Raw genomic sequence first — 115,343 nt, 5'->3', positions numbered from 1 at the left:
GGGCGTAGTTGTGATAGGCGAGGGCGCGTTGCTGGCGCTTGAGTTCGTTCGGCAGATAACCGTCGGCATCGATCTGATTGACCCCGACCTTGTATTCCTTGACCGCCCAATCGAACAGGTCGCGGCGGTTGGTCGCGACCGATGTCGCCATCACCGACCACGCGGCCCAGTACGAGTGGTTGTTGGTTTTTTCCAGCGGCAGGTTGTCCCAGTCGCTGACCACCTGATCGGCCATCTTGCTGAACCAGGCCTCGATCAACTGCGCTTCCTGCTGATGCTGGGCCAGCGGATGGGAGTCGGAGAACTTCAGGCGAATGTACGAAGAGGCCATGCTGCCCAGCGCCCATTTGCGCATCGACTTGCCGGTGTGGTTGAAGTCTTTCGACATCAACGCGTCGGCCTTGGCCCAGGCGGTCAACCAATTGAGCGTGCAATCGAGCTGTTCCGGACGACCGTCGCGCATGAACTGCATCACCCGTTTGGCGGTGCCGCGCTCCAGGGTGGTGATGTCTTTGGTGGTGTCGCGAAAGGCTTTTTCCGACTGCACGTTCAGCGTTGCGCGGGCCTTGTCCGAGCCTTCGTACTTGCTGCGAAATTGCAGCGGGCCGGTGTAGGGCGCCGGCATCGCGTCGCAGCCTTCGCTTTTGTCACCGGTCTTGAATTTATCCACAGGCGCAAAGTAGCCCTGAGGAGGACGCAGTGGCGCGGCGGCCTGCGCGGTGCCGGCGAAGATCGCCAGCCCGAGCAGCGTCGGCGCCAAAAGAGTTTTCAGTTTCGGATTTCGCATAGCAGACCTCATTGCCCGAGCTGAGCGGTTTGTTGCCCAGCGCCCGGGAATACGTTGCGTTTGCAGATTTTCGCTTCGACTTTCTGTGGCGCGGTGCCCGCTTCCGGGCCCTGGACTTCGACTGCCAGCAGGTTTTGCGAGGCCCAGTCTTCGTCCGTGCGCAGCTCAAAGGCGAAACGACCGTCGGTGTCGGAGGTTTCCGGTTTCTCGATCTTGATGTCCTCGTGGCGACCGTTCATGTACCAGAGGGTGGCTTGCAGGGTTTTCACCGAGGTATCGGCGAAGCGGATGTCGACCTGATGGCTGCTGTTCTGCAGGTTCAGGTTCTTGCTGTTGACCAGCAGTTCTTGTTTGCTGCCCGGCTTGAGCGTGGTGCTCGCGGACATCTGCGCGTCTTTGCCTTCGCAGCCGTTGTCGAGCAGGGACATCATCTGGCGATAGATGGTTTCCTGGTCGAGGCGGTACAGCGGCGAGAATTCCCAGATGAGGATTTTCGGCGGAGTCTTCTGGAATTCGTCGCTGCCCAGGTATTGCAGCATCGAACCTTCCAGACCGCCGCCGGGGAACGCGACGTTGAGAATGTCGGCGCCGATGGCTTCTTCGAGGAAGCCGGCGAAGTTGTAGTTCTTGCCGCTGTGCGACGTACCCACGAGGGTGATCTGCGGATTACCGGAATCACCGAACAGGTCGCCATCACCTGCCTCGCCCTTCGGCTCGGTGGTGAACTGGTCCATGTACTGGATCGCGTAACTGGTGCCGCACAGTTGCCCGGCCATGTTGTGCAGGGTGCCGGTCTTGCCCATGCGTCCAGAGCGTTTGGTTTCGAACTCACGCTTGGGAATATCGGCGAAGGCCGGGATCTGCTTGACCTGCTCGGCGACGATTTTCGCCGTGCGCTGCGCACCGTAAGGCGTCCAGTGCTGGTCGCCACGGAAGTAGAAATCGTGGGCGGGCAGGGTGTCCGGCAGCGATTCGTTGGTCAGCGGCGACAGGTCCGGCACCACGTAACCCATCTTCGCGAAACGGCCGAGCATGGTCTTGTAGTTGCCCAGCGCTTTCTCGTAATCGAACGCGGCTTTTTCTGCCGGGTTGAGCTTGTTGCGGTTCACCAGGCCTCGGGTCGGCTGGTAGACGATCACCAGTTCAACGCCTTTGGCCTTGAACGCGTCGTGCAACTGTTGCAGGCGTTTGTAGCCGGCCGGGGTGGTGTTGAACTCGGTGCGCAGGTCTTCCTGGGTCCGGAACAACCAGTCGCCCTGCGCCTGCACCAGAGTGGTGAAGTTCTGCTGGTAGCGAGTGGTGTAGTTCTTCGCGTCGTGGGCGGCAGGGCACAGGCTACAGCAAGGTTCGGCCGTGAATTTCGGCGGCTGCACTTCATCTGCGCGGGCGCCGTTGCTGGCCGCCAGAATGCCCACGGTCAGGGCCGACAGGCTGAGTAACTTGATCAAGTGTGGGTGCATAAAATTGTCCTCAGTCCCGCATTTCGGTCTGGCGTTCGACAGGGTCGATCAGCACGGCTTTCTGCTGGCGTACCAACAGGTCGAGAATTTCATCCTGGCGCTCGCCGAGGATGCCGTTGAAGCTGATGCCGCTGGATTTGGTCGGCGCCAGCATCGACACGCGATACAGCTCGACACTCAGGGGCGAATCGATCGACAGCGGGCCGCTGCCGTTGGCCGCCAGTTCACCGCCGACCACGATCAGCGAGACCTGGGCGTCGAACGGGTCGAGCTTGATGTCACGGTCGGTGTCGGTCAGGTCCTTGATGTGCCCGTAGACGCCGGTCAGGCCGTTGGCCATGGCGACGTTTTCGTAGAGGCGGATGTTCACGCTGTTACGAATGCGGATGCCGTGGCGCTTGTTGCTGATGACCTTGTTGCCCCACAGCAGGTTGTCGGCGGACTCGTAGAGGGTGATGCCGTCGGTGTGGTTCTTGTAGATCTCGTTGTAGGCAATGATGTTGTTGACGCTGTTACGGTCGATCACCAGCCCCGAGAGGTGGTTGTCGTAGCTTTTGTTGTTGAAGATGAAGCTGTCGTTGACCTCACGGGAAATGATGATCCCGTGCTTCTTCTTCGTGCCGTACACCGTGTTCTCGGCAATGATCAGACCGTGGGAACGGTCGTGCGGGTCGATGCCGTAGACGATGTTGTCCTTGTAGGTGTTGCCCTTGACCACGAAGTCGCGGGTCTCGTAGCAGTAGAAGCCGTACCACATGTCCGAGAACTCGGAGCCGACGATCCAGCCAGTCGGCTCGGGACGCTTGAGCACCTTGGCCATGTTCGGCGTGTATTGGGAAATACTCACGCCGTAGGACTTACTGTTGGCGTAGCCGAAGCTGGCCATCTTGCTGTTGACGATGTAGGTCTCGGTGCCGCCCCAGGCCAGCAGGAACGGGCGGAATTCTTTCGGCGAACGGAAGGTTGCCGGGCCGTTTTCCTTCTCGCGCCAGCCAGTGATTTTGGTGTCACGCACGAACAGCTGGCCGTCGTTGACCAGGAACGAACCGGCCTCCTGGGACAGGCGCAATTCCTGGGTCTGGCCGTCGATTTCGAGGATGCCTTTACGGCCGACCACGATCGGCAATTTGGCCAGATAGACGCCCGGTGAGGTTTCGCTGAAGTACTGCTTGGGCAGTTTCTGCGCCAGCTCTTTCAGGTTCATGTAGCCGTCGTCGACGAAGATCGCCTGCGGGATACCGTGCTGACGCACCACCCATTCGGCCATCTTGTTGTCGCCGCCGATGAAGTCCTTCAGGGCGTCTTCCTGCATCATCCGGCGCACACTGATCTTGCCCGGTTTGCTGCGCTCGATTTTCGCGGCGGCGGCTTCGGCGGTGTAGCCGGAGAGGTCGGGCAATTTCGGCTTGGCCAGTTCCAGCGCTTCGGTCGGCGCGCTGCTGACGGTGTAGGTTTTGGCCTGTTGCAACTCCTTCGCGGTGGTTACAGGCTTCGCTGGTTCCACGTTGGCGAAGGCGCCAGCCGAGGCCAGCAGCATCGCGCCGGCCAGCAGGCTGAGTGAGCCTTTGCGGGCACTGTTCATGTCGGGCACTCCCTTGGCGGTCAGCATCAGAAGCGCCAGATCACGTCGATGAACGCGCGGTGCATGTACGAATCAACCTGGCTGCCATAGGCATCACCCGGCTTGAACACGCCGCCACGGAAGCGCACCAGCGCCGAAGGCTCGTCGATCGACTGGCTCAACGCCGCCGGCAGCAAGCCTTGCTTGAAGTACTTGGTGACCACCAGATCCATTTCCTGGCCCAGATCCTTGTTGCCGTCCTGCAGTGGCAGCGAGGTGCTGGAGAGGATCGCGCCGGTCACGTCGTCGGTGTTGTTTTCCACGGCGTTGATGCCGTTGCTGCCCACCGGCTTGTTGCCGTCCACGCGCCAGAACTTGTGGTAGATCAGGCTGGCGTCGTACTGGTCGTTGAGCATCCACGAACCGAACAGGGTGGCGGTCTGCATGTTGTTCATTTCGCCACGGAAGGCCTCGCCGAAACGGTGAACCCGCGAGCGGGTACCGGTGTAGTTCGAGCGGTTGCTTTCCAGGCCGTTCTGTTCGTAATCGGCGCTGGCGCGGGCATACGCCGCACCGACCTGCCACTGCGGATCGAGGCGCAGACGCACACCGACATCGGTGGCCCAGCCGTCGACGTTGTCACTGCGCTTGGCCTGGGCCGGGCGAGTGCCGTCGGCGTTGAGGGCGTTGACCGTGTCGCGGTCGCCGCTCATGCCGGTGATGCTGCCCCAGTAGTTGACGGTGTTGGTGTTGCGCCAGTTGTAGGCGTCGCTGTCGGCGGTCAGGCCGAGCCAGCTGATGTCGCCGTTTTCTTTCTTGTCCAGCGAGTCGCCGGCCACGCCCGGCTCTGGATAGTCGAGCTTGCCGTCGTCATGGGTGTGGTGGCCGCGAATGCCGACCCAGTTGCCCGGCGTCCACTGATAAGCGGCATCGGCGTAGGCGTGCAGGCGATCCTTGTCTTTCGGCGCCAGCTCCTTGAGGTCGGTGCGGTATTCGCTGAAGCGTTCGGCGACACCGGCGTTGGCGCGCAGCAGGGTGGTGTCGAAGGTCCAGTTCAGGGCTTCGATGTTGGTGTCGCGCCACTGGCCGTCGTCATTGCGCAGGCGCTGGCGACCGAACTTGAGGATCTCGCCGGGGTAGGGCGTCAGGCCGCTGTAGCCGACCCAGAATTCGCGCATCGCCAGGTAGTTTTTCTTGGTCTTGCGGTCGCCGTTGTCGGTGGTCTGGGTGCCTTCGCTGTCGGACTGCTGCAGGGTGTCGGTCTCGATGATGTCGGTCGAGGTCACGGCCTGGCCCATGGCGTAGGCGCTCCACGCGCCGCTTTCGCCGTAGACCCAAGGACGCAGGTCGAGGCCGACGCCGTTGACGTCGCCGCCGCTGGCGGTGCCGAGGTCGCGGTCGTCTTCGGACTGGCCGGTGATTTTCACTTCGAGGCCGAAGTTCTTCGATTCAGTCATCGCGGCCAGGGTCGGGCAAGACCAGATCAGCGCGAACGTGAGGCCAATGCCGGCCTTCACAAAGGGATTCAGTTTCATAATTTTTCCTCGCCGTCTTCTTCTTGCAGGGCGTGCAGTTGCAGCGTGTTCTGGCTCAGGGCGCCACGGGTCGCCTGTTCCTGTTGCAGCAGGCGCTGGGCTTCGGCCAGACGCTCGGGCGGCAGTTGCGCGGCGAGGGTGGTCGCCAGCTCATCGGCTTGCGGAGTGTTTTGGGCTTTTGCCAACTGGCTGAACACGTAGGCGTTGAGCGGGTCGGGCTTGGTGCCCTTGCCTTGGGAAAACAGCTGGGCGATGGCGAAGTCGGCGCTGTTCTGGCCGTTGCGCGCAGCGGTCAGCAGATGGTCGAGGGCCTTCTGCGGATAAACCTTGCCCAGGTAGCCACGGCGGTAGATCTGGCCGAGGTAGTAATCGGCGGCGACTTCACGGCCGACGGCTTTCTGGAAATGTTCCTCGGCGACTTTCGCATCGGCCGGGACCAGTTTGCCTTCGTAGTAGAGCTTGCCCAGCAACAGTTCGGCGCGCGGCTGGTCGGCGGCGCGGCCGTTGTCCAGGTACTTCATCATCTGGTCGGTGTCGCCCAGTTCCGGGAAGTCATACAGCAGTTGTGCGAGGGTGACCCACGACGCCGGGTAGCCCGGAGCAATCGGCTCGAGCAGCGACTGCGCGGTTTTTTCGTCGGTCTTGCCCAGGGTCGAATCGGCCAGCACACGGGCCACCGAATCCACCCGCTGAGCGCTGACGGTGCCACGGCTGTAACCGGCCTGCAGCTGCTTGATCAGCTCGGCCTGTTGCTCCGGCGCGCCACGTTTCTGATAGACCGTGGCCAGCTCGACGTAGCAGATGTCGGTGGTGTTGAGCGCGGCTTTGCAGATTTTTTCCACGTCATCCAGGTGCTGGTCGTAAGTGCCCTGGGTGCGATACAGCAGCACCTGCGCCAGACCGGCTTCCGGGTAACCGGATTTGCGCCATTGGTCGATCTGCTGCTGAGCGTTGATGTTCGGGAAGCTGTGCGGGTATTGCAGGTACAGCATCGCGAGCGGGATCAGCGTGTTGCCTTCGCCACTGGCGGCGGCTTTCTTCAGCAGGCTTTCGGCTTCCTGATGCTCGGCTTCGGTGGAGCCGGGCTTGGCCACCAGCAAGCGACCGAGTCGGGCCTGGGCACGCGGCGAAACACTGGCGGCTGCGCGGTAGGTGGCTTCGGCCTGTTTCATCTGTTCCGGGTCGCGGCTGTCGACCTGAATATCGGCGAGGCCGACCTGGGCTTCGCTGTAACCCAGGTCGGCCAGCGCACGGTAGTTTTGCGCGGCGGTCGCGGTGTCACCGCGCTTGAGCGCTTCGTTGGCCAGACGCTGGTCGGGCAGGCCGGCGCAACCGGCCAGGGCGATTGCCATGGCCAGCGTCAGCGGGACCGGCAGGATTCTGATAGGGCTCGTCACGGGCATGTCCTCGACTTAAAGACCGGCAGCCATGGCTTTGTCGATCAGCCAGTTGAGGTTCGGACCACGGTCGCTGTTCACTTCCACCGGGCGGCCGGCGAAGCGGCTGTCCAGCGGCTCGTCTGGCTGGATCTGTACGCGGATGTCGGAGGACAGGTCAGCGCTTTTCAGGCTGGTGCTGCTGACGATCTTGCCGGTGCGGGTTTTGTCTTCGCCGGCGATCTGGAAGCTCACCGGAGTGCCCGGGCGCACGTCGCCGAACTGGCGATAGGAGAAGCGCGCATCGACGGTGGCCTGGGTGTTGCGCGGTACCAGCGAGAAGATCACGTCACCCTTGCTTGCGTATTGACCGTCAGCCACCAGTTGCTGGGCCACGGTGCAATCGCACGGCGAGGTCAGGGTTCCGGTCATCTGCTTGCCGAACAGTTCTTCAACCTTGGCCGGGGACAGTTGATCTTCTTCCAGATGGCCCTTGAGTACGTCGAGCATGCTGGTGCTGAACGTCGCCAGCGGTGCGCCCTTGGCGGCAACGCCGTCGGATTTCACCAGGCTCTGCACGGTGCCGTCGCGCGGCATGGTGATGTTCATGCCCGGCACGCTGACCAGACCGGCCTGCGCATGGCTGACGAAGTACATGCTGTACACCGATTTGAAAATGAACCCCGCCGCCACCAGGCCGACCGCGAACACACCGGCGCTGAAGGTCACGGCTTTCAGGCGACCGAACGGGGTCATGCCGTGGCCGCCGTCCTTGACCTTGCGCGCCTTGGTGAAGTTGTCGCGCTGCAGGGTCGCCAGCACTTCGCCGATGCTGACGATGTCGCCGGCCAGGTGCGAAGTGATCAGGTGGCGCAGGGTCGAAATGTCCTGCGGTTCGAGGTTCTGGAACTGGCAACCGGCACGGCCGGTCTGGCGGTCGAAGGAGCGCACTTGCAGCTCCACGTCCATGGCCAGGCCGAGGTTGTCGATGACGAATTGCAGACGCGCCTTGTACACCTCGCCGACGGTCAGCGGTAGTTGACCGGCATTGAACGCCAGGCCACCGGCAGACAGGTCGATGACCCGCGCCTCGACGGGCGTCCGGTCAGGGCCGAAGAACCGCAGCTTGGCCGGGATTTTGACCCGGGCGTGCTGGCGCTGGGCTTCGGATTCATGCACTACGTTGACGTTGACGGCGGTATTCATAGGGGCGATTTCCTTGTTAATTCAAGAGGGGGCGGGTCAGACCATCATCAGCAGCACGGCGACGAAAATGCTGCCGGCGGAGAAGGTCATGGTCCGAGACGACCAGGTGTTGAACCAACGTTGAAAGCTGGCGAGATCACGGGTCAGGGCAGTGGGTTGTCGGGTCCAGGATTGTTGGTCGAGGCGGAAGAATACGTAGATCTTCACCAGCGCGCCGACGATCTGGTTGTAATAGAGAATCGCCGGGTAGGCCGGTCCGATCCGGTGGCCCGAGCACGACAGCAGCAGCGTCAGAATCAGCCGGGTGATGCCGATCCACAGCAGGTAAACCAGGATGAACGCGGTGCCGTACTTGAAGCTGGCGATGATTGCCACGGTCAGGCCGAGCAAGGATGTCCACATCGAAACGCGCTGGTCGAACAGCACCACCGAGGTGAAGGCGCCGAGGCGTTTCACGCCCAGGCCCAGAGCCCGGGAGTTCTGCCGCAGGTTGTTGCCGTACCAGCGGAACATCAGTTTGCGGCTGGCCTTGATGAAGCTCTTTTCCGGCGGGTGTTCAACGGTGTTGATCGCCGCGTCCGGCACGTAGAAGGTGTCGTAGCCCAGGCGCATCAGGCTGAACCAGCTCGACTTGTCGTCGCCGGTCAGGAACTTGAAACGGCCCAGGCGCCAGTGTTGCAGCGAGTCGCTTTCGACGTCGGCGATGAATTCCGGGTTGGTGACCACGGTGGCACGGAACACCGACATGCGCCCGGTCATGGTCAGCACGCGTTTGGACAGGGCCATCGAGCACATGTTGATGTGGCGCTGGGCGAAACGCAGCTTGTGCCATTCGCTCATGATGTAGCCGCCGCGCACTTCGCAGAATTCGTTGGTGGTCAGGCCGCCGACGTTGCCGAACAGCTGGAACCACGGCACGGTCTTGCGCACGGTGCCTTCGCCGAGCACGGTGTCGCCGTCGATCACGGCCACCACGGCGCGGTCGTCCGGCAGGTGGCGGGAAATCGCGCGGAAACCAAACGCCAGGCCATCGCGCTTGCCGGTGCCGGGGATGCGCACGAAGTCGAGCTTCACGCGTTCTGGCGGATTCATCCGCGCCCACAGCGCCTTGACCAGCAGCTCATCGGACATTTCCACGATGGAGCAGACCACGGTGGTCGGCAGTTCGCAGTCGATGGCTTCGCGGATCACCGAGCTGTAGACCTGCGCGGTGGTCAACGCGTCGATGCGAAAACTGGTGACCATCAGAAACACATGCGACGGGTCCGCCGCTTTACCCAGCTTGCGAACCTTGCGGCGCAGGTGCGGGTAAACGATGTAGAGAAAAATCATGCCGCGCACAAAGTGCGTGGCACCCATCGAGTAGCGCCAGATACCCACGGCGCCAATCAGGAAAATGAAGTCCTTCGACTCGGAGTCGAACGTGGACGTGGGCAGCATCAGGGCCAGGCCCATCAGCAGGCTCAGAAACAAAAGCCAGCCGGCGGATTGCAGAAAAAAATGTTTGAGCTTGGACATGACCGTCATCCGAAGGTGATGGGGGCTTCAAGCCGCCGCCGATTCACGGCGTGCGGCTTGAAACTCGGGGCTTGCTGCTGCGTTACCAGCAGATGCCTTCGGTGCGGGTGCCGGCATCGGTGGCCTTGGTCATGAAGCCGACCAGGTCGATGACCTGCTTGCCGTGCGGTGCCTGTTGGGCCAGCGCGCGGAACTTCTCGTCGCGGTTGCCGAGGATGATCACGTCGGAGTTGTCGATCACCGAATCGAAGTCCGCGCTGAGCAGGGACGACACGTGCGGGATCTTCGACTCGATGTAGTCCTTGTTCGCGCCGTGAACACGGGCGTACTGGACGTTGCTGTCGTAGATGCTCAGGTCGTAACCCTTGCCGATCAGCATCTCGGCCAGTTCCACCAGCGGGCTTTCGCGCAGGTCGTCGGTGCCGGCCTTGAAGCTCAGGCCGAGCAGGGCGACTTTGCGTTTGTCGTGGCTTTCAACGATGTCGAAGGCGTTCTGCACTTGCGATTCGTTGCTGCGCATCAGCGAGTTGAGCAGCGGCGCTTCGACGTCCAGGGAACCGGCGCGGTAGGTCAGGGCGCGCACGTCTTTGGGCAGGCACGAACCGCCGAAGGCGAAGCCCGGGCGCATGTAGTACTGGGACAGGTTGAGGGTCTTGTCCTGGCAGACCACGTCCATCACTTCGCGACCATCGACGCCGACCGCTTTGGCGATGTTGCCGATCTCGTTGGCGAAGGTCACTTTGGTGGCGTGCCAGACGTTGCAGGTGTACTTGATCATCTCGGCGACGGCGATGTCCTTGCGGATGATCGGTGCGTCGAGTTCTTCGTACAGCGATTGCAGAACGTCGCCCGACGCCTTGTCGAACTCGCCGATGACGGTCATCGGTGGCAGGTCGTAGTCGGCGATCGCAGTGGATTCACGCAGGAACTCAGGGTTCACGGCGACACCGAAATCAACGCCGGCTTTCTTGCCGGAGCAGTCTTCGAGGATCGGGATGACAACGTTTGCCACGGTGCCCGGCAGAACGGTGCTGCGCACGACGATGGTGTGACGGGTGGTTTTTTCACGCAGGACAAAACCGATCTCGCGGCACACCGCTTCGATGTAGTTCAGTTCCAGGTCGCCGTTCTTCTTGCTCGGCGTGCCGACGCAGATCATCGACAGGTCGGTGTCGCGAATCGCTTCGGCGAAGTTGGTGGTGCCGCGCAGACGACCGGTCTGGATACCTTGTGCCAGCAACTCGCCCAGGCCCGGTTCGACAATGGGAGATTTGCCAGCGTTGATCATGTCGATCTTGTCTTTGGCAACATCGACGCCAACCACGTCATGGCCCCGTGCAGACAGGCAACCGGCACAAACAGCGCCGACGTAACCCAAACCAAATATGCTGATGCGCATCGCAATTACCTCTGTATATATCAGGCCATTAGAAGGCCGGAGTTAATGGTGTTCAGCGGTCTTAGTGCACTCGAAAGTGTGACTTGCAGGCGTCACAATGCCGTGTGCAGGCATACTTAAGTTCCGAGTGTCTAAATAAGTGCACTCAAGATGTGCGCAACCAGGCCTTGTTGTTATGACGTGCCCCGTTATGCAGCTGATCCTCTTGTCAGAGGGCTCTTGTGCAATCGTATTGCGCGCTCGATGTCAGGCGGAAGGCCTGTAGATCGGGCGGTTGGGTGCTCTGGCGAGCACGTTTATAAGGGCGCGGCCTTGGCCTTGTAGGGGATATTAATGATGCGTATCTCCTGTCCTTCGCTAGTTGTCCAGAGTTGTTATCCATTGGGGCAAGTTGCTGTGACAACTTGGTTACATGGGTTTGTTCTCTGCGTAAGTTATCTCGTACAAACTCGGCGAGAATCGTTACCGGTGGTATGAGCTATGCATTTGGACATAGTTCCTGTCCGCTCATCGCGAAATCTGAAATTTTTTGAAATATTGAGAAAGATGGCACTGCTTTCATATTGATAGCACTTTCCATTTCGCCCTTTATTGACAGGGAGATGATCGCCTTAGATGGTTTTGTGCCACTACCGTGAAAAAATTTAGGTGCCACTACTGAAAAAAATGACAACTGTCGAGTGAAACTAAAGATAGAAAAGAGGGTGATGTTTTTATGGCGCCAATAAATAGGCGCAAACGGGCGGGGGATTTTTGACGTCGTGCGAGCTGCACGACTCTCTCTATTAAGAGTCGTGCAGAAGTGCATGCTTTATTCCGGTGCGTGGTCGCGCAGGAACACCAGATTGTCCGGTTTCGATTGCTCGGCGCTGTAGCGATAACCCTGCACGTCGAACTGCTTGAGGGCTGCCGGGTCGTTGATGCGTTCCTGGATCACGAAGCGGCTCATCAGGCCCCGGGCTTTCTTGGCGTAGAAGCTGATGATCTTGTACTGGCCGTTCTTCATATCCTTGAACTCGGTATTGATGATCCGCGCGTTCAGGGCTGTGCGTTTGACCGCCGAGAAGTATTCGTTGGACGCCAGGTTCAACAGCACGTCGTCGCCCTGGTCGGCCAGCGCTTCGTTCAGCCATTCGCTGATGCGCGTGCCCCAGAATGCGTACAGGTCTTTGCCTCGGGCGTTGGCCAGTTTGGTACCCATTTCCAGGCGATACGGCTGCATCAGGTCGAGCGGGCGCAGCAAACCGTAAAGGCCGGAGAGCATGCGCAGGTGCTGTTGCGCGTAATCGAAATCGGCTTCGCTGAAGCTCTGGGCGTCGAGTCCGGTGTAGACGTCGCCCTTGAAGGCCAGCAGTGCCTGTTTGGCGTTTTCCGGGGTGAACGCCGGTGTCCAGCTGCCGAAACGCGCGGCGTTGAGGCCGCCGATCTTGTCGGACACGTGCATCAGTTCGCTGATCTGCGCCGGGCTCAGCTCGCGCAGTTGCTGGATCAGTTCCTGGGAATGGTCGAGGTATTGCGGCTGGGTGAAGCGCTGGGTCGCCGGCGGTGTTTCGTAATCGAGGGTCTTGGCGGGGGAAATCACCATCAGCATGAAGTCGTCTCCTTTAATCGTGGGGGCGATTCTAGGGGGTTGGGGCGGATGACTCCAGCTATGGGGGTTATAGGTATGAGTAAGCTCAAGCATTTGCGACAGCTGGTGGATTTTTCCCTCACCCTAACCCTCTCCCAGAGGGAGAGGGGACTGACCGAGTTTTACTGTCGATCTCCGCCGACCTGATCTTTTGAGTTGAGCGCTGATTTTGAATCCACACAGATCGGCTCCCTCTCCCTCCGGGCGGTCCGACGTTTCGGGAGGGCTGGGGTGAGGGCCGCGTCCGTGAGCCCTGCACATCAGCTATAGTGCCGCGCGGGTTTTGTTATGGAGACACCCTTTGCGCATTGTTCTTTTTTTCACCGCGTGGCTGTTGAGCGTCGGTGCCGTTGCGGCGCCGGGCGATATCGCGACGCTGGATCGCAGCACCTGGCCGGAAAAACTCGACAACCCGACCCTGTTCGATGTCGCCTCGCGGGCGGAAATCCTGATGTTCGCCCGAGGCCTGCTCGGCACCGAAGCGCTGGACGAAGCCGCGCTGGCCCAGCGTCTGGGGCTGCGCACGGTCAATCTGGACGCGATCAACAGCCTGCGCGAGCGCCTGTGGCAGCGTCTGCTCGCCAATTACAACTTCGCCCAGCAAAGTTGCGATCAGGACGCCTCGTTCTGCTTTCTCGTCGAAGACTTGCCGACCCTGCGCGAGCAGGCCGCCAAATTCGTGGTCAGCGACGAAAGCTATTACACCAGGTGGGCCGAACCGAGCCGGATCTTCCACCTGCAATACCTTGATGAGCTGATGCGCAAGGCTGCGCTGTCGCCACAGACCACCAGTGAAATCGATCATTTCGGAGACTATGAGCGCAACGGCGACGACATGCACGATCGCTTGTTTCTGCTGAGTTTCGACAGCGCCGCCAACCTGCAACCGGACAACACCGACTGGCTCGCCGAGTACCTGCGCAAGTCGAACCTGAGCGGTACGTTCTTCATGTTGGGCAAGGATGTTCAGGCGCGGCTGGCCGACCGTTCCGTCAGCAGTCTGCAAGCGGCGTTTTCGCAGCAGTGCGTCGGCGTGCAGGGCTGGGAGTTCCGCTCCCACAGCCACTGGCAGGACTGGCAGGACTCGGTGCGACGCAGTGCCGATCTGGTCCGCAACAAGCTGCCGGAAAACTACGTGCCGCTGTTCCGTCCGCCGGAAGGCCAACGTCGCAGCGATGCCCGCAGTTTCTTCAACAGTCAGGGCCTGCAAGTGGCGCTGTGGGACATCGATGCCCAGGACGGCGCCGGCAAGCTCAAGGGCGCTCCGAGCGCGCAGCGGGTGCTGACCCTGATGCTGTTGTGGCGGCACGGGGTGATCAATTTCAACATGAAGCAGGATGCGGTGAAGACCGCGTTGCCGTGGCTGATCACGCAAACCGCGCAAAGCGGCATCGGCTGGGAAGACTGTCAGGACGCGTTTCGCTGAAAAACGGCAAGAGCCCGGAAACATTGGGCTTGGGGTGATTTTTTTGCAAAATTCGGTGCAGGCGGACTTCCGACTCTAACGGGGGCAGGGCAGTCCGCCAAGGGCTTTTCGTCACTTTGCAAAATAAACTTCAAAAAAGCGTCAAAGTGCTTTTTTCTGTCACGGGTTTTGGAGTATTACGAAGTCAGACCGCCGAAACCTGCAACACAGGTGGCGTCTTCCAAGACCCATTTTGTGTGCGGTTCACCTGCTATCCCGACAAAAGCTGTGCAGGTGGATTCGGCAGTCACTTCGAGGCGCAGCACCGCCGAGGTATTGCGTCGAATGGCTCCCACAAAGGTGACCGAGTATGGATGATCACGGACGTAGCCCTTCCTCCAACCAGCCAATCCTTTATGTACTCGATACCAACGTACTGATTCACGATCCGAACGCCCTGCTGAATTTCGAAGAACACCACGTCGCGATCCCGATGACCGTGCTTGAAGAGCTGGACAAGCTCAAGAGCGGGCATCACAGCGTGGCCGCCGAATGCCGTCAGGCTATCCGGCTGATCGACAAGACCCTGGGCGATGCCTCACCCGATGACGTCGAACAGGGCGTGCCGATCCAGCGCGGCAAGGGCGGCCCGAAGGGCTTGCTGTCGATTCTGATGAGCAAGCAGGCCGAATCGAACCTGATTCTGCCGGAGCATCTGAACGACAACAAAATCATCAACCAGCTGATCGACCTGCACACCCGCGACCCGAAAAAACCGGTGGTGCTGGTCACCAAAGACATCAACATGCGCCTCAAGGCGCGCGCCTGCGGGATCGACGCCGAAGACTACAGCACCGACCAGTTGGTCGACGACGTGTCCCTGCTGCCCAACGGCTATCACAACATGACCGGCTCCTTCTGGGACCGCGTGAGCAAGGTCGAAACCCGTCAGGACCACGGCCGCACCTGGCATCAGGTACAGCTGATCGACAACCTGCCTGCCGTGCACATCAACGAGTTCATCATCGATGAGCAGGGCTTCGTCGGCTGGATCAAGGAGATCGAAGAGGACAAGCTGCTGATCCTCGACCTGCACCAGGAACCGCTGCTGCACCAGGAAGCCTGGGGCCTCAAGCCACGGGACATCTATCAGAGCCTGGCGCTGTACGCGCTGCTGGATCCGGACATTCACCTGGTCAACCTGTCCGGCGCCGCCGGTTCGGGTAAAACCATTCTGGCGCTGGCCGCGGCGATCGAGCAGACCATGGTCAGCAAACGCTATCGCCGCATCATCGCCACCCGCAGCGTGCAGGGTCTGGACCAGGAAATCGGCTTCCTGCCCGGCACCGAAGCGGAAAAAATGGAGCCTTGGCTGGGCGCCATCACCGACAACCTCGAAGCCTTGCACATGGATGACGAAAACACCCATGGCAGCGTCGACTACATCCTCAGCAAAGTGCCGTTGCAGTTCAAATCGCTCAACTACATTCGCGGTCGCAGCTTCCAGCAGAGCCTGATCCTGATTGACGAATGCCAGAACCTCACGCCGCACCAGATGAAAACCATCATCACCCGGGCCGGCGCCGGTTCGAAAGTGGTGTGCCTGGGCAACCTGGCACAGATCGACACCCCTTACCTGTCCGCGACCAGTTCCGGGCTGACCTACCTGACCGAACGCTTCAAGGATTTCCCCAACGGTGTGCACATCACCCTGCAAGGGGTGCCTCGCTCGATCCTGGCCGAATACGCCGAATCGCATCTGTAACCGTCAAACCGAACCGGGCGACTGCAAAGTCGCCCGGTTTTTTATGTGCGCAATTCTGACCCCCAGGTTTACAATCGACGCTCCTGATCAGGAGTAATCCCGTGCTGACTCATCTCGATTCCCAAGGTCGCGCCAACATGGTCGACGTCACCGAAAAAGCCGTGACGTTCCGTGAAGCGACGGCCCAAGCGCTGGTGCGCATGCTGCCCGACACCCTGCAGATGATCGTCAGCGGCGGCCATCCCAAGGGCGATGTGTTCGCCGTGGCGCGCATTGCCGGCATTCAGGCGGCGAAGAAAACCAGTGACCTGATTCCCCTGTGCCATCCGCTGATGCTGACTGGCGTCAAGGTCGAACTCAGTGCCGAAGGCGATGACGCGGTGCGCATCGTAGCTCGCTGCAAATTGTCCGGGCAGACCGGCGTCGAGATGGAAGCACTGACCGCCGCCAGCGTCGCCGCCCTGACCATCTACGACATGTGCAAGGCCGTGGACCGTGGCATGACCATCGAAAGCGTGCGTCTGCTGGAAAAGGTCGGCGGCAAGAGCGGGCATTTCCAGGCGGAGCAGCCATGAACCTGACCGTGAAGTTTTTCGCCCGTTACCGCGAAGCGCTGGGTGTGGATTCGGTGAAGGTCGAGGGTGATTTCGCCACCGTCGATGACGTTCGCGCACTGTTGGCGCAGCGTGAGGGCGCCGACGTGCTGAGCGAACAGAACCTGATGTGCGCGCGCAACGAAGACCTCTGCCAGCTCGACGAACCGGTGGTCGATGGCGACGAAGTGGCGTTTTTCCCTACCGTGACCGGAGGCTGAGCCATGGGCATTCGGGTGCAGTCCGAACCGTTCGATCCGGGCGCTGAAGTCAACGCGATGCACGCGGCCAATGTCGGCGTCGGCGCGGTGGTGAGTTTTGTCGGTTACGTGCGCGACTTCAACGATGGCCTCGATGTCGCCGGGATGTTCCTCGAACACTATCCGGGCATGACCGAAAAGGCCCTCGGCAAGATCGCCGTTGAAGCCGAACAGCGTTGGCCGCTGTTGAAGCTGGAAGTCCTGCACCGCATCGGCGCACTGGAGCCGGGCGAGCCGATCGTGTTTGTCGCCGCCGCCAGCGCCCACCGCCAGGCGGCGTTCGACGCCTGCGCCTTCGTCATGGATTACCTGAAGACCCGCGCACCGTTCTGGAAGAAAGAAAACACCAGCGATGGCCCGCGCTGGGTCGAAGGTCGTGACAGCGATCATGCGGCGGCGGATCGCTGGAAGCAGTAATTCCTCTCCCCAATCAATCTCCCCCTCGACTCCCGACCATCGGCTGACGCCGATGGCGTTTGTCCAATTGACGGTTTGTACGTAAAAGTCCAGTATGGATTTACAAGTACAAAAAAGGCTTTCCCCCTTTTCAGTTTTTTCTTCTGTCTTGCCAAACCAACAACAACCTGCGAGAGAACGAACATGAAGAAATTCCCCCTCATCACCGGTCTGGCACTGAGCCTGTTGGCGTGCAGCAGCGCGTTCGCCGCCGAGAAAACCCTGCGCATCGGTATCGAAGCGGCGTATCCGCCCTTCGCCTCGAAGACCGACAAGGGTGAAATCGTCGGTTTCGACTACGACATCGGCAATGCCCTGTGCGCGCAGATGCAGGTCAAGTGCGTGTGGGTCGAGGGCGAGTTCGATGGTCTGATTCCTTCCCTGAAAGTGAAGAAAATCGACATGGCGCTGTCGTCCATGACCATCAACGAAGACCGCAAGAAGTCCGTGGACTTCACCCACAAGTATTACTTCACCTCGTCGCGGCTGGTGATGAAGGAAGGCGCGACCGTCGATGACCAGTACGCCAGCCTCAAAGGCAAGACCGTCGGCGTGCAGCGTGCGACCACCACTGACCGTTACGCCACCGAGGTGTTCGAGCCCAAGGGCATCAACGTCAAGCGTTACGGCAACAACGAAGAGATCTACATGGACCTGGCGGCCGGGCGTCTTGATGCGATCTTCGCCGACACCATTCCGCTGACCGACTTCCTGTCGATGCCGCGGGGCAAGGGTTACGCCTTCGTCGGGCCCGAGCTGAAGGATCCGAAGTATGTGGGCGAGGGCGCGGGGATTGCGGTGCGCAAGGGCAACGCCGAACTGGTCAGCCAGTTGAACACTGCCATCGACGGCATTCGCGCCAGTGGCGAATACCAGAAGATTTCCGAGAAGTACTTCAAGTCCGATATCTACGGCGACTGAGTCCGAAAACCGTGCAGCCTTTGCAGGCTGCACGGTTTCAGCCCTTCAATTCCTTCAAATGCTTGTACACCGTCGCCCGTCCCATGTTCAGCACGTTGGCCACATAGTTCGAGGCGCTCTTGCCCTTGAACGCCCCTTCGGCGTGCAGCGCCAGCACCAGTTCGCGTTTGTGATCGCGGGTCAGCAGGTTCAGGCTCAGTTGCCGCTCGCGTAGCCAGGCGTGCAGGAAAGTGTTGATGCGCTCCTGCCAGTCATCGCGAAACAGCGAGTCCGGTTGCGGGATCAGTTTGCTCGGCGAGAGAAACAGATCCAGCGCAGCCTTGGCATTCTCGAACAGCGAAATATTCAGGTTGATACACAGCACCGCCAGCGGATGACCTTCGTTGTCGCGCAGCACAGTGCTCAGGCTGCGAATCTTCTGGCCGTCCCAGTTGAGCTTTTCGTACGGACCGATGTTCCGTTCGCTGACGTCGTCGCTGAGCATGTCTTCCAGCGACGATTCATCGCCGATCACCCGTTTCGACAGGTTGTTGGCGATGTAGTCGACCTTCTGCGTGCGCAGGTCATGCAGCACCACTTCGGCGTGGGGGAAAAACAGCGTGGCAATGGCGTCGGCGATGGCGTGGTAGTTGTCCAGCGCGGCGTCATGCAGCTCGGGCGTGTGTTCGGGGGCGGTCATAACTGTGGAGCTCCAGGCAACGTCAACGCCCCGTGATCCGGGGGCGTTGCGAGTGTGCCGCAATCCGTCGGGCTCGTCATCCGGGCGGACGGTCAGGTCAGGCGGGCAGGGGCGAGCATGGCGGCGGTCAGGCCGAACTGCTTGAGGTGTTCGGGCAACGATTCGCCACGCACCAGCGCCGCGCTGGCCTGGCCCATCGCCGGCGAAGTCTGGATGCCGTAACCGCCCTGGGCCGCGACCCAGAACAACCCCGGCACCTGCGGATCGAACCCGGACAGCAAATCACCGTCGGCGACGAAACTGCGCAGGCCGGCCCAGGTACGGGTCGGTCGGCGGATGGTCAGGGTCGTCGCTTCCTCGATCTGGTAGATGCCCATAGCGATGTCCAGTTCTTCCGGTTGCACATCGTGGGGTTCGACCGGGTCGGCGTTGGCCGGCGAGCCGAGGAACATCCCGGCGTCGGGCTTCATGTAGAACGATTCGTCGAGGCTGACCAGCATCGGCCAGTGATGAATGTCCACGCCTTCGGGGCCGGCGAAGATGAACGCGGCGCGACGTTTTGGTTGCAGGCCCAGCGGCTGGGCGCCGGCGAGAGCACCGATCTTGTCGGCCCAGGCACCTGCCGCGTTGATCACGACGGGCGCGCTGAAGGTCTGGCCGTTGGTCTGCACTTGCCAGATGCCCTCGGCGTCGCGGCTCAGTCCGAGCACTTCGCAATCGGTCTGCACCGCGCCGTTGTTGCGACGGATACCGCGCAGATAACCCTGATGCAGGGCGTCGGTGTCGATGTCGCTGGCGGTGGGGTCGTAGATCGCGCCATGGACTTTCTCCCGGCGCAGGATCGGCAGCCGCGCGCAGGCTTCATCCGCGCTGAGCAACTGCATCTCCGGCACCGTGGCTTTGGCGCTGAGGTATTGATTGTTCAGCTCGGCAGCGTCGCCGGTGAAATCCACGGTCATTTCACCGCGCGGGGTCAGCAGCGGATGCTCGCAGAAGCCGCTGGGCGGATGGTCGAAGAATTCGCGGCTGGCCTGGGTCAGCGCCCGAACCTGCGCAGTGCCATAAGCAGCAGTGAACAGCGCAGCCGAACGCCCGGTCGAGTGATAGGCCGGGTGAGACTCGCGCTCCAGCACCACGACCTTGCCGTGCTGCGACAGCCAGAAACCGGTGGAAGCGCCGGCAATCCCGCCGCCGATGATGATGAAATCTGCATGACTCATGAAAATCTCCCGTGTCAGCGCTGCAATTGATAGACGGCGTTGGCCAGGGCGATGTCTTCCAGGCCCAGACCGATGGAGCGGAAAAACACGTGACGGTTGTAATCGGGACGCTGCACTTTTTCGCTGAGCAGATCCGCCAGGTCACCGATGATCGCGCTGCTGTTCCAGCCATATTGTTCGCTGGCGATCAGCATCTCGCCGGCCGAGCCCGGGGTGGTCAGACGATAGTCGCAGAACACCTGCATGTCGTTGAGGCTTTGCGGCGGCACTTCGTGGGCGCGCGGAGCGTTGGTGCTGATCGAGGTGATGAGCGCCGGTTTGCTCAAGGTTGTCGGGTCGATCACGGGGCCGGCGGACGAAGTGCAGAGCATGATCACGTCCGCTTCGGCGATGGCAGCTTCGCGGCTGTCGGCGATGCTCACCCGTGGATCGAGGGTTTGCAGTTGGCGGGCGGTTGCCGGGTTTTCGCTCAAGGTGGGCGAGTACACGCTGATGCTCTGCCAGTCGCGCAACGTTTTGACGTAATGCAGATGCGCTTGGGCGACCTTGCCGCTGCCGATGATTGCCAGTCGCGCGGCCTTCAACGGGGCGAGGGCATCGACCGCCACGGCGGTGGTTGCAGCGGTACGGGCGGTGGTCAGTTCGCCGGCATCGCAGAGCAGCAGCGGCTGGCCGGTCTGCATCGACATCAGCAGTGTCCACGCCGTCACCAGCGGGCCTTGTTCGCGAACGATGTAAGGCGAGGTCTTGACCCCGTACACGCCGTCTTCGGCCAGCACGCCCAGATAGTTGATGAAGTCCCCGGCACCCTGGGGGAATTCCACCAGTTGCTGCGCCGGTTGCACCGCATGCCCGGCCGCCAGATCGCGGAACAGCTTGCGCAGAATTTGCGGCACATCGATCCGGGCCAGCAGCTCGCGGGCCTGGGTTTGGTCGATCACGTAAGGCGTACTGGACATGTCGGACTCCGGAGGCTGTTTATAAACTAATTTGTCCATTATGGACTTTTAGTTTTTCCGAACAATATCCGGGCGAAAAAAAAGCGCAGTCCGTTGCCGGCTGCGCTTCTCTTTATGGCGTCGCTTATTGTGGACGCTTGCGCTCAACCGCCCGCAATAGATGGGTCGGCGGCGTTTCACAACTGATCTTGCGACCGAGTTTTTCTTCGATGGACGGCAACTGATAGGAGTCGTCTTCACCGGCGAAGCTGATCGACACGCCGTCGGCGCCAGCACGACCGGTACGGCCGATGCGGTGCACGTAGTCGTCCGGGACTTCCGGCAGGGTGAAGTTGATCACGTGGCTGATGCCGTCGATGTGGATACCTCGACCGGCCACGTCGGTGGCGACCAGAACGCGGATCTTGCCTTCGCGGAAGCCTTCGAGCGTCTTGATCCGCTTGTGCTGCGGCACGTCGCCGGACAGTTGCGCGGCGTTGATGCCGTCACGCACCAGGCGTTCTTCGATGCGGCGCACTTCGTCTTTGCGGTTGGCGAACACGATCACACGCTCCCAGCCGTTGTCGTTGACCAGGTTGAAGAGCAGTTTGTATTTGTCGGCACCGGCCACCGCGTAGATGTGCTGCTCGACATTTTCGTTGGCCACGTTGGTGACTTCGATTTCGACGATCGCAGGATCGGTGGTCCACTGCTTGGCGAGGTTCATCACGTCATCGGTGAAGGTCGCGGAGAACAGCAGGGTCTGACGTTCGCTTTTCGGCGGGGTCTGGCGAATGATCTGCCGGACCTGCGGGATGAAACCCATGTCGAGCATGCGGTCGGCTTCGTCCAGCACCATCACTTCGACCATGTCCAGATGTACGTCACCGCGCTGGTTGAAGTCGAGCAGACGGCCCGGGGTCGCGACGAGGATGTCGCAATGGCGCGCTTCGAGGTGCTTGAGCTGCTTGTCGAAGTCCATCCCGCCGACGAACGTCATGACGTTGAGGCCGGTGTACTTGGTCAGGTCGGCGGCGTCCTTGGCGATCTGCACCACCAGCTCGCGGGTCGGCGCAATGATCAGCGCCCGTGGCTCGCCCATGTAGCGTTCTTTCGGCGGCGGGGTCTGCAATAGCTGGGTGATGATCGAGATCAGGAACGCGGCGGTCTTGCCGGTACCGGTCTGGGCTCGGCCGATGGCGTCTTTGCCGGCGAGGGTATAACCCAGCACCTGAGCCTGGATCGGCGTGCAATACGGGAAACCCAGGTCGTGGATGGCGTGCATCAGTTCCGGGGCGAGCTTGAAATCGTGGAAACGGGTCTTGCCTTCCTGCGGTTCGACGACGAAGTCTTCGAGTTTCCAGGGAATCACCGGCGCCTTGGGCTTGGGTTCGCGACGTGGCTTGGCCGGTTTCGGTGCTTCGCTGCGGGCTGGCTCGGTGGCGGGCGCGGCAGCTGGAGCGGGTTTCGGTTCACGTTTTGGCGTCGTGGCGGGCGTCTGGCGGTCGGCCTGGCTGGCATCGCTGCGATGACCGGGGGCGTGCGACGGCGCAGTGGGGACTGGCGCGAGCTGCTCAGCCTCGCTTTTACCGAACATTTTCTTGAGTGCTTTGAGCACGGTCATCTCATCAATTGGTTAAGGAATGTACGCCGGCCAGTGTAATGCAAGAAACGGGCGCGGCGTAGTGGGATGATCAAAGGACGACCCTTGGCGGAATTGTCAGCGCAGGCGTTCGCTCAACCATGTGCCGATGTCGCGAATTTCTTCGGGTAACACTTCGTGCTCCATTGGGTATTCCTGCCATGTCACGGTGACACCATGGGCCTTGAGATACTCATAAGCCGTGCGTCCCATGGAGTTCTGCACCACGTTGTCGAACTGGCCGTGCAGCGCCAGCACCGGAATCCGCTGCTGGCTGGCGGACAACTCCAGTTCATCACTGAACGTCGGCGCGTATGTCGATAATGCCAGCACCCCGCCCAACGGCCCCTGCCACTTCAGAAACGCGGTGTGATAGACCACGGCGCCACCCTGGGAGAAACCGGCGAGGAAAATCCGCGAAGCGTCTATTCCGCTGCTTCGCTGTTCTTCGATCAATTCGATGATGCGGTCGGCGGACGCTTCCAGCTCGTCGCGGTCGATCGCCCGGGCCGGGCTCATGGCTTTGATGTCGTACCAGCTCGGCATGGCATATCCGCCATTTATCGTCACCGGACGGGTCGGCGCCTGGGGCAGGACGAAACGCGTGCTCAGCAGGCTTTCCTGAAGCGCTTCGGCCACCGGCAGAAAGTCGTAGCGGTCGGCGCCGAGGCCGTGCAGCCAGATCACGCAGGCGTCTGCGGGCTTAACAGGCTGAAGAATCAAGGGCTCGGTCATGGCTGCTCCAATTGTGTGCGGGCGCTCTCATTGAGTGCGTGATTTGCGTGCGCGCCCGGTTGATCCGTTAAGAAGATGTCGCAAGGCTGCAAGTTTTGCTATTGACCTGTCACTCAATCGCTTCAGCTGCCGGTGTGGTACGGGCTTTGCTATGAGGTAGTCGTGCAATCGATCTCGCGCCTGGCGGTAACACTATCAGTGAACGCCTGGCGACGGGATAGCAAAGAATCCGGTGATGGATGTTCGCCAATGGCCGCAACGGGCTTAGCGAACGTGAAAGGGCTACCGCCCGTTCGGCCGACTGGTGAGAAGTGAGTTGTCCATGATGTGGATTTTCTCCTACTAGACTCATAGCGAAGGTCCTGCGTCGGTTGACCCCAAAAAAAGCCAACACGGGTCAACAGCGCCTCAAAAGGGTGCGACTGGACTCAAGCTCCGACACAACAAGAGCAAAACTGGAGGTTTGAATGAAGATGTTGAAATCCACTCTGGCGATCGTGACTGCTGCTGCAGTACTGGGTGTCAGCGGGTTCGCTCAGGCGGGTGCAACCCTGGATGCAGTGAAGAAGAAAGGATTCGTGCAGTGCGGCGTCAGCGATGGCTTGCCAGGCTTCTCGGTTCCGGATTCCACCGGCAAGATCGTGGGTATCGATGCTGACGTCTGCCGCGCCGTGGCCGCTGCCGTGTTCGGCGATGCGACCAAGGTCAAGTTCAGTCAGTTGAACGCCAAGGAGCGCTTCACCGCTCTGCAGTCGGGCGAGATCGACATCCTGTCGCGCAACACCACCATGACCAGCTCCCGTGACGCGGGCATGGGCCTGAAATTTCCGGGCTTCATTACCTACTACGACGGCATCGGCTTCCTGGTAAACAACAAGCTGGGCGTGAAGAGTGCCAAAGAGCTGGACGGTGCAACCATCTGCATCCAGGCCGGTACCACCACCGAGCTGAACGTTTCCGACTACTTCCGCGGCAACGGTCTGAAATACACCCCGATCACTTTCGACACCTCCGATGAAAGCGCCAAGTCGCTGGAATCCGGTCGTTGCGACGTGCTGACCTCCGACAAGTCCCAGCTGTTCGCCCAGCGCAGCAAGCTGGCTTCGCCGAAGGACTACGTGGTTCTGCCGGAAACCATTTCCAAGGAACCACTGGGCCCGGTCGTGCGTAACGGTGACGACGAGTGGCTGGCCATCGTGCGTTGGGTTGGCTACGCGCTGCTGAACACCGAAGAAGCAGGCATCTCTTCGAAGAACGTCGAAGCTGAAGCCAAAGCGACCAAGAACCCGGATGTCGCTCGTATGCTGGGCGCAGACGGCGAATACGGCAAAGACCTGAAACTGCCGAAGGACTGGGTCGTACAGATCGTCAAGCAAGTCGGCAACTACGGCGAAATCTTCGAGAAAAACCTCGGCAAGAGCACTCCGCTGGAAATCGACCGCGGCCTGAACGCGCTGTGGAACAACGGCGGCATTCAATACGCACCACCAGTGCGCTGATGGTTCTGTCACCCGGCAGGCCAACTGCCGGGTGACGTTCTGTTCCATTATTTCCGGGGCACTTCATGCAAAATTCAATCGGCGCACCAAAGCAGAGGCTCAGCCTCAGCGATCCACGAGTGCGTGCGTGGGTATTTCAGATCATCACCATCGTGGCGGTGGTCTCCCTGGGCTGGTATCTGTTCGATAACACCCAGACCAACCTGCAACACCGGGGTATCACTTCGGGGTTCGACTTTCTGGAGCGCAGTGCCGGGTTCGGCATCGCTCAACACCTGATCTCCTACACCGAAGCGGACAGTTATGCCCGGGTGTTTGTCATCGGCCTGCTCAACACGCTGCTGGTGACGTTCATTGGTGTGATCCTGGCCACGATCCTCGGCTTCATCGTCGGCGTCGCGCGCCTGTCGAAGAACTGGATCATTTCCAAACTGGCAACGGTGTACGTGGAGGTTTTCCGTAACATCCCGCCACTGCTGCAGATCCTGTTCTGGTACTTCGCGGTGTTCCTGACCATGCCGGGGCCGCGCAACAGCCACAACTTCGGCGATACCTTCTTCGTCAGCAGCCGTGGCCTGAACATGCCGGCCGCGCAAATGGCCGACGGTTTCTGGGCGTTCGTGGTCAGCATCGTGGTGGCCATCGTCGCCATCGTGCTGATGAGCCGCTGGGCCAACAAACGCTTTGAAGCCACTGGCGAGCCGTTCCACAAGTTCTGGGCCGGCCTGGCGCTGTTCCTGGTGATCCCGGCGGTGTGCGCGCTGATCTTCGGTGCGCCCGTGCACTGGGAAATGCCGAAGCTGCAAGGCTTCAACTTCGTCGGTGGCTGGGTGCTGATTCCGGAACTGCTGGCCTTGACCCTGGCGCTGACGGTGTACACCGCAGCGTTCATCGCCGAGATCGTGCGTTCGGGCATCAAGTCGGTCAGCCACGGCCAGACCGAGGCAGCGCATTCGCTCGGCCTGCGCAACGGCCCGACCCTGCGCAAGGTGATCATTCCGCAAGCGCTGCGGGTCATAATCCCGCCGCTGACCAGCCAATACCTGAACCTGGCGAAGAACTCCTCGCTGGCGGCCGGTATCGGTTATCCGGAAATGGTTTCGCTGTTCGCCGGCACCGTGCTGAACCAGACCGGTCAGGCGATCGAAGTCATTGCCATCACCATGAGCGTGTACCTGGCGATCAGTATCAGCATTTCCCTGCTGATGAACTGGTACAACAAGCGCATCGCGCTGATCGAGCGGTAAGGAATAGCGCATGAGTACTCATACTTTCAAACCCGACATGCCACCGCCGGCCAAGGTCTTCGGCCCGATGGCGTGGATCCGCGCGAACATGTTCTCCAGCTGGCTCAACACCCTGCTGACTCTGTTCGCGTTCTACCTGATCTACCTGGTGATTCCGCCGATCCTCAGCTGGGCGATCATCGATGCCAACTGGGTCGGCACCACCCGCGCCGACTGCACCAAGGATGGCGCCTGCTGGGTCTTCATCCAGCAGCGTTTCGGCCAGTTCATGTACGGCTACTACCCGCCGGAACTGCGCTGGCGCGTGGACCTGACCGTGTGGCTGGCGGTCATCGGCGTGGCGCCACTGTTCATCAAGCGCGTGGCGCACAAGGCGGTGTACGGCCTGAGCTTCCTGGTGGTCTACCCGATCGTTGCCTGGTGCCTGCTGCATGGCGGCGTCTTCGGCCTCGACACCGTGGCGACCAGCCAGTGGGGCGGTCTGATGCTGACTCTGGTGATCGCCACTGTCGGCATCGCCGGTGCGTTGCCGCTGGGGATTGTCCTGGCGCTGGGCCGACGCTCGAACATGCCGGCGATCCGTGTGGTCTGCGTGACCTTCATCGAGTTCTGGCGCGGCGTGCCGTTGATCACGGTGCTGTTCATGTCCTCGGTGATGCTGCCGCTGTTCCTGCCTGAAGGCATGAACTTCGACAAGCTGCTGCGGGCGCTGATCGGCGTGATCCTGTTCCAGTCGGCGTACGTCGCCGAGGTGGTGCGCGGCGGTCTGCAAGCGATCCCCAAAGGCCAGTACGAAGCCGCGGCCGCGATGGGCCTCGGTTACTGGCGCGCCATGGGCCTGGTGATTCTGCCGCAAGCCCTGAAGCTGGTGATTCCCGGCATCGTCAACACCTTCATCGCGCTGTTCAAGGACACCAGCCTTGTGATCATCATCGGCCTCTTTGACCTGCTCAATAGCGTCAAGCAAGCCGCTGCCGATCCGAAATGGCTGGGCATGGCCACCGAAGGCTACGTGTTCGCCGCCCTGGTGTTCTGGATTTTCTGTTTTGGTATGTCGCGCTATTCCATGCACCTGGAACGCAAGCTCGACACTGGCCACAAGCGTTAGGAGTTTTTTCGATGAGCGAAGCAATCAAAAAGCCAGTGGGCCCTGAAGGCATCATTCAGATGCAGGGCGTGAACAAGTGGTACGGCCAGTTCCACGTGCTGAAAGACATCAATCTCAACGTGCGTCAGGGCGAGCGTATCGTGCTGTGCGGCCCGTCGGGTTCCGGCAAATCCACCACCATCCGCTGCCTCAACCGTCTGGAAGAGCACCAGCAGGGCCGCATCGTGGTCGATGGCGTGGAACTGACCAACGACCTCAAGCAGATCGAAGCGATCCGCCGTGAAGTCGGCATGGTGTTCCAGCACTTCAACCTGTTCCCGCACCTGACCATCCTGCAGAACTGCACCCTGGCGCCGATGTGGGTACGCAAGATGCCCAAGCGCAAGGCCGAGGAAATTGCCATGCATTACCTGGAACGCGTACGCATTCCGGAGCAGGCGCACAAGTACCCGGGGCAATTGTCCGGCGGTCAGCAACAGCGTGTGGCGATCGCCCGCGCGCTGTGCATGAAACCGAAAATCATGCTGTTCGACGAACCGACCTCGGCACTCGACCCGGAGATGGTGAAAGAAGTACTCGACACCATGATCGGCCTGGCCGAAGACGGCATGACCATGCTCTGCGTGACCCACGAGATGGGCTTCGCCCGCACCGTGGCCAACCGCGTGATCTTCATGGACAAGGGCGAAATCGTTGAACAGGCGGCGCCGAACGACTTCTTCGACAATCCACAGAATGATCGTACGAAGCTGTTCCTGAGTCAGATCCTGCATTGAGATCTGGTGAATAAAATAAACCCGGCCTTGTGCCGGGTTTGTTTTTTGGGAGTCAGGAAACGGTGAGGGTTTCGTGTTCTTTGTGCTCGGTATACTTGAAGGCGTTCCTCAGATCCGCCCCTTCACCCAAGGCTTTCGCATCGGCGAGCAAGTGCGGATAGCGATCGAGCAGGCGCATCAGCAGCATCAACGCCTTCGGCGGAAGCACTTCGCCGCGCTCATAGCGGGAAAATGCGTTGTGTCCGCCACCAGACAGCAGTTGCACCGTTTCTTTTTGCGTCAGGTGCAATTTGCGCCGGATGCGCTTCATCTCGTTACCGATCATTTGTCGGGCAGCAATCACCAGATCATCACCGGCTTGCGTGTATCGTTCTGCACTATCGGTATCGGCGTCCCACTCGACCTCACCGCATTTGCGACATTCCCAGCCAGCAAGGTCATCGATACGACGTTCCATGCCTTTGACACTGATGGTTTCGCCGCGGCCCTCGAAATGTGTCATTCCCTCACGTGCACCGCAGCTGAAACATTGCCGGGTCTTCATTGGTTTTTCTCCTTGAAGGAGATTACCGGTGGGCCACCTTCGGGGCGGTATGTCACCTTGATGTAAATCTCCAGATCGTGTGAGTGCGTGTGATAAACGTCTTGCCAGACTCGATGATCGTCATAGGTGGTCATCGACTTGTACAACATCCTGTTCTGCAGTTCGAAAACGATTTCTTGCATCTCTATGATGCTGAAGCCGAGATCCAGTCCGGTTTTTTCTGCGCTCTTGGTGAATGCCTGTCTTCCCCGTCGCCTGACCTCAGCCTTGATCACCACCAAGTCGTAATGGGGTGTGTTCTTTTCCATAAGAAACCAAAACCCTGTCCCTGAAATTACCCTTAAAGGGTAATTTTGACCAATCGAAAATCCCGCTCCATTTGCGTCTCTCTGACCCTAGGTGGTTGCCGTCCTACACGGAGCTGACTAACATGTCAGAAAATTCATCCCATGATTGGATGAAAGGGCGAATCCTATGTCAGACATTTCTCCACTCATAAAGCGATCCCTGGTCGATCAGGCCCTGGATCAGTTGCGCCAACGCATCACCGACGGCACGTGGCAGGTCGGTCAGCGTTTGCCGACCGAGCCCGAGCTGTGCGCCGAGCTCGGCATCAGCCGCAACACCGTGCGCGAGGCGATGCGGGTGCTGGCGTTTTCCGGGTTGATCGAGATCCGTCAGGGTGACGGCAGTTACCTGCGGGCGGTGGTCGATCCAATGGACACGCTCAAGGCACTGTCCAAATGCTCGCTGGATCAGGCCCGGGAAACCCGGCACATTCTTGAAGTCGAGGCCATTGGGCTGGCGGCCTTGCGCCGTACCGACGAGGACCTCGTTGCGTTGCGCGAGGCGCTGGGTGTTGCCGGCAGCCACTATCACGGCGACCTCGACAGTTACATCCGCTGCGATCTGGTGTTTCACCGCCGTCTGGTGGACGCCGCGCACAACCCGACCCTCAGCGAGCTGTATCGCTATTTTTCCAGCATCGTCGGCGCGCAATTGCGCCAGACCCTGAACATCGTCCCCCGTCGACAGGAAGTCTTCGATTTGCACGTCGCCTTGCTTGAGGCCGTCGAGCAGCGCGATCCGGAGCGGGCCAAAGCCCTGTCGAGGCAGTTGATCAATGAACCTTGAAACCGAGAAAACCATGTCCCGCCCAGAAGCCACCAATGCCCCCAAGCGCACCGCCGAACTGGAGGAGTTGCTGATCGATGCCGAGGCCGATGACGAGCAGGTGCAGCAAAGCCATCCGCTGGTACGGCGCCCGTGGCTGTTGCTGCTGGGGCTGATTCTGGTCGCGTTGAACTTGCGCCCGGCGCTGTCGAGCATGGCGCCGCTGCTCAGTGATGTGTCGAAAAGCCTTGGTTTGTCAGCTGCTCAGGCAGGTTTGCTGACGACGTTGCCGGTGCTCTGCCTCGGCTTGTTCGCTCCGCTGGCCCCGGTGCTCGCGCGGCGTTTCGGTGCCGAGCGGGTAGTCCTGGGGATTCTTCTGACACTGGCCGGCGGCATTACCCTGCGCAGCAACTTCGGCGAAATCGGTCTGTTTGCCGGCAGCGTGCTCGGCGGCGCGAGCATCGGCATCATCGGCGTGTTGCTGCCGGGCATCGTCAAGCGTGACTTCGCAAAGCATGCGGGCACCATGACCGGTGTCTACACCATGGCGCTGTGCCTGGGCGCGGCGATGGCGGCGGGTTCCAGTGTGCCGCTGAGCGAACACTTCGATCACAGCTGGGCCATGGGCCTGGGTTTCTGGGTGATTCCGGCACTGGTGGCGGCAGTGTTCTGGCTGCCGCAAGTCGGCCAGAAGCACGGCGCGCACAACGTTGCCTATCGGGTCCGCGGTCTGCTGCGTGATCCGCTGGCGTGGCAGGTGACCTTGTACATGGGCCTGCAATCGTCGCTGGCCTACATCGTATTCGGCTGGTTGCCGTCGATCCTCATCGGTCGCGGGCTGACGCCGACCCAGGCCGGTCTGGTGCTGTCCGGTTCGGTGATCATCCAGCTTGCCAGCTCCCTGGCGGCACCGTGGCTGGCCACGCGCGGCAAGGATCAGCGGCTGGCGATCGTGGTGGTGATGGCCCTGACACTCGGCGGCCTGTTCGGTTGCCTCTACGCGCCGATCGAAGGCCTGTGGGGCTGGGCAATCCTGCTGGGCCTGGGGCAGGGCGGTACGTTCAGCCTGGCGCTGACCCTGATCGTGCTGCGCTCGCGGGATTCCCACGTGGCGGCGAACCTGTCGAGCATGTCCCAGGGCTTCGGCTACACCCTCGCGTCCATGGGGCCGTTCGCGGTCGGCGTGGTGCATGACTGGACCGGCGGCTGGAACGCCGTGGGCTGGATCTTCGGCATTATCGGTGCTGGGGCAATCCTCGCTGGCCTCGGTGCCGGTCGCGCGCTGTACGTGCAGGTCGTAAGCGAAAAGGTCTGATGCGCACACACTGTCGGTATTCGGAATGCGAATGCCGATAGTGTTTCGAGCGTTTGCGGATTATCGTGCTGGCAATCTGTACCTTTCCTGGAGATTGCCCATGAGTGAAGAAGCCCACAGCGCCCTGATCACCCGTTTCTACCAGGCTTTCCAACGCCTCGACGCCGAGGCCATGGCCGCCTGCTACACCGACGACGTAGTGTTCAGCGATCCGGCCTTCGGCGAGCTGCGCGGCCGCGATGCCGGCGACATGTGGCGGATGCTCACCACTCGCGCCAAGGACTTCTCCCTGACTTTCGACAACGTCCGCGCCGACGAGCGCAGCGGCGGCGCCCACTGGGTGGCGACCTACCTGTTCAGCCAGACCGGCAACATCGTGATCAACGATATCCAGGCACGCTTCGTCTTCCGTGACGGCAAGATCTGCGAACACCACGACCATTTCGATCTGTGGCGCTGGTCCCGCCAGGCGCTGGGCTTCAAGGGCCTGCTGCTGGGCTGGACGCCGTTGGTGCGCAACGCCGTCCGCGCCCAGGCGCTGAAAGGGCTGAAGGCATTTCAGGCGAGTCGCTGATAAGATCGCGGCCTGTTTTCCTTACGCCTGAATTGTCCCGTGACCAGCCTCAGCGAAAATCCTCCCGATGCCGACGTTCCAGTGAGCAAGTCCTGGTTCGTCTACCTCGTACGCGCCGCCAACGGTTCGCTGTACTGCGGGATCAGCGATGATCCCGTGCGCCGTTTCGCCAAGCACCAGAGCGGCAAGGGCGCACGCTTCTTTCTCTCAAGCCCGGCGATGGCGCTGGTCTATACCGAGCGTTGCCGAGACAAGGGTGATGCGTTGCGCCAGGAGCGGTTGATCAAGAAGCTGAGGAAGAGTGCGAAGGAGTGTCTGGTGGCGTCTTATCGGCCTGATTGATCGGGAGCAGACGGTAGAAGTCTCCACGTCGACGCGGCGGCCTCAGGCAAACGAAAGGCGAAAAAAAACCGCCTTTGCGGGGCGGTTTTTTCGGCAAGCATCGGTTTGCGGCCGAGCTTGGTGCATCTCACTGAATACACTGGCGTGGCTGAAGACTATTCGCCTTTGCGCCCATTATCAACCTGACTGATCAGTTCCCATCAGCCGGATCCGTAGGCTGCGAACGAATTGCGCGCTAAGCTGCTGGCTCACTTTCTGTGCGGCGGAGCCGAGCATGTCCGAGTTGATTCTGCATCATTACCCGACCTCTCCATTCGCCGAAAAGGCCCGGCTGCTGTTGGGTTTCAAGGGCTTGTCCTGGCGCTCGGTGCACATCTCGCCGGTGATGCCGAAACCGGACCTGACCGCCCTGACCGGTGGCTACCGCAAGACTCCGGTGCTGCAGATCGGCGCCGACATCTATTGCGACACCGCGCTGATCGCCCGCCGCCTCGAGCAGGAAAAGGCTCAGCCTTCGTTCTTCCCGGAAGGTCAGGAAATGATTGCCGCCAGTTTTGCCGCCTGGGCCGATTCGGTGGTGTTCCAGCATGCGGTGAGCCTGGTGTTCCAGCCCGAGTCGGTGGCGGTGCGTTTCGGCAAGTTGCCGCCGGAAGCGATCAAGGCCTTCCTCGCCGATCGGGCCGGACTGTTCAGTGGTGGCAGCGCGACCAAGCTGTCAGCCGAGCAGGCCAAACACAACTGGCCGACTGTCATGGCGCGTCTGGAGCAGCAGTTGCAGCGTGAAGACGGTGACTTCCTGTTCGGCGAGCCGTCGGTTGCCGACTTCGCCATGGCCCATCCGCTGTGGTTCCTCAAGGCCACGCACGTGACGGCGCCCTTGGTGGATGCTTATCCGGCGGTCTCGGCGTGGCTGGGGCGTGTGCTCGGTTTTGGCCATGGCGCGGCCAGCGAGATGAGCTCCGAGGAAGCACTGGAGATCGCGCGCAGCTCTAAGCCCGCGGCGTTGCCGGACGAAGTGTTCACTGATCCAAACGGGTTCGTGGCCGGTCAGCAGGTGCTGATCGCAGCGACAGACTACGGCGTTGATCCGGTGGCCGGTGAGCTGGTGTTTGCCGGTCGCGAGGAGCTGATCCTGCGCCGTGAAGACGAGCGTGGCGGGTTGGTGCATGTGCACTTCCCGCGTTTCGGTTTCCGGATCGAGAAACGCTGAAACAACTGAGGGAGCCGATTGGCTCCCTCGTTCATTTCAGTGCAGCGAGAATCTCGTCCGGATCAAACCCGCGTATCAACGTGCCATTGACGTCGATCAGCGGGATCCCGCGTCCGCCCAGCGCTTCGTACGCCTTGCGTGCCTCGGCGTCCTTCTCGATATCGAATTCCTTGAACGGAATGCCTTTCTGATCGAGAAAGCGCTTGGTCTGCTTGCAGTAGCCGCACCAGTCCGTGGCGTACAGCACAACCCTGGCGTTGGCGCGGACCTGCTCGGAAGCCATCTGGGACGGGTTGAACACCCGCTCGATCTTGCCCCAGTTCTGATAGACCACGACCACCAGCAGAACCAGCAGAACCTTTTTCAGCACATTGCCGAGCATCAGTTGCGACGCTTCAGCTGATCGGTGAGCGAGGTCGGCAGGCCTTTGATGACCAGGGTCCCGGCTTCTTCGTCGTACTCGATCTTCGAGCCCAGCAGGTGCGCTTCGAAGCTGATCGACAGGCCTTCGGCGCGACCGGTGAAGCGGCGGAACTGGTTGAGCGTGCGCTTATCCGCCGGGATCTCCGGCGACAGGCCGTAATCCTTGTTGCGGATGTGATCGTAGAAGGCTTTCGGGCGTTCTTCGTCGATCAGCTCCGAGAGTTCTTCCAGGCCCATTGGCTCGCCGAGCTTGGCCTGGCTGCTGGCGTAGTCGACCAGGGTCTTGGTCTTTTCGCGGGCGGAGTCTTCCGGGAGGTCTTCGCTCTCGACGAAGTCGCTGAAGGCCTTGAGCAGGGTGCGGGTTTCGCCTGGGCCATCGACCCCTTCCTGGCAGCCGATGAAGTCGCGGAAGTACTCCGAGACCTTCTTGCCGTTCTTGCCCTTGATGAACGAGATGTACTGCTTGGACTGCTTGTTGTTCTGCCACTCGGAAACGTTGATCCGCGCCGCCAGGTGCAGTTGACCGAGGTCGAGGTGGCGCGACGGGGTCACGTCCAGCTGATCGGTCACCGCCACGCCTTCGCTGTGGTGCAGCAGGGCGATGGCCAGGTAATCGGTCATGCCTTGCTGATAGTGGGCGAACAGCACGTGGCCGCCGACCGACAGGTTCGACTCTTCCATCAGCTTTTGCAGGTGCTCGACCGCCACTTTGCTGAACGCGGTGAAGTCCTTGCCGCCTTCCATGTACTCCTTCAGCCAGCCGCTGAACGGGAACGCACCGGACTCCGGATGGAACAAACCCCAGGCTTTGCCCTGTTTGGCGTTATAGCTCTCGTTGAGATCGGCGAGCATGTTCTCGATGGCTGCGGACTCAGCCAGTTCGGAGTCACGGGCGTGCAGGACTGCGGGTGTGCCGTCGGGTTTTTTGTCGATCAAATGGACGATGCAATGACGGATCGGCATAGGCTTCTCGGCTGGTGGAAGGGAGGAGGGCGGGCTCCCCCGAAAAAGCGCTCAGTGTACCGCAACCACTGGATTTGGCGCGGGGTGAAGGGCAATTCCGGGTCACCCGACGGCCCTTATGCATTTATTTACCGATTTAGCGCAATAAACCTGACCATTTGGCTAGCTAGAGGCGGATATTTCCTTGTCTCTGTGCTAGTTTTGCCCGGTCTTGTGCGAAGTCACCGCGACAAGCATGCATTCAGCTTTTGTCAGGTCGAACCAAACCTTGATTTCGGCATCTATAACCCCGACTCGTCGTGGTTATCGCCGAGGGTGCCAGATCCAGAAGATCGGGCTCGATGGCTGACACTGCACTCTGCAATCCATATGAATTTGATAGGGAAGGAACACTACATGGCTCTTACTAAAGACCAACTGATCGCCGACATCGCTGAAGCTATCGACGCGCCGAAAACCACCGCGCGTAACGCTCTGGACCAACTGGGCCAAATCGTTGCTGATCAGCTGGAAAACGGCGGCGAAATCACCTTGCCAGGTATCGGCAAGCTGAAAGTGACCGAGCGTCCTGCCCGCACTGGCCGTAACCCATCGACTGGCGCTGCCATCGAAATCCCTGCCAAGAAAGTGATCAAGCTGGTTGTGGCCAAAGGCCTGACCGACGCTGTGAACAAGTAAGACGCAGCGATAAAAAAACCGTGCGCCGGAGTGATCCGGGCACGGTTTTTTTGTGCCTGCCGATTGTGTTTCAGCAGTAGTGGCGGCTGCTTGCGATCAAGCGCCGCCCCGGTTGAAACGTATTACTTGCGAACCCAGCGCTCACGGCGCCAGATCTGTTGCTCCGACTTGGTCTGGAAGGTCCATGCGACGAAGCGGCTCTGTTTCTGCCCCTGGGACATCTCCACCACCTGGCTTTCCAGCACGCCAGCCTTCTTCAGCGCCGTTTCGATGGCAGGCAGGTTCGAAGCTTTCGAGACCAGGGTGCTGAACCACAGCACTTTGTGCTGGAAGTTGGCACTTTCGGCGATCAGTTGCGTCACGAAACGCGCTTCGCCACCTTCGCACCACAGTTCGGCCGACTGACCACCGAAGTTCAGCACCGGCAGTTTGCGTTTCGGATCGGCCTTGCCCAGGGCTCGCCACTTGCGCTCGCTGCCTTTGGTCGCTTCGTCCATCGAGGCGTGGAACGGCGGGTTGCACATGGTCAGGTCAAAGCGCTCGCCGGGCTCCAACAGGCCGATCAGGATGTGCTTGCGGTTCTCTTGCTGGCGCAGCTTGATGACCTTGTTCAGATCGTTGGACTGGACGATGGCTGTTGCGGCAGCTACAGCCGTCGGGTCGATTTCCGAGCCGAGGAAGTGCCAGCGGTATTCGCTGTTACCGATCAGCGGATACACGCAGTTGGCGCCCATGCCGATGTCCAGCACGTTGACGATGGCCCCGCGCGGAACCACGCCGTCGTTGTTGCTGGCCAGCAGATCGGCCAGGAAGTGGATGTAGTCGGCACGACCCGGCACCGGCGGGCACAGATAATCGGCCGGGATGTCCCAATGCTGGATGCCATAGAACGCCTTGAGCAACGCCCGGTTGAACACGCGCACCGCGTCGGGGCTGGCGAAGTCGATGCTTTCCTTGCCGTACGGGTTGGTGATCACGAACTTCGCCAGCTCCGGCGTAGTCTTGATCAGCGCCGGGAAGTCGTAACGACCCTGATGGCGATTGCGCGGGTGCAGGCTGGCCTCTTTACGCGGCTCCACGGGCTTGGCCGGGGTGGCAGAGTCAGGCTTCTTGCGCGCGGGGCGAGGTGTACGGGGGGCGTTCATGGGCGTGGTCGATTCGGGTATGGCTGAAAGTGGCGGCTATTGTCCCACAGGGAACCGGGTTGTAGGCCGGAAAAGTGCCGGGCACAAAAAAGGGAGGCCGCATGGCCTCCCTTTTTCAGTGCGATTTGCCGTTACAGGCTGGCAATCCGCGCGTGCTGCTCGGCCAGCTTGGCCAGCGCTTGTTCGGCTTCGGCCAGTTTGGCGCGTTCCTTCTCGATGACTTCGGCCGGGGCCTTGTCAACGAAACCGGCGTTGGACAGCTTGCCGCCAACGCGCTGGACTTCGCCCTGCAGACGCAGGATTTCCTTGTCCAGACGCGCCAGCTCGGCGTTCTTGTCGATCAGGCCAGCCATCGGCACCAGCACTTCCATCTCGCCAACCAGCGCGGTCGCGGACAGCGGCGCTTCTTCGCCGGCCGCCAGTACGGTGATCGATTCCAGACGCGCCAGCTTCTTCAGCAGCGCTTCGTTCTCGGTCAGGCGACGCTGGTCTTCAGCAGTGACGTTTTTCAGGTAGATCGGCAGCGGTTTGCCCGGGCCGATGTTCATTTCGCCACGGATGTTGCGCGTGCCGAGCATCAGGCCCTTGAGCCATTCGATGTCGTCTTCGGCCGCCGGATCGATGCGCTCTTCGTTGGCCATCGGCCACGCTTGCAACATGATCGTCTTGCCCTGAATGCCGGCCAGCGGCGCGATGCGCTGCCAGATTTCTTCAGTGATGAACGGCATGAACGGATGCGCCAGACGCAGCGCCACTTCCAGTACGCGAACCAGCGTGCGGCGGGTGCCGCGCTGACGCTCGACCGGCGCGTTTTCGTCCCACAGCACGGGCTTGGACAGTTCCAGGTACCAGTCGCAGTACTGGTTCCAGATGAACTCGTACAGCGCTTGCGCCGCCAGGTCGAAACGGAACTGATCCAGTTGGCGGGTCACTTCGGCTTCGGTGCGTTGCAGTTGCGAGATGATCCAGCGGTCCGCCAGCGACAGCTCGTAGGCTTCGCCGTTCTGGCCGCAGTCTTCGCCCTTGTCCAGAACATAACGCGCGGCGTTCCAGATCTTGTTGCAGAAGTTGCGATAGCCTTCGACGCGGCCCATGTCGAACTTGATGTCGCGACCGGTGGACGCCAGCGAGCAGAAGGTGAAGCGCAGGGCGTCGGTGCCGTAGCTGGCGATGCCGTCGGCGAACTCGTCGCGGGTCTGCTTCTCGATCTTCTTCGCCAGTTTCGGCTGCATCAGACCGGAAGTGCGTTTCTGCACCAGGGTTTCGAGCTCGATACCGTCGATGATGTCCAGCGGGTCCAGGACGTTGCCCTTGGACTTGGACATCTTCTGGCCCTGACCATCACGTACCAGACCGTGCACATAAACGGTCTTGAACGGAACCTGCGGGGTGCCGTCCTCGTTCTTGATCAGGTGCATGGTCAGCATGATCATCCGGGCAACCCAGAAGAAAATGATGTCGAAGCCCGTCACCAGCACGTCGGTGGAGTGGAATTTCTTCAGGAACTCGGTCTTTTCCGGCCAGCCCAGGGTGGAGAAGGTCCACAGGCCCGAACTGAACCAGGTGTCGAGAACGTCGTTGTCCTGTTGCAGCGCAACGTCCGGGCCGAGGTTGTGCTTGGCGCGCACTTCGGCTTCGTCGCGACCGACGTAGACTTTGCCCGATTCGTCGTACCAGGCCGGAATCCGGTGGCCCCACCACAGCTGACGGCTGATGCACCAGTCCTGGATGTCGCGCATCCACGAGAAGTACATGTTTTCGTACTGCTTCGGCACGAACTGGATACGGCCGTCTTCAACGGCAGCAATCGCAGGCTCGGCCAGCGGTTTGGTGGACACGTACCACTGGTCGGTCAGCCACGGCTCGATGACGGTGCCGGAGCGGTCGCCTTTCGGCACTTTCAGGTTGTGATCGTCGACGCTGACCAGCAGGCCGGCGGCGTCGAACGCGGCCACGATCTGCTTGCGTGCTTCGAAACGCTCGAGACCGGCGTATTCGGCCGGAATCTTGCCGTCGATGCTGTCGTTCAGCGTGCCGTCGAGGTTGAACACCTGAGCCGCAGGCAGCACGTTGGCGTTCTTGTCGAAGATGTTCAGCAGCGGCAGGTTGTGGCGCTTGCCGACTTCGTAGTCGTTGAAGTCGTGGGCCGGGGTGATTTTCACGCAGCCGGTGCCGAATTCAGGATCGCAGTAATCGTCGGCGATGATCGGGATGCGGCGGCCGACCAGCGGCAGCTCGACAAACTTGCCGATCAGGGCTTTGTAGCGCTCGTCGTTCGGGTTCACCGCGACGGCGGAGTCGCCGAGCATGGTTTCCGGGCGGGTGGTCGCGACGATCAGGAAATCGTTGCCTTCAGCGGTTTTCGCGCCGTCGGCCAGCGGGTACTTCAGGTTCCACAGAAAACCTTTCTCGTCGTGGTTTTCCACTTCGAGGTCGGAAATCGCCGTGTGCAGCTTGGTGTCCCAGTTGACCAGACGCTTGCCGCGATAGATCAGACCGTCTTCGTGCAGGCGCACGAAGGCTTCTTTAACGGCTTCCGAGAGGCCGTCGTCCATGGTGAAGCGCTCGCGGCTCCAGTCCACGGACGAGCCGAGACGACGGATCTGACGGCTGATGTTGCCGCCGGACTGATCCTTCCACTCCCAGACTTTCTCGAGGAATTTTTCGCGGCCCAGATCATGGCGGTTCTGGCCCTGGGCTTCGAGCTGACGCTCCACCAGCATCTGCGTGGCGATACCGGCGTGGTCGGTGCCCGGCTGCCACAGGGTGTTGCGACCCTGCATGCGGCGGAAACGGATCAGGGCGTCCATGATCGCGTTGTTGAAGCCATGACCCATGTGCAGGCTGCCGGTGACGTTCGGCGGCGGGATCATGATGGTGTAGGAGTCGCCCGCGCCTTGCGGGGCGAAGTAGTTCTCGGACTCCCAGGTGTTGTACCAGGAAGTTTCAATGGCGTGCGGCTGGTAGGTCTTATCCATGCGCGGCGGGACCCTATTGGCATTTATTCAGGAAAAGCCGGGAAGTATAGCGGGGCATGGGGCGCAGGGCGAGCGGGGCGGGCCGGGTGGAGATCTAAAAGTGGGAGCGACCGAGCGGCGGCTCCCACAGGGGATTATTCGTACTGGCCGAGAAGCCGTTCCATCCGCGCCTCGAGGCGACGTTTGATTTCGGTTTCGATGTGCGGGGCGAAGTCGTCGATCACGTCCTGCATGATCAGTTGCGCGGCGGCGCGCAGCTCGCTGTCCAGGTGCAGCAGGGCGTCGGGGCCTTTATTCACTGACGCAGCGGCAGGTTGCGGTTCTGGCGTCGGCGCGGGTGCAGCCTCGATGGCCAGCGGTGTGTTGTCGACCGAGTCGAACAACATCGGAATCTGTTCCTGTTCGCCATCATCGACCGTGTCGGTCAGCAGTGGCGGTTGCAGGTTGTCATCGCCGAGCAGCTGGCGGATCGACTCGAGGTCATCCAGCAGGTGCGCGGGTTTTTGCAGCGGTTTTGGAGTGTCCATCGGCGTACTCAGAGTCGCTGTAAACGGTGGTCTTGCAGAGGATAGCCCTGTTCGCGGTAGAAACGGAAACTCTCCCGCGCCGCAGTGCGGATTGCCGGATCTTCCACCACCACCTCCGCCACCCGGGCGAATTGGTTGGCGAAAACCGGGACTTTCAGGTCGAGGTTGACCAGCAGATCCGCGTGCTGGCCGCAGTCATCGCCCAGTCCCAACACGATCAGTCCTTGCGGTTCGCTTTCAGCCGGGCCGTGAGGCACGAAGGTTTCGCCCTTGAACGCCCACAGTCGCGCATCGAGATCATCACGCTGGGCGGCATCGCTGCAATGCAGGTAGATGCGATGGCCCATGCGCCAGGCTTTATCGGTGAGCTTGCAGGCAAAGTCCAGGCGAGCCGAAGGATCGGCGCTGGGCAGGATATAAAAGTCGACTTTGGTCATTGCGGTTCCTGAGCTGCAAGCAGCGCCCCCCAAGAGAGGCGCCGCTCGCAGTCATCGGTTTCAGGCTTTGGCGCGGTCCAGCAGGTATTGGGTCAGCAGCGGAACCGGACGGCCAGTGGCGCCCTTGTCCTTGCCGCCGCTGGTCCAGGCGGTGCCCGCGATGTCCAGGTGCGCCCAGTTCAGATTCTTGGTGAAGCGCGACAGGAAGCAGGCAGCGGTGATGGTGCCGGCCTTCGGACCGCCGATGTTGGCGATGTCGGCGAACGGGCTGTCCAGTTGCTCCTGGTACTCATCGAACAGCGGCAGTTGCCAGGCGCGGTCGTCGGCAGCCTTGCCGGCGTTCAGCAGTTGCTCGATCAGTTCGTCGTTGTTGCCCAGCAGGCCCGAAGTGTGGGCGCCCAGAGCAACGACGCAGGCACCGGTCAGGGTGGCGATGTCGATTACCGCTTGCGGCTTGAAGCGCTCGGAGTAGGTCAGGGCGTCGCACAGCACCAGACGGCCTTCAGCGTCGGTGTTGAGGATTTCCACGGTCTGGCCGCTCATGGTGGTGACGATGTCGCCCGGACGCGAAGCGGTGCCGCTTGGCATGTTCTCGGCGCAGGCCAGGATGCACACCAGGTTGATCGGCAGTTTCAGTTCCAGCACGGCGCGCAGGGTACCGAACACGCTGGCGGCGCCACCCATGTCGTACTTCATCTCGTCCATGCCGGCGCCCGGTTTCAGGCTGATGCCGCCAGTGTCGAAGGTGATGCCTTTGCCGACCAGTGCGTACGGCTTCTCGGATTTCTTGCCGCCGTTGTATTGCATGACGATCAGGCGCGGCGGTTGGGCGCTGCCCTGGCCGACGGCGTAGAACGAACCCATGCCCAGCGACTTGATCTTCTTCTCGTCGAGGACTTCGACTTTCAGATCCTTGAACTCTTTGCCGAGGTTCTTGGCCTGTTCGCCGAGGAAAGTCGGGTGGCAGATGTTCGGCGGCAGGTTGCCCAGGTTGCGGGTGAAGGCCATGCCGTTGGCAATCGCGGTGGCGTGGTTCACGGCGCGTTGCACTTCGGCCTGAGCGGCCTTGATGGTCAGCAGAGTGATTTTCTTCAGGGCGCGCGGTTCGGCTTTCTGGCTCTTGAACTGGTCGAAGGTGTATTCGCCGTCGACCAGGGTTTCGGCCAGCAGACGGGTCTTGCCGTAGCTGTCGCGGTTCTTGACGATGATTTCATCGAGCGCCAGCACGGCATCGCTGCCGCCCAGGCCTTTAAGCGTGTTGAGGATGCCGGCGACGATCTTGCGGAATGGACGGTCGCCCAGTTCTTCATCCTTGCCCACGCCGACCAGCAGCACGCGTTCGGCTTTCAGATTCGGCAGGCTGTGCAGCAACAGGCTCTGGCCGACCTTGCCGGCCAGGTCGCCACGCTTGAGCACGGCGCTGATGGCGCCGCCGCTCAGTTCGTCGACCTGTTTGGCGGCGACGCCGAGTTTGCGGCCTTCGCCGACGGCAACCACCAGGGTGGCGGTTTTCAACGTTTCTGGGCTAACGCTTTTTACAACCAGTTCCATGTCCGGATCCCTGAATGAATGGTCAACACGCAGGCGCTCGACGGTGTCCGCCGTCGCCTGCTTATAGAGAGAAGAGGCGCAGGCCAGTGCCTGCGACAGAGGCGGCAGTTTGAACCTCGCTCACCGCGCCTGACAACCCTCGGTTGTACGATCTTCAACGGATTGCATGCTTGCGTGAGTGTGCGCAGTGACAGGCGCCCTCAATCACAGGATAATGCCGCATCTTTTTTCGACGGCTCTGCCTTGCGGGCCCGTCGATACGTTTGCTTGTTTGGCCGCCTTAGCCTGACAACCCTGGAGTGTCTGGTTTGATCGTCTTCCGTTATCTGTCCCGCGAAGTCCTGTTGACCCTGAGTGCGGTAAGCGCCGTGCTGCTGGTCATCATCATGAGCGGTCGCTTCATCAAATACCTTGCCCAGGCCGCCGCGGGCCAGCTCGATCCGGGATCGCTGTTCCTGATCATGGGCTTCCGTCTGCCGGGTTTCCTGCAACTGATCCTGCCGCTGGGCCTGTTTCTCGGGATCCTGCTGGCGTACGGCCGGTTGTACCTGGAAAGCGAGATGACCGTGCTCTCGGCCACCGGCATGAGCCAGCAGCGTCTGTTTCGCATGACCTTGTTCCCGGCCACCCTGGTGGCACTGGTGGTTGCGTGGCTGAGCCTGAGCCTGGCCCCGCAAGGCGCCAATCAGTTCCAGCTGCTGCTGAACAAGCAGGACGCCCTGACCGAATTCGACACCCTCGAGCCCGGCCGCTTCCAGGCCCTGCGCGACGGTACGCGGGTGACCTACACCGAAACCCTGAGCGATGACCGGGTCAATCTCGGCAGCGTATTCATCTCGCAGAAGAACCTCGGCGCCAACCAGAAAGATCGCGGGATTTCCGTGCTGGTGGCGGAAAAGGGCCGTCAGGAAGTGCGTCCCGACGGCAACCGCTACCTGATTCTCGACAACGGCTACCGCTACGACGGCAGCCCGGGTCAGGCCAACTACCGCGCCATCCACTACGAAACCTACGGCGTGCTGCTGCCCAAGCCGGATGTCAGCGAGGAAGTCACCGACCGTGACGCCATGCCGACCTCGTCTCTGGTGGGCAGCGACGACATCCGCTCGAAAACCGAACTGCAATGGCGCCTGTCGCTGCCGTTGCTGGTGTTCATCGTGACCCTGATGGCGGTGCCGCTGTCGCGGGTCAATCCGCGTCAGGGGCGTTTCCTCAAGCTGCTGCCGGCGATTCTTCTTTATATGGCTTACCTGACCATCCTGATTGCCGCCCGCGGCGCCCTCGAGAAAGGCAAGATTCCACCGGCGCTCGGCTTGTGGTGGGTGCACGCGATCTTCCTGGTCATCGGTCTCGGCCTGCTGTACTGGGAACCTCTGCGCCTGAAGCTGGCCAGCCGTCGCAGCGCAGCGCTGGAGGTGGCCCGTGGTTAAACTCGACCGCTACATCGGCAGCAGCGTGTTCATGGCGATCATCGCGGTGTTGGCGATCATTCTAGGCCTGGCCACTTTGTTTGCGTTCATCGACGAGATGGGCGACGTCAGTGACACCTACACTCTGGTCGATGTCCTGAGTTTCGTGCTCCTGACCGCACCGCGCCGCATGTACGACATGCTGCCGATGGCGGCGCTGATCGGCTGCCTGATCGGCCTCGGCAGTCTGGCGAGCAGCAGTGAGCTGACCGTGATGCGCGCTGCCGGTGTGTCCATCGGGCGTATCGTCTGGGCGGTGATGAAGCCGATGCTGGTGCTGATGCTGGCCGGCGTGCTGATCGGCGAGTACGTGGCGCCGGCCACTGAAAGCATGGCCCAGGCCAATCGTTCGCTGGCGCAAGGCAGCGGCGACGCGCAGAGCGCCAAGCACGGCATGTGGCACCGTCAGGGCGAGGAGTTCATTCACATCAACTCCGTGCAGCCCAACGGTCGCCTGTATGGCGTGACCCGCTATCACTTCGACAAAGAGCGTCATCTGCTGAGCTCGAGCTTCGCCAAGCGCGCCGAGTTCGACACCGATCACTGGCAACTGACCGACGTGACCACCACCAAATTCCACGAGCGCAGCACTGAAGTGGTCAATACGCCGGTGGAACGCTGGGATGTCTCGCTGAGCCCGCAATTGCTGAGCACCGTGGTGATGGCGCCGGAATCGCTGTCGATCACCGGTCTGTGGGGTTATATCCACTATCTGGCTGATCAGGGTCTGAGCAACGGCCGTTACTGGCTGGCATTTTGGGTCAAGGTGTTGCAGCCGCTAGTGACCGCCGCGCTGGTGCTGATGGCAATCTCCTTCATCTTCGGTCCGTTGCGTTCGGTGACCCTCGGTCAGCGCGTATTCACCGGTGTGCTGGTGGGCTTCACCTTCCGCATCGTTCAGGATCTGCTGGGTCCATCCAGTCTGGTGTTCGGTTTCTCGCCGCTATTCGCAGTGCTGGTGCCGGCTGGCGTGTGTGCGCTGGCGGGTGTCTGGCTGTTGCGTCGAGCCGGTTGATGAACAAGGTTTCACCCACGCTTTAGCCTTGAAAACGCCTCGGTCGACAGATCGGGGCGTTTTTGCATGCAATCCGGGTGACAGGCGAACGTGACGCTTGCGCCGTGTATCAGGTACAATTCCCGGCTATTTTTCGGCGGGCCAAGCCTGCAGCCTTTTTGAGTGTTGATCCGTGAGTGATTTGAGTCATATCCGCAATTTCTCCATCATCGCCCACATTGACCATGGCAAGTCGACGCTGGCTGACCGTTTCATCCAGATGTGCGGTGGCCTGGCCGAGCGTGAAATGGAAGCCCAGGTACTGGATTCCATGGATCTGGAGCGCGAACGCGGGATCACCATCAAGGCCCACAGCGTTACCCTCTATTACAAGGCCAAAGACGGCGTCACCTACCAGCTGAACTTCATTGACACCCCGGGCCACGTCGACTTCACCTACGAAGTCAGCCGTTCCCTGGCGGCCTGTGAAGGTGCGTTGCTGGTGGTCGATGCGGGTCAGGGCGTTGAGGCCCAGTCCGTGGCCAACTGCTACACCGCCATCGAGCAGGGCCTTGAGGTCATGCCGGTCCTGAACAAGATCGACCTGCCACAGGCCGAGCCTGATCGCGTCAAGGACGAAATCGAGAAGATCATCGGCATCGACGCCACCGACGCCGTCACCTGCAGCGCCAAGACCGGCCTGGGTGTCGACGAAGTGCTCGAGCGTCTGGTTGCTACCATTCCTGCGCCGACCGGCAACATCGAAGATCCGCTGCAAGCGTTGATCATCGACTCCTGGTTCGACAACTACCTGGGCGTTGTCTCCCTGGTGCGTGTGCGTCACGGCCGCGTGAAGAAGGGCGACAAGATCCTCGTCAAGTCCACCGGCAAGGTGCATCTGGTCGACAGCGTCGGTGTGTTCAACCCGAAACACACCGCCACCGCTGACCTGAAGGCCGGCGAAGTGGGCTTCATCATTGCCAGCATCAAGGACATTCACGGTGCGCCGGTCGGTGACACCCTGACCCTGAGCTCCACCCCGGACGTTCCGGTGCTGCCAGGTTTCAAACGCATCCAGCCGCAGGTTTACGCCGGTCTGTTCCCGGTCAGCTCCGACGACTTCGAGGACTTCCGCGAAGCGCTGCAGAAGCTGACCCTGAACGACTCGTCGCTGCAATACACCCCGGAAAGCTCCGACGCACTGGGCTTCGGCTTCCGTTGCGGCTTCCTCGGCATGCTGCACATGGAAATCATCCAGGAGCGCCTGGAGCGCGAATACGACCTGGACCTGATCACCACAGCGCCGACGGTAATCTTCGAACTGGTGCTGAAAACGGGTGAAACGATTTACGTCGACAACCCGTCGAAGCTGCCGGACGTGTCTGCAATCGAAGACATGCGCGAGCCGATCGTGCGCGCCAACATCTTGGTACCGCAGGAGCACTTGGGCAACGTCATCACCCTGTGCATCGAGAAACGCGGCGTGCAGGTCGACATGCTGTTCCTCGGCAATCAGGTGCAAGTGACCTACGACCTGCCGATGAACGAAGTGGTCCTGGACTTCTTCGATCGTCTGAAATCCACCAGCCGCGGCTATGCTTCGCTGGACTACCATTTCGATCGCTACCAATCGGCTAATCTGGTGAAACTGGACGTGCTGATCAACGGCGACAAGGTCGACGCTCTGGCGCTGATCGTGCACCGTGACAATTCGCACTTCAAAGGTCGCCAGTTGACCGAGAAGATGAAAGAACTGATTCCTCGTCAGATGTTCGACGTGGCCATCCAGGCTGCCATTGGCGGTCAGATCGTCGCCCGGACAACCGTCAAGGCACTCAGAAAGAACGTATTGGCCAAGTGCTACGGCGGCGACGTCAGCCGTAAGAAAAAACTGCTTGAGAAGCAGAAGGCCGGTAAGAAACGCATGAAACAGGTCGGCAACGTGGAAATTCCACAAGAAGCCTTCCTCGCCGTGCTCAGGTTGGAATAGTCAGGTCCTATGTCACTAAATTTCCCGCTGTTGCTGGTCATTGCCGTGTTCGTCTGCGGTCTGTTGGCGTTGCTCGATCTGTTGATCCTGGCACCGCGTCGGCGTGCCGCCATCGCCTCCTATCAGGGCAGCGTCAGCCAGCCTGATGGGGTGGTGGTCGAGAAGCTGAACAAGGAACCGCTGCTGGTCGAGTACGGCAAGTCCTTCTTCCCGGTGCTGTTCATCGTGCTGGTGCTGCGTTCGTTCCTGGTGGAGCCGTTCCAGATTCCGTCCGGCTCGATGAAACCAACCCTGGACGTTGGCGACTTCATTCTGGTGAACAAGTTTTCCTACGGGATCCGTTTGCCGGTGATCGACAAGAAGATCATCGAAGTCGGTGACCCGCAGCGCGGCGATGTGATGGTGTTCCGCTACCCGAGCGACCCGAACGTCAACTACATCAAGCGTGTGGTCGGCCTGCCGGGCGACACCGTGCGGTACACCGCCGACAAGCGTCTGTTCGTCAATGGCGAGTCGATTGCCGAGCAACTGGTCGGCTCCGAGCCGGGCACGCTGGGCAGCGCGGAACTCTACAAGGAAAAGCTCGGCGTCGCCGAGCATCTGATCCGCAAGGAAATGAGCCGCTACCGCGCCACGCCGGACCATACCTGGACCGTGCCGGCCGGGCACTACTTCATGATGGGCGACAACCGCGACAACTCGAACGACAGTCGCTACTGGGATGATCCGAACATTCCCAAGGATCTGCTGGGCATGGTTCCCGACCAGAACATCGTCGGCAAGGCCTTCGCGGTCTGGATGAGCTGGCCGGAACCGAAACTCAGCCACCTGCCGAACTTCTCGCGGGTCGGCCTTATCAAGTAAACAAACACGGCGCTGTTGACCACAGCGCCGAATGCATTTCTGGCGTCGGCACAACCGGCTCCGGGGCATGAAGCCACGATATTCAGGACGTCATTTTTGAACACAGCGTTAATTGTCCCAGGCCTGCGCCGTATCCCGGCGATGGCAGTGGAATCCAGCCACGAACTCAGCGTGGGTAAACCGTGAGCGTTTCTCTAAGCCGTCTCGAGCGTCAGCTCGGTTACACCTTCAAGGACCAGGAACTGATGGTCCTGGCCCTTACGCACCGCAGCTTTGCCGGACGCAACAACGAGCGTCTGGAATTCCTCGGCGATGCGATCCTCAACTTTGTTGCCGGCGAAGCCTTGTTCGACCGTTTCCCGCTGGCTCGCGAAGGCCAGTTGTCGCGTTTGCGCGCACGGCTGGTAAAAGGTGAGACGCTGGCGGTACTGGCCCGCGGTTTCGATCTGGGCGATTACCTGCGTCTGGGTTCCGGTGAGTTGAAGAGCGGCGGTTTCCGTCGTGAGTCGATTCTGGCCGACGCCCTTGAAGCACTGATCGGTGCGATCTACCTCGACGCCGGCATGGAAGTCGCCCGCGAGCGCGTACTGGCCTGGCTGGCCGGCGAGTTCGAAGGCCTGACGCTGGTCGACACCAACAAGGATCCGAAGACCCGCCTGCAGGAATTCCTGCAATCGCGCGGCTGCGAACTGCCGCGTTATGAAGTGGTGGATATCCAGGGTGAGCCGCACTGCCGTACCTTCTTCGTCGAGTGCGAAGTTGTCCTATTGAATGAAAAAAGCCGGGGTCAGGGTGTGAGCCGTCGTATTGCCGAACAGGTAGCGGCCGCCGCAGCACTGATTGCCCTGGGTGTGGAGAATGGCAATGACTGATACAAACGCAACGCGCTGTGGCTATGTTGCCATCGTCGGCCGTCCCAACGTGGGCAAGTCCACGCTGCTGAACCACATCCTCGGCCAGAAGCTGGCGATCACCTCGCGCAAGCCGCAGACCACTCGCCACAACATGCTCGGGATCAAGACCGAGGGCGACGTGCAGGCGATCTACGTCGACACCCCCGGCATGCACAAGGGTGGCGAAAAAGCCCTGAACCGCTACATGAACAAGACCGCTTCGGCGGCGTTGAAAGACGTCGACGTGGTGATCTTCGTGGTCGACCGCACCAAGTGGACCGAAGAAGACCAGATGGTGCTGGAGCGCGTGCAGTACGTGACCGGCCCGCTGATCGTCGCGCTGAACAAGACCGACCGCATCGAAGACAAGGCCGAGCTGATGCCGCACCTGTCGTGGTTGCAGGAACAGCTGCCGAATGCGCAGATCATTCCGATCTCGGCGCAACACGGGCACAACCTCGACGCGCTGGAAAAGGTCATCGCCGATCATTTGCCGGAGAACGATCACTTCTTCCCGGAAGACCAGATCACCGACCGCAGCAGCCGCTTCCTCGCCGCCGAACTGGTGCGCGAGAAGATCATGCGCCAGCTCGGCGCCGAGCTGCCGTACCAGATCACCGTGGAAATCGAAGAGTTCAAGCAGCAGGGTGCGACGCTGCACATCCATGCGCTGATTCTCGTCGAACGTGACGGCCAGAAGAAAATCATCATTGGCGACAAGGGCGAGCGCATCAAGCGTATCGGCACCGAGGCGCGCAAGGACATGGAGTTGCTGTTCGACTCCAAGATCATGCTCAACCTGTGGGTCAAGGTGAAGGGCGGCTGGTCCGACGACGAGCGCGCGCTGCGTTCGCTGGGTTACGGCGACCTGTAAGAAATTCGGTTCCTGCCACAGCAGAGAACCCTGTGGGAGCGGGCTTGCCCGCGATGAGGATGTAATGTTCGACAGAGATGTTGAATGTGAATCCGCCATCGCGGGCAAGCCCGCTCCCACATTTGGTTTATGTTGATCTCAAGTCTGCATTCCTCCAGCGAGACACCATGTCCTCAACCCCACCTCCCGCCCAACCCGCCTACGTCCTCCATTCCCGCGCCTACCGCGAAACCAGCGCATTGGTGGACTTCCTCACGCCGCAAGGTCGGCTGCGGGCGGTGTTGCGCAGTGCGCGGGGCAAGGCCGGGACGCTGGCGCGGCCGTTCGTGCCGCTGGAAGTCGAGTTTCGCGGCAAGGGTGAGTTGAAGAATGTCGGGCGCATGGAAAGTGTCGGCAACGCGACCTGGATGGTCGGCGAGGCGCTGTTCAGCGGCCTGTATCTCAATGAACTGCTGATCCGCCTGTTACCCGCCGAAGACCCGCATCCAGCGGTGTTCGATCACTATGCCGCGACCTTGCTGGCATTGGCCGAAGGCCGGCCGCTGGAACCGTTGCTGCGTTCTTTCGAATGGCGGTTGCTCGACGACCTCGGTTACGGTTTTTCCCTCAACACCGATATCAACGACGAGCCCATCGCTGCGGACGGTCTCTACCGCTTGCAGGTGGATGCCGGGCTCGAGCGGGTCTACCTGCTGCAACCCGGTCTGTTCAACGGCACCGAACTGCTGGCCATGGCCGAAGCCGACTGGTCGGCCCCCGGCGCATTATCCGCCGCCAAGCGCTTGATGCGTCAGGCGCTTGCAGTCCACCTTGGCGGCCGTCCTCTCGTGAGTCGCGAACTGTTTCGCAAACCGTAGCCCCGTGTATGCTGTGCGCCGAATCTTTCCATTCAGGAGCGCATCCGTGACCACCAGCAATCGCATTCTTCTTGGCGTGAACATCGACCACGTCGCCACCCTGCGTCAGGCCCGTGGCACGCGCTATCCGGATCCGGTCAAGGCTGCGCTGGACGCGGAAGAGGCGGGCGCCGACGGTATCACCGTGCACCTGCGCGAAGACCGCCGGCACATTCAGGAGCGCGACGTGCTGCTGCTCAAGGATGTGCTGCAAACCCGCATGAACTTCGAAATGGGCGTCACCGAAGAAATGATGGCGTTCGCCGAGCGCATTCGTCCGGCGCACATCTGCCTGGTCCCGGAAACCCGTCAGGAGCTGACCACCGAAGGCGGTCTGGATGTGGCGGGCCAGGAAGAGCGGATCAGGGCGGCGGTCGAGCGTTTGTCGAAGATCGGCAGCGAAGTGTCGCTGTTCATCGACGCGGACGAGCGGCAGATCGCTGCGTCGAAGCGCGTCGGCGCACCGGCCATCGAGCTGCACACCGGGCGTTACGCCGATGCCGAAACGCCGACCGAAGTGGCTGAAGAACTCAAGCGTGTGGCGGACGGCGTGGCCTTCGGTCTGGCCCAGGGCCTGATCGTCAATGCCGGCCATGGCCTGCACTATCACAACGTCGAGGCGGTTGCCGCGATCAAGGGCATCAACGAGCTGAACATCGGTCACGCGCTGGTGGCGCATGCGTTGTTCGTCGGCTTCAAGTCGGCGGTGTCGGAGATGAAGGCGTTGATTCTGGCGGCTGCCAAACACTAAGTCGCAACATCCTGTGGGAGCGAGTTTGCTCCCACGTTTGTTTTGGGGATGGGTTAAAGCGGGGCGGGCTCTTGAGCGGGTTTCGACTTGTCGATCCCCGGCACATGCAGGTTGCCCTCGGCCACCTGATCGCCTTCAAGCTGCGGCTGGGTCACCCAGGTGAGGATGTCGTAGTAGCGACGGATGTTCGCCACGAAATGCACCGGTTCGCCGCCCCGGGCGTAGCCGTAGCGGGTCTTGCTGTACCACTGCTTCTGCGACAGGCGCGGCAGGATCTTTTTCACATCCAGCCACTTGTCCGGGTTCAACCCTTCCTTGGCCGCCAGTTTGCGCGCGTCATCCAGATGACCGCTGCCGACGTTGTAGGCCGCAAGAGCAAACCAGGTGCGATCCGGTTCCTGGATCGACTCGTCGAGCTGATCCTTCATGTAGGCCAGGTACTTGGCGCCACCCATGATGCTCTGCTTCGGATCGAGACGGTTGGACACGCCCATCGCCTGGGCGGTGTTCTGGGTCAGCATCATCAGCCCGCGCACGCCGGTCTTCGAGGTGACGGCCGGTTGCCACAGCGATTCCTGATAACCGATCGCCGCCAGCAGGCGCCAGTCGACTTTCTCTTTCTTGGCGTAGGCCTTGAAGTGCTGTTCGTATTTCGGCAGCCGCTGCTGCAAGTGCTGGGCGAAGGTGGTGGCGCCCATGTAGCCGAGGACGTCGACGTGGCCGTAATAGCGGTCTTTCAGACGTTGCAGGGTGCCGTTCTTCTGCACCTTGTCCAGATAACTGTTGATCTCGTTGAGCAGGCTGTTGTCTTCGCCGGCCGCCACGGCCCAGCTCTGGCTGCGTGCGTCGCCGAGGTCGAAGGCCACGCGGATGTTGGTGAAGTACACCTGGTTCATCGCCACTTCGTTGGAGTCGACCAGCGTCAGGTCGATCTGACCTTCATCGACCATGCGCAGCAGGTCGACCACTTCAACGGCGTCGGATTCTTCGTACTGGATGCCAGGATATTTCTGTTTCAGCTCCGCCAGTTGTTCGGCGTGGGTGCTGCCCTTGAGCACCATGATCTTCTTGCCCACCAGATCGCCGGCGTCGGTGGGGCGTGACTGGCCGTTGCGATAGATGATCTGCGGGGTGACTTCGAGGTAGGAGCGGGAGAAGCGCACCTGTTTCTTGCGCTGTTCGCTGCTGACCAGACCGGCGGCCGCCAGTACCGGGCCGTTCGGCTTGCCGACCTGGTTGAACAGATCGTCGAGGTTGTCGGCGGTTTCGATCTTCAGCTCGACCCCCAAATCGTCGGCGAAGCGCTTCACCAACTCGTATTCGAAGCCGGTTTCACCGCTGCGATCCTGAAAGTAGGTGGCGGGGCTGTTTCGGGTGACCACCCGCAGCACGCCATCCTCCTTTACGCGCTCGAGTGTGTTGGGTTTATCAACACAGCCACTGAGCATCAGGAAGAGTCCGGTAGCGATCAGCCATTTGGCGTACCGCGGACGCAAAGCCGTTGGGGAAAACATGTGCGCAGTATACGCAAAGGACAACGGGCGCCATATCTCGACAGTTGCAGGGTTGTCTGCTAGGGATCACAAAACCGCTCGAAACCCCGCAGGAATGGGCCCGAAAGGCATTTTGTGACAGAAAAAATAACCCGCGTTCCAGCACCCCATAAATTTGACCCTCAAGGCAGGAACACCACTCGACATCCGGGTGCAACCGTGCGTAGCGTTTCGGGTGATGTTGAGGGCGGTTTAGGCTAGAATGCACGGCCTCAAAGCACACCCCTTCCCGAGGCTGTCCCGAAGATGTTGATCCTGCGCGGCGCTCCTGCCCTTTCTGCCTTTCGCCACAGCAAACTCCTTGAGCAACTGAGCCAGAAGGTTCCGGCTGTCAGTGGCTTGTATGCTGAATTCGCTCACTTCGCCGAAGTCACCGGCGTCCTGACCGGCGACGAACAGCAGGTGCTTGCGCGCCTTCTGAAGTACGGTCCAAGCGTTCCGGTTCAAGAGCCGACCGGTCGTCTGTTCCTGGTGTTGCCGCGTTTCGGCACCATCTCGCCATGGTCGAGCAAGGCCAGCGACATCGCCCGCAACTGCGGCCTGAGCAAGATCCAGCGTCTGGAGCGCGGCATCGCGTTCTACGTGGCCGGCCAGTTCAGCGAAACCGAAGCGCAGCAGATTGCAGACGTACTGCATGACCGCATGACTCAGATCGTTCTGGCCAACCTCGAGCAGGCCGCCGGTCTGTTCAGCCACGCCGAACCGAAGCCGCTGACCGCCATCGACATCCTCGGCGGTGGTCGCGCCGCACTGGAAAAAGCCAACGTCGAACTGGGTCTGGCCCTGGCCGAAGACGAGATCGACTACCTGGTCAACGCCTTCAACGGTCTCAAGCGCAACCCACACGACATCGAACTGATGATGTTCGCCCAGGCCAACTCCGAGCACTGCCGCCACAAGATCTTCAACGCCAGTTGGGATATTGACGGCGAGAGCCAGGAAAAAAGCCTGTTCGGCATGATCAAGAACACTTATCAGATGCACAGCGAAGGCGTGCTGTCCGCTTACAAGGACAACGCCTCGGTGATCGTCGGCAACGTCGCCGGCCGCTTCTTCCCGGATCCGGAAACCCGCCAGTACGGCGCGGTGCAGGAGCCGGTGCACATCCTGATGAAGGTTGAAACCCACAACCACCCGACCGCGATCGCTCCGTTCCCGGGCGCGTCCACCGGTTCCGGCGGCGAGATCCGCGACGAAGGTGCAACCGGTCGTGGCGCCAAACCGAAGGCCGGCCTGACCGGTTTCACCGTGTCGAACCTGCAGATCCCTGGCTTCGAACAGCCGTGGGAAGTGCCGTACGGCAAGCCTGAGCGCATCGTCAACGCGCTGGACATCATGATCGAAGGCCCGCTGGGCGGCGCCGCGTTCAACAACGAATTCGGTCGTCCGGCCCTGACCGGTTACTTCCGTACCTTCGAACAATCGATCACCACCCCGCACGGTGACGAAGTTCGCGGTTACCACAAGCCGATCATGCTCGCTGGCGGCATGGGCAACATCCGTGAAGAACACGTCAAGAAAGGCGAGATTCTGGTCGGCTCCAAGCTGATCGTCCTCGGCGGCCCGGCGATGCTGATCGGTCTGGGCGGCGGCGCTGCTTCCTCCATGGCCACCGGCACCAGCTCGGCGGATCTGGACTTCGCTTCGGTTCAGCGTGAAAACCCTGAAATGGAACGTCGCTGCCAGGAAGTCATCGACCGTTGCTGGCAGCTGGGCGACAAGAACCCGATCAGCTTCATCCACGACGTGGGTGCGGGCGGTCTGTCCAACGCCTTCCCGGAACTGGTCAACGACGGCGACCGCGGTGGCCGTTTCGAACTGCGCAACATTCCAAACGACGAGCCGGGCATGGCCCCGCACGAAATCTGGTCCAACGAATCCCAGGAACGTTACGTTCTGGCGGTCGGCCCGGCCGACTTCGAGCGCTTCAAGGCGATCTGCGAACGTGAGCGCTGCCCGTTCGCCGTTGTCGGTGAAGCCACCGCCGAGCCGCAACTGACCGTGACCGACAGCCACTTCGGCAACAACCCGGTGGACATGCCGCTGGAAGTGTTGCTGGGCAAGGCCCCGCGCATGCACCGTTCGGTGGTTCGCGAAGCCGAGCTGGGCGATGACTTCGATCCGTCGAACCTCGACATCGGCGAAAGCATCGAGCGCGTCCTGCACCACCCGGCCGTCGCGAGCAAAAGCTTCCTGATCACCATCGGCGACCGCACCATCACCGGCCTCGTGGCCCGTGACCAGATGGTCGGCCCTTGGCAGGTTCCGGTGGCCGACGTTGCCGTCACCGCCACCAGTTTCGACGTCTACACCGGTGAAGCGATGGCGATGGGCGAGCGCACTCCGCTGGCTCTGCTGGATGCTCCGGCGTCGGGCCGCATGGCCATCGGCGAAACCCTGACCAACATTGCCGCCTCGCGCATCAACAAGCTCTCCGACATCAAACTGTCGGCGAACTGGATGTCCGCTGCCGGCCACCCGGGTGAAGACGCGCGTCTGTACGACACCGTGAAAGCGGTCGGCATGGAGCTGTGCCCTGAGCTGGGCATCACCATCCCGGTCGGCAAGGACTCGATGTCCATGGCCACCCGCTGGAACGACAACGGCGAAGACAAGACCGTCACCTCGCCGATGTCCCTGATCGTGACCGGTTTCGCGCCAGTGGCTGACATCCGTCAGACCCTGACCCCGGAACTGCGCATGGACAAGGGCACCACCGACCTGATCCTGATCGACCTCGGTCGCGGCCAGAACCGCATGGGCGCCTCGATCCTGGCGCAGGTTCACGGCAAGCTCGGCAAGCAGGCTCCGGACGTCGACGACGCCGAAGACCTGAAAGCGTTCTTCGCGGTGATCCAGGGCCTCAACGCCGACGGTCACCTGCTGGCTTACCACGACCGTTCCGACGGTGGTCTGCTGACTTCCGTGGTGGAAATGGCCTTCGCCGGTCACTGCGGTCTGAGCCTGAACCTGGACAGCGTTGCTGAATCCTCGGCAGAAATCGCCGCCATCCTGTTCAACGAAGAACTGGGTGCCGTGATCCAGGTTCGCCAGGACGCCACCCCGGACATCCTCGCGCAATTCAGCGCTGCCGGTCTGGGCGACTGCGTTTCGGTGATCGGTCAGCCGATCAACAACGGCCAGATCAACATCACCTTCAACGGTGACACCGTGTTCGAAGGCCAGCGTCGTCTGCTGCAACGTCAGTGGGCCGAAACCAGCTACCAGATCCAGCGTCTGCGCGACAACGCCGACTGCGCCGAGCAAGAGTTCGATGCACTGCTGGAAGAAGACAACCCGGGCCTGAGCGTCAAGCTGAGCTACGACGTCAACCAGGACATCGCCGCGCCTTACATCAAGAAGGGCATTCGCCCACAGGTTGCCGTACTGCGTGAGCAGGGCGTCAACGGTCAGGTGGAAATGGCGGCAGCGTTCGACCGCGCCGGTTTCAACGCGATCGACGTGCACATGAGCGACATTCTGGCCGGCCGTGTCGACCTGAACGAGTTCAAAGGTCTGGTGGCTTGCGGTGGTTTCTCCTACGGCGACGTTCTCGGCGCCGGTGAAGGCTGGGCCAAGTCCGCGCTGTTCAACAGCCGTGCCCGCGATGCGTTCCAGGGCTTCTTCGAGCGTAACGACAGCTTCACCCTCGGCGTGTGCAACGGTTGCCAGATGATGTCCAACCTGCACGAGCTGATCCCGGGCAGCGAGTTCTGGCCGCACTTCGTGCGCAACCGCTCCGAGCAGTTCGAAGCGCGTGTGGCGATGGTTCAGGTTCAGGAGTCGAACTCGATCTTCCTGCAAGGGATGGCCGGTTCGCGGATGCCGATCGCCATTGCTCACGGTGAAGGTCACGCCGAGTTCTCCAGCGAAGAAGCACTGCTGGAAGCCGATCTGTCCGGTTGCGTGGCGATGCGTTTCGTCGACAACCACGGCAAGGTCACCGAAGCCTACCCGGCCAACCCGAACGGTTCGCCGCGCGGGATCACCGGTCTCACCAGCCGCGACGGTCGCGTGACGATCATGATGCCGCACCCGGAGCGTGTGTTCCGTGCCGTGCAGAACTCGTGGCGTTCGGAGGACTGGAACGAAGACGCTCCTTGGATGCGTATGTTCCGTAATGCTCGTGTGTGGGTGAACTAAGCGCTGTGTACAAGCTCGCGTTTTTTGTTCCCGACAGTCATGTCGAGGTGGTCAAGGAAGCTGTGTTCGCTGCCGGTGGTGGGCGGATCGGTGACTATGACCACTGTGCTTGGCAGGTGCTTGGGTCTGGTCAGTTTCGGCCTTTGGACGGTAGTCAGCCGTTCATTGGTGAGGCGGGGCGGGTTGAGCGGGTCGAGGAGTGGAAGGTTGAGCTTGTTGTTGGCGATGAGTTGATTCGTGGGGTGGTGGGGGCTTTGAAGTCTAGCCATCCTTACGAGACGCCGGCTTATGAGGTTTGGCGGTTGGAGGATTTTTGATCTTCCTTGGCTGCTGAAACGGGAAACCCGCTGAGAGTGATTTCAGCGGGTTTTTTGGTTTTTGGGGTTTGGGGTTTGGTTTTTGGGGTTGGGATTGAGTGAATATCCGTTGCTGCGGTAACGGCTTCTTATGGTTTCGCCCTTACGGCGAGTCCCTTTTGGCAAACGCCCCAAAAGGAACCAAAAGGTCTGGGCCCCTGCGTTCGGCACCTCGCTTTGGCTCGGTGTTCCTTCGTTCCGGGATTTATCCGGGGGCATCGCCTACGGTTTGCTTCGCTGCACCTCCTCTCGATGCATGCGGCTTCGCCGCACGGTCGCTGCGCTCCCACCCCCGGATAAATCCCTCCACTCAGCCTGCCGACGGGCCTTGAGATCAAAAGCTTTACTCGAGCTAACGCTCATCGTGTTGAGTGGTGGAAGCCAAAGCCAAAGCCAAAGCCAAAGCCAAAGCCAAAGCTAAAAGACCAAAAGACCAAAAGACCAAAAGACCAAAAGACCAAAAAAGCCAAAGCCGGAGTGGAGTTGCATGCGTTTCAAAACCCGAGTTCACCTCGGTATTTCACGTCGGCGTACCTTTCCCAAACAACTCGGTCAGTCCCCTCTCCCTCCGGGAGAGGGTTAGGGTGAGGGGGGATTCCGAGTCCGCACAAAGATGCGTCAAATCACCCCCACCCATCCATTCAGAGGTCGCCCTAAACCTTGGCACTCACCTCACTCCGATTAACCAACCCTTCCAGCGCCGCACTCAAACTCTGCGCCCGCTCACCCACCAACAGATGCCAAACACCATCTTCCAGCGCGCTCACACCCAGACATCCAAGCTCTTTCAAGCGGCTTTCCGAAAGCGCTTTGCCATCGGCCAGTTGCAGGCGAATCCGGCTCATGGCGATGCAGTCGAGTTGCAGAACGTTGTCGCTGCCGCCCAGGGCGGTCAGCCATTGTTGGGCCTGGGGTGTGGAGACTGCGACGGGTTCGCTGGTTTCGGCGACGGCGACAGGAACAGTAGCCGCTGTGGCTCGGCCCAATGCGGGCATTGCAAGGCGGATTTCGTCGGCAATGCTGTCGGCCATCGGCCCGACGACCACCTGCAAACTTCCACCCTTGCCCGGACGCACAACAGCCATCGCGCCCAGCACCTTCAAATCCGCATCCGAAGCTTTATTGCGATCGACCATTTCCAGTCGCAGCCGCGTAGTGCATGCGCCGACGGTGACCAGATTTTCCGCGCCGCCGAGTGCCTTGATGTAAGCGCTGGCGCGTTCGTTTTCGGTCAGGACCGCTTTGTCGGCGGTGGCGACGTCTTCGCGCCCCGGGGTTTTCAGGTTGAAGCGGCGGATACAGAAATCGAACACCGCGTAATAGATGACCGCATAAGCCAGGCCCACCGGCACCACCAGCCAGCCGTTGGTCGAGCGTCCCCAACCCAGCACCATGTCGATGAAGCCGCCGGAGAAAGTGAAGCCCAGGTGGATGTTCAGTGCGTTGGTGATTGCCATCGACAACCCGGTCAGCAGCGCATGCAACAGGAACAGCAGCGGTGCGAGGAACATGAAGGCGAATTCGATGGGTTCGGTGACGCCGGTGAGGAAGGCGGTCAGGGCCATCGACAGGAATATCCCGCCCATGACTTTGCGGCGCTCCGGCAGGGCGTTGCGGTACATCGCCAGGCAGGCGGCGGGGAGGCCGAAGATCATCACCGGGAACATGCCGGTCATGAACTGGCCGCCTTTCGGGTCGCCGGCGAAGTAGCGGGACAGGTCACCCGTGACCAGCGCGCCAGTGGTCGGGTCGGTGAAGTTGCCGAACACGAACCACGCCATGTTGTTGAGGATGTGGTGCAGGCCGGTGACGATCAGCAGGCGGTTGAACACGCCGAAGACGAACGCGCCGAAGCTGCCGCTTTCCATCAGCAGGGTGCCGAAGTTGTTGATGCCGTGCTGGATCGGCGGCCAGATGTAGCCGAACAGCACGCCCAGGCCGACCGCGCTGAAACCGGTGACGATGGGTACGAAGCGCCGGCCGCCGAAGAATGCCAGATACTCCGGCAACTTGATGTCCTTGAAGCGGTTGTACAGCGCGCCGGCCATCAGGCCGCTGACGATCCCGGCGAGCATGCCCATGTTGATGCTGGCGTCGAGCACCTTCAGCGTGGAGATCATCACCAGGTAACCGATCACCCCGGCGAGGCCGGCGGTACCGTTGTTGTCACGGGCGAAACCGACCGCGATGCCGATGGCGAAGATCATTGCCAGGTTGGCGAAGATCACCTGGCCGGCGTCGTGGATGATCGCGATGTTCAGCAGGTCGGTGTCGCCCAGGCGCAGCAGCAGGCCGGCGATCGGCAGGATCGCGATCGGCAGCATCAGCGCGCGGCCGAGGCGTTGCAGGCCTTCGATGAAGAGTTGGTACATGGCGTTTGTCCTTGTTGTTTTTGTTAGCGCAGAGGCCAATGTTGATGACAGGCATGACGCACCGCGGCGGCGCTGCTCAGCTTGAGCAAGTCCCGGGCGAGGCGTTGGCATTCGGCTTCGTGCAGCTGGCGCACGCGGTCCTTGATTTCGCCGATCTGTACCGGGCTCACCGACAATTCGGTCACGCCCAGGCCGATCAACACCGGCGTCGCCAGCGGATCGGAAGCCAGGGCGCCGCACACGCCGACCCAGCGTTTATGCACCGCCGCGCCTTCGCAGGTCATGGCGATCAGGCGCAGCAGCGCCGGGTGCAAGGCATCGACCCGTGCGGCGAGGCCGGCGTGGTCGCGGTCCATGGCCAGGGTGTATTGCGACAGGTCGTTGGTGCCGATGGACAGGAAGTCCGCGTGCTCGGCCAGTTGCTCGGCCTGCAATGCGGCGGCCGGGACTTCGATCATCACGCCGATTTCCGGACGTTGGCTGATGCCCAGTTCCAGGCACAGCGCATCGACCCGCTGGCGGATGTGCAGCAGCTCGTCGACTTCGGTGACCATCGGCAGCAGGATCCGGCAGCGCTGCAACGGACTGACTTGCAGCAGCGCGCGCAGTTGCTGATCGAGGATTTCCGGTCGGGCCTGGGCCAGGCGAATGCCGCGCAGGCCGAGCACCGGGTTGGCTTCGACCGGCAGCGGCAGGTAGTCGAGTTGTTTGTCGCCGCCGACGTCAATGGTGCGGATGATCACTGACTTGTCGCCCATGGCATCGATCACGGCCTGGTAGGCGGTGCGCTGTTCTTCGACGTCTGGTGCAGTGTGGCGATCGACGAACAGAAACTCGGTGCGCAGCAGGCCGACGCCGTCGGCGCCGTTGGCAAACGCATCGGTCGCTTCGTGGCTGGAGGCGACGTTGGCGACCACTTCGATGGCCACACCGTTGCGGGTTTCGGCTGGCAGATGGGCCTGGGCTTGCTGGGCGTCACGACGTTGTTGGCGGTCGATCTGCGCTTGTTGGACTTCGGCCAGACGCTCGGCATTCGGCGCCAGTTCGAGGCGACCGCCGTCGGCGTCGAGGACCACCGATTGGCCTTGCATCTGATCAAGCAGTGCCGAGCCCAGTGCGACCATGCACGGCAGGCCTTTGCCCCGGGCCAGAATTGCCACGTGGGAAGTCGCGCCACCTTCGGCCATGCACAACCCGGCGACACCTTGCGCGCTCAGTTGCAGCAAGTCCGAAGGTGTCAGTTCGTGGGCGGCGACGATGGCGCCGGCCGGCACTTCGTAGTGCCAGGCTTCACCGAGCAGGGCGCGCAACACGCGTTGCTTGAGGTCGCGCAGATCGTTGGCGCGCTCGGCCAGCAGCGGGCTGCCGGTGTTTTGCAGCACATCGCATTGCGCGTCGATTGACTGGCTCCAGGCGTGGGTCGCCGCCGTGCCGGTTTCGATCGATTGCTGGGCGGCGTCGAGCAGGGCCGGGTCCTCCAGCAAGGCCAGATGCGCGGCGAAGATCGCTTCTTCGTCGGCATTCCGATGTTTTTTCGCCTGGGCGAGGGTGCCGTCGATTTCGCTGCGGACCTGATTCAGCGCCGTGTCGAGGATCTGCAATTGTTGCTCGGGCTGATGATTACCAGCGTCCGCCGGCAGGCTGATCGCGTTCAGGCGAAACAGCGGCCCGCCGACCAGACCCGGTGCGGCGCAAACACCGTGCAACACGCCAGCCTCGGCCGGGCGATTGCGTGGCGTGGCGGCAACCGGTGCGGCGGCATGATGATCCTCAGGCAGGGCGGTGGCCAGTGCGGTGAGCAAGGCTTGCAACGCCGCTTGTGCGTCCGGGCCCTGGCAACTGACCTGCACTTCGTCCTGCTCGCCAACCGCCAGGCCCATCAAGCCGATGAGGCTGTTGCACGGCGCCGATTTGCCGGCGAAATGCAGCTGCGACTGGCTCTTGAACCCTTGCGCCGTCTGGCGGATCAACGCCGCCGGGCGTGCATGCAGACCGCCGCGATGGGCGACCTGCACGTGACCGTGAACTTCCGGGCCGCCGAGTTCTTCTGTGTTCGCCGCTGCGCTGTGACGAGCGACGATGTGCAGCAGTGGCTCGCCCACCTTCACCGTTTTCAGGGTGATGGGGCGCGCCTGGAAATCCTGGCTGTTGGTCAGGATCAGCAGGCTGACCAGGCTTTTACACTGGCGGCCGACCTTGTCCAGGTCATAGCGCAGCAGCGGCTGGCCATTGCTGACCCGCGCGCCTTCCTTGACCAGCATCGAGAACCCTTCGCCCTGCAACTCCACCGTGTCCAGGCCCAGATGCAGCAACAGCTCGGCGCCGTTGTCGGCGCGCACGGTCAGTGCATGGCCGGTGCGGGCGACGTGAATCACCACACCGGCGCAGGGCGAATACAGGGTGTCGTTCAGCGGATCGATGGCAATGCCGTCCCCCATCGCGCCGCTGGCGAACACCGCGTCCGGGACTTTAGCGAGCGTGAGCACCGGGCCGCTGAGCGGGGCGCTTAAAGTCAGCTCTTTATTGTTGTTGTGCATGGCTCGGTCTCATCAGGAAAACGTTCGGTTCGGACTCAGTGCGTACGGGTGACTTTGCTCAGGTGTCGCGGCTGATCCGGGTCCATGCCACGGGCCACGGCCAGACCGGCCGCCATCACGTAGAAACTCTGGATCGCCAGGATCGGATCGAGGGCCGGGTGTTCGGCACGGCTGAGGGTCAGGTCGCGTTCGCTCACGTCATCCGGCGCGGCCAGCAACACACGGGCGCCGCGCTGACGCATCTCGGCCGCCAGGCTCAGCAGACCGGCCTGTTCGGCACCGCGCGGGGCGAATACCAGCAATGGGTAGTGTTCGTCGATCAGGGCCATCGGGCCGTGACGGACTTCGGCGCTGCTGAAGGCTTCGGCCTGGATCGCCGAGGTTTCCTTGAATTTCAGCGCGGCTTCCTGGGCAATGGCGAAACCGGCGCCACGGCCGATCACCATCAACCGTTCGCAATCGCGCAGGGCGTCGATGGCCAGGCTCCAGTCCTGTTGCGCGGCTTCGCGCAGCCCTTCGGGCAGGGCGTTGTGCGCTTCCAGCAATTCGCTGTCTTCTTTCCAGTGGGCGATCAGACGGGCGCTGGCGCTGAGGGTGGCGATGAAACTCTTGGTCGCGGCGACGCTGCTTTCGGTGCCGGCCAGCAACGGCAGGCTGAATTCGCACGCGGCTTCCAGGGGCGAATCGGCGGCGTTGACCATCGACACGCTCAAGGCACCGCGCTTGCGCAGCAGACGCAGGCTGTTGACCAGATCCGGGCTCTGGCCCGACTGGGAAAACGCGAACGCGACCTGACCGCTGACCTTCAACGGCGCCTGTTGCATGGTCACCACCGACATCGGCAGCGACGCCACCGGTACGCCAAGTTGCTGCATGGTCAGGTAAGCGAAGTAGCTCGCCGCATGGTCGGAGCTGCCACGGGCCACGGTCATCGCCACTTGCGGCGGCTGACGGCGCAGGCGTCCGGCGATCTCGATCATCTGCGGGTCGAGCTGTTGCAGTTGGGCTTGCACGGCCTCAAATGAGGACAGCGCCTCCTCAAGCATTTTTGAAGTCAATGTCTTCTCCTTCGACCATGACGGCGGTCAGTGTGAGTGAGCGATCCAGCCGCACGCAGTCGGCCCAGGCGCCGGGTGCAAGGCGCCCGCGTTCGGTGATGCCGAGGTAGTCGGCGGGAAATTGCGAAAGACGTTGCGAGGCCTCGGCGATCGGTAGGCCTATCTTCACCAGATTGCGCAGGGCCTGATCCATGGTCAGGGTGCTGCCGGCCAGGGTGCCGTCGGGCAGGCGCACGCCACCCAGACATTTGGTGACGGTGTGGCTGCCGAGCTTGTACTCGCCATCGGGCATGCCGGCGGCGGCGGTCGAGTCGGTGACGCAGTACAGGCACGGAATCGAGCGCAGGGCCACGCGGATAGCGCCGGGGTGCACGTGCAGCAAGTCCGGAATCAGCTCGGCGAATTTGGCATGGGCCAGCGCCGCGCCGACGATGCCCGGCTCGCGGTGATGCAGCGGGCTCATGGCGTTGTACAGGTGGGTGAAACTGGTGGCGCCGGCTTCGAGGGCGGCGACGCCTTCCTCGTAACTGCCGAGGGTGTGGCCGATCTGCATGCGGATGCCACGGCTGCTCAACTCACGAATCAAACCGTCATGACCGGCGATTTCCGGCGCGATGGTGATCACCCGGATCGGCGCCAGCGCCAGATAGTCTTCGACCTCGGCCATCAACGCGGTGTGGGCGAAGTTCGGCTGGGCGCCGAGTTTGCCGGGATTGATGTACGGGCCTTCGAGGTGAACGCCGAGAACCCGGGCGGCACCTTTTGGACGCTGTTCGCAGAACTCGCCGACCTCCTTGAGCACGCTGGCAATCTCGGCACTCGGCGCGGTCATCGTGGTGGCCAGCAGCGAGGTGGTGCCGAAGCGCACGTGGGTCTTGGTGATGGTCTCGAACGCGCTGGCGCCTTCCATGATGTCCTTGCCGCCACCGCCGTGGACGTGCAGGTCGATAAAACCCGGCAGCAGATACGGCAAGTCATTGGTCGCCGGATCGCAAGGCACGCCTTCGATCGACACGACTCTGCCGTGTTCGTGGATCAGCCGGCCGCGAATCCAGCCGTCAGCGGTGAGGATGTTGTCTTCAGACATTTCGCTTCTCTCGTTTGGCCTGGCTGCTGATCAGCGGCGAAGCTCTGCAACAAAGTCGTAGTAGTCGTTGCGGCAATAGGTGTCGGTGACTTCGATCGGCGTGTTGTCTTCCAGGTAGCCGACCCGGGTCATCAGCAGCATCGCGGTGCCGGGGGCGATGCCGACCAGCGCGGCGAACTCGTCCGAGGCGTTGATCGCCTGGATGTGCTGCAAGGCGCGCACGATCGGTTTGCCGATGCTGTCGAGGTGTTCGTAGAGGGAATCGCCCACCACCTGTGGCTTGGGCATGATCGAGGCGGGCAGGGTGCTCATCTCGATGGCCATCACGGTGTCATCGGCCTTGCGCAGGCGTTTCATGCGCGCGACCTTGTCGTTCGGCGACAGGCCGAGGCGGATCAGTTCTTCGTGGGTCGGCAGGGTGATTTCCCGCTCGAGCCATTGCGAGCTGGGCACGAAGCCCTTGAGGCGCAGCATCTCGCTGAAGCCCGACAGGCGCGACAGCGGTTGTTCTAGGCGTGGGGTGATGAAAGTGCCGGAGCCTTGCAGGCGGCGGATCAAGCCTTGATCGAGCAGGACTTCCAGCGCCTTGCGGGCGGTGACTCGGGAAATCCCCAGCATTTCGCTGAGATTGCGCTCCGACGGCATCGCCTGTTCGGCTTTCCACTGGCCGGCATGGATCGCCGCTTCCAGGTTGCGCGCCAGTTGCAGGTACAGCGGCGTCGGCTGGGAGTCGTCAGGACGCAGGGCGTGGAGATCGTTCATGCAAGGCACTTCCGGAGCTGATATTGGTTTGTTGTCGCTCGCTATTTCGGCGAAAACTAATACCACTTGCATACCATGTCAACGCAACGGAAAGGCCTGTGGTCCTTTGAAATCGGGTGTTTCAGGGCGGGTGGTTTCAAGTGGTATTAGCGCTGGGCGCTGAAAAACAAAAGATCGCAGTCTGCGGCAGTTCTGGCGGGTGAAAGTGGTATCACCGTTCAGACGTTGCCGCAGGCTGCGATCTTTTTGATTTATTTTTTGCGGGCGACCAATGGTCGGGGGAAAGGGCCGCTTTTCGGCCCCTCGGGAGCGTGCTCCCTGGATGACAGAATCAAGGGCGGATTTCGATCATCGTGCCGTCCGGCACCAGGTTCCAGACTTCGCGCATGTCGACGTTGCGCATGGCGATGCAGCCGTCGGTCCAGTCCAGGGTGTGGAACAGTTGTTCCGGGTTGTCCTCGGAGTCCGGCGTGCCGTGGATCATGATCATTCCGCCAGGCTCGACGCCTTCGCGGCGGGCGCGGGCGGAGTCGCTGATGTTCGGGTAGGAGATGTGCATCGACAGGTTGAATTTGTCGCTGGTCTTGCGCCAGTCGATCCAATAGAAACCTTCCGGTGTGCGTTTGTCGCCCTCAATCAGCTTCGGGCCTTTTTTCGCGCCCTTGCCCAGGGAAATGCGATAGCTCTTGAGTGGCTTGCCGTCGGCGATCAACTGCAGTTGATGGGCCGATTTGAGCACCAGTACTTTTTCGATGAGCGGGGTGTTCGAAGGCGTCACGGTGGTCACGAATGACGCTTGGGAGACGGTGACGAACGACAGGCAGAACAGGGCAAGCAACCAGCGCATTGAAACGATTCCCCAGAAATGAAGCAGATACTTTATTTATAGATAGTGTGCAGGCGCTGTCGCGGGCTGCGTTAGCCGGTTATCGGTCGGCCGCCGTCGAAATCAAGTGATGGCCGGTTGGGCGAGCGGCGGGATCGATTCGGAGCGAACCGGATAGACCTCGACGCGCCGGTCAGCGAAGAAGCATTCCAGGGTACGGCCCACCGTGCGGAAAGCCAGCTCGTCCCAGGGAATGTCTTCCTCGTCGAACAGTTGCACTTCCAGGCTTTCGGGGCCGGCGGCGAAATCCAGATCCGCCAGCTCGGCGCGGAAAAACACATGCACCTGGCTGATGTGTGGCACGTCGATCAGGGTGTAGATGCTCAGGTTGCGCACCCGGGCGCAGGCTTCCTCGGCGGTTTCGCGGATGGCGGCCTGTTCGATGGTCTCGCCGTTCTCCATGAACCCGGCGGGCAGCGTCCAGTAACCGAGGCGTGGCTCGATGGCGCGGCGACACAGCAGGACTTTGCTGCCCCAGGTCGGCACGCAACCGGCCACGATATTGGGGTTCTGGTAGTGAATCGTCTGACAGCTGTCGCAGACGAATCGCAGCCGCGAGTCGCCTTCGGGAATGCGCTGGGTCACCGGGTTGCCGCACTGGCTGCAAAATTTCATGCTGGGGTTCCTGAATGCTGCGCCTATCTTGGCGTGCAGCGGTGTCAGTCGGCAAGTTGTCGTTTCGCGACATGACGCCCGTTCGGGGCTTGGGCGGTCGCAATGATTGGTGCATGATGCAGGGTAAGGCACCGATCGAGAACACTTATGCTGGACGAGCTACTGCACCGGGTAAGCAATCACACGCCGCGCACGCTGGAGACCGACACGCGTTTCCCCGAGGCCGCTGTCCTGGTGCCGATTACTCGCAGTGACGAACCCGAACTTGTCCTCACCCTGCGCGCCAGCGGGCTCTCGACCCACGGCGGCGAAGTCGCTTTCCCCGGTGGACGACGCGATCCCGAAGACCCGGACCTGATTTTCACCGCCCTGCGTGAAGCCGAAGAAGAAATCGGCCTGCCGCCGGGACTGGTCGAAGTGATCGGTCCGCTCAGCCCGCTGATTTCCCTGCATGGCATCAAGGTCACGCCGTATGTCGGGGTGATTCCCGATTTTGTCGAATACCAGGCCAATGATGCCGAGATCGCTGCGGTGTTCAGTGTGCCGCTGGAGTTCTTCCGCAAGGATCCGCGCGAACACACCCACCGCATCGACTATCAGGGTCGCAGTTGGTACGTGCCGAGCTATCGTTACGGCGAATACAAGATCTGGGGGCTGACGGCGATCATGATCGTCGAGTTGATCAACCTGCTCTATGACGCCAAAATCAGCCTGCATCAGCCGCCCAAAAGCTTTATCAATACCTGAAGCCATCGCTCGAATGGCCAGCCATCGTGAGCCCTGAGGAAAACAAGATGAAATACCGCCTGGGCGACGCCCGTGTCGAAACCCATCCGCAGAGCTGGGTCGCGCCCAACGCCGTGCTCGTGGGCAAGGTCAAACTGGAAGAGGGCGCCAACGTCTGGTTCAACGCCGTACTGCGCGGGGACAACGAACTGATCCTGATCGGCAAGAACAGCAACGTGCAGGACGGCACCGTGATGCACACCGACATGGGCTATCCGCTGACCATCGGCACCGGCGTGACCATCGGCCATAACGCCATGCTCCACGGCTGCACGGTCGGCGACTACAGCCTGATCGGCATCAATGCGGTCATCCTCAACGGCGCGAAGATCGGCAAGAACTGCATTATCGGCGCCAATTCGCTGATCGGCGAAGGCAAGGAAATTCCTGACGGCTCGCTGGTGATGGGCTCGCCGGGCAAGGTCGTGCGCGAACTCACCGAGCCGCAAAAGAAAATGCTCGAAGCCAGTGCTGCGCACTATGTGCACAACTCCCAGCGCTATGCGCGTGATCTGGTCGAGCAGGAAGAATGAATACGGTTGAGCGGCCGGTGGCTTCGCCCTGCGTGAATATTTGCGCGCTGGATGACGATGACATTTGCACCGGTTGCCAGCGCACGGTCGAGGAAATTACTCGCTGGAGCCGGATGACCAACGACGAGCGGCGGGTGGTGCTGGGGTTGTGTCATGAGCGGGCGAAGGCGAGCGGACTGGTCTGGATGTTGCCGCCAAAATCGTGATCGTCCTGAGAGTGCCCTCACCCTAACCCTCTCCCAGTGGGAGAGGGGACTGACCGAGGTGTTCTTCCTAGCTACACCGACGTGTAATACCGAGGTGAACTCAGGTTTGAACAGCATGAAGATCGGCTCCCTTTCCCCCCTCTCCCTTAGGGAGAGGGCTGGGGTGAGGGGTGGCTCTTGATCTTCGGGTCCAGTAACCTGTGCGCCAAATTGACAGGTCGCGCCCATGATTTTCCTCATCGCTTACATCAGCAGTGTCGTGCTGATCAACTTCGCCTTCTCCACTGCGCCGCACCTGGACATCATCTGGTCGGCCTGGGGCGGGCTGGTGTTCGTGCTGCGCGACATGGTGCAGACCCGCTTCGGCCACGGCGCGATTGCGGCGATGCTGGCGGCGCTGGTGCTGTCCTATGTCACGTCCGATCCGTCGATTGCGTTGGCCAGCGCCACGGCATTCGCGGTCTCCGAGTGCATTGACTGGCTGGTGTTCACCATCACCAAGCGCCCGCTGCGCGACCGCTTGTGGATCAGCTCGGCGCTGAGTATTCCCCTTGATACCTTCATCTTCTTCGGCATGATCGACCTGCTGACGCCGCCGGTGCTTATCACCGCGCTGGCCTCGAAGTTTGCCGGTGTGACTGCGGTCTGGCTGATCATGGCCTGGCGCGAACGCAAACAGGCTGTCGCCGGCTGAAGCCAAACCCTCAGGTTCATGTAAAATGCCGCGCTTTCTCCCCATGGAAAGCGCGTCTGGCGTTGCTTTCCTCGATGATCCGCTTCTTTGAGGACCTGAGATGACCCGTATCGGAACTCCATTGTCGCCGACCGCGACCCGCGTATTGCTGTGTGGCTGTGGTGAGTTGGGCAAGGAAGTGGTGATCGAGCTGCAACGCCTGGGCGTTGAAGTGATCGCCGTTGACCGCTACGCCAATGCGCCGGCCATGCAGGTTGCCCATCGCAGCCACGTGATCAACATGCTCGACGGCGCCGCCCTGCGTGCAGTGATCGAAGCCGAGAAGCCGCACTTCATCGTGCCGGAAATCGAAGCCATCGCCACCGCCACCCTGGTCGAACTGGAAGCCGAAGGCTTCACCGTGATCCCGACCGCCCGTGCCGCGCAACTGACCATGAACCGCGAAGGCATCCGTCGCCTGGCCGCCGAAGAGCTGGACCTGCCGACTTCGCCGTACCACTTCGCCGACACCTTCGAGGACTACAGCAAGGCTGTTCAGGACCTGGGTTTCCCGTGCGTCGTAAAACCGGTGATGAGTTCGTCGGGCAAGGGCCAGAGCCTGCTCCGCAGCGCCGATGACGTACAGAAAGCCTGGGATTACGCACAAGAGGGCGGTCGCGCCGGCAAAGGCCGCGTGATCATCGAGGGCTTCATCGATTTCGATTACGAAATCACTCTGCTGACCGTGCGTCATGTCGGCGGCACGACTTTCTGTGCGCCGGTCGGCCACCGTCAGGAGAAGGGCGACTATCAGGAATCCTGGCAGCCACAGGCCATGAGCCCGGTGGCGCTGGCTGAATCCGAGCGCGTAGCCAAAGCCGTGACCGAAGCGTTGGGTGGTCGTGGCCTGTTCGGCGTCGAGCTGTTCATCAAAGGCGATCAGGTGTGGTTCAGCGAAGTGTCGCCGCGCCCGCACGACACCGGTCTGGTGACCCTTATTTCCCAGGACCTGTCGCAGTTCGCCCTGCACGCCCGGGCGATCCTCGGCCTGCCGGTGCCGCTGATCCGTCAGTTCGGCCCATCGGCCTCGGCGGTGATTCTGGTGGAAGGCCAGTCGACCCAGACCGCATTCGCCAACCTTGGCGCTGCACTGAGCGAGCCGGATACCGCGCTGCGTCTGTTCGGCAAGCCTGAAGTCAATGGTCAGCGTCGCATGGGTGTTGCGCTGGCTCGTGACGAGTCGATTGAAGCCGCTCGTGCCAAGGCGACCCGTGCTTCTCAGGCTGTTGTAGTAGAGCTGTAATCACGCCATCTGATCGCTCCCGCCCGCGCGGGAGCGATCTTTGCGCTTACACCACCTGATTCAAATCGTTATTGCGCGTTTCCTTCAGGCACAGCACAGCGATCAAGCTGAGCACCGCGGCCGCCGACACATACCCGCCGACGTAACTCAAACCACCCATCGCCACCAGTTTCTGCGCGAAGAACGGCGCCGCCGAGGCCCCGACAATCCCGCCGAGGTTGTAGGCTGCCGATGCGCCGGTATACCGGACATGCGTCGGAAACAGCTCCGGCAGCAATGCGCCCATCGGGGCGAATGTCACCCCCATCAGAAACAGTTCGATGCATAGAAACAGCGCCACGCCCCAGGTCGATCCCTGAGTCAGCAGCGGCTCCATCAGAAACCCGGAGAGAATCGCCAGCACACCGCCGACGATCAGCACCGGCTTGCGCCCGTAACGGTCACTTGCCCAGGCTGACAGCGGCGTCGCGGCTGCCATGAACAGCACCGCGAAGCACAGCAATCCGAGGAATGTCTCGCGGCTGTAACCCAGTGTGGATACGCCGTAGCTCAGGGAAAACACGGTCGAGATGTAGAACAGCGCGTAGCACACCACCATGGCGGCGGCGCCCAGCAACGTCGGTGCCCAGTATTGGCTGAACAGCTCGACCAGCGGCACTTTCACTCGCTCCTGACGGGCGATGGCATTGGCAAACACCGGGGTTTCGTGGAGTTTGAGGCGCACGTACAAACCGACCATCACCAGCGCCGCACTAAGCAGAAACGGAATCCGCCAGCCCCAGCTGCGGAATTGTTCATCATTGAGCGTCATGGCCAGCGTCAGGAACAGACCGTTGGCGGCCAGAAAGCCAATCGAAGGGCCGAGTTGCGGGAACATGCCGAACCACGCCCGTTTGCCTTTCGGGGCATTTTCGGTCGCCAGCAGCGCTGCGCCGCCCCATTCGCCACCCAATCCCAGGCCCTGGCCGAAGCGCAGCACGCAAAGCAGGATCGGCGCCCAGGCCCCGATGCTGTCGTAACCCGGCAGCACGCCGATCAGCGTGGTGCAGACACCCATCAGCAGCAGCGAAGCCACCAAAGTCGATTTGCGCCCGATCCGGTCGCCGAAGTGGCCGAACAGCGCCGAACCCAAAGGTCGGGCGAGGAAGGCGATGCCGAAGGTCAGGAATGCCGAGAGCATCTGCGCCGTGCCGGAGGTTTGCGGGAAGAACACCGGGCCGATTACCAACGCAGCGGCGGTGGCGTAGACGTAGAAATCGTAAAACTCGATGGCCGTGCCGATGAAACTCGCCGTGGCCACGCGGGTGGCGGAGTTGGTCGGTTGGGCAGGCGTGGTGTCGCTGTAAGCGGTACTGGTCGTCATGCGGTGATCCCTGACAGTCATGAGCTCCGTTGGAGCGAATTATTATGGTCGAACACCCAGGGATGTGGGATGAGGCGCGATCGCTGCTTCAGGTAGGAACAGTCGTCGGTGTGATGCGGATATTGCCGATGAACCGGCCGGAACTTGTCGGGTGCGGGGTAAGCACACGGTTCGGCGGGGCTTGGGTAAGCATCGCGATTATAGGAAGGTGGCTAACGATTGAACAAGGGGCTGTCTAGCGCGCCGTGGCCAGCGCCGGGGCCGAAGTGGTGTGCCAGATCAGGACTTTGCTCACCCGGTTTTCCTCGGTTTCGAGAATCTCCAGGCGATAGCGGCCGATCTTCAGGCAGACCGCGCTTTCCGGAATGGTTTCCAGCGCCTCGGTCACGAGGCCATTGAGGGTCCGGGGGCCGTCGCTGGGCAGGTGCCAGCCCAGGCATTTGTTCAGCTCGCGGATCGACGCCGCGCCATCGATCACCATTCGGCCATCGGCCTGCGGGTGGATGTGCGGGTTGTCGAGGCTGTGCTCGCTTTCGAATTCGCCGACGATCTCTTCGAGAATGTCTTCCAGGGTGACGATCCCCAGCACTTCGCCGTACTCGTCCACCACCATGCCCAGACGCCGCTGCTGCTTGTGGAAGTTCAGCAGTTGCAATTGCAATGGAGTGCTTTCAGGGACGAAATACGGCTCGTAACTGGCCGCCAGCAGGGCTTCGCGGGTCAAGCTGCCATTGTCCAGCAGGTGGCGGATCTGCCGAGTGTTGAGCACCGCCTCGACCTGATTGATATCGCTATGGAAGACCGGCAGGCGAGTGCGCCGGTTCTTGCGCAATTGCTCGATGATTTCTTCGATCGGATCGTCGAGGTTGATGCCGTCGACATCGCTGCGCGGCACCAGAATGTCGTTGACCGTGATGTTGTCCAGCGCATGGATGCCTGAAACCGGGTGCTGGCGCACTGGATGATCCGGATCGTCATGACGCTCCGCCGGCACATCGTCTTCGCTCTGTTGCACCACCTGGGCCTTGCGGATGAAGGGGCGCATCAGCAAACCACTGATGCGGCTGAGCAGCCAGGCAAACGGGTAAACGACTTTCAGCGGTACTGCCAGCAGCGTGTTGCCGAACGACAGCACCGCATCCGGATAGCGCTGGGCGAGCGCGCGGGGAAAATAGTCGGCAAAAACCAGCAGCAGGGCGCCGGCGCCGAGGCAAGCCGCCCAGGGGCCGTTTTCTTCACAGAGAAAGATTGCCAGCAGGGTGGCCAGAATGACGGCGAGGGCGCGGCACAGGGTATTGCAGAGGATCAGGCTGTCGAGCGGGAAGCTGAGCTTCGCCAGCGGCTTGTCGCTGGCGCGGGATGCGGTGCGTTGCGCGAGCAGATGCTGTTGCGCCGCTTCGACGGCGGTAAACAGCCCCGACCAGAGAATCAGCAGGACAAATACCGCGAGCATCGGCCCTATGGGCAAACCGTCCATTTATGCCGCCCGTCAGATGTGCAGGATGTATTCACGAACCAGTTTGCTGCCGAAATACGCGAGCATCAGCAGGCAGAAACCGGCGAGGGTCCAGCGGATTGCCTTGTGCCCGCGCCAGCCGAGGCGGTTACGGCCCCACAGCAGGACGCTGAACACGATCCAGGCCAGGCAGGCCAGCAGGGTCTTATGCACCAGATGCTGGGCAAACAGGTTCTCGACGAACAGCCAGCCGGAAATCAGCGACAGCGACAGCAAAGTCCAGCCGGCCCAGAGGAAACCGAACAGCAGGCTTTCCATGGTTTGCAGCGGCGGGAAGTTCTTGATCAGTCCGGACGGATGCTTGTGCTTGAGCTGATGATCCTGCACCAGCAGCAACAAGGCCTGGAACACCGCGATGGTGAACATGCCGTAGGCGAGGATCGACAGCAGGATGTGCGCGAGAATGCCCGGTTCTTCATCGATGACCTGCACCGTGCCGGTCGGCGCAAATTGCGCCAGCAGCACCGTGATCGCACCCAGCGGGAACAGCAGCACCAGCAGGTTTTCCACCGGGATCCGCGAGCAGGCCAGCAGGGTCAGGGCGATGACGGCCGCAGCAATCAGGCTCGAGGCGCTGAAAAAATCCAGGCCCAGGCCGATCGGCGTCAATAAATGGGTGAGCAGGCTGGCGCTGTGGGCCAGCACGGCGAGGACGCCGAGCGAGACCAGCAGGCGCTTGTTGGCCTTGGCGCCAGTGGCCAGGCGGGTGCCCTGATAGAGAGTCGCAGCGGCATAGAGAAGGGCGGCGGCGAGGGTGGTCAGCAAACTCGGTGACAAGGGGAGCATAAATCCTGTTAGGCAAGCCCGAAAGGGGCTGAGTTTGGCATAGAACCGCCATGGCACGAAAGACCGACAAGCTGACAGCGAGGTGTCCGCCAGACGCAGTCTTCGCTATAATCCGCGACCTGCCCACGCCGCAGGCTCGCCGAGCACATGTTGATTCCGGTCTGGGCCGCCATTATCCCGGTCTACACAGGGCCTGAAAGGATCGCGCAATGTTTGAAAACTTAACCGACCGTCTCTCGCAGACGCTGCGCCATGTCACCGGCAAGGCGAAGCTGACCGAGGACAATATCAAAGACACCCTGCGCGAAGTGCGCATGGCGTTGCTCGAAGCCGATGTCGCCCTGCCGGTGGTCAAGGACTTCGTCAATTCGGTCAAGGAACGCGCTGTCGGCACCGAGGTGTCGCGCAGCCTGACGCCGGGCCAGGCGTTCGTGAAGATCGTCCAGGCCGAACTCGAAAGCCTGATGGGCGCGGCCAACGAAGACCTGAACCTGAGCGCCGTGCCGCCCGCCGTCATTCTGATGGCCGGTCTGCAGGGTGCGGGTAAAACCACCACCGCCGGCAAACTGGCGCGCTTCCTTAAAGAGCGCAAGAAGAAGTCGGTCATGGTCGTGTCGGCGGACATCTACCGTCCTGCGGCTATTAAACAGCTGGAAACCCTGGCTAACGACATCGGCGTGACGTTCTTCCCGTCCGACCTGAGCCAGAAGCCGGTCGACATCGCCAACGCGGCTATTAAAGAAGCAAAACTGAAATTCATCGACGTGGTCATCGTCGACACCGCCGGTCGTCTGCACATCGACGAAGAGATGATGGGCGAGATCAAGGCGCTGCACGCCGCGATCAACCCGGTCGAAACCCTGTTCGTGGTCGATGCCATGACCGGTCAGGACGCGGCCAACACGGCCAAGGCCTTCGGTGATGCACTGCCACTGACGGGTGTGATCCTGACCAAGGTCGACGGTGATGCACGTGGCGGTGCCGCGCTGTCCGTTCGCGCGATCACCGGCAAGCCGATCAAGTTCATCGGTATGGGCGAGAAGAGCGAAGCGCTCGATCCGTTCCACCCGGAGCGTATCGCTTCGCGGATCCTCGGCATGGGCGACGTGCTCAGCCTGATCGAACAGGCTGAAGCGACCCTCGACAAGGACAAGGCCGACAAACTGGCCAAGAAGCTGAAGAAGGGCAAGGGCTTCGACCTCGAAGACTTCCGCGATCAGCTGCAACAGATGAAGAACATGGGCGGCCTCGGCGGGCTCATGGACAAACTGCCGAACATCGGCGGCGTCAATCTCTCGCAAATGGGCAATGCCCAGAACGCTGCAGAGAAGCAGTTCAAGCAGATGGAAGCCATCATCAACTCCATGACCCCGGCCGAGCGCCGCGACCCTGAGCTGATCAGCGGTTCGCGCAAGCGCCGGATCGCCATGGGTTCCGGCACCCAGGTGCAGGACATCGGTCGCTTGATCAAGCAGCACAAGCAGATGCAGAAGATGATGAAGAAATTCTCCGCCAAGGGCGGAATGGCGAAAATGATGCGCGGCATGGGCGGTATGCTGCCCGGCGGCGGCATGCCAAAGATGTAAAGAATCCGCGCCGGTCGTCGTATCGGCGCAGACCCTGCAAGGACGCAGGATCAACAGCAAACCCGCACTCGGCGGGAGCTGACCGGCCGTTTTGAACGACGGCCCCATATGCAAATCTGCACGGCATGCCATAGGCGCCGGAAAAAGTCATTTGCAAAAGTCCGGATATTCCTTAGAATATGCGGCCTTTCGGGCACCCATGCCCGCTGTGCATTTAGATTTGCAGCACCGACTACAGGAACGATGTTCACATGCTAACAATCCGTCTTGCCCTTGGCGGCTCCAAAAAGCGCCCGTTTTACCACCTGACCGTAACCGACTCCCGCAACCCGCGTGACGGTTCCCACAAAGAACAGGTTGGTTTCTTCAACCCTGTTGCCCGTGGTCAGGAAATCCGTCTGTCCGTGAACCAAGAGCGCGTTGCCTACTGGCTGAGCGTTGGTGCACAGCCTTCTGAGCGTGTTGCTCAGTTGCTGAAGGAATCTGCCAAGGCTGCAGCCTGAGCAGTATGAGCGCGACGCCAGAAAAAGCTGATGACCTGATCGTTGTCGGCAAGATTTTTTCGGTTCACGGCGTTCGCGGCGAGGTGAAGGTCTTTTCCTTTACCGATCCGATTGAAAACCTGTTGAACTACCGCAACTGGACGCTTCGGCGCGAAGGCGTGGTAAAGCAGGTCGAGCTGGTCAGCGGCCGATCCACTCAAAAGGATCTGGTTGCCAAGCTCAAAGGCCTCGACGATCGCGATGAAGCCCGTCTTCTGAGCGGTTACGAGATTTGCATCTCGCGAAGCCTTTTGCCCAACCTGACTGGCGACGAGTACTACTGGTACCAGTTGCAGGGTCTGAGCGTCATCAACCAGAACGAAGAATTCTTCGGTAAGGTTGATCACCTGTTGGAGACCGGCGCGAACGATGTATTGGTGGTCAAGCCCTGCGTCGGCAGCCTGGATGATCGCGAGCGGTTGTTGCCCTATACGGAGCAATGCGTGCTGGCAATCGACCTGGAAGCAGGCGTGATGAGGGTGGAATGGGACGCGGACTTCTAAGCAATGGCCAGCCTGCGCGTAGACGTCATTACGCTGTTCCCCGAGATGTTCTCGGCCATCAGTGAGTACGGCATTACCAGTCGTGCGGTCAAACAGGGGCTCTTGCAGCTGACCTGTTGGAATCCGCGGGATTACACGACGGATCGGCATCACACTGTGGACGATCGCCCGTTTGGCGGTGGTCCGGGCATGGTGATGAAGATCAAGCCCCTGGAAGATGCTCTGGTTCAGGCCAAGGCAGCAGCCGGGGAGGCGGCGAAGGTGATTTACCTGTCCCCCCAAGGCCGTCAACTGACTCAGTCGGCGGTACGCGAACTGGCGAAATCGGATGCATTGATCCTGATTGCCGGTCGCTATGAAGGCATTGACGAGCGTTTTATTGAAGCTCATGTCGATGAAGAGTGGTCGATTGGTGACTATGTGTTGTCTGGCGGCGAGCTGCCGGCCATGGTCATGATCGATGCGGTTACACGACTGCTGCCCGGAGCTTTAGGGCATGCGGATTCCGCTGAGGAAGATTCCTTTACGGATGGTCTGCTGGATTGCCCGCACTACACCCGACCTGAGGTGTATGCGGATCAGCGTGTTCCCGACGTGTTGCTGAGTGGCAATCACGCGCATATCCGGCGTTGGCGTTTACAGCAGTCCCTTGGTAGGACCTATGAACGACGCGCCGATCTTCTGGAAAGCCGCTCGCTTTCTGGAGAAGAGAAGAAGCTGCTCGAGGAATACATCCGCGAGCGGGACGATAGTTAACAACGTATCGATGGTAGATCAGACGATTTACCTTAGGAGCACAGCATGACCAACAAAATCATCCTTGCACTCGAAGCAGAGCAGATGACCAAAGAAATCCCTACCTTTGCCCCGGGCGACACCATCGTCGTTCAGGTGAAAGTGAAGGAAGGCGATCGTTCCCGTCTGCAAGCGTTCGAAGGCGTTGTAATCGCCAAGCGTAACCGCGGCGTGAACAGTGCGTTCACCGTTCGTAAAATCTCCAACGGTGTTGGCGTAGAACGTACTTTCCAGACCTACTCCCCGCAGATCGACAGCATGGCTGTCAAACGTCGCGGTGACGTACGTAAAGCCAAGCTGTACTACCTGCGCGACCTGTCGGGTAAAGCAGCTCGCATCAAGGAAAAACTGGCTTAAGTCCAGCTTCCGATGCAGAAAAAAGCAGCCTACGGGCTGCTTTTTTGTTGCCCGCAATTTATCCACAGCATTCCGTTTCAGGCCTGACCCATGACCCCTCGCGAGCAAGAAATCGAACGCCGCACCGAACTCTCGGTGACCCGCGTGACCAAGGCGGTTTTCCCGCCGACCACCAACCACCACAACACCCTGTTCGGCGGCACCGCGCTGGCCTGGATGGACGAAGTGTCGTTCATCACCGCCACGCGCTTCTGCCGTTTGCCGCTGGTGACCGTGTCCACCGATCGCATCGACTTCAATCACGCGATCCCGGCAGGTTCCATCGTCGAACTGGTCGGGCGGGTGATCAAGGTTGGCAACACCAGTCTCAAGGTCGAGGTGGAAGTGTTCGTCGAAAGCATGAGCTGTGACGGACGTGAGAAAGCCATTCACGGGCAGTTCAGCTTTGTTGCCATCGATGATGACAAGCGTCCGGTGCCGGTGCTGCCGGGTTTCGCGGCCTGATCCAGCACCGAGCCGCGATCCGATCTGTCAGGCGCTGCCACTCTCCGGCTGAATCAGCGCCACCAGCGTCCACCCCGGCCCCGGTTTCAGCACGGTTTCCGGCGACACGACATGCACCCAGCCGCTGTCATCGCGCATGAACAGCAGCGTCGCGCGATTGCCATGCAGCGCCCGGTAATCGTCCCAGCCAAACCCGTCCGTCAGCGTCGTGCTGTACAGGTCGGCACCCTGACCCAATTGGCTGGCGAGTCTGGCGTAAGTCAGCGCCTCGCTCCCCAGTTGATTGCCGCGATGTTCGAGGCTGGCGCGGTGCTTGTCGCTGCGACGGCTTTCCTGACCACTGGCGAGGCCGAACAGGCGTTGATGGCCAAAGTCATGACGAAAGCGCATGGCTGCCAGCGTATTGAGTTCGCCCGACGGTGACAGCGCCAGCAAATGTCCCAGTCCGACCAGGTCCAGATGCGCATCGGCGTGCTGCGAAGCTGGATTGCCGAAGTAGGTCGGCAAGCCCTCCATGCGCGCCGCTTTGATGTTTTCCCAGCTCGAATCCGTCAGCAGCACCCGGCTGCCCAGCTGTTGCAGCGACTTGCCGAGCAGACGGGCAGGCCCGTTCGCTCCGACGATCAGGAAGCCACTGGGCGCTGGTTCCGCAACCTTCAACAAACGGGCCAGTGGCCGGGCAGTCGCGCTTTGCAGCACGACGGTGCCGATGATGACGGCAAAAGTCAGCGGCACCAGCAACAACGCGCCTTCATGGCCGGCTTCATCCAGGCGAATCGCAAAGATCGCCGAGACTGCCGCCGCGACGATCCCGCGCGGGGCAATCCAGCACAACAATGCACGCTCACGCCAGCTCAGACTCGAACCGGCGGTACTCAGCACCACGTTCAACGGCCGGGCGATCAATTGGATCACCAGCAACAGAATCAGCACCAGTGGCCCGAGACCGATCAACGCGTTCAGGTCCAGTCGCGCCGCCAGCAGAATGAACAGCCCGGAAATCAGCAGCACGCTGAGGTTCTCCTTGAAGTGCAGGATGTGCCGCACGTCCACGCCCTTCATGTTCGCCAGCCACATGCCCATCAGCGTCACCGCCAGCAGCCCGGATTCGTGCATGACCTGGTTGGCGGCGATGAATATCCCCAACACTGCGGCGAGCGATGCCAGATTGTGCAGATACTCCGGCAGCCATTGGCGCCGGATGATCGTGCCGAGCAGCCAGCCACCGGCGACGCCGAACGCGCTGCCGCAGACAATCACCCCGCCAAACGTCAGCAGGCTCTGTTCCAGGCCATGACCTTCGGCCCGGGCGATGATGAAGCTGTAGACCACCACCGCGAGCAGCGCGCCGATCGGGTCGATCACAATCCCTTCCCAGCGCAGAATATTCGCGATCGAAGCTTTAGGCCGCACCACCCGCAGCATCGGTACGATCACGGTCGGCCCGGTGACCAGAGTCAGGCTGCCGAACAGGATGGCAAGCAACCAGTCGAAGCCCAGCAGCCAGTGGGTCGCGACCGCAATCACGACCCAGGTCGAGAGCGCGCCGATTGTGACCAGCCGATGCACGACGCTGCCGATCTCGCGCCATTCCGACAGGTGCAGGGTCAGGCTGCCTTCAAACAAAATCAGCGCCACGGCCAGTGACACCAATGGCATCAGCAACGGGCCGAACATTTCCTGCGGGTCGAGCCAGCCCAGCACGGGGCCCGCCAGAATGCCGGTCAGCAGCAGAAACAGGATCGCCGGCAGCTTCAGGCGCCACGCGAGCCATTGGCAGCCCAGCGCAGCGGCACCGATACCACCGAAAGCCAACAGAATTTGCTGCTCGTTCATTGAAGCTCCCTGTTCCTTGAAATAGCGGGCTATGAAAGACTAGCGGCCATTTCAACCGTTCACTCTTTATTTGCGCGCAGTGCCAAGCCTGCGTGTCTTGAGCGCCCATGCCTGCCATCGACCACCCACTGATCGACCAGTTTCTCGACGCCCTCTGGCTGGAAAAAGGTCTCTCCGACAACACTCGCGACGCCTACCGCAGCGATCTCGCGCTGTTCAACGGCTGGCTGCAGGACAAAGGTCTCGAACTGATCAATGCCGGTCGCGAACTGATCCTTGATCATCTGGCGTGGCGTCTGGAACAGAACTACAAACCCCGTTCCACTGCGCGATTCCTCTCCGGTGTACGTGGCTTTTATCGCTACCTGCTGCGGGAAAAACTGATTTCGGTCGATCCGACCTTGCGCGTGGATATGCCGCAACTCGGTCGGCCATTGCCCAAATCCCTGTCGGAAGCCGACGTTGAAGCGCTGCTCAAGGCGCCAGACCTCAGCGAAGCCATCGGCCAGCGCGACCGCGCCATGCTCGAAGTGCTTTATGCCTGTGGGCTGCGTGTCACCGAGCTGATCAGCCTGACCCTGGAACAGGTGAACCTGCGTCAGGGCGTGTTGCGGGTGATGGGCAAGGGCAGTAAAGAGCGCCTTGTACCGATGGGCGAGGAAGCGATTGTCTGGGTCGAGCGCTACCTGCGCGACGGTCGCGGCGAGTTGCTGGGCGGGCGCCCCAGCGATGTGTTGTTCCCCAGTCAGCGCGGTGAACAGATGACTCGGCAGACCTTCTGGCACCGCATCAAGCATCAGGCCAAGGTCGCCGGCATCGGTAAATCGCTGTCGCCGCACACTTTGCGTCACGCGTTCGCCACACACCTGCTCAACCATGGCGCCGACTTGCGGGTGGTGCAGATGCTGTTGGGCCACAGCGACCTTTCCACCACGCAGATCTACACTCATGTCGCCCGGGCACGTTTGCAGGATCTGCATGCCAAACATCACCCGCGCGGCTGAGCGCCGTTTTGTCTTGCGACAGGCGCATTCGGCCATGGGAGCCTTATGTGGTAGGCTTTGCCGGTTTGCACGATGGGCGGTTATGACCCGGTGTTCCGGCACGGGCGTTCTGATCGTTCCATTTGTCCGCCTTCAGGAGTTCTCATGCGTCTGACCCAGATTTTCGCCGCCGCAGCCATTGCGTTGGTCAGCACCTTTGCCGTCGCCGATGACGCGGCCGACAAAGCGATTCGCCAAAGCCTGGAAAACCTCCAGCTCGACGTGCCGGTGGACACCATCACCGCCAGCCCGCTGCCGGGCCTGTATGAAGTCAAGCTCAAAGGCAGTCGCGTGCTCTACGCCAGCGCCGACGGCCAGTACATCGTTCAGGGCTACATGTTCCAGCTCAAGGACGGCAAACCGGTCAACCTGACCGAGAAGACCGAGCGCCTGGGCATTTCCAAACTGATCAATGCGATCCCGGTGGCCGAGACCGTGGTTTACCCGGCCGTGGGCGAAACCAAATCGCACATTACCGTTTTCACCGACACCACCTGCCCGTACTGCCACAAGCTGCACGCCGAAGTGCCCGAGCTGAACAAGCGCGGCATCGAGGTGCGTTACGTGGCGTTCCCGCGTCAGGGCCTGGGCTCGCCGGGTGACGAGCAACTGCAAGCCGTGTGGTGCTCGAAAGACAAGAAAGCCGCCATGGACAAAATGGTCGATGGCAAGGAAATCAAGGCCGCCAAGTGCGAGAACCCGGTTTCCAAACAGTTCGCCCTCGGTCAGTCGATCGGCGTGAACGGCACACCGGCCATCGTTTTGGCCGACGGACAAGTCATTCCGGGCTACCAGCCTGCGCCACAAGTCGCCAAACTGGCGCTGGGCGCGAAGTAATTCGCATCGTCACGCTCAGGCGTTGACGAGCGTGGTCCGGCGGCAGGATTGCCGGGCCATCAACAGAGAGCCGCGAACCTGCGGTTGTTTTCACGGCCGGCCTCGTGTCGGCCGTTTTATGGGGAGTTCACAGTGAAACCGGTCAAAGTAGGCATCTGTGGGTTAGGGACCGTCGGTGGCGGAACCTTCAACGTACTTCAGCGCAACGCCGAGGAAATTGCTCGTCGTGCCGGGCGTGGAATCGAAGTGGCACAAATTGCCATGCGCACGCCAAAGCCTCAGTTCCAGACGACCGGTATTGCGATTACCAACGATGTCTTCGAAGTGGCCACGAACCCTGAGATCGACATCGTCATAGAGCTGATGGGCGGCTACACCGTTGCCCGCGAGCTGGTACTCAAGGCCATCGAGAATGGCAAGCATGTGGTCACCGCGAACAAGGCTCTGATTGCCGTTCACGGTAATGAAATTTTCGCCAAGGCACGCGAGAAAGGCGTGATCGTGGCATTCGAAGCGGCGGTCGCCGGCGGCATTCCGGTGATCAAGGCGATCCGTGAAGGCCTGTCCGCCAACCGTATCAACTGGGTTGCCGGGATCATCAACGGCACCGGTAACTTCATCCTCACCGAAATGCGCGAGAAGGGTCGCACCTTCGAAGACGTGCTGGCCGAAGCGCAAGCGCTGGGCTACGCCGAAGCCGATCCGACGTTCGACGTCGAAGGCATCGACGCCGCGCACAAGCTGACGATCCTGGCTTCGATCGCTTTCGGTATTCCGCTGCAGTTCGACAAGGCTTACACCGAAGGCATCACCAAGCTGACCACTGCCGACGTGAACTACGCCGAAGCGCTGGGCTACCGCATCAAGCACCTGGGCGTTGCACGCAGCACCGCCGCCGGTATCGAGTTGCGCGTACACCCGACGCTGATCCCGGCCGATCGCCTGATCGCCAACGTCAACGGCGTGATGAACGCGGTGATGGTCAACGGTGACGCTGCCGGTTCGACCCTGTTCTACGGCGCCGGCGCCGGCATGGAGCCGACTGCTTCGTCGGTGATCGCGGATCTGGTGGACGTGGTTCGCGCCATGACCTCCGACCCGGAAAACCGCGTGCCTCACCTGGCCTTCCAGCCGGACTCGCTGTCGGCCCACCCGATTCTGCCGATCGAAGCCTGCGAAAGCGCCTACTACCTGCGCATCCAGGCCAAGGACCATCCGGGCGTACTCGCTCAGGTGGCGAGCATCCTCTCGGAGCGCGGTATCAACATCGAGTCGATCATGCAGAAGGAAGTCGAGGAACACGACGGCCTGGTGCCGATGATCCTGCTGACCCATCGCGTGCTGGAACAGCACATCAACGATGCGATCGCCGCCCTCGAAGCGCTGGCGGGCGTGGTCGGTCCGGTTGTGCGGATCCGCGTCGAGCACTTGAACTAAGCCGATCTCCTTCACCGGTCCCGCCAGTGGGGCCGGTGTCGTGAACACTGTCCATTGGAGTCAGTCATGCGTTACATCAGTACCCGCGGCCAGGCACCGGCCCTGAATTTCGAAGACGTCCTGCTGGCCGGTCTCGCGACCGACGGCGGTCTGTACGTCCCGGAAAACCTGCCACGTTTCACCCAGGAAGAAATCGCTTCCTGGGCCGGCCTGCCGTATCACGAGCTGGCTTTCCGCGTCATGCGTCCGTTCGTCACCGGCAGCATTCCGGACGCCGATTTCAAAAAGATTCTTGAAGAAACCTACGGTGTGTTCGCCCACAACGCCGTGGCGCCGCTGCGTCAGCTGAACGGCAACGAATGGGTGCTGGAGCTGTTCCACGGCCCGACCCTGGCGTTCAAGGACTTCGCCCTGCAACTGCTCGGTCGTTTGCTCGACTACGTGCTGGAAAAGCGCGGCGAGCGCGTGGTCATCGTCGGCGCCACCTCCGGTGACACCGGCTCGGCCGCCATCGAAGGCTGCAAACACTGCGAAAACGTCGACATCTTCATACTGCACCCGCACAACCGCGTGTCGGAAGTGCAGCGTCGGCAGATGACCACCATTCTGGGTGAGAACATCCACAACATCGCCATCGAAGGCAACTTCGATGACTGCCAGGAAATGGTCAAGGCCAGCTTCGCCGACCAGAGCTTCCTCAAGGGCACCCGTCTGGTGGCAGTGAACTCAATCAACTGGGCGCGGATCATGGCCCAGATCGTTTACTACTTCCACGCAGCCCTGCAATTGGGCGGCCCGGCGCGCTCGGTGTCGTTCTCGGTGCCGACCGGCAACTTCGGCGACATCTTCGCCGGTTACCTGGCGCGCAACATGGGCCTGCCGATCAACCAGTTGATCGTCGCCACCAACCGCAACGACATCCTGCACCGCTTCATGAGCGGCAACCAGTACGTCAAGGAAACCCTGCACGCCACGCTGTCGCCGTCGATGGACATCATGGTCTCGTCGAACTTCGAACGCCTGCTGTTCGACCTGCACGGTCGCAACGGCGCTGCGATTGCCGGCCTGATGGATACGTTCAAGCAGGGCGGCGGCTTCAGCGTCGAACAGGAACGCTGGACCGAGGCACGCAAATTGTTCGACTCGCTGGCTGTGGACGATGCGCAAACCTGCGAAACCATCGCCGAAGTCTACGAGCAGACCGGTGAAGTGCTGGATCCGCACACCGCCATCGGCGTGAGAGCCGCTCGCGAATGCCGCCGCAGCCTGGACATCCCGATGGTGATTCTGGGCACGGCGCATCCGGTCAAGTTCCCGGACGCGGTGGAGAAAGCCGGTGTAGGAAAAGCTCTCGAACTACCTGCACATCTTTCTGATTTGTTTGAGAGAGAAGAGCGCTGCACGGTGCTGGCGAACGAGCTAAAAGCCGTACAGGCCTTTGTCAGCCAGCATGGCAACCGCGGCAAGCCTCTTTAAGCCCGCAAAGCTGTCACATTTTGAAGCCCGTCTCCTGACGGGCTTTCTTGTTTTTGCATGCCACACTGCTCGCGTTTCGCCCACCAAGGACGGGCGAGTCGATGACGAAGGATGTGGCAATGCGGTTTTTTTCAGGATTGAAACCAGCGCTGCGCTGGTTGTTTTTATTGGGATGTTTCGGGTTGTCGCAGTGGATCGAAGCAGCCCATCTGACGAAGCATTCCGATGCGCTGGAGGCGATTCAGCCCATCGAGCTGGATGAACATGAGCGTCAGTGGATTCGAGATAACCCACGGGTGACCGTCGCCTCGGTGCAATACCCGTTGTATCTGTTTCAGGACGAGCATGGCCAGTGGAGCGGCTTGAACAACGATGTACTCAAGCACATCAGTGCGATGACCGGATTGCAGTTCGTCCATCAGGAATCGTTTTCCACCGATCACATGCTGGACCGGCTCCAGAGTGGTGTGGCCGACATCAGTACGACGTTGGCAATGAACGACGAGCGCAAGACATTTCTGGACTTCAGTCACGCGTTCGGCGGTGCCGGTTGGGTGTTCGTCGGTCATTCGGAGGAGCCGGCGATACAGTCGCTCGAAACACTGGCCAAGCGGGTGCTGGTGCTGCCGGCCCGGCATGCGCTGGAGGACAGCATTCGACGCGACTACCCGTCGATCGAGATCCGTTCGGTCAAGACGTATGCCGAGGCGCGGGCACTGGTCGAGAGTGGCGAGGCCTACGCCACCATCGAAAACGAGATTGGCGCTCAGCTGTTTCCCTCCGGCCTGCTCAAGGTCGGTGGTCTCGTGGAGGGCAAGTGGGAGGCCGATCACCTGGCAGTGCGCAAAGGGCTGCCTGAGCTTCTGAGCATCCTCAACAAGGCATTGGGCGCTTTCTCGGCGGCCGAACTGCGTGCCATGCGCCTGAAGTGGCTGGATGGCATTTCCCCCGCTCCAGTACCCTCGTTAGGCTCGCTCCTGATCAAGTGGGGTTGCTGGATGATGGGCGCGCTTGGCGTGTTCGGATTATTGCCCTTGCTGTGGAACCGTCGATTGGCGGCCGAGGTAAAACAGCGACGGGCGGCCGAAAAGGATCTGGGTGATCAACTGGCCTTTCAGCACGCACTGATCGACGCGATGCCCGACCCCGTGTTCGTGCGCGATCTGCAGGGCCGGTTGATCATGTGCAACCGCAGTTATGAGGATGCGCTGTCGGTCCGGCTGGAGCAGGTGCAGGGCCGGATGCTGTTCGAGTTCGATGCACTGCCGCAGGCCACGGCTTTGATGCTGCATGACGAATTCATGGCCCAGCTGTGCACGCGTAAAACGCGTTTCAGCAAACGGCAGCTGATGTTCAAGGGCGGCCCCCGTCAGATCTATCAGTGGACGGTGCCGTTTTACAGTGCCGATGGAAAACTGCGCGGCCTGCTTGGGGGCTGGACGGACATCACCGAGCGGCGGAAGGAGAGTGGGTGTCGATGTCTGCATTAAAGATGGGAAAAGTCCTATAAGCCGCGATTCCTTTTCTGATGGGAGGCTTAGGACGACTGCCCTAGAGTGACAGACCACTGCGGCGTGAATCCGCGATTGTCGCTCCAGAGGTCGTCCCATGCGCTCGCTCAAGATCCTGATTCTCGAACCCAACCCGTTCCAGCTGATGGCGTTGCACCAGATGCTCAACGCCATCGGTATTTACGATGTGCTGACCGCGCCGTCGCTGGGTTCGGCAAAGCGCTCACTGGAGCGCCGCGGAGCCGTCGACATCGCCGTGTGCAATCCACAGTTGCAGAGCGGCGACGGGTTGGCGCTGATCCGGCATCTGGCCGACCGGCAAGCAGCGCGGGCACTGATTATGGTGGGGGCTGTGGCACCCGCCATGCTGGATGATCTGGAAACCTTGCTGGGCGAGCACCGGATCACCTTGCTGGGTCGTCTGCACACGCCAGTCTCGGCGGTGTTGATGAGAAGCCTGCTGGACACCTACATGATGATCCCCCGGCATTGCGTCGACGCTTGAACCCCATGGTTATTTTTCTGTCATCTTCGCCATGCATGCTCCGATAGGCCGGTGACGCTCCGGGAGAGGCCGGCGGCAGGCAGAACTTTCCTCTCGGGCCGGTGGTCATTTACTGTGAACACGCCCCAGACACTGTGTTTTCGGACTATTGAGTGGAGATCGAGATGGAAAGTATCAGTCTATTGCTCGGTGAGGCTCTGAGCCCGTATCAAGTAACGTTGACCCCTCGCGGTCGCCACGGCGAATGCCTGGTGACCTTGAAGAACGGCAACGGCGCGATCGTGGTGGAGCGCGAATTCAATCAGGCGCAATTGAGCGACAAGCGCCAACTGACGGATGTGGTCGACGGCCTGCACCGTGACATCCTGATTGCCGAAGGTCGGCTGGAACCCTGTGTGATCGCCGCGTTGCGAAACGCAGCCCTCGACAAGCATCCGACCCTCTGAAACTGATTTTTCGTTTGTGGGAACCTTCCTGCATCCAGGTCAGTCAGACCCCGTAACAGCAGGATCAAGCATTGTGCTCCGGTGCTTGTCGCTTGCTGCTACGGGTCTTTGATACAGACCACGTTTAACCCCGAGTCGTCTCCCCACTTCTCGGGGTTTCTTTTTGCCCGGATTTCACTGCGCGGCTTGTTGCTCGAAGAAAATCCGCGCCTGCTCCAGATAATCCTCGCGCCTCTCGGGGTCGAGCCAGTCGGCGTAGAGCTGGTTGAGGTGTTCGTGGGGCAGGGTGCGCAACAGCTGATTGATCTCCGTAATCGCCTGTCGACCCGCCGTGGTGTCGGTGCAGCCGACATGGCCCGACAGGTACTTGCCCGTGCCGCGAATCGGGAAGAACAGCAGTTCGTCTTCGGCGATCTCGGCCTGGCGCGCCTGGTAACGGATTTCCGGCCAGTAACCCAGTACCACCTGCAAACGCCCCAGACGCTGCATCGACAGCAGGCTGCTGAGCGCATCGTTGCCGTAATGCGGCGTCAGCGCGCCGCTCGGTGCCTGATGCAGCAATGTATCGATGTACTCGCCATAACTGCGTTCCGCGACCACTCCGACTTTTCGCTCGCCGTTGGCCAGAAACGCCGACAGATCGACTTCGCCCTCGACCAGAAACGGCTCCAGCACTTCACGGTCTCTCTGGCGCACCACCAGGCCATTGCTGACCGCACGGAACGCGGGAATGGAGAACGCGATCCACTGTGCCCGTTCTTTGTTCCAGATCAGCGACGGATCGCAGGCAAAGGGATGTTCATGAAGCATTTGAATGCCACGGGCGCGATTGACCCGCATCAAGGTGTGTTCGTATTGCGGCATGCCGGCAATCAGCATCGGCATCAATTGATCGATAACGCCCTGGCCCTTTTTCGGGCCTTCAAAGATCGTCAGCGGCGGTAGGTCGCGCAGCAGCCAGATCAACGTCGGTTTGGCCTGCGCCCACGTCGGCAGCACCAGCAGAAATAGCAGGCCGAACAACCGCCAGGTCCACCAATGGTGGGCGCGGTTCGAGGCCGAGGGCATCAGGCGCTTCAGCTCAGATGGCTCCGTCTTCGCGCAGCCGGGCGATCTGCTTCTCGTCGTAGCCAAGATCGTGGAGTACCTGCGCATTGTGTTCACCGAGCTGCGGTCCGACCCATTCGGACGTGCCGGGTGTATCAGAGAGTTTCGGCACGATTCCCGGCATCTTGAAGGGTTTGCCGTCCGGCAGTTTGGCGTGCAGGAACATTTCCCGGGCCAGGTACTGCGGATCATTGAACATGTCTTCGGCACTGAAGATTCGGCTGGCCGGCACTTCGGCCTGGTTCAGCAGGTCCAGCACGGTTTGCAGCGGCAACGAATTGACCCAGCGGTCGATCACGCCGTACAACTCATCGCGGCGAGTGTCGCGCCCGTCATTGCTGGCCAGCGCCGGGTCATTGGCCAGATCTTCACGGCCGATGATCAGCATGAAGCGTTTGAAGATCGCATCGCCGTTGGCGCCGATCTGCACGTGTTTGCCGTCGGCGCTGGTGTGGATCGACGACGGCGTGATGCCCGGCATGATGTTGCCGGTGCGCTCGCGAATGAACCCGAACACATCGAACTCCGGCACCATGCTTTCCATCATGGCGAAGATTGCTTCGTACAACGCCACATCGACCACCTGGCCGAGACCGCCGTTGACCTCGCGATGACGCAGGGCCATCAACGCGCCGATCACGCCCCACAGGGCGGCAATCGAATCGCCGATGGAAATCCCGGTGCGTACCGGCGGGCGGTCTTCGAAACCGGTGATGTAGCGCAGGCCGCCCATGGATTCGCCGACAGCACCGAAACCTGGCTGATCTTTCATCGGCCCGGTCTGGCCGAAACCGGACAAACGCACCATCACCAGTTTCGGGTTCAGCGCATGCAGGGTTTCCCAGCTCAGGCCCAGTTTCTCCAGCACACCGGGGCGGAAGTTCTCGATCAGGATGTCGGCTTCACCCAGCAGTTTTTTCAGGATCGCCAGGCCGTCGGGGTGTTTCAGATTCAGCGTCAGGGACTTTTTGTTGCGGGCCTGGACGAACCACCACAACGAGGTGCCTTCATACAATTTGCGCCATTTGCGCAGCGGATCGCCGCCGTCCGGCGATTCGATCTTGATCACTTCCGCGCCGAACTCGCCGCAGATGCGCGAGGCAAACGGCCCGGCAATCAAAGTACCCAATTCAATGACTTTCAGACCGCTGAGCGGTTTGTTGGCGAACGGCATGCGAGATCCTGTAGGACAAGGCTGAGCAGATACAGCGTTTTAACATAGCCGGCTGTCAGTCGCGCAAGGTTGATTGCCATCAATTCGTGGATTGCCTACAGCATCGGTTAGACTTGCCGACTTTCCTCGTATCAAGAAGCCCGTTCATGGCCCAGCCGTCCACTACCTACAAATTCGAACTGAACCTCACCGATCTCGACCGCAGCGTCTACGAGAACGTGAAGCAGACCATCGCCCGTCACCCTTCGGAAACCGAAGAACGCATGACCGTACGCCTGTTGGCCTACGCGCTCTGGTACAACGAGCAACTGTCGTTCGGTCGTGGTCTGTCGGACGTGGATGAACCTGCGCTGTGGGAAAAGAGCCTGGACGACCGTGTCCTGCACTGGATCGAAGTCGGCCAGCCGGACGCGGATCGCCTGACCTGGTGCTCCCGTCGCACCGAACGCACCAGCCTGTTGGCCTACGGCAGCCTGCGTGTCTGGGAAGGCAAGGTGATCCCGGCGATCAAGAACCTGAAGAACGTCAACATTGCCGCTGTTCCTCAGGAAGTGCTGGAAACCCTGGCCAAGGATATGCCCCGCGTCATCAAGTGGGACGTGATGATCAGCGAAGGCACGATCTTCGTCACCGACGACCGTGGCCAGCACGAAGTCCAGCTCACCTGGCTGCAAGGCGAACGCGGTTAAGTCCGCGCTACTCCCGAAAAATCCCACGTATTCAAGAGAAGCTCCTGTCACCCCATGCGTATCGATCCTCGCCCGTTGCCCGCTACTCTGCCGTTTCTCGGTGAACTGCCACCGCTACTGACCCGCCTGTACGCGGCGCGGGGCGTGCAGTCCGAGGCGGAGCTGGACAAGAGCCTGGCGCGGCTGATTCCGTTCCAGCAACTCAAAGGGATCGATGCGGCGGTGGACCTGCTGGTGACGGCGCTGGAGCAGCGTCAGCGGATCCTGATCGTCGGCGATTTCGACGCCGACGGCGCGACGGCCAGCACCGTCGGCGTGCTCGGTTTGCGCCTGTTGGGCGCGGCGCACGTCGATTATCTGGTGCCGAACCGCTTCGAATACGGCTACGGCCTGACCCCGGAAATCGTCGAAGTCGCGATGACCCGCGAGCCGCAACTGTTGATCACCGTCGACAACGGTATTTCCAGCGTCGAAGGTGTGGCGGCCGCGAAACGTCACGGTTTGAAGGTTTTGATCACCGACCACCACTTGCCCGGCGATGAACTGCCGCAGGCCGATGCGCTGGTCAATCCGAACCAGCCCGGCTGCGAGTTCCCGAGCAAGGCGCTGGCCGGGGTCGGGGTTATTTTCTATGTGTTGATGGCTTTGCGCGCGCGCCTGCGCAGTCTCGGCTGGTACGAGAGCAAACCACAGCCGAACATCGGTGAACTGCTGGATCTGGTGGCACTGGGCAGCGTTGCCGACGTGGTGCCGCTGGATGCCAACAACCGGATTCTGGTGCACCAAGGCCTGGAACGAATTCGCGCCGGACGTGCGCGGCCGGGGATCAAGGCGATCCTTGAAGTGGCCAAACGCGAAGCTTCGCGCATCACGTCTACCGACCTCGGTTTTATCGTCGGCCCGCGCCTGAACGCGGCGGGGCGTCTGGATGACATGAGCCTGGGCATCGAATGCCTGCTGACCCACGACGCTGCGCTGGCGCGGGAAATGGCCGCGCAACTGGACGGCATGAACCAGGATCGCAAATCCATCGAGCAGGGCATGCAGCGTGAGGCGCTGGCCCAGCTCAAGGACTTGCCGGTTGAGTCGATGCCGTTCGGTCTTTGCCTGTTCGATCCGGAATGGCACCAGGGTGTGATCGGCATTCTGGCGTCGCGGATGAAGGAGCGGTATTTCCGCCCGACCATCGCCTTCGCCGATGCCGGTGACGGCCTGCTCAAGGGCTCGGGGCGTTCGGTTCAGGGCTTTCATATTCGCGATGCGCTGAGCGTGGTCGCGGCGCAGCATCCGGATCTGATCGCCAAGTACGGCGGCCACGCGATGGCGGCCGGTCTGACCTTGCCGCAGGAGAATTTTCCGTTGTTCGCCGAGGCATTTGACGCCGAGGTACGTAGGCAGCTTCGCGAAGAAGACCTGACCGGGCGCCTGCTCTCGGACGGCACGCTGGCAGTCGAGGAATTTCATCTGGAACTGGCCCGCGCCCTGCGCCACGCCGGGCCATGGGGTCAGCATTTCCCGGAGCCGCTGTTTCACGGCGTGTTCCAGTTGGTCGAGCAGCGGGTGGTCGGCGAGCGGCACCTCAAAGTGGTGCTGAAAACCGAATGTGGTTCGGTGAAGCTGGATGGCATCGCCTTCGGGATTGATCGCGATATCTGGCCGAACCCGACGATCAAATGGGTCGAACTGGCCTACAAACTCGATCTCAACGAGTTTCGCGGCAATGAGACCGTGCAGTTGATGATTGCCCACATCGAACCGCGCTAAAGGTCGTTGCGCCCCTTGCTGAAGGGGCGCAGGCATCTTCAATTGTGCTGTTTCATTTCTGAACCCTCCCTCATCCCCGGATGTCGACTAGGCTCTAAGCACTGCTTGATTGGCCTTGTGACGTCTTGTCGAATTTTTTGCCCGCGGGGGCGGGTGCTGCACCTTTTTCCTGTCACTCGTCGACTTTTCAAACAGAACCCTGGAGCCTGCCCACTGATTTGAGAGGTGCCCCATGAGTCTGCTGCTTGAACCCTTTACCCTTCGCCAACTGACCCTGTCCAACCGCATCGCCGTGTCGCCCATGTGCCAGTACTCCAGCGTCGATGGCCTGGCCAACGACTGGCATCTGGTGCACCTCGGCAGCCGTGCAGTGGGGGGCGCTGGCCTGGTATTTACCGAAGCCACGGCGATCACGGCCGACGGGCGGATCACCGCCGAAGACCTGGGCCTGTGGAACGACGAACAGATCGCACCGCTGCAACGCATTACCCGTTTCATCAACGCGCAGGGCGCAGTGGCCGGCATTCAACTGGCCCACGCCGGGCGCAAGGCCAGCACCCATCGGCCGTGGATCGGCAAGCACGGCAGTGTCAAACCGGATGACGGCGGCTGGACGCCGGTGGGTCCTTCGCCGATTGCCTTCGACCCGCAACACACCCAACCGAAACAACTTGATGAGAGCCAGATCGCCCAGGTCATTCAGGACTTCGTGGCAGCAGCCAAACGTGCTCTGACCGCCGGTTTCAGTGTGGTCGAGGTGCATGCGGCGCACGGTTATCTGTTGCACCAGTTTCTGTCGCCGCTGAGTAATCAGCGGCGTGATCAATACGGCGGTTCATTCGAAAACCGCATTCGTCTGGTGCTGCAAGTGACCGAGGCGGTACGCGCGGTGTGGCCGGAAGAACTGCCGGTGTTTGTGCGCCTGTCGGCCACGGACTGGGTCGAGGACGGCTGGAATCCGGATGAAACCGTAGAGCTGGCGCGACGCCTGAAAGCCTTGGGGGCCGACCTGATCGACGTGTCATCGGGCGGCACGGCGGTTAACGCCGAAATCCCCGTGGGGCCGGGTTATCAGACGCGCTTCGCCGAGCGAGTGCGCAAGGAGTCAGGCATCGCCACCGGCACCGTGGGAATGATTACCGAGCCGGCCCAAGCCGAGCACATCCTGCGGACCTGTCAGGCCGACATCATCTTCCTCGCCCGTGAGTTGCTGCGTGATCCTTACTGGCCGCTGCATGCCGACGATGATCTGGGCGGGCGCAAAGCGGTATGGCCGGCACAGTATCAACGTGCGACCCATCGGGATCAGCCGATTCACGAGTCTGATCTGCGGGATTGATTCCGACCGGTCGCAAAGCCTATAAAACCCGCCATTGAACCGGCGGGTTTTTTCTTGCCTGTCGTTTGGAATCGCAAAGGAATGGACCGCAATGTTGATCGAACGAGAGCTGACTGAATCGGACTTGCCGCTGCTGGCGCTGATCGACCGCAGTGAGTTGGTCGAAGAGTGTTATCGCGTGGAAAACGGTGAGCTGGTTCTGTATCCGGCGCGTTTCGACATGCGCGGCTGGCCCGAAGGTGAGGCGGAGGAGAATGCGCGCGCACTGGAAAAATGCTGGCGCAGCGGCGGGTGGCTACGCGGGATTTTCGATAGAGAGACACTGGTGGCGGCGGTGGTTGTGGATAACCGGGTTATTCACAATCAGGGCCTGAAGATGCGGCAGTTGAAGTTTTTGCACATCAGCCGTGCCTGGCGCGGGCAGGGATTGGGCGGGCGATTGTTTGCACTGGCTTGCGAGCATGGCCGAGAGGTCGGCGCCGAGGCGTTGTACGTCTCGGCGACCGAGTCGCGCAATACCGTGGAGTTCTACCAGCGCCAGGGTTGCCGGTTGCTGACGCAACCGGACCCCGAGCTGTTTGATCTGGAACCCCACGATATCCACTTGTACTGCCCGTAGGCCTGACGGCTCAACGCATCAAGGGTATTTGCGCTTGTCCGGCGCCGGCGGGAAGTACTGGTACAACCAGGTTTCGCTCAACGTGCGGTCATTGGTGCGGATGAACAGTCGCAGTTCAACCGGCTCCACGCTGTCATTGGTCGGGTACCAGTCGAACAGGATCCGGTAGCCCTTGATGTCATCCAGCACCAGCACGCTGAAATCCTGCACCTTGCCGTTGGAGCAGGTCACCACCGGTTCGATCCCGGTGCCCTGCGGCAGGCGATCCAGACCGCCACCGGTGAAGTCCACGGCAAAACGACGGGCCCAGACCGGCGGGTAATGCTCACCCGGTGCCCAGCCTTCGACGAATCCACCCATGCCCGAACGGGTCGCATGCACCCGCGCCAGCGGCGTGCCAACCGGCGGCAGGGCGCTCCAGTAGAGCTTGTAGCCGTAGTTCAACGAGTCGCCGGCAGCCACTGGTTTTTTCGGCGTCCAGAACGCAACGATGTTGTCGAGGGTTTCGCCGGTTGTAGGAATTTCCAGCAGATCGATGGAGCCTTCACCCCACGCAGTTGTAGGTTCTACCCACAGGCTCGGACGCTTGCTGTACCAGTCGACGGTGTCCTGATAGTTGGCGAATTCGTGATCGGTCTGCACCAGACCGAAACCTTTCGGATCGGTGTCGGCGAAGGCGTTGAATTGCAGGGTCGCCGGGTTGTTCAGCGGGCGGCAGATCCACTCGCCGTTGCCGCGCCACATGGCCAGACGATCCGAGTCGTGGATTTGCGGGTGAATGGTGTCGCACATCCGGCGCTCGTGGGTGCCGCAGCTGAACATGCTGGTCATCGGCGCGATGCCCAGTTGTTCGATGGCGGTGCGGGCGTTGATGTGGGCGTCGACTTCCATCACCACGCGCTCGGCCTGGCAATCGATGTCGAAGCGATAGGCGCCGGTCGCGCTCGGCGAGTCGAGCAGGGCGTAGACCACGAAGCGGGTCGCGTTCTGATCCGGAGTTTCGAACCAGAACTTGGTGAAGTCGGGGAATTCTTCGCGTTTCTTGGCGTAGGTGTCGACGGCCAGGCCACGGGCGGAGAGGCCATATTGGCCAGTGGCATCCACCGCGCGGAAGTAGCTGGCGCCGAGGAACGACACCACGTCATGCCGATCCAGTTCCGGCGCCTTGAACAGCTTGAAGCCGGCAAAACCCAGGTCGCCCTTGAGCTGCTGGGTGTCGACCGAGGTGTTCTCATAGTTGAACAGCTGAGGGCGGAAATGCACCTCGCGGGCCGTGCGGGTCTTCGGATCGACGCTGTACATGCGCACCGGCTGACGGAAACCCATGCCGACGTGGAAGAACTGCACATCGAGCTGACCCTTGTTCTCCTTCCACAGCGAATGCTCGCCGTCGTAGCGGATCGCGTTGAAGTTCTGCGGGGTCATGGTCGCCAGGGTCGGCGGCAGCACCTGTTTGGTGTCCTGATACGCGCTGCCGGCCAGCTGTTTGGCCTGGCGCTTCAGCGTTTCAAAGTCGAAGGCCTGGGCTTCACCGTCGGCGGCACCGCCAGAGGCGGCCCAGGCGCGTGCGGCGAGCAGGCCGGAGGCGGAAAGGCCGGTGTAAGCCGCAATGGCCATGGACGCTTTGAGCAAATTCCTGCGGTGCATAGATACAACCTGTCGTGGACAATCCCGCGCCGTTCCTGGCACGTACTGGATCAGAAATTACGGTTCGGACAAGCCTTCGGCCAAACGCTACGGACTAGTAACAGATGCCCGCTAGCTTAATCCGTTCGCTGATTTTGCAAAATTCATTGATAGCACGGCGACAGCGTCTCAATGAAACAAGACGTTACGGTTACTTATCCCACAGCCTTTTCTGATTTATAGGGCATATCTGCTTTTTTCGACTAATTACTCTAAAAACAGCTTTTCAGCGCCGATTTAATTTCTATTCTATGGGCATCGCCGGTCACGACCCATCCGACCGGCAGGGCTCAAATCGCTGCTTAAAGGAGCAGGGCGATGCGGTTTTCGAAAATTTCTGACGTACTGGAAAAGGACATCGTCCATGACAAAAGGACAAGGCATCACCGAAATGTTGGGCATCTTTCCCTGCCTCACCAACGTCCGGCGAAGACGCCGGCTCAGTCCCGATGAACTGAAGCTGGTGGAGCGTTACCGGGAGTTGTCGGAAAGCGACCGGATTGCGATGCGGTATCTGGTGGATGCGATGAGGAGTGTTTCGCGGTTTTGAAGTGAAAAACCAAAGGGGCGGACTGTGAAGTCCGCCCCTTTTTCATTCTTGAGACTTACCGGGGATGCTGCGGTTGCATCACCCCTTCGACAAGTTGGGTGGCGAACCGAGTGGCGTTCGAAGTCGGGTTACTTCCCGTCAACACGGCAAACCCGGAAGGCCCGCGCCACGCGGCCCGCCATAACGCAGAACTGAGGTTCGGAAAAACCACAGTTCAATGAAGGGCAAACACCGTGTTGACAGATTTCCGGCTTCGACCCCAGCGACTAATTGGGCTGCAACGGGGCAAAGCCTATCGGTCAGGCGCTAGCGGTGCCAGGTCTACTCTGACGACGCTGGTTGTAGGAATTGAAGATCCTTCTCGTAAGCAGCGTCTGTAGGAATTTCCTGTTTTTGCATGTCCTGCAGAGAGGCAGCCCCTAAGCCGCAGTTTTTCCTTTATTTATTCGAATTCCAGGAATGAACTGCAGGTTTTCTACATGCTGATCGAATTTTCGGTTTCCAATTACCGCTCGTTTCGGGATAGGCAAACCCTGTCCATGGCGGCCACTCCTCGTCTGAGCAAATCGAGTAATACCTTCAAGCCTCCCATCACTGCTGAAAGACTCCCTGATTTATTGAAGGTCGCGGCAATCTATGGCCCGAACGCTGCCGGGAAATCTTCATTGATTCGCGCAATGGGGATCGTGGGACGCTTGATGGCGGTTCCTTCGGGATCAAATGACGATGCACTGCCGGTTTCACCTTTCCGGTTTGACCGGGCTTTGAATGATGCCCCCAGCCTCTTTGAGTACGACTTTATACAAGCCGGGCTGCGTTATCGGTTCGTGCTCGGACTGACTGCCCAGAGGGTTGTTCAGGAGCAATTGCTCGTCTATCCCAAAGGAAAGGAAACCCTGCTCTATCGGCGCCAGTTTGATGTCGAGGGCGAGCACTATGTGTTTGGTAAAACCCTTGAGGGTGGCAAGGAAGTACACAATGCCTGGCGTCGTTTAACCAGTCCTAAGATGTTGTTCATCACGCAAGCCGTTGCCAATAGCAGCGAAGAATTGAGCCAGTTGCGCTCACCGTTCAGTTGGTTTCAAACCGGGTTGCTGGTAGTGGAACAGAACAACATGCTTGGTTTGTCCACTGCGTCGATTCGGTTTCTGAAAATGGTCAAGAACCATACAAGTGATCTTCGCGACTTTCTCAAGGCTCTGGATATTCCTGTATCGGCCATTCAACTCAACGCGGACGAAGACATAGCGACCTCGGGCAATGGAAAACTGACTTTGAAAGATTTCTTCGCGGCGGCGCAAAAGGACAAGTTGACCCTTACGCATTCCAGTGTCTCAGGTGACGCCGACTTCGATTTTTCTGAAGAGTCGTGTGGAACAAAGAATCTGATCGGCTTCTGGTTACCTTGGTTCATGATGAATCAGGCCGGGAGGAGCGGGGTCTTGTGTGTCGATGAACTGGACAGCAGCCTTCATCCTGAAATCGTGGCTGACTTGATTGGCAAGCACTTGAGCAGTGGTCTGGACACTCAGCTGATCTTTACCACTCATGACACGCATCTGATGAATGAAAAGATTCTCAGGCGTGATCAGTTCTGGATCACCGAACGCGATGCCCATGGCGCTACCAGCCTGTTTTCCGTGCACGATTTTGAGGGACGGGAAAGTGAGGATGTCGAGAAACGCTATTTCGAAGGCCGTTATCGCGGATTGCCGCTGATAAGGCGGGATTGAGAATGGTGGGTTCGAACAGGTCGTTTGATCGAAAGGGTTCACGTTTCAAGTCGCAACCGAAAGTGTTGGTCCTGTGTGAGGACAGTAAGTCAGGGAAGCGTTATCTGGAGGAGGCCGCATTTTATTTTCGGGCCAAGGCACAAGTTGAAATCGTCCATTGCGGCATTACGCATCCGAGCGGGATAGTCGAGCGCGCGGTTGTGCGACAAAAGCAGTTCGACAAAGTGTTCTGTGTGTTGGATCGTGATACTCACTTGTGCTTCGAGCGGGCATTGAATGTTGCGAGGTCTCATTCCAGGATCACGGTTATCGCCTCGTATCCATGTTTTGAGTTTTGGCTTCTGCTGCACTTTGGTTTCAATCGAAAGCCTTTCAGGGCGGTCGGGAAAAACTCTCCGGGTGATCTGGTTACCAAGAGCCTGAGAGCGAAGCCCGGCATGTTCAGATATGAAAAGGGAAAGGACATCAGCTATTTCACTCAACTGCTTGGAGAACCATTCAATGTGGCGAGAGCGCTGGCACCGAAAATTCTTGAGGATGTTTCTGTCAGTGGTGAGCCCAACCCAAGTACCGAGATCCACTTACTGATGGATGAGTTTGAAGCCCTCTCCAAACCCCAGTTGATCTAGTCATGCGAACCATGCCCGCATCCCTGCGGGCAGGTTGTGCTCTGTTACCGACCCACCTTCCACGCATCCCCAGCCGGCGCCTTCCCATGGTCATACGGCTTGCCGATCCACATGTAAACCAACCCCAGCCCAATCACGATCGCCGTGCTCAGCACCATCGAGTAGTTGATGTACCACGCTGCATCCGGCGTACGTGGCCAGGCCATGTTGATGATTGCGCCGACGCCGTACACCAGCGCGCCGATGTTCACCGGCCAGCCCCAGGCACCGAGGATGAATTTGCCGCTGGGTTTCCAGCCTTTGCTGCGGGCGTACAGGGCGGCGAGGACGATCATCTGGAATGCGAGGTAGATGCCGATGGCGGCGAAGCTGACGATGGTGGCCACGGCGTCTTGCAGGAAGAAGCCGAGGGCGATGATCAGGCCGGGCAGGACGCCGGACACGAACAGCGCAGCAACCGGCACCTGGGTCGTAGGAGAAATCTTTTTCAGCAGTCGGCTGCCGATGACCATTTCATCGCGAGCATAGGAGTACAGCAGACGACTCGCCGCCGCTTGCAGGCTGATGACGCAGGAGATGAAGGAAATCATCACCACGCCCATCACCACTTTCGAACCGACCGGGCCGAAGGCGTTGTTGAGGATGGTGGTGACTGGGTCCTTGTCGGTGCCGTTGATCACCGCTTGCATGTCCGGCACGGCGAGGATCAGTGCCAGGCACGCGAACATCGCCGCGATGCCGCCGATGTAGATGGTCATGCGCATGGCCACCGGGATTTTTGCGCTCGGGTTCGGGGTTTCTTCGGCGACATCGCCGCAGGCTTCGAAGCCGTAGTAGAGGAACATCCCCGCCAGCGACGCGGTGAGGAACGCCGGCAGATAGGAGCCGTCGACGCTGATGTCGAAAGTGTTGAACAGCACGCTGATCGGTTGGTGGCGCTCGAAAATCAGCAGGTACACACCGACGATCACCGCGCCGACCAGTTCGCAGAGGAAGCCGAACATGGCGATCCGCGCCAGCACTTTGGTGCCGCTGAGATTGACCAGTGTGGCGAACAGCGTCAGCACCAGGGCGATGACGATGTTGGTGTTGTTGCTTGGCTCAAAACCCAGCATGGCGGCGAGGTACGGGCCGGCGCCGACCGCGACGGCAGCGATGGTCACGCACAGGGCGATGGAGTAGATCCAGCCGACCATCCATGCCCATTTCTTGCCCACCAGACGCCGCGCCCAAGGATAAACACCGCCGGAAATCGGGAACTGCGAAACCACTTCGCCGAAGATCAGGCACACCAGCAGTTGCCCGCAGCCGACCAGCAAGTAGGCCCAGAACATCGGTGGCCCGCCGGCGGCCAGGCACAGGCCGAACAGGGTATAAACCCCTACGACCGGTGACAGATACGTGAAGCCCAGCGCGAAGTTTTCCCACAGGCTCATGCTGCGGTTGAAGTTGGAGGTGTAGCCCAGTTGGCGCAGTTGTTCGGCATCGCTGTCGGCAACGGCGGCTGAGAGATCGGGTGATGCACTCATGTGTGTTTGCTCCGTGAAATCGGCAGATTTCGGATGGCCGAAACCGTGGCGGGGCTTGGTGAGCGCCGCCCGGATCGGTAGTTATTGTTTTGAATGCCTGGTGATGCGGATGACCGGTTTCTGCCTTGAAGCCGGGGATGCCTTTAGTGCTTGAACATCACATGCCGAACCGTGGTGTAGTCCTCCAGCCCGTACATGGACATGTCCTTGCCGTAACCGGACAGTTTCTGACCGCCATGCGGCATTTCGCTGACAAGCATGAAGTGCGTATTCACCCAGGTGCAGCCGTATTGCAACCGCGCAGACAGGCGATGCGCACGTCCTACATCCGCCGTCCACACCGAGGAAGCGAGGCCGTAGTCCGAATCGTTGGCCCACTCCAGCGCCTGGGCTTCATCGGTAAATTTGGTCACCGATACCACCGGCCCGAACACTTCACGACGGACGATTTCGTCGTCCTGCTGGGCGTCGGCCAGCACCGTTGGTTCGAAGAAGAAACCGTTGCCGTCCACCGCCTTGCCGCCAGTGATCAAACGAATGTGCGGTTGCGCCACGGCGCGCTCGACAAACCCGGCCACGCGGTCGCGATGCTGGGCGGTGATCAGCGGCCCCAGTTCGGTGGACGGATCATCCTGCAAGCCGTACTTGATGCTGCTGACCGCTGCGCCGAGCTTCTCGACGAACTTGTCGTAGATGCCTTGCTGGGCGTAGATCCGGCACGCAGCGGTGCAATCCTGGCCGGCGTTGTAGAAGCCGAAGGTGCGAATACCTTCGACTGCCGCGTCGATGTCGGCGTCGTCGAAGATGATCACCGGAGCCTTGCCACCCAGTTCCATGTGCATGCGTTTGACGCTGTCGGCGGTGCTGGAAATGATGTTCGAACCGGTGGCGATGGAGCCGGTCAGCGACACCATGCGCACTTTCGGATGGGTCACCAGCGGGCTGCCTACGCTCGGCCCACGCCCGAACACCAGATTGAGTACGCCGGCCGGGAAAATATCCGACGCCAGTTCGGCCAGACGCAACGCGGTCAGCGGGGTTTGTTCCGACGGTTTGAGCACCACGGTATTACCGGCAGCGAGGGCCGGGGCGATTTTCCAGGCGACCATCATCAGCGGGTAGTTCCACGGCGCGATAGAGGCGATTACGCCGACCGGGTCGCGGCGGATCATCGAGGTGTGGCCAGGCAGGTATTCGCCGCCGGCCGAACCGCTCATGCAACGGCTGGCGCCGGCGAAGAAACGGAACACGTCGGCAATCGCCGGGATCTCGTCATTCAACGCGGCGCTGTAGGGTTTGCCGCAGTTGTCCGACTCCAGTTTCGCCAGCTCTTCGCCATGGGCTTCGATGGCGTCGGCGAGTTTGAGCAGCAACAGCGAACGGTCTTTCGGCGTGGTCTGCGACCATTCGGCGAAGGCACTGTCGGCGGCGCGCACGGCGGCATCGACCTGGGCTTCAGTGGCTTCGTTGATTTCCACCAGCACGTCACCGCGCGCCGGGTTGAGCACCGGTTGCGCCGGGCCTTCGCCGTTGACCAGTTGACCGTTGATCAAGAGTTTGGTTTGCATGTTGTTGTCCTCTTTCTACTGCAAATTCAGGGTGGGAAAGGTCAGGGAATTCATTTGCCGCCGCTGCCCGCGACGCTCTCGCCACCCCGGGTCAGGTAGTAGGCGCCGAGGATCGGCAGCATGGTCACCAGCATCACGAGCATCGCCACGACGTTGGTCACCGGTACGTCTCGTGGGCGGCTCAACTGGTTGAGCAACCACAGCGGCAAGGTGCGCTCATGGCCTGCGGTGAAGGTGGTGACGATGATTTCGTCGAACGACAGCGCAAACGCGAGCATGCCGCCCGCGAGCAACGCCGAGCCGAGGTTCGGCAGGATGATGTAGCGGAAGGTCTGCCAGCCGTCGGCGCCGAGGTCCATCGACGCCTCGATCAGGCTGTGCGAGGTGCGGCGCAAGCGGGCGATGACGTTGTTGTAGACGATCACCACGCAGAAGGTCGCGTGGCCGACGATGATGGTGAACATCCCCGGCTCGATCCCCAGCGTCTTGAAGGTCGCCAGCAGTGCGATCCCGGTGATGATCCCCGGCAGTGCAATCGGCAGGATCAGCATCAGCGAAATGCCCTGTTTGCCGAAGAAGTCCCGGCGGTACAGCGCAGCTGAAGCGAGGGTGCCGAGCACCATGGCAATCAGCGTGGCGATGCTCGCAATCTGCAACGACAACTTGATCGCTTCCAGCACGTCCGGCCGGGAAAACGCCACACTGAACCAGTGCAGCGTGAAGCCTTTGGGTGGAAAACTGAACGCCGCGTCTTCGGTGTTGAAGGCGTAGAGGAAGATGATCAGGATCGGGAAGTGCAGAAACACCAATCCGCCCCAGGCTGCGATTTTCAGGCCTAAAGAGGCTTTCTCAGAGTGCATCGAAGGCCCCCAGTCGTTTGACGATGGACAGGTAAATGGCGATCAGCACGATCGGCACCAGCGTGAACGCCGCAGCCATGGGCATGTTGCCGATTGCACCTTGCTGCGCGTAAACCATGCTGCCGACGAAGTAGCCCGGCGGGCCCACCAGTTGTGGCACGATGAAGTCGCCCAACGTCAGCGAAAACGTGAAGATCGAACCGGCTGCGATGCCCGGCACCGACAGCGGCAAAATCACCTGCATGAAGGTCTGGCGCGGCTTGGCCCCGAGGTCGGCGGAGGCTTGCAGCAACGACGGCGGCAAGCGTTCCAGCGAGGCCTGGATCGGCAGGATCATGAACGGCAGCCAGATGTAGACGAACACCATGAAGCGCCCCAGATGCGAGGTCGACAAGGTGCTGCCGCCGACCCCGGGAATCCCAAGAATGAACTGCAGAACCGGCTCCAGCCCCAGGTGCTGAACAAACCACTGCGCCACACCGCCCTTGGCCAGCAGCAGCGTCCAGGCGTAGGCCTTGACGATGTAACTGGCCCACATCGGCATCATCACCGCGATGTAGAAAAACGCCTTGGTCTTGCCGGTAGTGTAGCGCGCCATGTAGTAGGCAATCGGGAAGGCGACGATGGCGCTGGCGATCGACACCACGACGGCCATGCTCAGAGTGCGCAGGATGATGTCGAAGTTCGATGGCTGAAACAGCGCGGCGAAGTTGGCCAAAGTCAGGTCAGGCGTGACCGCCATGGTGAAGTCGTCGAAGGTGTAGAAACCTTGCCACAACAGCACCAGCAGCGAGCCCAGATAGATCGCGCCGAACCACAGCAGCGGCGGCACCAGCAGCATCGACAGATACAGATTCGGCTTGCGATACAGCAGGTTGGAAAACCTGCGCAACGGCGCCGATTGAGGGAGGGCGAGGGCGGTCATGTCACACCCCGCTCGCAACGGTGTCGTGCAACGGAATCATCGCTTCCCGCGCCCAGCGTGCGCTGATGCGCTGACCGGTCTGGTGTTGCGCGCTGCTGTCGATCCACTGATTGTTGGCCTGGCTGATGCTCAGGGTCTGGCCGTTTTCCAGGGTCAGTTCATAGCGCGTGGCACTGCCTTGATACTGGATGTCGTGGAGCAGGCCGCTGACTTCGATTTCATGGCTGGCCAGCGGGCCTTCGGCGAAGCGCACGTGTTCCGGGCGGATCGAAAACGGCTGCGGATGGCCGCTGAGCTGGCGCGCCAAATCGCCGCGAATCACGTTCGAAGTGCCGACGAACTCGGCGACGAACGTTGTGGTGGGTTTCATGTACAGATTGCGCGGGGTGTCGACCTGTTCGATACGACCCTTGTTGAACACCGCCACGCGGTCGGACATCGACAGCGCTTCGGTCTGGTCGTGGGTGACGAAGATGAAGGTGATGCCGAGCTGGCGTTGCAGCTTTTTCAGTTCGCTCTGCATCTGTTCGCGCAGCTTCAGATCGAGAGCGCCCAACGGCTCGTCGAGCAACAGCACTCGCGGACGATTGACCAGCGCGCGGGCGAGGGCGACGCGTTGGCGCTGACCGCCGGACAACTGCACCGGTTTGCGGGCGCCGTAGCCGCCGAGGGCAACCATGTCCAGTGCTTCTTCGGCGCGTTTGTGGCGCTCGTTCTTGTTCACGCCTTTGACTTTCAAACCGTAGGCGACGTTATCCAGCACGTTCATGTGCGGGAACAGCGCGTAATCCTGAAACACAGTGTTTACATCGCGTTGATAGGGCGGCAGACCGGCGGCTTCGGCGCCGTGAATGCGGATCGAGCCAGCGCTCGGTTGCTCGAACCCGGCGATCAGGCGCAGGCACGTGGTCTTGCCCGAACCGGAGGGGCCGAGCATGGAAAAGAACTCGCCGTCCTGGATATCGATGGAAACCCGGTCAACGGCTTTCACTTCGCCGAACTGCCGGGAAACGTTGGTGAACTGGACTGCAAGCGTCATGGTGCGGTGCTCCGAAAAGGCGAAGGCCGTCGCAGCGGCCCTGCCTGGACTTCTGAAAAAACTGGATCGTTTGGCGGTGTATGCCCGTGTTGGCTCACCACTGTTGGGTAGGTCTCACGCGGTCCGCTTTAGGCTCCCTCTCCCTCCGGGAGAGGGCGGGGGGTGAGGGCAGCGGTTTTGGCCATTGCCCTGAAACCAGGATCAACATCAAAGGCTTACCCCCTCACCCCAACCCTCTCCCCCAGGGGGGCGAGGGGGAAAGGGGGCAGACCGCGTCGTTCCGGAGTGCTACCTACCGCCCATAATCGCAATGTAATCCTGCGTCCACCGGCTATACGGCACAAACTTCCCACCCTCAGCCTGCGGTGTTTTCCAGAACGCGATCTTGTCGAACTGATCGAACCCGTTGGTCTTGCAGCCTTCAGCGCCGAGCAACTCACTGCCCTGACACGCCGCCGGAACCGCCGGCAACGAACCGAACCACGCCGCCACATCACCCTGGACTTTCGGTTGCAGTGACCAGTCCATCCACTTGTAGGCGCAGTTCGGGTGCTTGGCCTCGGCGTGCAGCATGGTCGTGTCGGCCCAACCGGTGGCGCCTTCTTTCGGCACGGTCGAAGCGATCGGCTGTTTCTCGTTGATCAGGCCGTTGACCTGATACGGCCAGGCGCTGGACGCAACCACGCCTTCGTTCTTGAAGTCGCTCATCTGCACCGTGGTGTCGTGCCAGTAGCGGTGGATCAGCTTCTGCTGGGCGCGCAACAGTTCCAGCACAGCCTTGTACTGATCTTCGGTGAGCTGGTACGGATCCTTGATCCCCAGCTCAGGCTTGGTGGACTTGAGGTACAGCGCCGCGTCGGCGATGTAGATCGGGCCGTCGTAGGCTTGCACGCGACCTTTGTTCGGCTTGCCGTCGGGCAGGTTCTGCGCGTCGAACACCACGTTCCAGCTGGTTGGTGCGGTCTTGAACACGTTGGTGTTGTACATCAGCACGTTCGGCCCCCACTGGTACGGGGTGCCGTAGGTCTGGTTGTTGACCACGTACCACGGCGCGTCTTTCAGGCGTGGGTCGAGGGTTTTCCAGTTCGGGATCAACGCGGTGTTGATCGGTTGCACACGCTTGCCGACGATCAGCCGCAGCGAGGCATCGCCCGACGCGGTCACCATGTCGTAACCGCCCTTGGCCATCAGGCTGACCATCTCGTCGGAGGTGGCGGCGGTTTTCACATTGACCTTGCAGCCGGTTTCCTTCTCGAAACCGGTCACCCAGTCGTAGGCCTTGTCGCTTTCACCGCGTTCGATGTAGCCCGGCCAGGCGACGATATCCAGCTGGCCTTCGCCGGCGCCGACGGCTTTCAGCGGTTCGGCGGCCTGCAGACTGGCGCTGGCCAGCAGGGCCGTGGTGATTGCACTGAGCAGTGCGGTCTTGTGCACGAACATGGTGAACCCTCTTCTTTAAATTATGGTCGGGGCAGTTGTGAACGCGGTGAAGCATGCCGTGGTCGGCTTGTTATTAGCGTAGTCAGAGATGCTGGCCGTGGCGGGCCATGATGTGCCGCACCACGCTGTAGTCCTGTAGCGAATCGCTGGATAAGTCTTTGCCGTAACCGGAGCGTTTCAGCCCGCCGTGGGGCATTTCACTGACCAGCATGAAATGGCTGTTGATCCAGGTGCAGCCGTATTGCAGGCGTGCGGCGACCTGCATCGCCTTGTCCAGGTTCTGGGTCCAGACCGACGAGGCGAGGCCGTATTCCGAGTCGTTGGCCCAGTCCACCGCTTGCGCCAGTTCGTCGAAGCGGGTCACGGTCACCACCGGGCCGAACACTTCGCGCTGGACGATTTCATCGCTCTGTTTGCAACCGGCCAGCAGGGTTGGCTGATAGAAGAACCCGGCACCGGAATGCACCGCTGCGCCGGTCACCCGTTCGATGTGCGGCTGACCGAGGGCGCGCTCGACGAAACTGGCCACGCGATCGCGCTGGCGGGTGCTGATCAGCGGCCCGATTTCGTTATCCGCATCGCGTTTGCCGGCGAAGCGCAGGCTGCTGACCGCCGCGCCGAGTTCAGCGACCAATTTGTCGTGAATTCCTGCCTGGGCGTAGATCCGGCAAGCCGCCGTGCAATCCTGCCCGGCGTTGTAATAGCCATAAGTACGCACGCCTTCGACCACGGCTTTGAGATCCGCGTCGTTGCACACGATCACCGGAGCCTTGCCGCCGAGTTCGAGGTGCGTGCGCTTGAGGGTTTTGGCGGCGGCCTGGAGGATTTTCTGGCCGGTGACGATATCACCGGTCAGCGACACCATGCGCACTTTCGGGTGGCCGACCAGATGACTGCCGACGCCTTCACCGCCACCACAGACAATGTTGATCACCCCGCGCGGCAGGATCTCGGCCAGCGCTGGCGCCAGCGCCAGAATCGACAGCGGCGTGTGCTCGGACGGTTTGAACACCAGCGTATTGCCGGCGGCGAGGGCCGGAGCGATCTTCCACGCGGCCATCATGATCGGGTAGTTCCACGGCGCAATCGAGGCGACCACGCCAATCGGATCGCGGCGCACCATGCTCGTGTAGCCCGGCACGTATTCGCCGCTGAGCTGGCCGGTCTGGCAGCGCACGGCGCCAGCGAAAAAGCGAAACACATCGACGGTGGCGGTCAAATCGTCCTGCCGCGCCAGATGCAGCGGCTTGCCGCAGTTCAGGGCTTCGAGGCGCGCGAGGTGGTCAGCGTGTTTTTCAACGGCGTTGGCGATTTCCAGCAGGAGGTTCGAGCGTTGTTGCGGGGTGGTGCGCGACCACTCGGCAAAGGCGCGGTGGGCGGCGAGGATGGCGGCTTCGACTTGTTCGGTGCTGGCCTCGGCGATCTGGGTCAGGACTTCGCCGGTGGCCGGGTTGAGGATCGGTTCGACAAAACCCTGGCCGGCGACCAGTTCGCCGTCGATCAGCAACGCGGTGTGCATGTGGGTCTGCGCGCCAGCCATTTTCCGTGATCTCTTTTCTTGTATGGCCATATTGCTCCCTGATCCGGGAGCCGACCGTCTTATAGATGCAGCAAGACTAGTGCGCGGCTCCGGGGTCGACAAATTCTAAATACTGAAGGTGGCATTCGATTAAATAGATGGCTTGCGTCCGCCGTGCGGCTGCTCGCGGGCCACGGTCAGGAAGGGATCGACCAGCGCGGGTCGCGCAGTGCCACGACGCCAGGCCAGGCCGACGTCGAGGGTCTGGTTGAGGTCGGCAATCGGTCGGGCTTCGATGATGTCGCCTTCCAGCGACCATGGACGGTAGGTCATGTCCGGCTGGATCGACACGCCCAATCCCGCCGCCACCAGACTTCGTACTGCTTCGGTGGACGCGGTTCTGAGGGTGATCTTCGGTTGCAGCCCGGCGCCGCGCCATAGACGTTGGGCGTTGCGATCCATCTCGTCGACGTTCAGCTGAATCAACGGCTCCCGGGCGACATCGGCGAGGTTGATGCTGTCGTGTTCCAGCAGCGGATGCTGGGCCGGCAGCCACAGACGGTGCGGCGAGTGGGTCAGCACTTCGGTCTGCAAGGCGTGGCGGTCTTCGAGGTTGGAGAGGATCAGCACGCCGACATCGATCTCGCCGCTGACCAGCAAATGCTCGATGTACGGCCGCTCGTCCTCCATCACCCGGATCTCGACATTGGGATAGGCGCGCTGGAAGCGGGTCAGCAAATCCGCCAGGTAATAACCGGCCACCAGACTGGTCACCCCGATGATCAACTGCCCGGCAACCTGATCGGTACTCTGTTGCAGGCTGCGTTTGGCGTTGTCCACGGTCGCCAGAATCAGGTGCGCCTGGCGCAGGAACTGGTGCCCCTGATGGGTAAGGGTCATGCCCTTGGCGTGGCGATTGAACAGGCTGACGCCGATTTCTTCCTCCAGTTGCTGGATGGCCAGGGTCAGGGTCGATTGGGAAATGAACGCAGTTTGCGCGGCGGCGGAGATCGAGCCGGTCTCGGCCACGGCGATGAAATGTCGGATCTGACGCAAGGTCATCATGGAAGGTTTACCCGGTGGGCGGTTTTTATAGATTGCCTCGAGTGTATATCTATTTTCGCGAAGGGCTGCGGTGGGCCAGGCAACATCTGGAAGCACACTCGCACCCAGGTGACAGGCACTTTCGAACTAGGCTGAGGGCCTTATTGATCCGGATAACCCCTGTTTGGAGACGGAACATGAACACCCGTGGATTGCTCGATCAACTCCTCAAGTCCGGCCAGGACCTGCTGCAGAACAAGGCCGGTGGGGCGCAGAACAAACCGGCTGCCGGTGGCTTGGGCGGCTTGCTGGGCGGATCTTCCAGTAATGGCGCACTCGGCGGTTTGCTGTCAGGCGCCGGCGGCGGTGCCTTGGCAGCCGGGGCCATGGGTCTGCTGCTGGGCAGTAAAAAGGCCCGCAAGGTTGGCGGTAAAGTCGCCATCTACGGCGGCCTCGCCGCACTCGGCGTGATCGCCTACAAAGCCTACGGCAACTGGAACGCCCAGAAAGGCACCGCCCCGCAAAGCGAACCGCAAACCCTCGATCGCCTGCCACCGGCGCAAGTCGAACAACACAGCCAGGCCATCCTCAAGGCCCTGGTCGCCGCCGCCAAAGCCGACGGCCACATCGACGACCGCGAACGCCAACTGATCGAAGGTGAATTCACCAAACTCGACAACGATCAGGAGCTCAAACACTGGCTCCACGCCGAACTCAACAAACCCCTCGACCCCACCGATGTCGCCCGCGCGGCAAGCACGCCGGAGATGGCCGCCGAGATGTACGTGGCGAGCGTGATGATGGTGGATGAGGAGAACTTCATGGAGAAGAGCTATCTGGATGAACTGGCGCGGCAGTTGAAGCTGGAGCCGGGGTTGAAGGTGGAGTTGGAGAGGCAGGTTAGGGTGGCTTTGGTTTAAGCGGAGGTATTCAGGTTTTTATGAGACAGGGCAGGGGATGTTAAGGTTTGGCCTTTGACGCACCTTATAAGGATATTGCCCGTGTTACGTCAGTTTGTGCTCGCCCTCCCGGCCATGTTTTTTCTGGCCGGTTGCGGGGCCGAGTCCGGCTCATTGCCCGTCAGCAAGAGCCTGACACCGGAAAAAGTCGCGTCGATTGCGGTAACCATCAAAAACAAGTATCCGAACCTCTCCAGCGATCTGCGCGAAAAGGTCCTTACCACCGTCGTTCAGTCGATTGACAACATGGTGTTTGTCGAGGGGGGACAGTTTGATATGGGCGACTTTGGTTGGGCTTGTAAATACGATGAAACGGATGTTTGTACCTGGCCTTGTGGGCAAGAGCCGGAGGAGCTTTGTCATATCAGTCGTAACGGTGATGATGACTTTGTTCATTCGGTAAATTTGAGCAGTTACTATCTATCGAAATACCAGGCTACGTTGGCGGATTTCGATATTTTTTTTGTGGCTAATGGAAAGCCGCTCTACGACGCAGAGGATCGAAAACGCAAAGATTTGGAAAGTCTTTATTTGCCTAACCTTCCAGCACCAACTCAAAGCTGGCAGGAGGCAAAAGATTATTGCACTTGGATTGGTTCTTTAAGTGGTTATGAAGTAGACCTGCCGACAGAGGCGCAGTGGGAGTTTGCAGCTCGCAACCGTGGGCAGCACATCCTATTTCCTACTGATACTGGGAGTCTTGATTACGGTAAGAATTTTCCTTTTGAAAATGAAGAGGAAAATTTTCCAGTGAATCGTTTTGCACCTAATCCTATGGGGTTCTATGGTATGGCTGGTAATTCCACCGATTGGGTTAATGACTGGTACGGTGAAAATTATTACAAAGTTTCTCCTGTAGACAATCCTCAGGGGCCGGGAAGTGGCGAAAAGAAGATCAGGAGAGGGTCTACAACTTTGGAAGCGCCACTGTTTGCGGCAGCTCTCGTCCGCCGTTGGCCTGAAGAGTTAGTGCAAAAATATCATTCAAGCGATACAAGTTTTAGGTGTGCAATTCAGTCCAGTAAGCCGCTTTAGTACTTCAGGCTGAAGGCGTCTTCTGCACCTTCATTTTTAGACCCCAAACGAAGAGGTGACAGGTTTGTTTTTCAAAGTGTCAATCCGTGACCTTTTTTGTCGTAGAAGCCCTTGTAGCCGTCGACTAAGCCGACAGCCACATCGATGATCGCGAACGTCAATTGATCCACGAATGACCAAACTCCACAACGATCAGCAACTTAAGTCCTGGCTTCACACCAAACTCCATAGCTCCTTGAGCCTGCCGACGTCGCGCGGATAGCAACGGAGGGGTATGTGCCGAGCGTGATGATAGAAATGGAGAGGTGGTATCTGGATGAGCTGGCTCGGCATTTGAAGCTGGGGCCGGGGTTGAAGGCTGAGTTGGAGAGGCAGGTCAGGTTGGCTTTTGTGGAGGAGGAGGTATTCAGGTTTTTGTGAGACACGGCAGGGGATGTTAAGGTTTGGCCTTTGACGCACCCTATAAGGAAATTGCCCGTGCTACGTCAGTTTGTGCTTGCCCTCCCGGCCCTGTTTTTTCTGGCCGGCTGCGAGGCCGAATCCGGCCCATTGCCAGTCAGCAAAAGTCTGACACCGGAAAAGGTCGCGTCGATTGCGGCAACCATCAAAACCAAGTATCCCAACCTCTCCACCGATCTGCGTGAAAAGGTCCTCAACACCGTAGTGCAGTCGATTGACAACATGGTGTTTGTCGAAGGTGGCCAGTTTGATATGGGCGACTTTGGCTGGGCTTGCGAATACGACGAAACGGATGTTTGCACCTGGCCTTGCGGGCAGGAGCCCGAGCAGCTTTGCAATATTAGTCGTAACGGTGATGATGATTTTGTTCATCCGGTTAAATTGAGCTCTTACTATCTTTCTAAGTTTCAAACTACTGTGCGTGATTTTGACGTTTTTTTTACGGCACAGGGTAAAGAGGTGTTTGATGTTAAGCTTCGAGAGAGAGAGGATTTAAAGAGTATGTATTCTCCCAAGCTTCCTGCGCCTACAAAATCATGGCAAGAAGCAAAGAGTTACTGTCTGTGGGTAGGTGATATTAGTGGTTATGCTGTAGATCTACCAACGGAAGCGCAGTGGGAGTTTGCTGCCAGGAGTCGTGGGCAACATATATTGTTTCCAACTAATAGTGGAAGTCTGGATTTTGGTAAGAATTTTCCGATTGAAGGGGAGGGGGAGACGTTCTTCGTTGATAGGTTTCTTCCAAACCCGATAGGTCTTTATAATATGTCAGGCAATGCAACCGATTGGGTAAATGATTGGTATGGCAAGGACTATTATAAAAACTCTCCAGTAGATAATCCGCAAGGTCCAGAAACAGGTGAGCAGAAAGTAAAGCGCGGCTCTAATTACCCGGAGGCGCCATTGTCGGCAGCCCCGGTTGTTAGGCGCTGGCCTGAAAACCCAAATGAGGAAGCGTATTATCCGGGCACGAGCTTTCGCTGTGCCATTCAAACAGATAAACCACTTTGAATTAGCGTGGATGAGAAGGCACCATCAGGTGCCCTTCTTCAAGCCAAGCCGACAAAGCTATTGCTACGCCTTGCAGCCAATAAGGTTCTTTCTTTACGCCAGGGCGGGCTCGGACTCCATGCGAGGGTTCCGTATTCAATTGTCGAGCTGTTAATGTTTACTGCTAGTGTTTTGATAAAACGGTTGAATTGCTGCTGCTCGGCGCCATCAAGTATAGAGTTGATACGGTTCAGACTGTTCATTGAGTTAACTTTTTCGCCATTTTTTGAGCAGTGCTCTAGTGCTTCTATAAAGTGTCTCCAGCTCCGAAGGTGGGATAGTAACAAGACAATGGCTTGCTCTTGGTCTTCAGCCCAACTATCCACAAAGCTCTCGGTTAACAAATGAAGCATTGGGCCAACGGTCTGAGGGGGTAATTTTTGAAGTGGTATTGTTTTTTTGCCGATCTGAATTGATTGGTTTTTGATTAAATATTTCGCTAGGTTTTGCGCATCCTGTTTTGTGGACTCTCTTTGCTTCCACCAGGCGGACATTTTTCTGAATCCACCGTCAAAGGCGCTTGCAACTGATTCCCCTGGATTTGTCGCAATTTTATATAGCCCGGCCGCCATATAGCTGAATGCGTCTTTAGTTACAGCTAGCTGGTAATGGAAGTCGGCTTTAGACAGAGCATTGCAAAATACGTAGATCAGATCACCTATCTTCTCAATATCCACCGACGTACCAAAACCGCCTCCCGCTCCAGGCCCGAAGACGAGGCTAGCTTTGCAGTTGATTGCCAAGCGGTTGGCGCTGATCTCAATGCCAAAGTCGAAGCCTGCACCAATACCCAATGCCGCATTCCCCTCCGCCTTGATTTCCACCAGGCTCGACCAGTCCGTACTCCCACTGTCATTCGCCTGTCCGGGCGTGATCTTGCCTACGCCTTGTTTGGTGGAATCAAGCCACTTCAATGTTCCGGTTACGGTTCCGCCACCCTGAACGCCCGCGAATGCGTTGCCCTTCAGGCCGAGGCTGCCGCCGCGTTTCTTGTCGACGGCGAGGTCGGGCGTACTCAACAGTGCGGTCACACCGGAGGCTTCTACTTCCTTGGGCTTGTATTGGGCTTTGGCACCTGCCTGGCCTTGCGCGGTAGCGCCAAGGAAGCAAGACAACTCCACTTTACCGTCGAGCCGGAAGATGCCGATGTCGCTGACCACTTCCTTGCCTTCGGCATTGCGATACGGCATGCGCACCACGTAGCCACCTTGGTCGGGAAAGTAGCTCTTGAGTGCAACGGAGCCTTCGGCCAAAGAGATTGCTGCGCTGCCTTTGACGCCGAGTTCGATATTGCCTTTGCCGGGTTCCCAGCTGTTGATACCGGCACTGGCCGTGGCGGCGAAACGGAACGCGTGGGCTTCGGCCGACACGGCGTACATCGCAGAGTCCGCTTCGTTGGAGGTCCAGGAGCATTCTTTGTGCAAAGCGTTGAGCAGGTTGTCGTCCTTGCTCGTCCACGATGTGAATTTGGCTTCCAGGCTGCCCAGAGGGCTGGTCTTGCGACCATCATTGACCGCCGTACGGATGTCTTTGATCAGATCCTTGGCCAGATTCTTGTCCAGTGGCTTGCCCTGCATCACCTTTATAGGGACTTTGACACTCCAGGTGAGTTGTTCTCGGGTGCGTACCGGGATGTAGTGGCGGCGAGACGGGTCACGGAAGGAAATGTATTCGACCACCGTAATCCCGGTTTTGACCTGCTTGCCTTTCTGGGTGTCCGAGGCTTTCCCTTTGCCATGTTTGATGTCTGGTGCTGCACCGTTGGCGCTGGTGGAGCTGTCGCCGGCTTCGGCTTTGCCTTGTGCGGCAATCCTGTTGCGCAGTGACTGAATCTCCGCATTGAGTTCGGCGACTTTTTTGGCTTGCAGGCCTTCCCAGTTGGTCTCCAGATAGTTACCTTCGAACGCGGGCTGCGGCCTGTAGCGTTGATACCAGTCACGGGCCTCTTGCACAGTTGCCAGTTGGCCTTGCAGATCCTCTTTGCGCTCGATGACAGTTTTCGGTTTTTCCACCGGGGGAGGGGAACGTTGCAGCAGGCCTGCTTCCTCGGCCTTGGCGTTCCAGTCATCTTTGACACAACGCGAGCAGGAGCAGCCAGCCTGCGGATCCTTGGTCTTGGCGCATTTGCTGGCTTCGGTCGCCTTGGCCAGATTCTGATGCAGCTCGTCCATGAGTTTTTTGACGAGGTCGCTTTGCTGCTTGAGGTCTTTCGACTCTTTTTCAGTCAGTACGTAAAAGTGTTCATCTCCGGTGATGTGTACGACATCGACCAGTTCGTCCTTGCACTCGACAGCACCTTTGACAGCCGTCGTGCTTTGGTTGTCGGCGTGTTTGGGTGGTGGCAGGGCTTTTGCCGCAGGTAATTTCAGTACCCAGCCGACCTTGATGTGATTGGGATCTGTGATGATCGGGTTCAGTCCCCGAAGATCCGCCACGGAGCATTTGTTGGCGGCGGCAATGCTGCCAAGAGTGTCGCCGCTCTTAACGGTGTAGGTGTTGCTCATTGCGCATCGTCCTTGTGATTCACAGGCTTTCCAATTGCATCAGCTTGTCGCCCAGCGCGACGTCGTCACGCGCCAGTAATTCGGCGGCCGGTGAGTGATCCCAGAAACTGTCCCCACGCTGGATGGCGACTCGAAGCCATCGCTCCTGGTCGGCCATTTGCTCGTAGCCCATGTCCTGTCCTGCGAGCAATTGGCGGTGGACGAATTCGACGGCGTCCTCCGTGGGCAAGACTTCCTGATAATCGTCGGCAAAACGGGTCGCTATCACCTTCAGCCGGCCCTGCTCGATCAGCGCCTGGCGCTCCTGGCTCAAATACAGCCAGCCCGGAGCCTGAGTTTCCATTGAAGCGCTTTGAGGCGACTTGGCGTAATACCTCCAGCCGATCTCATTGCGCCAGGCTATGCCACTGAAGGGGCCGATGAATTGAGCTTTTTCAGCGTCGCTGAGGCTGAGTAGCAGAGGCTCCAGCCAGCGCGGTTCATAGAAGCGCATCATTTGCTGAGGGGCTTCATCGGTTTTCACGGTCAGCAGACTGCGCCAGTGTTCAATGCCCTGATCCAGCAAGGCCGGATCACTCAACCAGGCGATACACCCTGCATTGGATTGCTCCAGCAGTTTGCTGGCATAACTCGCTTCCGCCCGTTTTTCCGAGTACATGACGACATAGGGGCCAGCAGGCTGGAGTTCGGCGTAAGGCGTGTTTGTAAACAATGGAATGCAACTGGGCCTGGATTGTTCTTCACCTTGAAACAGGTGGCTCAGCAGGTCCGGATCAAAACTGCGATCCAGAATCAGGCACATTGCCCCGGTTGCCGCAGGCTGCTCGAAAGGCGACTGGATAGAGGTAATCATGCTGACGCTCCCGTCTGGTGAACCGGGCAGCACCCGGTCGCGTCGAGATGACATGACGGCGTCGGCAACAACACGCCTGCCTTTGACTGTGCCTTGAAGGAGCCGAGGGAAGGCTTGACGACTTGACCAGCCTTATCCGTATCCGCCTGCTTCAACGGCCCCGGCATCAACGGCGCAGCACCCGTGCCACTCCCCGGCCCACCACCCGAGTTGATGTTGATCGCCGGCCCGCTCATGGTCACGCCGCCGCCATCGATCTTGATGAAGCTGCCACCGCCGACCAGCGTCAGTTCAGCCCCAGCCTCCAGCACCACCTTCATCCCGCTGCTCAGGTGAATTTCCTGGCCGGCGTCGATGAATTGCCCGGTGCCGATCTTGATGTGCTGGTTCACGCCCACGGTCAGGTGGTCGTTGGCTCGCGCTTCGACTTTGCGGTCTTCGTATACGGTGTGGTGTTCTTCGGCCTTGAATTCCGTGTAGCTGTTCTTTTCCACGACGTCGTGGCGTTCGTTGCCGACGCGGATTTTCTGGTCGTGTTCGATGTTCTCGTCCCAATCGCGCTGGGCGTGGAGGAAGATCTGTTCCTGGCCTTTCTTGTCTTCGATGCGCAGTTCGTTGAAACCGCCACCGCCCATCGAGCTCAGGGTCTTGAAGGTGGTGCGCGTCTTGTTCGCCGGCAGGGCGTAGGGGACGGTGTTTTCCTTGTGGTACAGGCAGCCGCTGATCAGCGGCTGGTCGGGGTCGCCTTCGAGGAAGGTCACCAGCACTTCCATGCCGATGCGCGGGATGGCGATGCCGCCGTATTGGGCGCCGGCCCAGGCGCTGGAGACGCGCAGCCAGCAACTGGTTTTGTCGTCGGCGAGGCCGTCGCGGTCCCAGTGGAACTGGACTTTCACGCGGCCGTATTCGTCGCAGTGGATTTCTTCACCTTTCGGGCCGGTGACCACGGCGCTCTGGCTGCCGAGGATGCGCGGTTTCGGGTGGCGCAGGGGCGGGCGGTTCGGCACGTCCCACGGGGTGGCCTGGAAGCGGTTGCGGTAGCCCTGGTGGAAATCGTCTTTCAGCGCAGTGGTGTCGCTGGTCACCGACTCTTCCAGCACTTGCGGCTG

General features: G+C 60.5%; 103 protein-coding genes and 1 pseudogene (1 of these 104 running past the window's edge). 55 read left to right on the top strand and 49 right to left on the bottom strand.

Features of this window, described 5'->3' with window-relative positions; genetic code table 11:
* The 9 genes from M5G18_RS09730 to yaaA form a co-directional block, all read right to left on the bottom strand.
* Positions 1–787 carry the 5' portion of a mannuronate-specific alginate lyase gene (locus tag M5G18_RS09730; RefSeq protein ID WP_273900099.1) on the bottom strand. Its footprint begins 338 nt before the window's first position, so only the first 787 of its 1,125 coding nucleotides appear in the window; it begins with the start codon at positions 785–787; its stop codon lies beyond the left edge, outside the window.
* 8 nt (positions 788–795) lie between these two features.
* Positions 796–2,247, bottom strand: a complete 1,452-nt coding sequence (locus M5G18_RS09725; protein WP_273900098.1) for an alginate O-acetyltransferase — start codon at positions 2,245–2,247, stop codon at positions 796–798.
* Positions 2,248–2,257: 10 nt separating this feature from the next.
* Positions 2,258–3,829, bottom strand: a complete 1,572-nt coding sequence (gene algG / locus M5G18_RS09720) for a mannuronan 5-epimerase AlgG (RefSeq protein WP_273900097.1) — start codon at positions 3,827–3,829, stop codon at positions 2,258–2,260.
* A gap of 26 nt (positions 3,830–3,855) precedes the next feature.
* A complete protein-coding gene (locus M5G18_RS09715) occupies positions 3,856–5,343 on the bottom strand; it encodes an alginate export family protein (RefSeq protein ID WP_273900096.1) in 1,488 nt (495 codons plus the stop codon).
* The gene (algK, locus tag M5G18_RS09710; RefSeq protein WP_207985095.1) at positions 5,340–6,746 is read right to left on the bottom strand and encodes an alginate biosynthesis TPR repeat lipoprotein AlgK; all 1,407 of its coding nucleotides are present in this window, start codon (positions 6,744–6,746) and stop codon (positions 5,340–5,342) included. The genes M5G18_RS09715 and algK overlap by 4 nt, the downstream gene beginning before the upstream one ends.
* Before the next feature lie 9 nt (positions 6,747–6,755).
* Positions 6,756–7,925, bottom strand: a complete 1,170-nt coding sequence (locus tag M5G18_RS09705; protein ID WP_007957311.1) for an alginate biosynthesis protein Alg44 — start codon at positions 7,923–7,925, stop codon at positions 6,756–6,758.
* Positions 7,926–7,961: 36 nt separating this feature from the next.
* Positions 7,962–9,443, bottom strand: a complete 1,482-nt coding sequence (alg8, locus tag M5G18_RS09700; protein ID WP_162803806.1) for a mannuronan synthase — start codon at positions 9,441–9,443, stop codon at positions 7,962–7,964.
* Positions 9,444–9,525: 82 nt separating this feature from the next.
* Positions 9,526–10,842 carry a nucleotide sugar dehydrogenase gene (locus M5G18_RS09695; protein WP_273900095.1) on the bottom strand — a complete coding sequence of 439 codons (1,317 nt, stop codon included), beginning with the start codon at positions 10,840–10,842 and terminating at the stop codon, positions 9,526–9,528.
* An 811-nt stretch (positions 10,843–11,653) separates the two neighbouring features.
* Positions 11,654–12,433 (bottom strand): peroxide stress protein YaaA, encoded by a 780-nt coding sequence (yaaA, locus tag M5G18_RS09690; RefSeq protein WP_273900094.1) that lies wholly within the window; start codon positions 12,431–12,433, stop codon positions 11,654–11,656.
* Between the two features lie 340 nt (positions 12,434–12,773).
* Between yaaA and M5G18_RS09685 the strand changes: the two genes are divergently transcribed.
* The 6 genes from M5G18_RS09685 (at position 12,774) to M5G18_RS09660 (ending at position 17,872) form a co-directional block, all read left to right on the top strand.
* Positions 12,774–13,898: a polysaccharide deacetylase family protein gene (locus tag M5G18_RS09685; protein ID WP_273900093.1), complete on the top strand. Its 1,125-nt coding sequence runs from the start codon at positions 12,774–12,776 to the stop codon at positions 13,896–13,898.
* Positions 13,899–14,247: 349 nt separating this feature from the next.
* Complete coding sequence (locus M5G18_RS09680; RefSeq protein ID WP_007957320.1) at positions 14,248–15,642, top strand: PhoH family protein; 1,395 nt, start codon at positions 14,248–14,250, stop codon at positions 15,640–15,642.
* 101 nt (positions 15,643–15,743) lie between these two features.
* Entirely contained in the window at positions 15,744–16,217 is a 474-nt protein-coding gene (gene moaC / locus M5G18_RS09675; RefSeq protein ID WP_007957321.1) for a cyclic pyranopterin monophosphate synthase MoaC, read from the top strand.
* Entirely contained in the window at positions 16,214–16,456 is a 243-nt protein-coding gene (locus M5G18_RS09670; RefSeq protein ID WP_064382453.1) for a MoaD/ThiS family protein, read from the top strand. The genes moaC and M5G18_RS09670 overlap by 4 nt, the downstream gene beginning before the upstream one ends.
* A 3-nt stretch (positions 16,457–16,459) precedes the next feature.
* Positions 16,460–16,912 (top strand): molybdopterin synthase catalytic subunit MoaE, encoded by a 453-nt coding sequence (gene moaE / locus M5G18_RS09665; protein ID WP_102717122.1) that lies wholly within the window; start codon positions 16,460–16,462, stop codon positions 16,910–16,912.
* A gap of 183 nt (positions 16,913–17,095) precedes the next feature.
* The gene (locus M5G18_RS09660) at positions 17,096–17,872 is read left to right on the top strand and encodes an ABC transporter substrate-binding protein (RefSeq protein WP_273900092.1); all 777 of its coding nucleotides are present in this window, start codon (positions 17,096–17,098) and stop codon (positions 17,870–17,872) included.
* Between the two features lie 37 nt (positions 17,873–17,909).
* Here M5G18_RS09660 and M5G18_RS09655 read toward each other — a convergent pair whose 3' ends face one another.
* The 5 genes from M5G18_RS09655 to M5G18_RS09635 all read right to left on the bottom strand — a co-directional run bounded on the left by M5G18_RS09655 (position 17,910) and on the right by M5G18_RS09635 (position 23,086).
* Positions 17,910–18,551 (bottom strand): helix-turn-helix transcriptional regulator, encoded by a 642-nt coding sequence (locus M5G18_RS09655; protein ID WP_273900091.1) that lies wholly within the window; start codon positions 18,549–18,551, stop codon positions 17,910–17,912.
* A 92-nt stretch (positions 18,552–18,643) separates the two neighbouring features.
* A complete protein-coding gene (locus tag M5G18_RS09650; RefSeq protein ID WP_273900090.1) occupies positions 18,644–19,771 on the bottom strand; it encodes an NAD(P)/FAD-dependent oxidoreductase in 1,128 nt (375 codons plus the stop codon).
* Positions 19,772–19,785: 14 nt separating this feature from the next.
* Complete coding sequence (locus M5G18_RS09645; protein WP_273900089.1) at positions 19,786–20,730, bottom strand: ornithine cyclodeaminase family protein; 945 nt, start codon at positions 20,728–20,730, stop codon at positions 19,786–19,788.
* Between the two features lie 124 nt (positions 20,731–20,854).
* Positions 20,855–22,333 carry an ATP-dependent RNA helicase RhlB gene (gene rhlB, locus M5G18_RS09640; protein ID WP_273900088.1) on the bottom strand — a complete coding sequence of 493 codons (1,479 nt, stop codon included), beginning with the start codon at positions 22,331–22,333 and terminating at the stop codon, positions 20,855–20,857.
* 96 nt (positions 22,334–22,429) lie between these two features.
* A complete protein-coding gene (locus M5G18_RS09635) occupies positions 22,430–23,086 on the bottom strand; it encodes an alpha/beta hydrolase (protein WP_039769482.1) in 657 nt (218 codons plus the stop codon).
* 467 nt (positions 23,087–23,553) lie between these two features.
* On the opposite strand from M5G18_RS09635, the gene M5G18_RS09630 reads away from it, so the two are divergent.
* From M5G18_RS09630 to M5G18_RS09615, 4 genes are all read left to right on the top strand, one after another.
* Positions 23,554–24,585 carry an amino acid ABC transporter substrate-binding protein gene (locus M5G18_RS09630; RefSeq protein WP_007957332.1) on the top strand — a complete coding sequence of 344 codons (1,032 nt, stop codon included), beginning with the start codon at positions 23,554–23,556 and terminating at the stop codon, positions 24,583–24,585.
* Positions 24,586–24,650: 65 nt separating this feature from the next.
* Positions 24,651–25,832, top strand: coding sequence for an amino acid ABC transporter permease (locus M5G18_RS09625; protein ID WP_129973000.1), 1,182 nt, complete (start codon positions 24,651–24,653; stop codon positions 25,830–25,832).
* A 10-nt stretch (positions 25,833–25,842) separates the two neighbouring features.
* Positions 25,843–26,940 (top strand): amino acid ABC transporter permease, encoded by a 1,098-nt coding sequence (locus tag M5G18_RS09620; protein ID WP_007957335.1) that lies wholly within the window; start codon positions 25,843–25,845, stop codon positions 26,938–26,940.
* Positions 26,941–26,951: 11 nt separating this feature from the next.
* Positions 26,952–27,716 (top strand): amino acid ABC transporter ATP-binding protein, encoded by a 765-nt coding sequence (locus M5G18_RS09615; protein WP_007957337.1) that lies wholly within the window; start codon positions 26,952–26,954, stop codon positions 27,714–27,716.
* A 52-nt stretch (positions 27,717–27,768) separates the two neighbouring features.
* On the opposite strand, the gene M5G18_RS09610 is transcribed toward M5G18_RS09615, so the two are convergent.
* Positions 27,769–28,260, bottom strand: a complete 492-nt coding sequence (locus tag M5G18_RS09610) for a type II TA system antitoxin MqsA family protein (protein ID WP_007957339.1) — start codon at positions 28,258–28,260, stop codon at positions 27,769–27,771.
* Positions 28,257–28,568 (bottom strand): type II toxin-antitoxin system MqsR family toxin, encoded by a 312-nt coding sequence (locus M5G18_RS09605; protein ID WP_074691191.1) that lies wholly within the window; start codon positions 28,566–28,568, stop codon positions 28,257–28,259. Before M5G18_RS09605 ends, M5G18_RS09610 begins: the two co-directional genes overlap by 4 nt.
* 166 nt (positions 28,569–28,734) lie before the next feature.
* Between M5G18_RS09605 and M5G18_RS09600 the strand changes: the two genes are divergently transcribed.
* The 5 genes from M5G18_RS09600 (at position 28,735) to M5G18_RS09580 (ending at position 32,814) form a co-directional block, all read left to right on the top strand.
* Complete coding sequence (locus M5G18_RS09600) at positions 28,735–29,394, top strand: FadR/GntR family transcriptional regulator (RefSeq protein ID WP_007957343.1); 660 nt, start codon at positions 28,735–28,737, stop codon at positions 29,392–29,394.
* A complete protein-coding gene (locus M5G18_RS09595) occupies positions 29,384–30,688 on the top strand; it encodes a CynX/NimT family MFS transporter (RefSeq protein WP_273900085.1) in 1,305 nt (434 codons plus the stop codon). The genes M5G18_RS09600 and M5G18_RS09595 overlap by 11 nt, the downstream gene beginning before the upstream one ends.
* Positions 30,689–30,788: 100 nt before the next feature.
* Positions 30,789–31,262: a nuclear transport factor 2 family protein gene (locus M5G18_RS09590; RefSeq protein ID WP_085608154.1), complete on the top strand. Its 474-nt coding sequence runs from the start codon at positions 30,789–30,791 to the stop codon at positions 31,260–31,262.
* A gap of 39 nt (positions 31,263–31,301) precedes the next feature.
* Positions 31,302–31,604 carry a GIY-YIG nuclease family protein gene (locus tag M5G18_RS09585; RefSeq protein WP_085690619.1) on the top strand — a complete coding sequence of 101 codons (303 nt, stop codon included), beginning with the start codon at positions 31,302–31,304 and terminating at the stop codon, positions 31,602–31,604.
* A gap of 274 nt (positions 31,605–31,878) precedes the next feature.
* A complete protein-coding gene (locus M5G18_RS09580; RefSeq protein ID WP_273900084.1) occupies positions 31,879–32,814 on the top strand; it encodes a glutathione S-transferase family protein in 936 nt (311 codons plus the stop codon).
* Positions 32,815–32,845: 31 nt separating this feature from the next.
* On the opposite strand, the gene M5G18_RS09575 is transcribed toward M5G18_RS09580, so the two are convergent.
* Both M5G18_RS09575 and yejK read right to left on the bottom strand, forming a co-directional pair.
* Positions 32,846–33,196, bottom strand: a complete 351-nt coding sequence (locus M5G18_RS09575) for a glutaredoxin family protein (RefSeq protein WP_179692562.1) — start codon at positions 33,194–33,196, stop codon at positions 32,846–32,848.
* Positions 33,196–34,200 (bottom strand): nucleoid-associated protein YejK, encoded by a 1,005-nt coding sequence (gene yejK / locus M5G18_RS09570; RefSeq protein ID WP_007957356.1) that lies wholly within the window; start codon positions 34,198–34,200, stop codon positions 33,196–33,198. Before yejK ends, M5G18_RS09575 begins: the two co-directional genes overlap by 1 nt.
* 396 nt (positions 34,201–34,596) lie before the next feature.
* Here yejK and M5G18_RS09565 point away from each other — a divergent pair, with 396 nt between their 5' ends.
* Entirely contained in the window at positions 34,597–34,878 is a 282-nt protein-coding gene (locus tag M5G18_RS09565) for an HU family DNA-binding protein (protein ID WP_003221909.1), read from the top strand.
* A gap of 122 nt (positions 34,879–35,000) precedes the next feature.
* Here the strand turns inward: M5G18_RS09565 and rlmF are convergent, their stop codons facing one another.
* The 5 genes from rlmF to M5G18_RS09540 form a co-directional block, all read right to left on the bottom strand.
* Positions 35,001–36,023 carry a 23S rRNA (adenine(1618)-N(6))-methyltransferase RlmF gene (rlmF, locus tag M5G18_RS09560; protein ID WP_273900083.1) on the bottom strand — a complete coding sequence of 341 codons (1,023 nt, stop codon included), beginning with the start codon at positions 36,021–36,023 and terminating at the stop codon, positions 35,001–35,003.
* Positions 36,024–36,154: 131 nt separating this feature from the next.
* The gene (locus M5G18_RS09555) at positions 36,155–39,001 is read right to left on the bottom strand and encodes a valine--tRNA ligase (RefSeq protein WP_273900082.1); all 2,847 of its coding nucleotides are present in this window, start codon (positions 38,999–39,001) and stop codon (positions 36,155–36,157) included.
* Between the two features lie 134 nt (positions 39,002–39,135).
* On the bottom strand, positions 39,136–39,528 hold the full coding sequence (locus tag M5G18_RS09550; RefSeq protein ID WP_273900081.1) for a DNA polymerase III subunit chi: 393 nt from the start codon (positions 39,526–39,528) through the stop codon (positions 39,136–39,138).
* 8 nt (positions 39,529–39,536) lie between these two features.
* Positions 39,537–39,965 carry a DNA polymerase III subunit chi gene (locus M5G18_RS09545; RefSeq protein WP_273900080.1) on the bottom strand — a complete coding sequence of 143 codons (429 nt, stop codon included), beginning with the start codon at positions 39,963–39,965 and terminating at the stop codon, positions 39,537–39,539.
* Positions 39,966–40,025: 60 nt separating this feature from the next.
* Entirely contained in the window at positions 40,026–41,516 is a 1,491-nt protein-coding gene (locus tag M5G18_RS09540; RefSeq protein WP_273900079.1) for a leucyl aminopeptidase, read from the bottom strand.
* A gap of 308 nt (positions 41,517–41,824) precedes the next feature.
* Here M5G18_RS09540 and lptF point away from each other — a divergent pair, with 308 nt between their 5' ends.
* From lptF to pdxJ, 8 genes are all read left to right on the top strand, one after another.
* Complete coding sequence (gene lptF, locus M5G18_RS09535) at positions 41,825–42,946, top strand: LPS export ABC transporter permease LptF (protein WP_007957364.1); 1,122 nt, start codon at positions 41,825–41,827, stop codon at positions 42,944–42,946.
* Positions 42,939–44,000 (top strand): LPS export ABC transporter permease LptG, encoded by a 1,062-nt coding sequence (gene lptG, locus M5G18_RS09530; RefSeq protein WP_007957365.1) that lies wholly within the window; start codon positions 42,939–42,941, stop codon positions 43,998–44,000. The genes lptF and lptG overlap by 8 nt, the downstream gene beginning before the upstream one ends.
* Before the next feature lie 172 nt (positions 44,001–44,172).
* Positions 44,173–45,969, top strand: a complete 1,797-nt coding sequence (lepA, locus tag M5G18_RS09525) for a translation elongation factor 4 (RefSeq protein WP_085608162.1) — start codon at positions 44,173–44,175, stop codon at positions 45,967–45,969.
* A gap of 9 nt (positions 45,970–45,978) precedes the next feature.
* On the top strand, positions 45,979–46,833 hold the full coding sequence (lepB, locus tag M5G18_RS09520) for a signal peptidase I (protein WP_007957367.1): 855 nt from the start codon (positions 45,979–45,981) through the stop codon (positions 46,831–46,833).
* A 182-nt stretch (positions 46,834–47,015) separates the two neighbouring features.
* Positions 47,016–47,705, top strand: a complete 690-nt coding sequence (gene rnc / locus M5G18_RS09515) for a ribonuclease III (protein WP_011332589.1) — start codon at positions 47,016–47,018, stop codon at positions 47,703–47,705.
* Positions 47,698–48,600 carry a GTPase Era gene (gene era / locus M5G18_RS09510; RefSeq protein ID WP_039769512.1) on the top strand — a complete coding sequence of 301 codons (903 nt, stop codon included), beginning with the start codon at positions 47,698–47,700 and terminating at the stop codon, positions 48,598–48,600. The genes rnc and era overlap by 8 nt, the downstream gene beginning before the upstream one ends.
* 167 nt (positions 48,601–48,767) lie before the next feature.
* Positions 48,768–49,457 (top strand): DNA repair protein RecO, encoded by a 690-nt coding sequence (gene recO / locus M5G18_RS09505; RefSeq protein ID WP_273900078.1) that lies wholly within the window; start codon positions 48,768–48,770, stop codon positions 49,455–49,457.
* A gap of 46 nt (positions 49,458–49,503) precedes the next feature.
* The gene (gene pdxJ / locus M5G18_RS09500; RefSeq protein WP_064382428.1) at positions 49,504–50,247 is read left to right on the top strand and encodes a pyridoxine 5'-phosphate synthase; all 744 of its coding nucleotides are present in this window, start codon (positions 49,504–49,506) and stop codon (positions 50,245–50,247) included.
* 53 nt (positions 50,248–50,300) lie between these two features.
* On the opposite strand, the gene mltF is transcribed toward pdxJ, so the two are convergent.
* Positions 50,301–51,761: a membrane-bound lytic murein transglycosylase MltF gene (gene mltF / locus M5G18_RS09495; protein WP_011332593.1), complete on the bottom strand. Its 1,461-nt coding sequence runs from the start codon at positions 51,759–51,761 to the stop codon at positions 50,301–50,303.
* Between the two features lie 285 nt (positions 51,762–52,046).
* Between mltF and purL the strand changes: the two genes are divergently transcribed.
* Positions 52,047–55,943: a phosphoribosylformylglycinamidine synthase gene (purL, locus tag M5G18_RS09490; protein WP_007957375.1), complete on the top strand. Its 3,897-nt coding sequence runs from the start codon at positions 52,047–52,049 to the stop codon at positions 55,941–55,943.
* A 5-nt stretch (positions 55,944–55,948) separates the two neighbouring features.
* Positions 55,949–56,260, top strand: coding sequence for a YqfO family protein (locus tag M5G18_RS09485; protein WP_273900077.1), 312 nt, complete (start codon positions 55,949–55,951; stop codon positions 56,258–56,260).
* 692 nt (positions 56,261–56,952) lie between these two features.
* Here the strand turns inward: M5G18_RS09485 and nagE are convergent.
* From nagE to M5G18_RS09450, 7 genes are all read right to left on the bottom strand, one after another.
* Positions 56,953–58,671 carry an N-acetylglucosamine-specific PTS transporter subunit IIBC gene (nagE, locus tag M5G18_RS09480; RefSeq protein ID WP_273899746.1) on the bottom strand — a complete coding sequence of 573 codons (1,719 nt, stop codon included), beginning with the start codon at positions 58,669–58,671 and terminating at the stop codon, positions 56,953–56,955.
* A gap of 23 nt (positions 58,672–58,694) precedes the next feature.
* On the bottom strand, positions 58,695–61,208 hold the full coding sequence (ptsP, locus tag M5G18_RS09475) for a phosphoenolpyruvate--protein phosphotransferase (protein ID WP_273899745.1): 2,514 nt from the start codon (positions 61,206–61,208) through the stop codon (positions 58,695–58,697).
* 35 nt (positions 61,209–61,243) lie between these two features.
* Positions 61,244–62,266, bottom strand: a complete 1,023-nt coding sequence (locus tag M5G18_RS09470) for an SIS domain-containing protein (RefSeq protein ID WP_139834502.1) — start codon at positions 62,264–62,266, stop codon at positions 61,244–61,246.
* On the bottom strand, positions 62,247–63,353 hold the full coding sequence (gene nagA, locus M5G18_RS09465; protein ID WP_115076654.1) for an N-acetylglucosamine-6-phosphate deacetylase: 1,107 nt from the start codon (positions 63,351–63,353) through the stop codon (positions 62,247–62,249). Before nagA ends, M5G18_RS09470 begins: the two co-directional genes overlap by 20 nt.
* Before the next feature lie 30 nt (positions 63,354–63,383).
* Complete coding sequence (locus M5G18_RS09460) at positions 63,384–64,115, bottom strand: GntR family transcriptional regulator (protein WP_007954613.1); 732 nt, start codon at positions 64,113–64,115, stop codon at positions 63,384–63,386.
* Between the two features lie 331 nt (positions 64,116–64,446).
* A complete protein-coding gene (locus M5G18_RS09455; RefSeq protein ID WP_007954614.1) occupies positions 64,447–64,962 on the bottom strand; it encodes a L,D-transpeptidase family protein in 516 nt (171 codons plus the stop codon).
* Between the two features lie 102 nt (positions 64,963–65,064).
* A complete protein-coding gene (locus tag M5G18_RS09450; protein WP_207985126.1) occupies positions 65,065–65,616 on the bottom strand; it encodes an NUDIX hydrolase in 552 nt (183 codons plus the stop codon).
* Positions 65,617–65,763: 147 nt separating this feature from the next.
* On the opposite strand from M5G18_RS09450, the gene M5G18_RS09445 reads away from it, so the two are divergent.
* The 5 genes from M5G18_RS09445 to purT all read left to right on the top strand — a co-directional run bounded on the left by M5G18_RS09445 (position 65,764) and on the right by purT (position 69,117).
* Positions 65,764–66,363 carry a CoA pyrophosphatase gene (locus tag M5G18_RS09445; RefSeq protein WP_085608172.1) on the top strand — a complete coding sequence of 200 codons (600 nt, stop codon included), beginning with the start codon at positions 65,764–65,766 and terminating at the stop codon, positions 66,361–66,363.
* A gap of 47 nt (positions 66,364–66,410) precedes the next feature.
* On the top strand, positions 66,411–66,935 hold the full coding sequence (locus M5G18_RS09440) for a gamma carbonic anhydrase family protein (RefSeq protein WP_007954617.1): 525 nt from the start codon (positions 66,411–66,413) through the stop codon (positions 66,933–66,935).
* The gene (locus tag M5G18_RS09435) at positions 66,932–67,141 is read left to right on the top strand and encodes a DUF1289 domain-containing protein (RefSeq protein WP_273899741.1); all 210 of its coding nucleotides are present in this window, start codon (positions 66,932–66,934) and stop codon (positions 67,139–67,141) included. Before M5G18_RS09440 ends, M5G18_RS09435 begins: the two co-directional genes overlap by 4 nt.
* A gap of 226 nt (positions 67,142–67,367) precedes the next feature.
* The gene (locus tag M5G18_RS09430; RefSeq protein WP_273899740.1) at positions 67,368–67,835 is read left to right on the top strand and encodes a preQ0 transporter; all 468 of its coding nucleotides are present in this window, start codon (positions 67,368–67,370) and stop codon (positions 67,833–67,835) included.
* A 100-nt stretch (positions 67,836–67,935) separates the two neighbouring features.
* On the top strand, positions 67,936–69,117 hold the full coding sequence (gene purT / locus M5G18_RS09425) for a formate-dependent phosphoribosylglycinamide formyltransferase (RefSeq protein ID WP_039769540.1): 1,182 nt from the start codon (positions 67,936–67,938) through the stop codon (positions 69,115–69,117).
* Between the two features lie 46 nt (positions 69,118–69,163).
* Here purT and M5G18_RS09420 read toward each other — a convergent pair whose 3' ends face one another.
* From M5G18_RS09420 to M5G18_RS09410, 3 genes are all read right to left on the bottom strand, one after another.
* Entirely contained in the window at positions 69,164–70,480 is a 1,317-nt protein-coding gene (locus M5G18_RS09420; protein ID WP_221398771.1) for an MFS transporter, read from the bottom strand.
* Positions 70,481–70,715: 235 nt separating this feature from the next.
* Positions 70,716–71,957, bottom strand: coding sequence for a transporter associated domain-containing protein (locus M5G18_RS09415; protein ID WP_273899737.1), 1,242 nt, complete (start codon positions 71,955–71,957; stop codon positions 70,716–70,718).
* A 12-nt stretch (positions 71,958–71,969) separates the two neighbouring features.
* Positions 71,970–72,782 (bottom strand): cytochrome C assembly family protein, encoded by an 813-nt coding sequence (locus M5G18_RS09410; RefSeq protein WP_007954625.1) that lies wholly within the window; start codon positions 72,780–72,782, stop codon positions 71,970–71,972.
* Positions 72,783–72,991: 209 nt separating this feature from the next.
* Here M5G18_RS09410 and ffh point away from each other — a divergent pair, with 209 nt between their 5' ends.
* The 6 genes from ffh (at position 72,992) to M5G18_RS09380 (ending at position 77,069) form a co-directional block, all read left to right on the top strand.
* Positions 72,992–74,368 (top strand): signal recognition particle protein, encoded by a 1,377-nt coding sequence (ffh, locus tag M5G18_RS09405; protein WP_007954627.1) that lies wholly within the window; start codon positions 72,992–72,994, stop codon positions 74,366–74,368.
* Between the two features lie 251 nt (positions 74,369–74,619).
* A complete protein-coding gene (rpsP, locus tag M5G18_RS09400) occupies positions 74,620–74,871 on the top strand; it encodes a 30S ribosomal protein S16 (RefSeq protein ID WP_003185073.1) in 252 nt (83 codons plus the stop codon).
* A 5-nt stretch (positions 74,872–74,876) separates the two neighbouring features.
* A complete protein-coding gene (rimM, locus tag M5G18_RS09395; RefSeq protein WP_007954628.1) occupies positions 74,877–75,413 on the top strand; it encodes a ribosome maturation factor RimM in 537 nt (178 codons plus the stop codon).
* A gap of 3 nt (positions 75,414–75,416) precedes the next feature.
* Positions 75,417–76,169 (top strand): tRNA (guanosine(37)-N1)-methyltransferase TrmD, encoded by a 753-nt coding sequence (trmD, locus tag M5G18_RS09390; protein WP_003221981.1) that lies wholly within the window; start codon positions 75,417–75,419, stop codon positions 76,167–76,169.
* 45 nt (positions 76,170–76,214) lie between these two features.
* Positions 76,215–76,565: a 50S ribosomal protein L19 gene (gene rplS, locus M5G18_RS09385; protein ID WP_003175895.1), complete on the top strand. Its 351-nt coding sequence runs from the start codon at positions 76,215–76,217 to the stop codon at positions 76,563–76,565.
* A 90-nt stretch (positions 76,566–76,655) separates the two neighbouring features.
* Positions 76,656–77,069, top strand: a complete 414-nt coding sequence (locus M5G18_RS09380) for an acyl-CoA thioesterase (protein WP_011332614.1) — start codon at positions 76,656–76,658, stop codon at positions 77,067–77,069.
* A 27-nt stretch (positions 77,070–77,096) separates the two neighbouring features.
* Here M5G18_RS09380 and M5G18_RS09375 read toward each other — a convergent pair whose 3' ends face one another.
* Positions 77,097–78,905 (bottom strand): cation:proton antiporter, encoded by a 1,809-nt coding sequence (locus M5G18_RS09375; protein ID WP_273899735.1) that lies wholly within the window; start codon positions 78,903–78,905, stop codon positions 77,097–77,099.
* 107 nt (positions 78,906–79,012) lie between these two features.
* On the opposite strand from M5G18_RS09375, the gene xerD reads away from it, so the two are divergent.
* From xerD to M5G18_RS09340, 7 genes are all read left to right on the top strand, one after another.
* Positions 79,013–79,909 carry a site-specific tyrosine recombinase XerD gene (xerD, locus tag M5G18_RS09370; RefSeq protein ID WP_085609146.1) on the top strand — a complete coding sequence of 299 codons (897 nt, stop codon included), beginning with the start codon at positions 79,013–79,015 and terminating at the stop codon, positions 79,907–79,909.
* Between the two features lie 144 nt (positions 79,910–80,053).
* Positions 80,054–80,785 carry a bifunctional protein-disulfide isomerase/oxidoreductase DsbC gene (gene dsbC, locus M5G18_RS09365; protein WP_007954633.1) on the top strand — a complete coding sequence of 244 codons (732 nt, stop codon included), beginning with the start codon at positions 80,054–80,056 and terminating at the stop codon, positions 80,783–80,785.
* A gap of 132 nt (positions 80,786–80,917) precedes the next feature.
* On the top strand, positions 80,918–82,222 hold the full coding sequence (locus M5G18_RS09360; RefSeq protein WP_018926703.1) for a homoserine dehydrogenase: 1,305 nt from the start codon (positions 80,918–80,920) through the stop codon (positions 82,220–82,222).
* Between the two features lie 66 nt (positions 82,223–82,288).
* Positions 82,289–83,698, top strand: a complete 1,410-nt coding sequence (gene thrC, locus M5G18_RS09355) for a threonine synthase (RefSeq protein ID WP_273899734.1) — start codon at positions 82,289–82,291, stop codon at positions 83,696–83,698.
* Between the two features lie 119 nt (positions 83,699–83,817).
* Complete coding sequence (locus tag M5G18_RS09350) at positions 83,818–85,188, top strand: transporter substrate-binding domain-containing protein (RefSeq protein WP_273899748.1); 1,371 nt, start codon at positions 83,818–83,820, stop codon at positions 85,186–85,188.
* A 118-nt stretch (positions 85,189–85,306) separates the two neighbouring features.
* The gene (locus M5G18_RS09345) at positions 85,307–85,714 is read left to right on the top strand and encodes a response regulator (protein WP_273899733.1); all 408 of its coding nucleotides are present in this window, start codon (positions 85,307–85,309) and stop codon (positions 85,712–85,714) included.
* Between the two features lie 164 nt (positions 85,715–85,878).
* On the top strand, positions 85,879–86,160 hold the full coding sequence (locus tag M5G18_RS09340; RefSeq protein ID WP_085697275.1) for a DUF3509 domain-containing protein: 282 nt from the start codon (positions 85,879–85,881) through the stop codon (positions 86,158–86,160).
* 174 nt (positions 86,161–86,334) lie between these two features.
* Here M5G18_RS09340 and M5G18_RS09335 read toward each other — a convergent pair whose 3' ends face one another.
* Complete coding sequence (locus tag M5G18_RS09335) at positions 86,335–87,228, bottom strand: TIGR02285 family protein (RefSeq protein WP_273899732.1); 894 nt, start codon at positions 87,226–87,228, stop codon at positions 86,335–86,337.
* Positions 87,229–87,241: 13 nt separating this feature from the next.
* Positions 87,242–88,441, bottom strand: a complete 1,200-nt coding sequence (locus M5G18_RS09330; protein WP_207985137.1) for a CaiB/BaiF CoA transferase family protein — start codon at positions 88,439–88,441, stop codon at positions 87,242–87,244.
* A 146-nt stretch (positions 88,442–88,587) separates the two neighbouring features.
* Here M5G18_RS09330 and M5G18_RS09325 point away from each other — a divergent pair, with 146 nt between their 5' ends.
* The 4 genes from M5G18_RS09325 (at position 88,588) to M5G18_RS09310 (ending at position 92,852) form a co-directional block, all read left to right on the top strand.
* Positions 88,588–89,130: a YaeQ family protein gene (locus tag M5G18_RS09325; RefSeq protein ID WP_011332624.1), complete on the top strand. Its 543-nt coding sequence runs from the start codon at positions 88,588–88,590 to the stop codon at positions 89,128–89,130.
* 54 nt (positions 89,131–89,184) lie between these two features.
* Complete coding sequence (gene recJ / locus M5G18_RS09320; RefSeq protein WP_007954648.1) at positions 89,185–90,894, top strand: single-stranded-DNA-specific exonuclease RecJ; 1,710 nt, start codon at positions 89,185–89,187, stop codon at positions 90,892–90,894.
* A gap of 232 nt (positions 90,895–91,126) precedes the next feature.
* Positions 91,127–92,233: an NADH:flavin oxidoreductase/NADH oxidase gene (locus M5G18_RS09315; protein WP_085609151.1), complete on the top strand. Its 1,107-nt coding sequence runs from the start codon at positions 91,127–91,129 to the stop codon at positions 92,231–92,233.
* Between the two features lie 91 nt (positions 92,234–92,324).
* Positions 92,325–92,852 (top strand): GNAT family N-acetyltransferase, encoded by a 528-nt coding sequence (locus M5G18_RS09310; RefSeq protein ID WP_273899731.1) that lies wholly within the window; start codon positions 92,325–92,327, stop codon positions 92,850–92,852.
* An 18-nt stretch (positions 92,853–92,870) separates the two neighbouring features.
* Here the strand turns inward: M5G18_RS09310 and M5G18_RS09305 are convergent, their stop codons facing one another.
* Positions 92,871–94,499: a glucan biosynthesis protein D gene (locus M5G18_RS09305; RefSeq protein WP_007954654.1), complete on the bottom strand. Its 1,629-nt coding sequence runs from the start codon at positions 94,497–94,499 to the stop codon at positions 92,871–92,873.
* A gap of 403 nt (positions 94,500–94,902) precedes the next feature.
* On the opposite strand from M5G18_RS09305, the gene M5G18_RS09300 reads away from it, so the two are divergent.
* From M5G18_RS09300 to M5G18_RS09290, 3 genes are all read left to right on the top strand, one after another.
* Positions 94,903–95,088, top strand: coding sequence for a hypothetical protein (locus tag M5G18_RS09300; protein WP_007954656.1), 186 nt, complete (start codon positions 94,903–94,905; stop codon positions 95,086–95,088).
* 479 nt (positions 95,089–95,567) lie between these two features.
* Positions 95,568–96,821 (top strand): AAA family ATPase, encoded by a 1,254-nt coding sequence (locus tag M5G18_RS09295; protein WP_273899730.1) that lies wholly within the window; start codon positions 95,568–95,570, stop codon positions 96,819–96,821.
* 2 nt (positions 96,822–96,823) lie between these two features.
* Entirely contained in the window at positions 96,824–97,450 is a 627-nt protein-coding gene (locus M5G18_RS09290; protein WP_273899729.1) for an RloB family protein, read from the top strand.
* A gap of 44 nt (positions 97,451–97,494) precedes the next feature.
* Here M5G18_RS09290 and M5G18_RS09285 read toward each other — a convergent pair whose 3' ends face one another.
* The 8 genes from M5G18_RS09285 to M5G18_RS09250 all read right to left on the bottom strand — a co-directional run bounded on the left by M5G18_RS09285 (position 97,495) and on the right by M5G18_RS09250 (position 107,395).
* Complete coding sequence (locus M5G18_RS09285; protein WP_273899728.1) at positions 97,495–98,979, bottom strand: APC family permease; 1,485 nt, start codon at positions 98,977–98,979, stop codon at positions 97,495–97,497.
* A 143-nt stretch (positions 98,980–99,122) separates the two neighbouring features.
* Complete coding sequence (locus M5G18_RS09280) at positions 99,123–100,547, bottom strand: gamma-aminobutyraldehyde dehydrogenase (RefSeq protein WP_169429016.1); 1,425 nt, start codon at positions 100,545–100,547, stop codon at positions 99,123–99,125.
* 50 nt (positions 100,548–100,597) lie between these two features.
* A complete protein-coding gene (locus M5G18_RS09275; RefSeq protein ID WP_273899727.1) occupies positions 100,598–101,407 on the bottom strand; it encodes an ABC transporter permease in 810 nt (269 codons plus the stop codon).
* The gene (locus M5G18_RS09270) at positions 101,397–102,332 is read right to left on the bottom strand and encodes an ABC transporter permease (RefSeq protein WP_007954664.1); all 936 of its coding nucleotides are present in this window, start codon (positions 102,330–102,332) and stop codon (positions 101,397–101,399) included. Before M5G18_RS09270 ends, M5G18_RS09275 begins: the two co-directional genes overlap by 11 nt.
* Position 102,333: 1 nt before the next feature.
* A complete protein-coding gene (locus M5G18_RS09265) occupies positions 102,334–103,371 on the bottom strand; it encodes an ABC transporter ATP-binding protein (RefSeq protein WP_085747034.1) in 1,038 nt (345 codons plus the stop codon).
* Between the two features lie 288 nt (positions 103,372–103,659).
* A complete protein-coding gene (gene ydcS, locus M5G18_RS09260; RefSeq protein ID WP_273899726.1) occupies positions 103,660–104,811 on the bottom strand; it encodes a putative ABC transporter substrate-binding protein YdcS in 1,152 nt (383 codons plus the stop codon).
* An 82-nt stretch (positions 104,812–104,893) separates the two neighbouring features.
* Complete coding sequence (locus M5G18_RS09255) at positions 104,894–106,381, bottom strand: gamma-aminobutyraldehyde dehydrogenase (protein WP_064593679.1); 1,488 nt, start codon at positions 106,379–106,381, stop codon at positions 104,894–104,896.
* Positions 106,382–106,480: 99 nt separating this feature from the next.
* Positions 106,481–107,395 (bottom strand): LysR family transcriptional regulator, encoded by a 915-nt coding sequence (locus M5G18_RS09250; protein WP_273899725.1) that lies wholly within the window; start codon positions 107,393–107,395, stop codon positions 106,481–106,483.
* Positions 107,396–107,571: 176 nt separating this feature from the next.
* On the opposite strand from M5G18_RS09250, the gene M5G18_RS09245 reads away from it, so the two are divergent.
* The 4 genes and pseudogenes from M5G18_RS09245 to M5G18_RS09230 all read left to right on the top strand — a co-directional run bounded on the left by M5G18_RS09245 (position 107,572) and on the right by M5G18_RS09230 (position 110,838).
* Positions 107,572–108,294, top strand: a complete 723-nt coding sequence (locus tag M5G18_RS09245) for a tellurite resistance TerB family protein (RefSeq protein ID WP_230735661.1) — start codon at positions 107,572–107,574, stop codon at positions 108,292–108,294.
* A gap of 81 nt (positions 108,295–108,375) precedes the next feature.
* On the top strand, positions 108,376–109,368 hold the full coding sequence (locus tag M5G18_RS09240) for a formylglycine-generating enzyme family protein (RefSeq protein WP_273899724.1): 993 nt from the start codon (positions 108,376–108,378) through the stop codon (positions 109,366–109,368).
* A 128-nt stretch (positions 109,369–109,496) separates the two neighbouring features.
* Positions 109,497–109,788 (top strand): annotated as a pseudogene (locus M5G18_RS09235) (DUF533 domain-containing protein); the annotation flags it as partial.
* 57 nt (positions 109,789–109,845) lie between these two features.
* Complete coding sequence (locus tag M5G18_RS09230) at positions 109,846–110,838, top strand: formylglycine-generating enzyme family protein (RefSeq protein ID WP_273899723.1); 993 nt, start codon at positions 109,846–109,848, stop codon at positions 110,836–110,838.
* A gap of 38 nt (positions 110,839–110,876) precedes the next feature.
* Here M5G18_RS09230 and M5G18_RS09225 read toward each other — a convergent pair whose 3' ends face one another.
* The 3 genes from M5G18_RS09225 to tssI all read right to left on the bottom strand — a co-directional run.
* A complete protein-coding gene (locus tag M5G18_RS09225; protein WP_273899722.1) occupies positions 110,877–113,381 on the bottom strand; it encodes a LysM peptidoglycan-binding domain-containing protein in 2,505 nt (834 codons plus the stop codon).
* Between the two features lie 19 nt (positions 113,382–113,400).
* The gene (locus M5G18_RS09220; protein WP_273899721.1) at positions 113,401–114,267 is read right to left on the bottom strand and encodes a DUF4123 domain-containing protein; all 867 of its coding nucleotides are present in this window, start codon (positions 114,265–114,267) and stop codon (positions 113,401–113,403) included.
* Positions 114,231–115,343: type VI secretion system tip protein TssI/VgrG (tssI, locus tag M5G18_RS09215; protein ID WP_273899720.1), on the bottom strand; the 1,113-nt coding region annotated here is incomplete at its 5' end. The genes tssI and M5G18_RS09220, both read right to left, overlap by 37 nt.

This window comes from Pseudomonas aphyarum (assembly GCF_028657055.1).
Lineage (GTDB): Bacteria > Pseudomonadota > Gammaproteobacteria > Pseudomonadales > Pseudomonadaceae > Aquipseudomonas > Aquipseudomonas aphyarum.
The sequence above is the reverse complement of the archived record's forward strand: the minus strand, read 5'-3'. Positions and strand labels throughout refer to the sequence as shown.

Coding starts and splice junctions, on each gene's coding strand:
- M5G18_RS09725 (WP_273900098.1), bottom strand. CDS start 2,247: ATGCACCCACACTTGATCAAGTTACTCAGCCTGTCGGCCCTGACCGTG.
- algG (WP_273900097.1), bottom strand. CDS start 3,829: ATGAACAGTGCCCGCAAAGGCTCACTCAGCCTGCTGGCCGGCGCGATG.
- M5G18_RS09715 (WP_273900096.1), bottom strand. CDS start 5,343: ATGAAACTGAATCCCTTTGTGAAGGCCGGCATTGGCCTCACGTTCGCG.
- algK (WP_207985095.1), bottom strand. CDS start 6,746: ATGCCCGTGACGAGCCCTATCAGAATCCTGCCGGTCCCGCTGACGCTG.
- M5G18_RS09705 (WP_007957311.1), bottom strand. CDS start 7,925: ATGAATACCGCCGTCAACGTCAACGTAGTGCATGAATCCGAAGCCCAG.
- alg8 (WP_162803806.1), bottom strand. CDS start 9,443: ATGTCCAAGCTCAAACATTTTTTTCTGCAATCCGCCGGCTGGCTTTTG.
- M5G18_RS09695 (WP_273900095.1), bottom strand. CDS start 10,842: ATGCGCATCAGCATATTTGGTTTGGGTTACGTCGGCGCTGTTTGTGCC.
- yaaA (WP_273900094.1), bottom strand. CDS start 12,433: ATGCTGATGGTGATTTCCCCCGCCAAGACCCTCGATTACGAAACACCG.
- M5G18_RS09680 (WP_007957320.1), top strand. CDS start 14,248: ATGGATGATCACGGACGTAGCCCTTCCTCCAACCAGCCAATCCTTTAT.
- M5G18_RS09670 (WP_064382453.1), top strand. CDS start 16,214: ATGAACCTGACCGTGAAGTTTTTCGCCCGTTACCGCGAAGCGCTGGGT.
- moaE (WP_102717122.1), top strand. CDS start 16,460: ATGGGCATTCGGGTGCAGTCCGAACCGTTCGATCCGGGCGCTGAAGTC.
- M5G18_RS09660 (WP_273900092.1), top strand. CDS start 17,096: ATGAAGAAATTCCCCCTCATCACCGGTCTGGCACTGAGCCTGTTGGCG.
- M5G18_RS09655 (WP_273900091.1), bottom strand. CDS start 18,551: ATGACCGCCCCCGAACACACGCCCGAGCTGCATGACGCCGCGCTGGAC.
- M5G18_RS09650 (WP_273900090.1), bottom strand. CDS start 19,771: ATGAGTCATGCAGATTTCATCATCATCGGCGGCGGGATTGCCGGCGCT.
- M5G18_RS09645 (WP_273900089.1), bottom strand. CDS start 20,730: ATGTCCAGTACGCCTTACGTGATCGACCAAACCCAGGCCCGCGAGCTG.
- rhlB (WP_273900088.1), bottom strand. CDS start 22,333: ATGACCGTGCTCAAAGCACTCAAGAAAATGTTCGGTAAAAGCGAGGCT.
- M5G18_RS09635 (WP_039769482.1), bottom strand. CDS start 23,086: ATGACCGAGCCCTTGATTCTTCAGCCTGTTAAGCCCGCAGACGCCTGC.
- M5G18_RS09630 (WP_007957332.1), top strand. CDS start 23,554: ATGAAGATGTTGAAATCCACTCTGGCGATCGTGACTGCTGCTGCAGTA.
- M5G18_RS09625 (WP_129973000.1), top strand. CDS start 24,651: ATGCAAAATTCAATCGGCGCACCAAAGCAGAGGCTCAGCCTCAGCGAT.
- M5G18_RS09620 (WP_007957335.1), top strand. CDS start 25,843: ATGAGTACTCATACTTTCAAACCCGACATGCCACCGCCGGCCAAGGTC.
- M5G18_RS09615 (WP_007957337.1), top strand. CDS start 26,952: ATGAGCGAAGCAATCAAAAAGCCAGTGGGCCCTGAAGGCATCATTCAG.
- M5G18_RS09610 (WP_007957339.1), bottom strand. CDS start 28,260: ATGAAGACCCGGCAATGTTTCAGCTGCGGTGCACGTGAGGGAATGACA.
- M5G18_RS09605 (WP_074691191.1), bottom strand. CDS start 28,568: ATGGAAAAGAACACACCCCATTACGACTTGGTGGTGATCAAGGCTGAG.
- M5G18_RS09600 (WP_007957343.1), top strand. CDS start 28,735: ATGTCAGACATTTCTCCACTCATAAAGCGATCCCTGGTCGATCAGGCC.
- M5G18_RS09595 (WP_273900085.1), top strand. CDS start 29,384: ATGAACCTTGAAACCGAGAAAACCATGTCCCGCCCAGAAGCCACCAAT.
- M5G18_RS09590 (WP_085608154.1), top strand. CDS start 30,789: ATGAGTGAAGAAGCCCACAGCGCCCTGATCACCCGTTTCTACCAGGCT.
- M5G18_RS09580 (WP_273900084.1), top strand. CDS start 31,879: ATGTCCGAGTTGATTCTGCATCATTACCCGACCTCTCCATTCGCCGAA.
- M5G18_RS09575 (WP_179692562.1), bottom strand. CDS start 33,196: ATGCTCGGCAATGTGCTGAAAAAGGTTCTGCTGGTTCTGCTGGTGGTC.
- yejK (WP_007957356.1), bottom strand. CDS start 34,200: ATGCCGATCCGTCATTGCATCGTCCATTTGATCGACAAAAAACCCGAC.
- M5G18_RS09565 (WP_003221909.1), top strand. CDS start 34,597: ATGGCTCTTACTAAAGACCAACTGATCGCCGACATCGCTGAAGCTATC.
- rlmF (WP_273900083.1), bottom strand. CDS start 36,023: ATGAACGCCCCCCGTACACCTCGCCCCGCGCGCAAGAAGCCTGACTCT.
- M5G18_RS09555 (WP_273900082.1), bottom strand. CDS start 39,001: ATGGATAAGACCTACCAGCCGCACGCCATTGAAACTTCCTGGTACAAC.
- M5G18_RS09550 (WP_273900081.1), bottom strand. CDS start 39,528: ATGGACACTCCAAAACCGCTGCAAAAACCCGCGCACCTGCTGGATGAC.
- M5G18_RS09545 (WP_273900080.1), bottom strand. CDS start 39,965: ATGACCAAAGTCGACTTTTATATCCTGCCCAGCGCCGATCCTTCGGCT.
- M5G18_RS09540 (WP_273900079.1), bottom strand. CDS start 41,516: ATGGAACTGGTTGTAAAAAGCGTTAGCCCAGAAACGTTGAAAACCGCC.
- lepB (WP_007957367.1), top strand. CDS start 45,979: ATGTCACTAAATTTCCCGCTGTTGCTGGTCATTGCCGTGTTCGTCTGC.
- era (WP_039769512.1), top strand. CDS start 47,698: ATGACTGATACAAACGCAACGCGCTGTGGCTATGTTGCCATCGTCGGC.
- recO (WP_273900078.1), top strand. CDS start 48,768: ATGTCCTCAACCCCACCTCCCGCCCAACCCGCCTACGTCCTCCATTCC.
- mltF (WP_011332593.1), bottom strand. CDS start 51,761: ATGTTTTCCCCAACGGCTTTGCGTCCGCGGTACGCCAAATGGCTGATC.
- purL (WP_007957375.1), top strand. CDS start 52,047: ATGTTGATCCTGCGCGGCGCTCCTGCCCTTTCTGCCTTTCGCCACAGC.
- nagE (WP_273899746.1), bottom strand. CDS start 58,671: ATGTACCAACTCTTCATCGAAGGCCTGCAACGCCTCGGCCGCGCGCTG.
- ptsP (WP_273899745.1), bottom strand. CDS start 61,208: ATGCACAACAACAATAAAGAGCTGACTTTAAGCGCCCCGCTCAGCGGC.
- nagA (WP_115076654.1), bottom strand. CDS start 63,353: ATGTCTGAAGACAACATCCTCACCGCTGACGGCTGGATTCGCGGCCGG.
- M5G18_RS09460 (WP_007954613.1), bottom strand. CDS start 64,115: ATGAACGATCTCCACGCCCTGCGTCCTGACGACTCCCAGCCGACGCCG.
- M5G18_RS09455 (WP_007954614.1), bottom strand. CDS start 64,962: ATGCGCTGGTTGCTTGCCCTGTTCTGCCTGTCGTTCGTCACCGTCTCC.
- M5G18_RS09450 (WP_207985126.1), bottom strand. CDS start 65,616: ATGAAATTTTGCAGCCAGTGCGGCAACCCGGTGACCCAGCGCATTCCC.
- M5G18_RS09445 (WP_085608172.1), top strand. CDS start 65,764: ATGCTGGACGAGCTACTGCACCGGGTAAGCAATCACACGCCGCGCACG.
- M5G18_RS09440 (WP_007954617.1), top strand. CDS start 66,411: ATGAAATACCGCCTGGGCGACGCCCGTGTCGAAACCCATCCGCAGAGC.
- M5G18_RS09435 (WP_273899741.1), top strand. CDS start 66,932: ATGAATACGGTTGAGCGGCCGGTGGCTTCGCCCTGCGTGAATATTTGC.
- M5G18_RS09430 (WP_273899740.1), top strand. CDS start 67,368: ATGATTTTCCTCATCGCTTACATCAGCAGTGTCGTGCTGATCAACTTC.
- purT (WP_039769540.1), top strand. CDS start 67,936: ATGACCCGTATCGGAACTCCATTGTCGCCGACCGCGACCCGCGTATTG.
- M5G18_RS09420 (WP_221398771.1), bottom strand. CDS start 70,480: ATGACGACCAGTACCGCTTACAGCGACACCACGCCTGCCCAACCGACC.
- M5G18_RS09415 (WP_273899737.1), bottom strand. CDS start 71,957: ATGGACGGTTTGCCCATAGGGCCGATGCTCGCGGTATTTGTCCTGCTG.
- M5G18_RS09410 (WP_007954625.1), bottom strand. CDS start 72,782: ATGCTCCCCTTGTCACCGAGTTTGCTGACCACCCTCGCCGCCGCCCTT.
- ffh (WP_007954627.1), top strand. CDS start 72,992: ATGTTTGAAAACTTAACCGACCGTCTCTCGCAGACGCTGCGCCATGTC.
- rpsP (WP_003185073.1), top strand. CDS start 74,620: ATGCTAACAATCCGTCTTGCCCTTGGCGGCTCCAAAAAGCGCCCGTTT.
- rimM (WP_007954628.1), top strand. CDS start 74,877: ATGAGCGCGACGCCAGAAAAAGCTGATGACCTGATCGTTGTCGGCAAG.
- trmD (WP_003221981.1), top strand. CDS start 75,417: ATGGCCAGCCTGCGCGTAGACGTCATTACGCTGTTCCCCGAGATGTTC.
- rplS (WP_003175895.1), top strand. CDS start 76,215: ATGACCAACAAAATCATCCTTGCACTCGAAGCAGAGCAGATGACCAAA.
- M5G18_RS09380 (WP_011332614.1), top strand. CDS start 76,656: ATGACCCCTCGCGAGCAAGAAATCGAACGCCGCACCGAACTCTCGGTG.
- M5G18_RS09375 (WP_273899735.1), bottom strand. CDS start 78,905: ATGAACGAGCAGCAAATTCTGTTGGCTTTCGGTGGTATCGGTGCCGCT.
- xerD (WP_085609146.1), top strand. CDS start 79,013: ATGCCTGCCATCGACCACCCACTGATCGACCAGTTTCTCGACGCCCTC.
- dsbC (WP_007954633.1), top strand. CDS start 80,054: ATGCGTCTGACCCAGATTTTCGCCGCCGCAGCCATTGCGTTGGTCAGC.
- thrC (WP_273899734.1), top strand. CDS start 82,289: ATGCGTTACATCAGTACCCGCGGCCAGGCACCGGCCCTGAATTTCGAA.
- M5G18_RS09350 (WP_273899748.1), top strand. CDS start 83,818: ATGCGGTTTTTTTCAGGATTGAAACCAGCGCTGCGCTGGTTGTTTTTA.
- M5G18_RS09345 (WP_273899733.1), top strand. CDS start 85,307: ATGCGCTCGCTCAAGATCCTGATTCTCGAACCCAACCCGTTCCAGCTG.
- M5G18_RS09340 (WP_085697275.1), top strand. CDS start 85,879: ATGGAAAGTATCAGTCTATTGCTCGGTGAGGCTCTGAGCCCGTATCAA.
- M5G18_RS09335 (WP_273899732.1), bottom strand. CDS start 87,228: ATGCCCTCGGCCTCGAACCGCGCCCACCATTGGTGGACCTGGCGGTTG.
- M5G18_RS09330 (WP_207985137.1), bottom strand. CDS start 88,441: ATGCCGTTCGCCAACAAACCGCTCAGCGGTCTGAAAGTCATTGAATTG.
- M5G18_RS09325 (WP_011332624.1), top strand. CDS start 88,588: ATGGCCCAGCCGTCCACTACCTACAAATTCGAACTGAACCTCACCGAT.
- recJ (WP_007954648.1), top strand. CDS start 89,185: ATGCGTATCGATCCTCGCCCGTTGCCCGCTACTCTGCCGTTTCTCGGT.
- M5G18_RS09315 (WP_085609151.1), top strand. CDS start 91,127: ATGAGTCTGCTGCTTGAACCCTTTACCCTTCGCCAACTGACCCTGTCC.
- M5G18_RS09310 (WP_273899731.1), top strand. CDS start 92,325: ATGTTGATCGAACGAGAGCTGACTGAATCGGACTTGCCGCTGCTGGCG.
- M5G18_RS09305 (WP_007954654.1), bottom strand. CDS start 94,499: ATGCACCGCAGGAATTTGCTCAAAGCGTCCATGGCCATTGCGGCTTAC.
- M5G18_RS09300 (WP_007954656.1), top strand. CDS start 94,903: ATGACAAAAGGACAAGGCATCACCGAAATGTTGGGCATCTTTCCCTGC.
- M5G18_RS09295 (WP_273899730.1), top strand. CDS start 95,568: ATGCTGATCGAATTTTCGGTTTCCAATTACCGCTCGTTTCGGGATAGG.
- M5G18_RS09290 (WP_273899729.1), top strand. CDS start 96,824: ATGGTGGGTTCGAACAGGTCGTTTGATCGAAAGGGTTCACGTTTCAAG.
- M5G18_RS09285 (WP_273899728.1), bottom strand. CDS start 98,979: ATGAGTGCATCACCCGATCTCTCAGCCGCCGTTGCCGACAGCGATGCC.
- M5G18_RS09280 (WP_169429016.1), bottom strand. CDS start 100,547: ATGCAAACCAAACTCTTGATCAACGGTCAACTGGTCAACGGCGAAGGC.
- M5G18_RS09275 (WP_273899727.1), bottom strand. CDS start 101,407: ATGCACTCTGAGAAAGCCTCTTTAGGCCTGAAAATCGCAGCCTGGGGC.
- M5G18_RS09270 (WP_007954664.1), bottom strand. CDS start 102,332: ATGACCGCCCTCGCCCTCCCTCAATCGGCGCCGTTGCGCAGGTTTTCC.
- M5G18_RS09265 (WP_085747034.1), bottom strand. CDS start 103,371: ATGACGCTTGCAGTCCAGTTCACCAACGTTTCCCGGCAGTTCGGCGAA.
- ydcS (WP_273899726.1), bottom strand. CDS start 104,811: ATGTTCGTGCACAAGACCGCACTGCTCAGTGCAATCACCACGGCCCTG.
- M5G18_RS09255 (WP_064593679.1), bottom strand. CDS start 106,381: ATGGCCATACAAGAAAAGAGATCACGGAAAATGGCTGGCGCGCAGACC.
- M5G18_RS09250 (WP_273899725.1), bottom strand. CDS start 107,395: ATGATGACCTTGCGTCAGATCCGACATTTCATCGCCGTGGCCGAGACC.
- M5G18_RS09245 (WP_230735661.1), top strand. CDS start 107,572: ATGAACACCCGTGGATTGCTCGATCAACTCCTCAAGTCCGGCCAGGAC.
- M5G18_RS09225 (WP_273899722.1), bottom strand. CDS start 113,381: ATGAGCAACACCTACACCGTTAAGAGCGGCGACACTCTTGGCAGCATT.